Annotated in this window: 76 protein-coding genes, 2 tRNA genes and 1 pseudogene (1 of these 79 cut by a window edge); 39 read left to right on the top strand and 40 right to left on the bottom strand. The window is 64.6% G+C overall.

The features are described 5' to 3' along the window. The 8 genes and pseudogenes from NP552_RS22010 to gdhA all read left to right on the top strand — a co-directional run. Nucleotides 1–880: DUF2345 domain-containing protein (locus NP552_RS22010; RefSeq protein ID WP_274097153.1), on the top strand; the 880-nt coding region annotated here is incomplete at its 5' end. Further along, complete coding sequence (locus NP552_RS22005) at nt 877–5,583, top strand: RHS repeat-associated core domain-containing protein (RefSeq protein ID WP_274097152.1); 4,707 nt, start codon at nt 877–879, stop codon at nt 5,581–5,583. The genes NP552_RS22010 and NP552_RS22005, both read left to right, overlap by 4 nt. Before the next feature lie 16 nt (nt 5,584–5,599). Further along, the gene (locus tag NP552_RS22000; RefSeq protein ID WP_078481979.1) at nt 5,600–6,214 is read left to right on the top strand and encodes a hypothetical protein; all 615 of its coding nucleotides are present in this window, start codon (nt 5,600–5,602) and stop codon (nt 6,212–6,214) included. Nucleotides 6,215–6,315: 101 nt separating this feature from the next. Further along, nucleotides 6,316–6,797, top strand: a pseudogene (locus NP552_RS21995) (RHS repeat-associated core domain-containing protein); the annotation flags it as partial. Nucleotides 6,798–6,887: 90 nt separating this feature from the next. Continuing rightward, a complete protein-coding gene (locus tag NP552_RS21990; RefSeq protein WP_231390903.1) occupies nt 6,888–7,526 on the top strand; it encodes an SMI1/KNR4 family protein in 639 nt (212 codons plus the stop codon). Nucleotides 7,527–7,742: 216 nt separating this feature from the next. Beyond that, nucleotides 7,743–8,006, top strand: a complete 264-nt coding sequence (locus NP552_RS21985; protein ID WP_054916267.1) for a PAAR domain-containing protein — start codon at nt 7,743–7,745, stop codon at nt 8,004–8,006. Nucleotides 8,007–8,126: 120 nt separating this feature from the next. Next, on the top strand, nt 8,127–9,791 hold the full coding sequence (ettA, locus tag NP552_RS21980) for an energy-dependent translational throttle protein EttA (RefSeq protein WP_043860207.1): 1,665 nt from the start codon (nt 8,127–8,129) through the stop codon (nt 9,789–9,791). A gap of 265 nt (nt 9,792–10,056) precedes the next feature. Then, nucleotides 10,057–11,394 (top strand): NADP-specific glutamate dehydrogenase, encoded by a 1,338-nt coding sequence (gene gdhA, locus NP552_RS21975; RefSeq protein ID WP_043860208.1) that lies wholly within the window; start codon nt 10,057–10,059, stop codon nt 11,392–11,394. On the opposite strand, the gene NP552_RS21970 is transcribed toward gdhA, so the two are convergent. From NP552_RS21970 to NP552_RS21955, 4 genes are all read right to left on the bottom strand, one after another. Next, nucleotides 11,391–11,879, bottom strand: a complete 489-nt coding sequence (locus NP552_RS21970) for a GreA/GreB family elongation factor (RefSeq protein ID WP_054916265.1) — start codon at nt 11,877–11,879, stop codon at nt 11,391–11,393. The two genes, gdhA and NP552_RS21970, sit on opposite strands and share 4 nt — an antisense overlap. A 67-nt stretch (nt 11,880–11,946) precedes the next feature. Beyond that, on the bottom strand, nt 11,947–12,297 hold the full coding sequence (locus tag NP552_RS21965; RefSeq protein WP_043860210.1) for a hypothetical protein: 351 nt from the start codon (nt 12,295–12,297) through the stop codon (nt 11,947–11,949). 155 nt (nt 12,298–12,452) lie between these two features. Then, on the bottom strand, nt 12,453–14,306 hold the full coding sequence (locus NP552_RS21960) for an Lnb N-terminal periplasmic domain-containing protein (RefSeq protein WP_058540658.1): 1,854 nt from the start codon (nt 14,304–14,306) through the stop codon (nt 12,453–12,455). Between the two features lie 79 nt (nt 14,307–14,385). Beyond that, nucleotides 14,386–14,874 (bottom strand): DUF3015 domain-containing protein, encoded by a 489-nt coding sequence (locus tag NP552_RS21955; protein ID WP_043860212.1) that lies wholly within the window; start codon nt 14,872–14,874, stop codon nt 14,386–14,388. A 276-nt stretch (nt 14,875–15,150) separates the two neighbouring features. Here NP552_RS21955 and NP552_RS21950 point away from each other — a divergent pair, with 276 nt between their 5' ends. The 5 genes from NP552_RS21950 (at nt 15,151) to NP552_RS21930 (ending at nt 19,891) form a co-directional block, all read left to right on the top strand. Beyond that, nucleotides 15,151–17,589 carry a Lon protease family protein gene (locus NP552_RS21950; protein ID WP_043860213.1) on the top strand — a complete coding sequence of 813 codons (2,439 nt, stop codon included), beginning with the start codon at nt 15,151–15,153 and terminating at the stop codon, nt 17,587–17,589. A 216-nt stretch (nt 17,590–17,805) separates the two neighbouring features. Beyond that, the gene (locus tag NP552_RS21945) at nt 17,806–18,147 is read left to right on the top strand and encodes a PA4575 family protein (protein WP_043860214.1); all 342 of its coding nucleotides are present in this window, start codon (nt 17,806–17,808) and stop codon (nt 18,145–18,147) included. A 109-nt stretch (nt 18,148–18,256) separates the two neighbouring features. After that, nucleotides 18,257–18,745, top strand: coding sequence for a TIGR00645 family protein (locus NP552_RS21940; RefSeq protein ID WP_043860215.1), 489 nt, complete (start codon nt 18,257–18,259; stop codon nt 18,743–18,745). Between the two features lie 136 nt (nt 18,746–18,881). After that, complete coding sequence (locus NP552_RS21935) at nt 18,882–19,187, top strand: DUF6482 family protein (protein WP_058540612.1); 306 nt, start codon at nt 18,882–18,884, stop codon at nt 19,185–19,187. 86 nt (nt 19,188–19,273) lie between these two features. Beyond that, a complete protein-coding gene (locus tag NP552_RS21930) occupies nt 19,274–19,891 on the top strand; it encodes an FKBP-type peptidyl-prolyl cis-trans isomerase (RefSeq protein WP_043860217.1) in 618 nt (205 codons plus the stop codon). Between the two features lie 79 nt (nt 19,892–19,970). On the opposite strand, the gene NP552_RS21925 is transcribed toward NP552_RS21930, so the two are convergent. From NP552_RS21925 to NP552_RS21915, 3 genes are all read right to left on the bottom strand, one after another. Beyond that, nucleotides 19,971–20,219 carry a PA4570 family protein gene (locus NP552_RS21925; RefSeq protein WP_043860218.1) on the bottom strand — a complete coding sequence of 83 codons (249 nt, stop codon included), beginning with the start codon at nt 20,217–20,219 and terminating at the stop codon, nt 19,971–19,973. A 134-nt stretch (nt 20,220–20,353) separates the two neighbouring features. Next, a complete protein-coding gene (locus tag NP552_RS21920; RefSeq protein ID WP_043860219.1) occupies nt 20,354–20,695 on the bottom strand; it encodes a zinc ribbon domain-containing protein YjdM in 342 nt (113 codons plus the stop codon). 99 nt (nt 20,696–20,794) lie between these two features. Then, nucleotides 20,795–21,763 carry a polyprenyl synthetase family protein gene (locus tag NP552_RS21915; protein WP_054916263.1) on the bottom strand — a complete coding sequence of 323 codons (969 nt, stop codon included), beginning with the start codon at nt 21,761–21,763 and terminating at the stop codon, nt 20,795–20,797. Nucleotides 21,764–22,016: 253 nt separating this feature from the next. Between NP552_RS21915 and rplU the strand changes: the two genes are divergently transcribed. The 5 genes from rplU (at nt 22,017) to NP552_RS21890 (ending at nt 25,694) form a co-directional block, all read left to right on the top strand. Next, the gene (gene rplU, locus NP552_RS21910) at nt 22,017–22,328 is read left to right on the top strand and encodes a 50S ribosomal protein L21 (protein ID WP_038614793.1); all 312 of its coding nucleotides are present in this window, start codon (nt 22,017–22,019) and stop codon (nt 22,326–22,328) included. A 33-nt stretch (nt 22,329–22,361) separates the two neighbouring features. Continuing rightward, a complete protein-coding gene (gene rpmA / locus NP552_RS21905; protein ID WP_010225698.1) occupies nt 22,362–22,619 on the top strand; it encodes a 50S ribosomal protein L27 in 258 nt (85 codons plus the stop codon). 191 nt (nt 22,620–22,810) lie between these two features. Further along, a complete protein-coding gene (cgtA, locus tag NP552_RS21900) occupies nt 22,811–24,034 on the top strand; it encodes an Obg family GTPase CgtA (RefSeq protein ID WP_043860221.1) in 1,224 nt (407 codons plus the stop codon). A gap of 75 nt (nt 24,035–24,109) precedes the next feature. Further along, nucleotides 24,110–25,228: a glutamate 5-kinase gene (gene proB, locus NP552_RS21895; protein WP_058540613.1), complete on the top strand. Its 1,119-nt coding sequence runs from the start codon at nt 24,110–24,112 to the stop codon at nt 25,226–25,228. Nucleotides 25,229–25,232: 4 nt separating this feature from the next. Further along, on the top strand, nt 25,233–25,694 hold the full coding sequence (locus NP552_RS21890) for a CreA family protein (protein WP_043860223.1): 462 nt from the start codon (nt 25,233–25,235) through the stop codon (nt 25,692–25,694). 107 nt (nt 25,695–25,801) lie between these two features. Here the strand turns inward: NP552_RS21890 and mksF are convergent, their stop codons facing one another. Genes mksF through mksB form a run of 3 tightly spaced genes read right to left on the bottom strand, consistent with a single transcriptional unit; the run spans nt 25,802 to nt 30,601 of the window. Beyond that, nucleotides 25,802–28,636: an Mks condensin complex protein MksF gene (gene mksF, locus NP552_RS21885; RefSeq protein ID WP_058540614.1), complete on the bottom strand. Its 2,835-nt coding sequence runs from the start codon at nt 28,634–28,636 to the stop codon at nt 25,802–25,804. Then, on the bottom strand, nt 28,633–29,334 hold the full coding sequence (gene mksE / locus NP552_RS21880; RefSeq protein ID WP_043859813.1) for an Mks condensin complex protein MksE: 702 nt from the start codon (nt 29,332–29,334) through the stop codon (nt 28,633–28,635). Before mksE ends, mksF begins: the two co-directional genes overlap by 4 nt. Further along, the gene (gene mksB, locus NP552_RS21875) at nt 29,324–30,601 is read right to left on the bottom strand and encodes an Mks condensin complex protein MksB (protein ID WP_043859814.1); all 1,278 of its coding nucleotides are present in this window, start codon (nt 30,599–30,601) and stop codon (nt 29,324–29,326) included. Before mksB ends, mksE begins: the two co-directional genes overlap by 11 nt. Nucleotides 30,602–30,767: 166 nt before the next feature. Here mksB and NP552_RS21870 point away from each other — a divergent pair, with 166 nt between their 5' ends. After that, nucleotides 30,768–31,550 carry a hypothetical protein gene (locus NP552_RS21870; protein ID WP_058540615.1) on the top strand — a complete coding sequence of 261 codons (783 nt, stop codon included), beginning with the start codon at nt 30,768–30,770 and terminating at the stop codon, nt 31,548–31,550. Then, a complete protein-coding gene (gene rimI, locus NP552_RS21865) occupies nt 31,543–31,998 on the top strand; it encodes a ribosomal protein S18-alanine N-acetyltransferase (protein ID WP_043859816.1) in 456 nt (151 codons plus the stop codon). The genes NP552_RS21870 and rimI overlap by 8 nt, the downstream gene beginning before the upstream one ends. A gap of 4 nt (nt 31,999–32,002) precedes the next feature. Here rimI and NP552_RS21860 read toward each other — a convergent pair whose 3' ends face one another. Then, the gene (locus NP552_RS21860; protein WP_058540616.1) at nt 32,003–32,326 is read right to left on the bottom strand and encodes a hypothetical protein; all 324 of its coding nucleotides are present in this window, start codon (nt 32,324–32,326) and stop codon (nt 32,003–32,005) included. Between the two features lie 118 nt (nt 32,327–32,444). On the opposite strand from NP552_RS21860, the gene can reads away from it, so the two are divergent. Continuing rightward, a complete protein-coding gene (can, locus tag NP552_RS21855) occupies nt 32,445–33,083 on the top strand; it encodes a carbonate dehydratase (RefSeq protein ID WP_043859818.1) in 639 nt (212 codons plus the stop codon). Between the two features lie 88 nt (nt 33,084–33,171). Here can and NP552_RS21850 read toward each other — a convergent pair whose 3' ends face one another. Beyond that, complete coding sequence (locus NP552_RS21850; RefSeq protein WP_058540617.1) at nt 33,172–34,296, bottom strand: hypothetical protein; 1,125 nt, start codon at nt 34,294–34,296, stop codon at nt 33,172–33,174. Between the two features lie 87 nt (nt 34,297–34,383). Between NP552_RS21850 and NP552_RS21845 the strand changes: the two genes are divergently transcribed. After that, entirely contained in the window at nt 34,384–34,977 is a 594-nt protein-coding gene (locus NP552_RS21845) for a D-Ala-D-Ala carboxypeptidase family metallohydrolase (protein WP_104572259.1), read from the top strand. 96 nt (nt 34,978–35,073) lie between these two features. Next, entirely contained in the window at nt 35,074–36,717 is a 1,644-nt protein-coding gene (locus NP552_RS21840; protein WP_058540619.1) for an ABC1 kinase family protein, read from the top strand. On the opposite strand, the gene NP552_RS21835 is transcribed toward NP552_RS21840, so the two are convergent. After that, the gene (locus tag NP552_RS21835; protein ID WP_043859822.1) at nt 36,704–37,552 is read right to left on the bottom strand and encodes a LysR substrate-binding domain-containing protein; all 849 of its coding nucleotides are present in this window, start codon (nt 37,550–37,552) and stop codon (nt 36,704–36,706) included. The genes NP552_RS21840 and NP552_RS21835 overlap by 14 nt on opposite strands. 115 nt (nt 37,553–37,667) lie before the next feature. Here NP552_RS21835 and NP552_RS21830 point away from each other — a divergent pair, with 115 nt between their 5' ends. From NP552_RS21830 to NP552_RS21815, 4 genes are all read left to right on the top strand, one after another. After that, nucleotides 37,668–38,285, top strand: a complete 618-nt coding sequence (locus NP552_RS21830; protein ID WP_058540620.1) for a LysE family translocator — start codon at nt 37,668–37,670, stop codon at nt 38,283–38,285. Nucleotides 38,286–38,397: 112 nt separating this feature from the next. Continuing rightward, on the top strand, nt 38,398–38,913 hold the full coding sequence (locus NP552_RS21825; protein WP_043864306.1) for a sigma-70 family RNA polymerase sigma factor: 516 nt from the start codon (nt 38,398–38,400) through the stop codon (nt 38,911–38,913). Beyond that, nucleotides 38,910–39,851 carry a FecR family protein gene (locus tag NP552_RS21820; RefSeq protein WP_058540621.1) on the top strand — a complete coding sequence of 314 codons (942 nt, stop codon included), beginning with the start codon at nt 38,910–38,912 and terminating at the stop codon, nt 39,849–39,851. The genes NP552_RS21825 and NP552_RS21820 overlap by 4 nt, the downstream gene beginning before the upstream one ends. 76 nt (nt 39,852–39,927) lie before the next feature. Beyond that, on the top strand, nt 39,928–42,384 hold the full coding sequence (locus NP552_RS21815; protein WP_058540622.1) for a TonB-dependent siderophore receptor: 2,457 nt from the start codon (nt 39,928–39,930) through the stop codon (nt 42,382–42,384). 116 nt (nt 42,385–42,500) lie between these two features. On the opposite strand, the gene NP552_RS21810 is transcribed toward NP552_RS21815, so the two are convergent. From NP552_RS21810 to NP552_RS21795, 4 genes are all read right to left on the bottom strand, one after another. Then, nucleotides 42,501–42,577: transfer RNA gene (locus tag NP552_RS21810), tRNA-Met, on the bottom strand. Nucleotides 42,578–42,669: 92 nt separating this feature from the next. Then, entirely contained in the window at nt 42,670–45,081 is a 2,412-nt protein-coding gene (locus tag NP552_RS21805) for a TonB-dependent siderophore receptor (protein WP_058540623.1), read from the bottom strand. A gap of 96 nt (nt 45,082–45,177) precedes the next feature. Then, entirely contained in the window at nt 45,178–46,104 is a 927-nt protein-coding gene (locus tag NP552_RS21800; RefSeq protein WP_043864309.1) for a FecR family protein, read from the bottom strand. Continuing rightward, nucleotides 46,101–46,622, bottom strand: a complete 522-nt coding sequence (locus tag NP552_RS21795; protein ID WP_054916253.1) for an RNA polymerase sigma factor — start codon at nt 46,620–46,622, stop codon at nt 46,101–46,103. The genes NP552_RS21800 and NP552_RS21795 overlap by 4 nt, the downstream gene beginning before the upstream one ends. Before the next feature lie 234 nt (nt 46,623–46,856). Here NP552_RS21795 and NP552_RS21790 point away from each other — a divergent pair, with 234 nt between their 5' ends. The 3 genes from NP552_RS21790 (at nt 46,857) to NP552_RS21780 (ending at nt 49,535) form a co-directional block, all read left to right on the top strand. Then, on the top strand, nt 46,857–48,077 hold the full coding sequence (locus NP552_RS21790) for an MFS transporter (RefSeq protein ID WP_088515261.1): 1,221 nt from the start codon (nt 46,857–46,859) through the stop codon (nt 48,075–48,077). An 86-nt stretch (nt 48,078–48,163) separates the two neighbouring features. Beyond that, complete coding sequence (locus NP552_RS21785) at nt 48,164–48,301, top strand: hypothetical protein (RefSeq protein WP_168186857.1); 138 nt, start codon at nt 48,164–48,166, stop codon at nt 48,299–48,301. Between the two features lie 76 nt (nt 48,302–48,377). Continuing rightward, nucleotides 48,378–49,535 carry an MFS transporter gene (locus tag NP552_RS21780; protein WP_210015434.1) on the top strand — a complete coding sequence of 386 codons (1,158 nt, stop codon included), beginning with the start codon at nt 48,378–48,380 and terminating at the stop codon, nt 49,533–49,535. A gap of 9 nt (nt 49,536–49,544) precedes the next feature. On the opposite strand, the gene NP552_RS21775 is transcribed toward NP552_RS21780, so the two are convergent. The 4 genes from NP552_RS21775 to NP552_RS21760 all read right to left on the bottom strand — a co-directional run bounded on the left by NP552_RS21775 (nt 49,545) and on the right by NP552_RS21760 (nt 54,660). Next, nucleotides 49,545–52,001, bottom strand: coding sequence for a TonB-dependent siderophore receptor (locus NP552_RS21775; RefSeq protein ID WP_274097151.1), 2,457 nt, complete (start codon nt 51,999–52,001; stop codon nt 49,545–49,547). A gap of 91 nt (nt 52,002–52,092) precedes the next feature. After that, on the bottom strand, nt 52,093–53,049 hold the full coding sequence (locus NP552_RS21770) for a FecR domain-containing protein (RefSeq protein ID WP_104572253.1): 957 nt from the start codon (nt 53,047–53,049) through the stop codon (nt 52,093–52,095). After that, the gene (locus tag NP552_RS21765) at nt 53,036–53,551 is read right to left on the bottom strand and encodes a sigma-70 family RNA polymerase sigma factor (protein ID WP_043864315.1); all 516 of its coding nucleotides are present in this window, start codon (nt 53,549–53,551) and stop codon (nt 53,036–53,038) included. Before NP552_RS21765 ends, NP552_RS21770 begins: the two co-directional genes overlap by 14 nt. A 110-nt stretch (nt 53,552–53,661) precedes the next feature. Further along, complete coding sequence (locus NP552_RS21760) at nt 53,662–54,660, bottom strand: LacI family DNA-binding transcriptional regulator (RefSeq protein WP_229589130.1); 999 nt, start codon at nt 54,658–54,660, stop codon at nt 53,662–53,664. 247 nt (nt 54,661–54,907) lie between these two features. Between NP552_RS21760 and NP552_RS21755 the strand changes: the two genes are divergently transcribed. Next, nucleotides 54,908–56,239 (top strand): MFS transporter, encoded by a 1,332-nt coding sequence (locus NP552_RS21755; RefSeq protein WP_043864317.1) that lies wholly within the window; start codon nt 54,908–54,910, stop codon nt 56,237–56,239. Nucleotides 56,240–56,252: 13 nt separating this feature from the next. After that, nucleotides 56,253–57,608, top strand: a complete 1,356-nt coding sequence (locus NP552_RS21750; protein ID WP_274097150.1) for an amidase — start codon at nt 56,253–56,255, stop codon at nt 57,606–57,608. Nucleotides 57,609–57,615: 7 nt separating this feature from the next. Here NP552_RS21750 and NP552_RS21745 read toward each other — a convergent pair whose 3' ends face one another. The 5 genes from NP552_RS21745 to NP552_RS21725 form a co-directional block, all read right to left on the bottom strand. Then, a complete protein-coding gene (locus tag NP552_RS21745; RefSeq protein ID WP_043864319.1) occupies nt 57,616–60,006 on the bottom strand; it encodes a TonB-dependent siderophore receptor in 2,391 nt (796 codons plus the stop codon). An 85-nt stretch (nt 60,007–60,091) separates the two neighbouring features. Next, the gene (locus tag NP552_RS21740) at nt 60,092–61,060 is read right to left on the bottom strand and encodes a FecR domain-containing protein (RefSeq protein ID WP_229589133.1); all 969 of its coding nucleotides are present in this window, start codon (nt 61,058–61,060) and stop codon (nt 60,092–60,094) included. Further along, the gene (locus tag NP552_RS21735) at nt 61,057–61,587 is read right to left on the bottom strand and encodes a sigma-70 family RNA polymerase sigma factor (protein ID WP_043864320.1); all 531 of its coding nucleotides are present in this window, start codon (nt 61,585–61,587) and stop codon (nt 61,057–61,059) included. The genes NP552_RS21740 and NP552_RS21735 overlap by 4 nt, the downstream gene beginning before the upstream one ends. A 102-nt stretch (nt 61,588–61,689) precedes the next feature. Further along, the gene (locus NP552_RS21730; RefSeq protein WP_274097149.1) at nt 61,690–62,856 is read right to left on the bottom strand and encodes a trans-sulfuration enzyme family protein; all 1,167 of its coding nucleotides are present in this window, start codon (nt 62,854–62,856) and stop codon (nt 61,690–61,692) included. After that, the gene (locus tag NP552_RS21725; RefSeq protein ID WP_274097148.1) at nt 62,853–64,229 is read right to left on the bottom strand and encodes a cystathionine beta-synthase; all 1,377 of its coding nucleotides are present in this window, start codon (nt 64,227–64,229) and stop codon (nt 62,853–62,855) included. Before NP552_RS21725 ends, NP552_RS21730 begins: the two co-directional genes overlap by 4 nt. 208 nt (nt 64,230–64,437) lie before the next feature. Between NP552_RS21725 and metE the strand changes: the two genes are divergently transcribed. Further along, entirely contained in the window at nt 64,438–66,726 is a 2,289-nt protein-coding gene (gene metE, locus NP552_RS21720) for a 5-methyltetrahydropteroyltriglutamate--homocysteine S-methyltransferase (protein WP_274097147.1), read from the top strand. A gap of 99 nt (nt 66,727–66,825) precedes the next feature. On the opposite strand, the gene NP552_RS21715 is transcribed toward metE, so the two are convergent. From NP552_RS21715 to NP552_RS21675, 9 genes are all read right to left on the bottom strand, one after another. Continuing rightward, a complete protein-coding gene (locus NP552_RS21715; protein ID WP_274097146.1) occupies nt 66,826–69,030 on the bottom strand; it encodes an OsmC domain/YcaO domain-containing protein in 2,205 nt (734 codons plus the stop codon). A gap of 179 nt (nt 69,031–69,209) precedes the next feature. Beyond that, nucleotides 69,210–70,310: a redox-regulated ATPase YchF gene (ychF, locus tag NP552_RS21710; protein WP_274097145.1), complete on the bottom strand. Its 1,101-nt coding sequence runs from the start codon at nt 70,308–70,310 to the stop codon at nt 69,210–69,212. A 21-nt stretch (nt 70,311–70,331) separates the two neighbouring features. Continuing rightward, nucleotides 70,332–70,916, bottom strand: coding sequence for an aminoacyl-tRNA hydrolase (gene pth / locus NP552_RS21705; protein ID WP_043864326.1), 585 nt, complete (start codon nt 70,914–70,916; stop codon nt 70,332–70,334). Nucleotides 70,917–70,991: 75 nt separating this feature from the next. Then, nucleotides 70,992–71,588, bottom strand: a complete 597-nt coding sequence (locus NP552_RS21700; RefSeq protein ID WP_043864327.1) for a 50S ribosomal protein L25/general stress protein Ctc — start codon at nt 71,586–71,588, stop codon at nt 70,992–70,994. Nucleotides 71,589–71,726: 138 nt separating this feature from the next. After that, the gene (locus NP552_RS21695; RefSeq protein WP_010225730.1) at nt 71,727–72,668 is read right to left on the bottom strand and encodes a ribose-phosphate pyrophosphokinase; all 942 of its coding nucleotides are present in this window, start codon (nt 72,666–72,668) and stop codon (nt 71,727–71,729) included. Between the two features lie 47 nt (nt 72,669–72,715). Next, nucleotides 72,716–72,790, bottom strand: a tRNA-Gln gene (locus NP552_RS21690). A gap of 34 nt (nt 72,791–72,824) precedes the next feature. After that, entirely contained in the window at nt 72,825–73,673 is an 849-nt protein-coding gene (gene ispE / locus NP552_RS21685) for a 4-(cytidine 5'-diphospho)-2-C-methyl-D-erythritol kinase (RefSeq protein ID WP_043864328.1), read from the bottom strand. Next, nucleotides 73,673–74,290 (bottom strand): lipoprotein insertase outer membrane protein LolB, encoded by a 618-nt coding sequence (lolB, locus tag NP552_RS21680; protein WP_043864329.1) that lies wholly within the window; start codon nt 74,288–74,290, stop codon nt 73,673–73,675. The genes ispE and lolB overlap by 1 nt, the downstream gene beginning before the upstream one ends. Before the next feature lie 4 nt (nt 74,291–74,294). Then, nucleotides 74,295–76,025 (bottom strand): tetratricopeptide repeat protein, encoded by a 1,731-nt coding sequence (locus NP552_RS21675; protein WP_054916245.1) that lies wholly within the window; start codon nt 76,023–76,025, stop codon nt 74,295–74,297. A gap of 177 nt (nt 76,026–76,202) precedes the next feature. Here NP552_RS21675 and hemA point away from each other — a divergent pair, with 177 nt between their 5' ends. The 6 genes from hemA to NP552_RS21645 all read left to right on the top strand — a co-directional run bounded on the left by hemA (nt 76,203) and on the right by NP552_RS21645 (nt 81,556). Then, a complete protein-coding gene (gene hemA, locus NP552_RS21670; RefSeq protein ID WP_043864331.1) occupies nt 76,203–77,480 on the top strand; it encodes a glutamyl-tRNA reductase in 1,278 nt (425 codons plus the stop codon). Further along, complete coding sequence (gene prfA / locus NP552_RS21665; RefSeq protein WP_054916244.1) at nt 77,477–78,559, top strand: peptide chain release factor 1; 1,083 nt, start codon at nt 77,477–77,479, stop codon at nt 78,557–78,559. Before hemA ends, prfA begins: the two co-directional genes overlap by 4 nt. Continuing rightward, nucleotides 78,560–79,390, top strand: a complete 831-nt coding sequence (gene prmC, locus NP552_RS21660) for a peptide chain release factor N(5)-glutamine methyltransferase (RefSeq protein ID WP_058540645.1) — start codon at nt 78,560–78,562, stop codon at nt 79,388–79,390. Continuing rightward, nucleotides 79,384–80,139: a molybdopterin-synthase adenylyltransferase MoeB gene (locus NP552_RS21655; RefSeq protein ID WP_054916242.1), complete on the top strand. Its 756-nt coding sequence runs from the start codon at nt 79,384–79,386 to the stop codon at nt 80,137–80,139. Before prmC ends, NP552_RS21655 begins: the two co-directional genes overlap by 7 nt. After that, nucleotides 80,132–80,923 (top strand): glutamate racemase, encoded by a 792-nt coding sequence (gene murI / locus NP552_RS21650; RefSeq protein ID WP_274097144.1) that lies wholly within the window; start codon nt 80,132–80,134, stop codon nt 80,921–80,923. The genes NP552_RS21655 and murI overlap by 8 nt, the downstream gene beginning before the upstream one ends. 114 nt (nt 80,924–81,037) lie before the next feature. Beyond that, nucleotides 81,038–81,556, top strand: coding sequence for an acyloxyacyl hydrolase (locus NP552_RS21645; protein WP_043864335.1), 519 nt, complete (start codon nt 81,038–81,040; stop codon nt 81,554–81,556). Nucleotides 81,557–81,613: 57 nt separating this feature from the next. Here NP552_RS21645 and NP552_RS21640 read toward each other — a convergent pair whose 3' ends face one another. The 5 genes from NP552_RS21640 to NP552_RS21620 form a co-directional block, all read right to left on the bottom strand. Continuing rightward, nucleotides 81,614–82,315, bottom strand: coding sequence for an SDR family NAD(P)-dependent oxidoreductase (locus NP552_RS21640; protein ID WP_274097143.1), 702 nt, complete (start codon nt 82,313–82,315; stop codon nt 81,614–81,616). A 10-nt stretch (nt 82,316–82,325) separates the two neighbouring features. Further along, nucleotides 82,326–83,753: a deoxyribodipyrimidine photo-lyase gene (gene phrB / locus NP552_RS21635; protein WP_274097142.1), complete on the bottom strand. Its 1,428-nt coding sequence runs from the start codon at nt 83,751–83,753 to the stop codon at nt 82,326–82,328. A gap of 28 nt (nt 83,754–83,781) precedes the next feature. Then, on the bottom strand, nt 83,782–84,672 hold the full coding sequence (locus tag NP552_RS21630; RefSeq protein ID WP_274097141.1) for a MerR family transcriptional regulator: 891 nt from the start codon (nt 84,670–84,672) through the stop codon (nt 83,782–83,784). Then, nucleotides 84,662–85,618: a YbgA family protein gene (locus NP552_RS21625; RefSeq protein WP_054916238.1), complete on the bottom strand. Its 957-nt coding sequence runs from the start codon at nt 85,616–85,618 to the stop codon at nt 84,662–84,664. Before NP552_RS21625 ends, NP552_RS21630 begins: the two co-directional genes overlap by 11 nt. A gap of 112 nt (nt 85,619–85,730) precedes the next feature. After that, nucleotides 85,731–85,857, bottom strand: the final stretch of a protein-coding gene (locus NP552_RS21620; protein ID WP_043864339.1) for an NAD(P)/FAD-dependent oxidoreductase. Its footprint extends 860 nt past the window's final position; only the last 127 of its 987 coding nucleotides appear in the window; its start codon lies off the right edge, out of view; the stop codon is at nt 85,731–85,733.

Here is an 85,857-nt window from a genome sequence, read left to right as displayed (position 1 = left end):
CGCCAATGCCGACCGCATCACCCTCACCGCCAAGACCGAACTGGTACTCCAAGGCGGCGGCAGCGCCACCACTTTCAACGCCGGCGGCATCACTCACGTAACTACCGGGCCATACACCGCGCACGCGGCGAACTTCGCCCATGTGGGGCCCAAGAGCCTGGCCGGGACCTTCCCCGAGCCGCCGAAACCGGGCAAGGGCGATCTGGAGTTGCTGTACCAGTACGCCAACAGCAAAGGCGTGAAAACCGGCGACTACAACGTGACCGACGCACTGGGCAAATCGATCAAGGGTACGCTCGACGCCGACGGCTTCAACCTCGCCAGCGGTGCCGCCCTCGGCCCGCTGTGGGCCGACTTCGGCCTGGACCCGGCTGACACCTGGGCCGAGGCCAGCCACTTTGGCGCCAGCACGTGGCCGCTCAGCCCCTCACTCGACGATATCGCACCCGGCCAGCAATCAGTGGTCGGCGAGGTGCTGGGCGCGGCCAGGGATGGCCTGGAGAACGGCAAGGCACTGGTGCAGCAAGGCATGGACAAGGGCAAAGGACTGGTACAGGACGTTATGGCACAAGGAAAGACAATGGCCCAGGGCCTCATGGGCCCCGGTGGCTTTGCAGTGATGGACGATGGCAAGGCGCTTGCGGGCAGCGGGCTGCAACTGGCCAGAAGTGGCCAGGCGGCCTTGCAGCAGGCACAGCAGGTGGGCGCTGCACTCAAGGGCGAGCCTGCCGCGATGGCCGGCCTGGCCAGTAGCGTGGTGCCCGGCGCAGCGGCGTCGCTGGAAGCGGCAAGGGCGCTCAAGACCTTGCCCGGTCTGGCCCAGCCGACCTTGCCGAGCAGCCCGGCCAAGGCTCTGGCCAGCCGCGAGGTGCTGGCATGAGCGAGTCCGCCAAACCCCGCGAACCCCAGGTCGCGGTCGCCCCGCTCAACACCATCGACGCCAAGGACGTGGGCCGCGGCGCCGCCGAATTCGACGCCTGGCTGCAATCGATCAGCGGTGGCACCGTCACCCTGGAGCGCATCAAGTCCGTGGCCGGCGCCTTGCCGGTGGTGGGCAACATCATGGCCCTGGTGGATGCACTGGGGGACGTGGTCACCCTGGTCAAGAGCAAGCAGCGCGAGGTGCTGGACTGGGTCAGCCTGGGCATCAACCTGATCGGCGTACTGCCGGCACCGCCGACCATGGCGGCCGCGCGCATGAGCCTGCGCCCGACGTTGTTCCTGGTGCGCCAGGAACTGCGCAACAGCGCCAAGATGCTGCTCGGCGACTCGCTTATCCAGGTGCTGATCGGCCATTTGAACGCCACCATCGCCGGCACCATCGACGACTTCGTCACCCAGGCCAAGCCCAGGCTGGCCGAGATTCTTGACGCGGCGGGTGCGAAGGGCACCCAGATGCTCGGCGAAATCGCCGACGGCCTGGACGCCGTGGCCACCGGCCAGCTCGATGCCAGGAGCGACCGCACGGCGATGAGCCAGCAATTGTCTGCGGCTGGCGACCAGCTCACGCACAGCCCCAGGGCGGCGATCAGGAATATCTTCGGTGCGATGCACAGTGCCTGCAAGGCTGCGGGCAAGGGGGTGGTGAACAGCGCCGTGAGCAAGCTGGTGTCGGATGACATCAAGGCTCAGGTACTGGCCCAGACCGGGCAGTTGCGCAAGCTGGGGCCGGAGTTGGCGCGCCAGTTGAACAGGCTGGCGGACCCGTCGCTGGCGATGAGCATCGGTTCGATGCTCAATGTGCTGGACGGCGCCGTGAAGGGCTTTCGAAAGCGCAACAAGAACGGGCAGTCGGGCGTGAGCAAGCCGGGCACCGTGACCCAGGTGGAACGGGAGAAACCCAAGGGGGAGTTGGGGGCGACGGCCAGGCAGCATGAGGCGACGTCTACTCCCAGCCCCACGCGCCGCAGATGTCCTCCGGAACCGAAAAGCCACTCGAACCACGCGATCAGTTTTTCGTTGGGCTCCGAGTTCATCATTCATACCGACTTTGTTCTGCCGGGTGCCTTCCCCATCGAGTGGCAGCGTATCTACCACTCACGCCTGGCCGAGTACGATCAGGGCAGCCTGGGTGCGCGATGGATCACTGAGTTCACCACACGTATCGATGTGGTCGACATGGGCCTGCTGTTTCATGACCACGATGGCCGCAGCCACGCGTTCGACCTGCCCAAGGTCGAGAAGTCGAAGTACAACGCCATCGAGGACCTGCTGCTGGTTCGCAGTCGTGAAGACGAGCTGGTGATCTGCCGCGGTTTTGATCGCAAGGAGTATTACCTGCGCGTGGGCGAGCGCTATTACTTGCAGAAGATCCTGCTGCAGAACGACGCCGGTTGCATGCTGCATTACGAGCACCGCCACGATGGGCGCCCGGTGCTGTCCGACATCATCACCTTTCAGGGCGACATGAGTGACGTGCACCGTCACCTGGGCACCCTGATCGATGACCACGGCCACCTCACCGGCCTGTGGGAAATGCACGACGGGCAACCGCTGCGCCAGCTGTGCGCCTACCACTACGATGACCACGGCGACCTGATTGCCGCGCAGGACGAGTACGCCGCCACCTGGCACTACCAGTACCAGAACCACCTGGTAACCCGTTACACCGACCGTACCGGTCGGGGCATGAACCTGGAGTGGAATGGCAGTACGTTCGATGCCAAGGCCATCCACGAGTGGGCCGATGACGGTAGCTACGACACGCGTCTGGAATGGGACGAAAACATTCGGCTCACCTACGTCACCGACGCCCATGGCCAGGAGACCTGGTACTACTACGACATCCTCGGCCACTTGTACCGCATTCGTCACCCCGACGAACGTTCGCAATGGCTGTTCCGTGATGAACGCAAGAACCTTCTGCGTCACGTCCATCCGGATGGTAGCGAGGATCGCTACGACTACGACGAGCAGGGCAGCGTGGTGCGGCATATCCGTGCCGACCACAGCCAGGTTCACTTTGCCTACGATGACCGTCGTCGTCCGATCAGGATCCGCGACGCCGAGGCCGGTGTGTGGGAACGCCAGTACGACCTCAAGGGCAACCTCAGCGAAACCGTCGACCCGCTGGGCAACAAGACCGAGTTCGCCTACACACCCTCTGGTCTGGTCAAGGCGATCAAGGACGCCAACGGCAACGAAAAGGCGCTGGTGTACAACGACGCCGGGCAACTGGTCGAGTACACCGACTGCTCGGGCAAGACCAGCAAATGGGCCTATGACGATATCGGGCAGTTGGTGCAGTTCACCGATGCCGCCGGCAACAAGACCCAGTACACGTACAAGGCCGGCCAGCTCGCCCTGGTCATCCACCCGGACAGGACCGAAGAGCGCTTCGAGCGCGATGCCGAGAGTCGCCTGCTGGCCCACGTCGATGCCCTCGACCGCTGTACCACATGGACCTACACCGTCGCTGGCTTGCTGGCCGAGCGTGTGGATGCGGCCGAAAACACCCTGCGTTATCGCTGGGACAAACTGGGCCGCCTCACGGGCCTGGAAAACGAAAACGAAAGCCACGCCAGTTTCCGCTACGACCCGGTCGGGCGGTTGCTGGAAGAGAGCGGCTTCGACGGCCTCACCACGCGCTACCAGTACGACACGAACACGGGGCGCCTGACCTCCACCCACGTCGGGCAACGCCGCCTCGACGTCACCTTCGATCCCGTCGGCCGTCTCATTTCCCGCGTGGCCAGCCAGGGTGACCAGCGCGAGGAAGAATCCTTTGCCTACGACGGCAACGGCAGGCTGATCCAGGCCATCAACGCCGCGAGCAAACTGCAGTGGTTCCATGACGAGGCCGGCAACCTCGTTCGTGAACACCAGCACTACCTGGCCACCGGCACCCCGATGGTCGCGGTGTGGCAGCACGAGTACGACGCCCTCAACCTGCGTACCTCCACCACTCGTCCGGACGGGCACAAGGTCAGCTGGCTGACCTACGGTAGCGGTCATCTGTTGGGCATGACGGTCGATCAGCATGAACTGCTGGCCTACGAGCGCGATGACCTGCACCGCGAGGTTGTGCGGCATCAGGGCAACAGGTTGAGCCAGACTCAGGCGTGGGACCCGGCGGGGCGCCTGCAGGAACAGCTGCTGGGCAGCCAGGACGGCAAATCGACCCTGCTCAAGCGTGAGTATCAGTACGACGCGGTAGGCCAGCTGAGCGACATCCACGACACCCGTCGTGGTCATCTGGCCTACCAGTACGACCCGATTGGCCGCCTGTTACAGGCCACCAGCCGCCTGGGGGTGGAGACCTTCGCCTTCGACCCGGCCGGCAACCTGCTGGACGACAAGCACCACGAGCCGACGCGGCCGCTGGAGCGCACGCCCAGGCGTAACCGTTTGATGGACAACCTGCTGCGCGAGTATGCGGGCACGCATTACACCTATGACGAGCGGGGCAACCTGAGCCATCGGTTGCACAACGGTGTGCAGGCCCGGTTCACCTGGGACCTGTTCGACCGTTTGCAGGCTTACAGCGACGACAAGCTCAAGGTCGAGTACAGCTATGACGCCCTTGGGCGACGGTTGCACAAGCACTCGACGGCGCATTACTGGAACAAACCTGAAGCCGGTACTGGCTGGAACCAGCTGGAGCGAGCAAAGCGCCAGCGCGAACTGAACTGCGGCTTCACCCTGTTCGGCTGGGACGGCGACACCCTCGCCTGGGAAAGCTCGCCTGCGCAGGATGAAGGTGACACCGGGCGCACGGTGCACTACCTGTACGAACCGGGCAGCTTTGTGCCGGTGGCGCAGGCTCTGCGCAAGGCCCCGATACGGTTGTACAAGGAGCCGGACTGGAGCAACCGCCCCTACGACATCGATCAGGACCCGCTCTGGCAGCAAGCGGCCTCGCCACAACCCTTTGATGCGATTGCCTGGTACCAGTGTGACCACCTGGGTACGCCGATGGAACTGACCGACCACAACGGCGACGTGGCGTGGTCGGCGCAGTACAAGGCGTGGGGTGAGGTGAAACAAGAACGTTCGGCCTGGGCGAAACAGGTGGGGTTGAACAACCCGATCCGGTTCCAGGGTCAGTATCACGACCATGAGACTGGGCTGCATTACAACCGGTATCGGTACTATGATCCGGCGGTTGGGCGGTTTGTTGGGCAGGATCCGATTGGATATGCGGGCGGGTTGAACCTGTTTGCGTATACGCCGAATCCGGTTTACTGGATCGATCCATTAGGTCTTGCCGGAAATCCAGCAACGGCGACGCATGTTACGTATCAAGCAATTGATCAGCAGACAGGTAAGCCGTATATAGGTTATGCAAGTATGCCTGGGGATAGAGTCGGTGTGGATGTTGTAAAGTATCGATATGGCGGAAATTATGAGCGCTTTGGGGGAACAGCTCCTCGGGTCGCATATCGCGGATACGGTCAGGATGGAAAGGACACTGCCAGAGGACTAGAGCAACATTATTTTGTGGAAAACGATGGGCTAGACGGAACTGCAAACAAACAGAATCCGGTTGGGAAGAATAACAAAAGGCGTCAAGAATATACTGATGCCGCTAATCGACATTTGGATTCTCAAGGCTTCGGCGGGTCTGTAGTATGCGAGCTCTAACTAAGGGGTGGGTGATTTGAAAAAAAGAATAGTATGGAAGATAGGTGATTTTCTTGTGATGCAAGTAAGGGATGGCCTTTATACGGTAGGGCGTATGGCTGGGAAGACAACTTTGTGTATTTACAATGTCTTTCGTGAAAACGATCATTGGGACGATGTTGATTGGACTAGGGTAGAAGTTCTTTTTGAAGTTTTCGTGGGGGCTGTTGTGCAGAAGAATTTGGGTGTGCGTAAAATATCTATAGAAGGAATTAGATCTAGGGTTTTTGCGCGGCAACGTTACTGGATAGATCCGTATTCTTCGTTGGATGTTTCGCATTTCAAGGGTGGGCGAGGAACCTTTCCGTTTTATGGTGGAAGACTAATAGACGTAGGAGAGGGTGAGAATCCAGAAACATATGGGGCTTCGGTAATAAAACACGATCTGTCGGTTTGTGATGATCGAGAGATTATTGAAACGTATGAGCTTACAAATATGTGGGGTGATCTTGACCTCGCCGACAGATTAGCTCGCTATTACGATACAGGCGTAAATAGAGACGATCTTAAGTTTGAAGTTTTTCCGGGGCTCTGGAAGGATCGTGAAAAGCTTCGGCCTCTCACGCGCCGATTACCTGTTCCATTGCGGTGACGAATTCAGGCAAAAATCTGCCGACACCTCACGCGCTGAAATGAGTGAGTCGGCTATGCTCCGGGAGGCTTAAACGGTGGGCGCGGCGCTCACGTTATCTCGACCCCGTCAGGCGCTTCACCTCCCGCTTCCCCAGCCAGGGCGAGCAGCGCGAGGAAGAGACCTTCGCCTACGACGGCAGGCTGGTCCAGGTCATCAACGCCGCGAGCAAGCTGCAGTGGTTCCATGACAAGGCCGGCAACCTCGTTCGTGACACCTGCACTACCTGGCCACCGGTAGCCTGATGGTCGCGGTGTGGCAGCACGAGGTACGACGCCCTCAGCCTGCGCACCTCGACCGTGCGTCCGGATGGCCACAAGGTCAGCTGGCTGACCTACGGTAGCGGTCATCTGTTGGGCATGACGGTCGATCAGCATGAACTGCTGGCCCCAACCTGCTGGACGACAAGCACCACGAACCGACCCGTCCGCTGGAGCGTGCGCCCAGGCGTAACCGGTTGATGGACAACCTGCTGCGTGAGTATGCGGGCACGCATTACACCTATGACGAGCGGGGCAACCTGAGCCACCGGTTGCACAACGGTGTGCAGGTCCGAAAGCAGTTACTGGCATGTGAACGAAAATACAAGCGACCTCATGCTGCGTGATCGACCAGGCCATAGCGTGCCAAGGAGTTGGATCTCAAATTCTGTTACATGATGGAGCCGTTTCAGGGTGTTACCGATCTGGCGTATTCGCAGGACAGCGCAGTGTCCTCAGACGTGTTGAAAACCTGCTTGAATCACTACTTGCTGCACGATGATCTTCTGGACGTGAGTCAGGGCCACCAATACAGTGCTCAACGCGGGATTCTTGTAGCCTCCAGTGATGGATTTCGAAACCGAATGTCAAAAACGCGTGTCATCGGCACAACGCTTTCTGCAATCGCTTCTGCAGAGAAGGAACTGAACAGAACGTTCCCCACATCCTTTTCCCGCTGGCTGCTTGCCAACAATGGACGTTCACTGGGTGGCCTGGTGGTGTTCCCCGTGTTCGACAGCCGAGACCCGAGGAAGACCTGGGACTCGATCGTCCGAAATTACACGTCAGGGTGGCAGGCGTGGCTGGAAAATTTCTCGCAATCGCCTGAGCGTTTTGCACCGCTGTTGCCCTTCGCAGAGTTTGGAACAGGTGATTATTATTGCTTCGATTATGACGCGCGAGGCGCCTCAGGCGAACCTGCCGTGGTGTTGTGGGATCATGAAACGGGCAGTGCCCGCCGTGTTGCGGATGACTTTGAGCAGTGGCTGAGTAGCGTTGATCCTGCTCCTTAACGATCATCAGTAGCCCTGGATGGCTGAATGTTTGACAGCGGCTATGAGGTTCTGGGCAGCCCAGCGTGATACCCGCTCGATGACGCCCGCGTTCCCACGACATGCAACGGCATGTTGATGTTCAGCCCTCTTCCAATCAGGCACCATCGGACGTGAGTGCAAAGGCCTGCACCTCCACACGTAATACATCCCATCACACAAGGACGGACCCACCTCATGAAAGACATTGTTCGCCTGGGCGATGCCACCACCCACGGTGGCGTGGTACTCGAAGCCTTTTCCAACACCAACCTCAATGGCAAGCCGATTGCCGGGGTAGGGCACAGCGTCAGTTGCCCCCTGTGCAAAGGGGTATTTCCGATTGCCGAGGGCAGCAGCACCTACAGCGTCGGCGGTACGCCCGTGGCGCTGGATGGCATGAAGACCGCCTGCGGCGCCGCGCTGATCGCCAGTGGCCCCAAGGGCGCAGTCATCAGCTAGGCATTGCCCGCAACGTGCACTTTCCCCCCCGGCCGCACCGCCAGTCGCGACGATGGCCGGGGTACCCAATTGTGTCTACAATCAGCTCCTTTGATTGACCTACTTACTGGAGCTCACGTTTTGGCTCAATACGTCTACACCATGCATCGGCTGAGCAAAGTTGTGCCGCCGAAGCGGGAAATCCTCAAGAACATTTCGCTGTCCTTTTTCCCCGGCGCCAAGATCGGCGTGCTCGGCCTCAACGGTTCGGGTAAATCCACCCTGCTGAAAATCATGGCCGGCGTCGACACCGAGTTCGACGGCGAAGCGCGTCCGATGCCCGATCTGAATGTCGGCTACCTGCCGCAAGAGCCGCAACTGGACCCCACCAAGACCGTGCGTGAAGTGGTCGAAGAGGCCGTCAGCGTGATCAAGGACGCCCAGGCCCGCCTGGACGAGGTCTACGCCGCCTATGCCGACCCGGACGCCGACTTCGACAAGCTGGCCGCCGAACAGGCCAAGCTGGAAGCGATCCTGCAGGCCAGCGACGGTCACAACCTCGAGCGCCAGCTGGAAGTCGCCGCCGACGCGCTGCGCCTGCCGGCCTGGGACGCCAAGGTCGAACACCTGTCCGGTGGCGAGAAGCGCCGCGTGGCCCTGTGCCGCCTGCTGCTGTCGGCCCCCGACATGCTGCTGCTCGACGAACCGACCAACCACCTGGATGCCGACTCGGTCGCCTGGCTGGAGCACTTCCTGCACGACTTCCCGGGCACCGTGGTTGCTATTACCCACGACCGTTACTTCCTGGACAACGTCGCCGGCTGGATTCTGGAACTCGACCGCGGCGCCGGTATTCCTTACGAGGGCAACTATTCGGGTTGGCTGGAAGCCAAGTCGGACCGCCTGGCCCAGGAGTCCAAGCAGCAGTCGGCCCATGAAAAGGCCATGAAGGAAGAACTGGAATGGGTGCGCAAAGGCGCCAAGGCCCGCCAGTCCAAATCCAAGGCGCGTCTGCAACGCTTCGAAGAAATGCAGTCGCAGGAATTCCAGAAGCGCAGCGAAACCAACGAGATCTACATCCCGGCCGGCCCGCGTCTGGGTGACAAGGTCATCGAGTTCAAGAACGTCACCAAGGGCTACGGCGACCGCGTTCTGATCGACAACCTGTCGTTCAGCATGCCAAAAGGCGCCATCGTCGGTGTGATCGGCGGTAACGGTGCCGGTAAATCGACCCTGTTCCGCATGCTGATGGGCAAGGAGCAACCGGACTCGGGCAGCATCGAGATCGGTGAAACCGTGCAACTGGCCTGCGTCGACCAGAGCCGCGAAGACCTGGACGGCGGCAAGACCGTGTTCCAGCAGATCTCCGACGGTTCCGACCAGATCCGCATCGGCAACTACGAGATTCCGGCGCGTACCTACGTGGGGCGCTTCAACTTCAAGGGCGGCGACCAGCAGAAGTTCGTCAAGGACCTCTCCGGTGGTGAGCGTGGCCGTCTGCACCTGGCGTTGACGCTCAAAGAGGGCGGCAACGTGCTGCTGCTCGACGAACCGTCCAACGACCTCGACGTCGAAACCCTGCGTTCGCTGGAGGAAGCCCTGCTGGACTTCCCGGGCGCCGCTATCGTGATCTCTCACGATCGGTGGTTCCTTGACCGTGTGGCTACCCACATCCTGGCCTACGAAGACGATTCGCAGGCGGTGTTCTTCGAAGGCAACTACACCGAGTACGAAGCCGATCGCAAGAAGCGCCTGGGTGAAGCCGCTGCCCAGCCGCACCGGGTACGGCACAAGAAACTGGCATGACCTTCACGGTCTTGCACTGAAACGGGGCCTTCGGGCCCCGTTTTTTTTGCCTGGAATCCGGGTGAATCCTTCGCCGGCAAGGCCGGCTCCTACAGGGTTGTGCGGCCTGCTGTAGGAGCCGGCTTTGCTGGCGAAGGTGTATACATTTATAGAAATGCACCATTTATTTCCATAAAAACGACATTTTGCCCTGTTGCGGTGCGAGTGGTTCTTGGTAAAGTCCTGAAAAAACTAATAAGTCCAACTCTATCTGGTGAATGTCTAAATGATCGAATCCGTCGAAGACTTCCTCGCACGCCTGCAAAAACGCGACCCTGCCCAGCCCGAGTTCCATCAGGCCGTGGAAGAGGTACTGCGCAGCCTGTGGCCCTTCCTCGAAGCCAACCCGCACTACCTGCAGGCCGGTATTCTCGAACGCATGGTCGAGCCGGAGCGGGCCATTCTGTTCCGTGTATCGTGGGTCGACGACAAGGGCAGGGTGCGTGTCAACCGTGGCTACCGCATCCAGATGAGCAGCGCCATCGGCCCATACAAGGGCGGCCTGCGTTTCCACCCTTCGGTGAACCTCGGCGTGCTGAAGTTCCTGGCCTTCGAACAGGTACTCAAGAATTCCCTCACCTCGCTGCCCATGGGCGGCGGCAAGGGCGGCTCGGACTTCGACCCCAAGGGCAAGAGCGACGCCGAAGTCATGCGCTTCTGCCAGGCATTCATGAGCGAACTGTACCGCCACATCGGCGCCGACCTCGACGTGCCGGCCGGTGACATCGGCGTAGGTGGTCGCGAAATCGGCTTCCTGTTCGGCCAGTACAAGCGCCTGGCCAACCAGTTCACCTCGGTGCTGACCGGCAAGGGCATGAACTACGGCGGCAGCCTGATTCGCCCCGAAGCCACCGGCTACGGCTGCGTGTACTTCGCCGAAGAAATGCTCAAGCGCGACGGCCTGCGCATCGACGGTCGCCGTGTGGCCATCTCCGGCTCCGGCAACGTGGCGCAATATGCCGCGCGCAAGGTCATGGACCTGGGCGGCAAGGTCATCTCGCTGTCCGACTCCGAAGGCACCCTGTACTGCGAAGCCGGCCTGAACGATGCGCAGTGGGATGCGCTGATGGAGCTCAAGAACGTCAAGCGCGGCCGCCTGAGCGAGCTGGGCGGCGAGTTCGGCCTGGAGTTCCGCGCCGGCCAGCGCCCATGGAGCCTGGCCTGCGACATCGCCCTGCCGTGCGCCACCCAGAACGAGCTGGACGCCGAAGACGCCCGCACCCTGCTGCGCAACGGCTGCATCTGCGTGGCCGAAGGCGCCAACATGCCGACCACCCTGGACGCCGTGGACCTCTTCATCGAAGCCGGCATCCTGTTCGCCCCGGGCAAGGCCTCCAACGCCGGCGGCGTGGCCGTCAGCGGCCTGGAGATGTCGCAGAACGCCATGCGCCTGCTGTGGACGGCCGGCGAGGTGGACAGCAAGCTGCACAACATCATGCAGTCGATCCACCATGCCTGCGTGTACTACGGCGAAGAGAACGGCCGCATCAACTACGTCAAGGGCGCCAACATCGCCGGCTTCGTCAAGGTTGCCGACGCCATGCTGGCCCAGGGCGTGGTCTAGGCCTGCGGCTCGATGGCGACGACCTCGATCAGTTGATCCCCCGCCGGTCGTCGCCACAGCACCTCGTCACCGGGCGCTGCCCCCAGCAGTGCCCGGCCCAGGGGTGACCCCCAGTTGATCAGGCCACTGGCGGCATAGGCCTGGTCTTCGCCGACCAGTTGCACTTCATGCTGGCGGCCTTCTTCATCGACAAACACCACCCGGCTACCGATCTGCACCTTGCTCTGCGAGGTGGCGGGTGCGGCCACCTGGGCGCTCTGCACGCGGGCGCTGAAGTAGCGCAGGTCGCGCTCGACCTCGGCCAGGCGTTGTTTGTCGGGGTCGCCCAGCAGCGTGCTGCGCAGGGTCTCCAGTTCGCTGACCCGCTGCTTGAGCAGGGTCAGGCCCTGGGCGGTGACGTGGTTGGGTTGTTCGCTGATGCGCCGCTCTACCGGTTGATTGGCCTGATCGGCGGCCTGGTCTTCGTTGACGAATGCTCGGCTCATGGTTGGCCTCCTTTGTAGGAAGACCATGATGCGCGGTCACCGGTTGCATCGAATGTTCGAGGGCGACCTATTGGCGTCGATAGGCGCGGGCGGCGTCGCGGTCCTTTTCCTGCTGCCACTGCTGGTCGCGCTCGTCCCAGTGGCGGCTGCGGTAGGTGTCCTGGTCCTGGCTCTGCTGCATGGCCTGGCACTGGCGAAAGCCGTCGTCCCAGCCAGTCTCGTACTGGCGGTCGTGCAGATAGCGCGGCACGTCCTTGCGAAACTCGCCCATCATCACGCCTGCGGCCTGGTGGCCGCTGCTGCAACCGGCCTGGAAGCCGTCGGCGTAGGGGGCAGGGTAGCCTTGCTCGATCAGTTGATCGTGGGTGCTGGCGCAACCGCCCAGCATCATTGCCACCAGTACCCAGTGCCCGCGCATGTTCGAACTCTCCACCTGTTGGGGGGAAGTCTAGGTGCTGGTGTGTGCAAGAGAGGTCAAAAAGATGTCAAACAATTGGATCGCATCGCGGGTCAAGCCCGCTCCCACAAGGTTTCTCACTGCCCTTGTGGGAGCGGGCTTGACCCGCGATGACTTCAGTAGTTGTACCACTTCACCTCGAGCATCACCTCGTTCTGCGCCGTCGCCAGCTGGCTGAACTCGCGCCTGGCACTCAGGCGCAGGCCCAGGTTGCGCGACAGTTCCCACTGCTGGTTGAGGCTCAGGCTGCGGCGGACCTCGCCATTGGTGAAGTAGTCGCCCTTGGCCTCCAGGCTCAGGTTGCCCAGCCCGTTGCGCCACAGCACGCCGGTGTTGAACCCTGCCGCGGGTGCGATGAACCCGGCAAAGTCATTGTTGTGCTCCACCCGCACCGTGCCCAGGGCAAACCCGAGCATGTCCTCGCCCAACTGCCAGGTGCCCCCGGCGCCGCCATTCACATGGCTGACCAGCACCTCGTTCTCATGCTTGCCCAGCACCCGTTCCAACCCGCCGGCCACCTGCCACGACCACGGCTTGAGCAGGTCGTTGCGCGGCGTCAGCGAGCGGATCGTTGCCAGGTCCAGGCGCTGCACCTGCCAGTCGTTGTGTTCGTACTGGCGCACCTTCAGCTGCAGGATCTCGATCTGCGCGCCCAGCGGGAAGCCGTAGGCGTTGTCGTTGAGGTCGTGATAGGCCATGCGCAGCCCGTACTCGGCAAAGGCCCGGTCTTCTCGGGTACCCACGCCCAGCTGCCAGGTGCGCGACTCGTGGCCGTCCTCCGGCAGCCCGGGGCGTTCGATCTGCAACGGCGGTGGCGGGTTGCGGTTGATCGCGCGCAGCAACTCGAAGCTGCGCCTGGCCCGCTCCGGGTCGCGCTCCAGGCCATTGGCGCGGTAGCGCTCCAGGCGATAGGCGGCGTCCTGCACCAGCGCCTGGCGCTCGCGCGGCAGCTCGGTGAAGGCGGGGCTCTGCAGTTGCGCGGTGTCGGCGCTCACGGCCAGCACCTGCTGCTGTTCGGCATGGTCCAGCGGTTTGGCCCGCTCCAGCAGCTCGCGCTCGCGCGATGGACGGTAGTCGGTACGCGCCACCAGCCCGGACTGTTTCACCGCCTTGACCGTGTCGGTGGGGATCGCCGTGAGCGGGAACTGCGAGGTCAGGTCCAGGCTCGGCCGTGCCACCTGCAGCAGTTCGAGCAGGCGATACGAGCAGTTTTCGTCGAAGAAGAAATAGTCGAACTGGATCTGCTTGAGTTCCCAGATGTGCTCGACCATGCGCCCGGTTTCCTCGGGCGTGAGGTTCAGCCGGTATTCCCACAGGTCGCGGTTTTCCAGGCTGCGGTACTCGGACAGCTTCTCCTGGTAGGGCACCAGCGCGAACAGGCCGGGGTAGCCGCCCATCAGGCCCTTCCAGGCATACAGGATGCTGTTGTCGTTGCCCTCGATGTAGGCGCCGAAGTTGATCGCGTAGCTCAGCAGTGCGGTGTTGTCGCTCTGCACGTCGGCCTGGTCGATACGCAGCAGCGTGTGCCCGAACATCGACGAGGGGCTGTTCAGGTAGGCGGCCGGGAAGATCATCACCGCGCTGTGCGGCGACACGTCCGAGTACCACTGGGTGTAGGCCGTGCAGTCCGGCGCCGGCAGGTCGGTGAGCTGCAACTGCTCGCGCAGCCAGCGGGTGCGTGCCGGGAATACGCATTGCGCGTGCTGGTCGCCCAGGCTGGCCGGGGCGTACAGCGCCTCATAGGTGGCGCGTAGTTCCTGGTCAGGGTGGTGCGCACCGTCCTTGGCCAGGAAGAATTTGGGGTCGTCCACGTAGCTGCGCCATCCGCCGAGCTTGGCGGTTTCGTAATGGCCCAGGGAGATCCAGTAGCGGTCGTTGGCCAGTGCGTGCAGACGAGCATCGTCCAGCACGGTGGCAGCGTGCAGCGGGGCGCAGGCACAGAGCGCCAGGTAGGCAAGGCGTTTGAGCATGTCGGGCAACTACGTCTGAATGATGCCGATAGAGGCGGGCAAACAAACCCGCCCCGTGGTCGGGGCGGGTGTGCCGAGCTTAGGCCGGGGTTGCGTATTTGGCCAGACGGGCGTCGCTTTTCAGGACGGCGAGGGTGTTGGTGTGAACATCTTCAGCGGTAGCGTCGGCTGTGGTGAAGATTTCCTGGAAGTGCTGGTGGGTCACGGCCGCGAAGTGCGCACGGTCTTCCGGTGCGACGCCCAGTACCACCGCGTAGGTGGTCAGTGCTTCGCCCTGGCCTTGCGCCATGTCTTCGGACAGCTCGTTCATCATGCCATTCATGGCGAACCAGGATTTGCCGCCATAGGTCAGCGACGCATTGGTGGAGCAGCCGTTGGTGCCCGAGGTCATGCCGAAGGTGGCGTTGCCCGAGGTACCGTTGGTGGTGGATGCGAGGAAGTGAGCCGGCGTGCCGCGTTGGCCCTCGAACAGCATGTTGCCCCAGCCGCAGTCCGGGCCGCCTGGCGCCTGGGCCATGGCGTTGAGCGAAACCGCGGTGAACAGAGTACCCAGAAGAATCCGTTTCATAGCATTGTTCTCTTTCTGATGTTCAAACCAAAGGTCAGGGTTATCTGGCATGTCTGTAGGACTAGTTGCCAGGACGGGTCGGTTGTTTACCCAGCCGCGCAGTTTGGAGTTTAGGCACGATCTAAGGGTTCCGTGATTAATTGCAAAAGATTGCTTGAAATAATTGACGCGGAGCAGGTTTTCGACCCTGCGCGCTAAAGCGTTGAAGAGCCTTGCAAGCCGGGCGCAGGCGGCGCCAGAATGCCGTCATCCGCCCCGCCGAAGTAAGGAAGCCCGATGCCCGATCCTGTTGCTGCGAGCCTGCGTCTTGCGCCCGAAGCCCTGACCCGGCCGTTTTCCGCTGAACAGTTCGATTTTTCCACCACCAATGATCTGGAGCCCTTTCGCGGTGTGCTAGGCCAGGAACGTGCAGTCGAAGCCTTGCAGTTCGGCGTCGCCATGCCACGCCCCGGTTACAACGTGTTTGTCATGGGCGAGCCGGGCACCGGCCGCTTCTCGTTCGTCAAGCGCTACCTCAAGGCAGAAGGCAAGCGCCTGCAGACGCCGTCCGACTGGCTGTACGTCAACAACTTCGACGAGCCCCGCGAGCCCAAGGCGTTCGAGCTGCCGGCCGGCAGTGCCGGGGCCTTCATCGCCGATATCGGGGGCCTGATCGACAACCTGCTGGCGACCTTTCCGGCGGTGTTCGAGCACCCGTCCTATCAGCAGAAGAAAAGCGCCATCGACCGCGCCTTCAACCAGCGCTACGACCGTGCCCTGGATGTGATCGAGCGCGCCTCGCTGGAAAAGGACGTGGCCCTGTACCGCGACAGCAGCAACGTCGCCTTCACCCCAATGGCCGATGGCAAGGCGCTGGACGAGGCCGAGTTCGCCCAGTTGCCTGAGGCCGAGCGCGAGCGCTTCCACGAGGACATCGCCGCGCTGGAAGAGCGCCTCAACGAAGAGCTCGCCAGCCTGCCGCAGTGGAAGCGCGAGTCGAACAACCAGCTGCGCCAGCTCAACGAAGAAACCATCACCCTGGCCCTGCAGCCCTTGCTGGCCCCGCTGTCGGAGAAATACGCCGAGAACGCCGCGGTGTGCGCCTACCTGCAGGCCATGCAGGTCAACCTGCTGCGCACCGTGGTCGAGCAACTGGTCGACGACAGCAAGACCGACGCGGTGGCGCGCAAGATGCTCGAAGAGCAGTACGCCCCCAGCCTGGTGGTCGGCCATCACGCCAGCGGCGGCGCGCCCGTGGTATTCGAGCCGCACCCTACCTACGACAACCTGTTCGGCCGCATCGAATACGGCAACGACCAGGGCGCGCTGTACACCACCTATCGCCAGTTGCGCCCGGGGGCGCTGCACCGCGCCAATGGCGGGTTCCTGATTCTGGAAGCCGAGAAGATGCTCGGCGAGCCGTTCGTGTGGGATGCGCTCAAGCGCGCCCTGCAATCACGCAAGCTGAAGATGGAGTCGCCGCTGGGCGAGTTCGGTCGCCTGGCCACCGTCACCCTCACCCCGCAGATGATCCCGCTGCAGGTCAAGGTGATCATCATCGGCGCCCGCCAGCTGTACTACGCGCTGCAGGACCACGACCCGGACTTCCAGGAGATGTTCCGGGTGCTGGTGGACTTCGACGAAGACATTCCCATGGTCGAGGAGAGCCTGGAACAGTTCGCCCAGTTGCTCAAGACCCGCACCAGCGAGGAGGGCATGGCCCCGCTGACCGCCGATGCGGTGGCGCGCCTGGCCACCTACAGCGCCCGCCTGGCCGAGCACCAGGGGCGCCTGTCGGCGCGCATCGGCGACCTGTTCCAGCTGGTCAGCGAGGCGGATTTCATTCGCCACCTGGCCAACGACGAGATGACCGATGCCGGGCACATCGAGCGGGCGCTCAAGGCCAAGGCCACGCGTACCGGGCGGGTATCGGCGCGGATTCTCGACGACATGCTGGCCGGGATCATCCTGATCGACACCGAAGGCGCGGCGGTGGGCAAGTGCAACGGCCTGACCGTGCTGGAGGTGGGCGATTCGGCGTTCGGCGTGCCGGCGCGGATTTCCGCCACGGTTTACCCGGGCGGCAGCGGCATCGTGGATATCGAGCGTGAGGTCAACCTGGGCCAGCCGATCCACTCCAAGGGCGTGATGATCCTCACCGGGTACCTGGGCAGCCGCTATGCCCAGGAATTCCCCCTGGCCATTTCGGCCAGCATCGCGCTGGAGCAGTCCTACGGCTATGTGGATGGCGACAGCGCATCGCTGGGCGAGGCCTGCACGCTGATCTCGGCCCTGTCGAAAACCCCGCTCAAGCAGTGCTTTGCGATCACCGGCTCGATCAACCAGTTCGGTGAAGTGCAGGCGGTGGGCGGGGTCAACGAGAAGATCGAGGGCTTCTTCCGCCTGTGCGAGGCTCGTGGCCTGACCGGTGAGCAGGGCGCGATCATCCCGCGGGCCAACGTGGCCACGCTGATGCTCGACGAGCGCGTGCTGCAGGCGGTGCGCGCCGGGCAATTCCATGTGTACGCAGTCAGTCAGGCCGACGAGGCCCTGAGCCTGCTGGTGGGCGAGCCGGCCGGGCAGCCGAACGAGGAGGGCGAGTTCCCCGAGGGCAGCATCAATGCGCGGGTGGTCGAGCGGTTGCGGGTGATTGCCGAGATGATCAGCGAAGAGGACCTCAAGGAAGCCGAGAAGGAGCAGGCCGAAGAGGCGCTGGCGCAGGTGAAGCCTTCCTGACCGCGTTGGGTTCTTCGCCCGTAATGCCGGCTCCCACACGTGGGAGTCGGCATTACGGGCGAAGGGGGCAGTTCGGCGCATGGCACATGACCGCTCGGCGCCGACCGCTTGTCGCCGGCGGATTTCTTCTATCCTCAAGGCATGGACCGTCGTGCGCAAAAGGATCGAAACCAGCCTGGCCACAGGCTACGCAACGCCTCACCGAGGACCGTCGCCATGCCGCGTACCCTCAGCCTTACCCGTCAATGCCTGGGCCTGGTGACCCGCATTGAGTGCCGTATCCGCCCGCTGGCCGGTGACACCGGCATGTGGACACTGCTGTTCGCCGCCGGCATGGCCGGCGAGCAACCCTCCGCGATCAAGGCCCAGGGGCCGTTTCACGGGCCGTTCGTGGCCGAGTCGGTGCTCAGCGCGATTGTCGACAGCCTGACCCTGCACGGCTACCAGGTGGCCGACGACCCGCAGATCTGGTGCGTGCACCTGCAGGCGCAGCTGCGTCGCATCAACGGCGAACGGGTTCACCATGTGGGTGACCTGCAGTCCAACCCCGACACCTGAACCGACCGGATCATCCACTGGCCTGTGGCAGCGTGTCGCGGGCTTTTCCTGTCACAGGTGGCTGCTATACTCGCGCTCGTTTTTTTCCAGCCACCTGGTGATCTGCTCAATGGAACGCTTTATCGAAAATGCGATGTACGCCTCGCGCTGGCTGCTCGCACCCATCTATTTTGGCCTGTCCCTGGGGCTGCTGGCGTTGGCGCTGAAGTTCTTTCAGGAGATCTTCCATGTGCTGCCCAACGTCTTCTCGCTGGCCGAGTCCGACCTCATCCTGGTACTGCTGTCGCTGATCGACATGGCCCTGGTGGGCGGCCTGCTGGTGATGGTGATGATCTCCGGCTACGAGAACTTCGTGTCGCAGCTGGATATCGCCGAAGGCACCGAAAAGCTCAACTGGCTGGGCAAGATGGACTCTTCCTCGCTGAAGATGAAGGTGGCCGCCTCGATCGTGGCGATCTCCTCCATCCACCTGCTGCGGGTGTTCATGGACGCGCGCAACATCGAGACCCAGTACCTGATGTGGTACGTGATCATCCACATGACCTTCGTGGTCTCGGCGTTCGCCATGGGCTACCTGGACAAGATGACCAAGCACTGACCTGCGGGGTATCACGCCTTGTCAGCCGCCCGTCCGTTGCATAACGGACGGGCGGTTGCGTTTCTGGCTTGTGCTTTGGTCGATGCTGTACAAAAAATGAACGGCCTGTGGAGTGTTCCAGTAGCGAGGTATCGCAATGAACCTGCATGAACTGAACAGCGAGGCCAGGGCCGGCCGGGTGGACGAACTGAACCTGATCGCCATCGAAGGGGGGGACTTCGTGCTCGAGGCCCGGGTCAAGGGCAAGGCGCACCCGTTGCTGGATGCCAGGGGGGTACGTCTCAAGGTGCACTCGGTGGTCGATGGCCAGCGCCTGCTCAATGGCTTGCCCGCCGTGCCGTTGCACCTGGTGCACTGGTCGGTGCAGGACGAGATGTGCGGCCTGCACGGCACCCCCGAAGAAGACCTCAAGGTGCCGATGCCGCGACGTACTGCCTGGTAGCTGAACTGCTTTGCCGCAGTGTGCTAGGCTGCTTGCCCTTTTCACAGCGGGCGCGGCTTTTGTGCGCCCTGTAGCGGAGCAGAAACATGTCCGAACTCAACCTGTCCACCGACGAAACCCGCGTCAGCTACGGCATTGGCCGTCAGCTGGGTGGCCAGCTGCGTGACAACCCGCCACCGGGCGTCAACCTGGACGCGATCCTGGCCGGTCTGACCGACGCCTTCAATGGCCAGGCCAGCCGCGTCAGCGAAGAAGACCTGTCGGCCAGCTTCAAGGTCATCCGTGAAATCATGCAGGCCGAAGCGGCTGCCAAGGCCGAAGCGGCCGCTGGCGAAGGCAAGGCCTTCCTGGCCGAGAACGCCAAGCGTGACGGCATCACCACCCTGGCCTCGGGCCTGCAGTTCGAAGTACTGACTGCCGGTGAAGGCGCCAAGCCAAGCCGTGAAGACAGCGTGCGCACCCACTACCACGGCACCCTGATCGACGGCACCGTGTTCGACAGCTCCTACGAGCGTGGCCAGCCGGCAGAATTCCCGGTCGGCGGCGTGATCGCTGGCTGGACCGAGGCCCTGCAACTGATGAACGCGGGCAGCAAATGGCGCCTGTACGTACCGAGCGAGCTGGCTTACGGCGCCCAGGGCGTTGGCAGCATCCCGCCGCACAGCGTGCTGGTGTTCGACGTCGAGCTGCTGGACGTACTGTAATACCTCTTCGCCGGCAAGGCCGGCTCCTACAGGGTCAGCGCGTACCCGTGTAGGAGCCGGCCTTGCCGGCGAAGCGTTTTCAGTTCCACTGCGCGCCACCCCCAGGGCGCAACGCCCGGGCATAGCAGAACAGGAACAGATTCCTCACCAGCTCCTTGAGCACCACAGGCTCGCTCGAATTCAACCCGTGAAGATCCAGGTCGCCCTGGTCGCGCAGTTCGCCCAGCGCGTCTTCTTCGAGCACGGCGCATACCTCGCCGGTTTCGCGGTGCAGGATGCGCAGGTACGGATGGGGGCGGTCAAGCCAGGCGTCTATCAGATAAGTCATGGCTATTCTCCTTGAAAGCGTTCAATGAGAATAATTCTTATTATCAAAATAGCAAGTGACTATTGGATTTTTCTTGCGATTACCGCCGGGCGGTAGGGTCGAGGCTGCGAGTGCAGCCCCGGGCAGGCAGGGGGTCAGACCTTGCGCACGAATTCCGATTTCAGCTTCATCGGGCCGATGCCGTCGATCTTGCAGTCGATGTCGTGGTCGCCGTCGCACAGGCGGATGTTCTTGACCTTGGTGCCGACCTTGACCACCAGCGAGGTGCCCTTGACCTTGAGGTCCTTGATCACGGTGATGGTGTCGCCGTCCTGCAGGACGTTGCCCACCGAATCCTTCTTCACCGCTTCGTCGCTGGCCGCTTCGGCTTCACCGCTGGCCGACCACTCGTGGGCGCACTCGGGGCAGATCAGCTGGCTGGCGTCTTCGTAGGTGTATTCGGAGTTGCATTTGGGGCAGGGTGGCAAAGTGCTCACTACGGTTCCTCAGGACTACGTGCAGAAAACCCACATTGTATAGGGTTTTGCCGGCCAGAGGAAAAGCAGGCCCATCGAGCGATGGGCCGGGGCAGGGGATCAGTGCGTGCGGGCGACGGCGAATTCGCTGAGTTCGACCAGCGCATCGCGGTATTCGCTGGCCGGCAGCACGTCCAGGCAGGCAATGGCACGGGCCACGTAGTCACGCGCCATCTGTGCGGTGTACTCCAGCGCGCCGGCGGCCTCCACTGCGTTGCGGATGCTCTCCAGGTCTTCAAGGCCACCTTTCTGGATGGCCTGGCGCACCAGCGCCGCCTGCTCGGGGGTGCCTTCGCGCATGGTGTAGATCAGCGGCAGGGTCGGCTTGCCTTCGGCCAGGTCGTCACCGACGTTCTTGCCCAGGGTCTCGGCGTCGCCCTTGTAGTCGAGCAGGTCGTCGACCAGCTGGAAGGCCACGCCCAGGTGGTCGCCGAAGGTACGCAGGGCTTCGCGCTGTTCATCGCTGGCGCCGGCCAGTGCGGCGGCGCTGTGGGTGGAGGCTTCGAACAGCATGGCGGTCTTGCCGCGGATGACGTCCATGTAGACTTCCTCGGTGGTGCTGGCGTCGCGAATGCGCGACAGCTGCAGCACTTCACCCTCGGCAATCACGCGGGTGGCCTTGGAGAGGATCTGCATGACCGGCATCGAGCCCAGCTCGACCATCATCTCGAACGAGCGCGAGTACAGGAAGTCGCCCACCAGCACGCTTGGCGCGTTGCCCCACAGGGCATTGGCGGTGGAGCGGCCACGGCGCATGCCCGACATGTCGACCACGTCGTCATGCAGCAGGGTGGCGGTGTGCAGGAACTCGATGGTGGCTGCCAGCAGGCGCAGGTCGTCGCCTTCGCGGCCCAGTGCCTTGCCGCACAGCAACACCAGCAGCGGGCGCAGACGCTTGCCCCCGGCCGAGGTAATATAGTCGCCGATTTTCGATACCAGCGGCACACGCGAAGTCAGCTGCTTCTTGATGATCTCGTCAACGGCGCTGAAGTCGTCCGCTACCGCACGGTAGAAAGCTTGGGGTTGCATCGGCCACAGGTGCTCCATAAGGGTTGCGCGGCATGCTAGGTTGCGGGTCCCGGCGTGTCAAGGCGCACTGCCCGTGGGGTCAATGGCCACACTTGCAAGGCAAAGCTGGCTTGCGTACAATCGCGCACCCTGAACTTCCTGGGCAGCACCTGCCTTACGCAATTGCACTGGGCCGTTCCAGCCCTATGCAGCCATGCCAGCCAATACTCTTCCTATAAAGAGCTGGGTGAGCAGGATTATCGGAGAAATACCCATGTACGCAGTAATTGTTACCGGTGGCAAGCAGTACAAAGTCGCCGAAGGTGAATACCTGAAAATCGAAAAACTGGAAGTCGCCACTGGCGAATCCGTGACTTTCGACCGCGTTCTGTTGGTTGCCAATGGCGACGACGTGAACATCGGCGCTCCAGTCGTTGCTGGTGCCAAGGTTGTTGCTGAAGTGATCTCGCAAGGTCGTCACGACAAAGTGCGCATCATCAAGTTCCGCCGCCGTAAGCACCACATGAAGCGTATGGGCCACCGCCAGTGGTTCACCGAAATCAAGATCACCGGTATTTCGGCTTAATCGCCCAAATCCCCATTTCTGGAGAATTGAACCATGGCACACAAAAAAGCTGGTGGTAGTACCCGTAACGGTCGCGACTCAGAAGCCAAACGCCTTGGCGTGAAGATGTATGGCGGCCAGGCTATCATCCCGGGCAACATCATCGTGCGTCAGCGCGGCACCCAATTCCACGCTGGCTACGGCGTTGGCATGGGCAAGGATCACACCCTGTTCGCCAAGATCGCGGGTAAGATCAAGTTCGAAGTAAAAGGCGCCTTCGGTCGTCGTTACGTGAGCGTCGTTGCCGAGTAATCGCGCGATCGCTGGAAAAGCCCTGTCTCGCGACGGGGCTTTTTCGTTTGTGGGGTGAGTCTCTTGCAAAGCTGTTTGTATGGGCTGCCGGCGCTGGTGTTCTGGCCGTATCGGGGCCGCCGCGCTCACTTTTGCAAGAGCCTTATGTCTTTGTGTCACTCAGCTCGTCCAACTGACGAGAGGCGGTTTTTATGAAGTTTGTTGACGAAGTATCGATCAAGGTCAAGGCCGGTGACGGCGGTAACGGTTGCATGAGCTTCCGCCGCGAGAAGTTCATCGAGAACGGTGGCCCCAACGGTGGCGATGGTGGCGACGGCGGCTCGGTGTACATGGTTGCCGACGAAAACCTCAACACCCTGGTCGACTACCGCTACACCCGTCACTTCGAGGCCCAGCGCGGCTCCAATGGCGGCAGCACCGACTGCACCGGCAAGAAGGGCGACGACCTGATCCTGCGCGTGCCGGTCGGCACCACCGTGATCGACGCGGGCACCCAGGAAGTGATCGGCGACCTGGTCAAGGCCGGGCAGAAACTGATGGTGGTGCAGGGCGGCTGGCACGGCCTGGGCAATACCCGTTTCAAGTCCAGCACCAACCGTGCGCCACGCCAGACCACCCCGGGCAAGCCCGGCGAGCAGCGTGACCTGAAACTGGAAATGAAAGTGCTGGCCGACGTCGGCCTGCTGGGCTTGCCCAATGCCGGCAAATCCACCTTCATCCGTTCGGTGTCGGCCGCCAAGCCGAAAGTCGCCGACTACCCGTTCACCACCCTGGTGCCGAACCTGGGCGTGGTCAGCGTCGACCGCTGGAAGAGCTTCGTCATCGCCGACATCCCCGGCCTGATCGAAGGCGCTTCGGAAGGCGCCGGCCTGGGTATCCGCTTCCTCAAGCACCTGGCGCGTACCCGCCTGCTGCTGCACCTCGTCGACCTGGCCCCGCTGGATGAAAGCAGCAGCGCCGACGCCGCCGAAGTCATCGTCAACGAGCTGACCCGCTTCAGCCCGTCGCTGGCCGAGCGTGACCGCTGGCTGGTGCTGAACAAGACCGACATGCTGATGGACGACGAGCGCGACGAGCGCGTCAAGGAAGTGGTCGAGCGCCTGCAGTGGGAAGGCCCGGTGTACGTGATCTCGGCGATCTCCAAGCAGGGCACCGAGCAGCTCAGCCGCGACATCATGCGCTACCTCGAAGACCGTGCCGACCGCCTGGCGGCCGACCCTGCCTACCGCGACGAGCTGGCCGACCTCGACCAGCGCATCGAAGACGAGGCCCGTGCCCAGCTGCAGGCCCTGGACGACGCGCGCGCCCTGCGCCGTACCGGCGTCAAGAGCGTGCACGACATCGGCGACGATGATGACGATGACGACTGGGAAGACGACGAAGACGGCCCGGAAATCATTTACGTGCGCGACTGATTCGTTGCAGTACACTAAACGCCGCTTTTTCAAGCGGCGTTTTGGTATCTAAAGATCTCTATAGGTTGGAAGAAGATGCGGAGCAAGGTGACGGGTGCGCAGCGCTGGGTCGTGAAAATCGGCAGCGCGTTGCTGACGGCGGATGGCAAGGGCCTGGACCGCGCGGCGATGGGCGTGTGGGTCGAGCAGATGGTGGCCCTGCATGAGGCAGGGGTCGAGTTGGTGCTGGTCTCTTCGGGGGCCGTGGCTGCCGGCATGAGCCGCCTGGGCTGGAGCAAGCGACCGAGTGCGATGAACGAGCTGCAGGCTGCCGCCTCCATCGGCCAGATGGGCCTGGTGCAGGCCTGGGAGTCGAGCTTTGCCGAGCATGGCCGGCACACCGCGCAGATCCTGCTGACCCACGACGACCTCTCCGACCGCAAGCGTTACCTCAACGCCCGCAGCACCCTGCGTACCCTGGTGGAGCTGGGCGTGGTACCGGTGATCAACGAGAACGACACCGTGGTCACCGACGAGATCCGCTTCGGCGACAACGACACCCTGGCCGCACTGGTGGCCAACCTGGTGGAAGCCGACCTGCTGGTGATCCTCACCGACCGCGACGGCATGTTCGATGCCGACCCGCGCAACAACCCCGAAGCCCAGCTGATCTACGAGGCGCGCGCCGATGACCCGACGCTGGACGCCGTGGCCGGCGGCACCGGTGGCGCACTGGGGCGTGGCGGTATGCAGACCAAGCTGCGTGCGGCGCGCCTGGCCGCGCGGTCGGGGGCGCACACCATCATCGTCGGCGGTCGCATCGAGCGCGTGCTCGACCGCCTCAAGGCCGGCGAGCGCCTGGGCACCTTGCTCTCGCCCGAGCGCGGCATGCTCGCGGCACGCAAGCAATGGCTGGCCGGGCACCTGCAGACCCGCGGCACCCTGGTGCTGGACGCCGGTGCGGTGCAGGCCTTGCGCCAGGCCAACAAGAGCCTGCTGCCGGTGGGCGTCAAGACCGTGCAGGGCAGTTTCCGGCGTGGCGAGATGGTCGTGTGCGTAGGGCCGGACGGCCTTGAGGTGGCCCGCGGCCTGGCCAACTACAGCGCGCTGGAAGCGCAGAAGATCATCGGCCAGTCATCCGAGGCCATCGAGGCCGTGCTGGGCTACAGCGCCGAGCCGGAACTGGTGCACCGCGACAACCTGATTCTGGTATGAGGAAATGAGCGTGATCAAAGGGATTTTTGCAGCCGCCTTGCTGGCCTTGCCGATGCTGGCCGGTGCCGAGGAAATCGGCCAGGTGTCGACGGTGTTCAAGTTCGTCGGGCCCAACGACCGCATCGTGGTCGAGGCGTTCGACGACCCCAAGGTGGAGGGCGTGACCTGCTACCTGTCGCGCGCCAAGACCGGCGGCGTGAAGGGTGGGCTGGGGTTGGCCGAAGATCGTGCCGAGGCGTCGATCGCCTGCCGACAGGTGGGGCCGATTCGCTTCAAGGGCGAGCTCAAGGATGGCGATGAAGTGTTCAAGGAGCGCACCTCGCTGGTGTTCAAGACCATGCAGGTGGTGCGCTTTCTGGACAAGAAGCGCAACACGCTGGTGTACCTGGTGTACAGCGACCGCCTGATCGAAGGCAGCCCGCAGAACGCGGTGACGGCGATTCCGATTCTGCCTTGGGCAGAATAAGACCGCGTTGAATCCATCGCGGGTCAAGCCCGCTCCCACAGGTTCAATGGTGCCCTCTGTGGGAGCGGGCTTGACCCGCGATGGGGCCCAAAGGGCCCCCAAGGCCGTCAGATCGACGCCGGCTCAACCTCCACTTCCCGCACCTCGACCTTCACCTGATCGCGACGGCTGATGTACTTCCAGTCCGCCTCGTCGATGTAGATCCCGTTCGGCCCGCTACCGCCCTCCAGGTCGATTGCAACGTGCGCCGATACCTGCGGCTTCACGCTCGCCAGAATCGGCACGAAGCCCAACTGCAGGCTGGTCTCCAGCAATGCCGCCTGGTTGCGTTCGTCGATGTCGGCCGCCTCGTCCAGGTAGTACGGCAGGCGCACGCGCCCGGCCTGGTCGCGGTCCATCAGGTGCAGCAACAGGTACATGTTGGTCAGCGCCTTGATGGTCATGGTGGTGCCGTTGGAGGCCGCGCCATCGATGTCGGTATGGATGATCGGCTGGCCGCCCACCTTGGTGATCTCGAACGCCAGCTCGAACAGGTCCTTCAGGCCCAGCTGGTTGTGGTTGGCTGCCACCAGCCGCGCCAGGTACTCCTTGGCCTCTTCGTTCTTGTTGTCCTGCTCGGCGCTCTGGCTCAGGTCGAACACCGACAGGGTCTCGCCTTCCTCGTACTGGCCGGCACTGTGGATGATCTGGTCGATGTGCTTGAGCGCTTCCTTGTTCGGCGCCAGCACGATGCGAAAGCTCTGCAGGTTGGATACCTGGCGCTTGTTGATCTCGCGGTTGAACAGTGCCAGCTGGTGCTCGAGGCTGTCGTAGTCGCTGCGGATGTTGCGCAGGGTACGCGCGATGTCGGTCACTGCCGCGCGCCGCGCCTTGCCCAGGGTCAGGGCTTCGTCGGTACGGTGCGCGTAGGCGTTGATCAGCAGCTGCAGGCGGCGCTCCATGTCGTCTTCGCTGTCGAACTTGGCCACGCCCTTGAGGCGTACCTGGGCGTACAGCGCCTCGATCTGGCCATCCACTCGCAGCAGGCCCTGCCAGCTGTCCTGGTAGTCGTTGAGCAGCGGCAGCAGGTTGTCCATGGAGTCGTCGACCGGGTCCATGAACGGCGTGCCGAACGGCAGGTCGGCCGGCAGCAGCTGGCGACGGCGCAGAGCGTCGTCGAGGGTGCGCTGCTTGGCCTCCATGTCGGCAATCTGGCGACCGACCAGTTGCAGCTTGGCCGACAGTTGCTGCACGCGCTCGGTGAACGCGTCGCTGGAGCGCTTGAGCTCGTCCTGGGCCGCCTCCATCTGCGCCAGATGCTCCAGCTTGTCGCCTTCTTCGGCCGACAGGGTCTGGGTACGGCGGTAGTCTTCCAGGGCCTTTTGCGCATCCAGCACCTGCTGGTACAGCGCTTCGGTCTGGGTCTTGCTCGCGGCGCGGTCGGCGGCCACGGCTTGCTGGGTCTTGAGCTGCTTGAGCTCTTTTTCCAGGCGCTCCTTCTGGTCGCGCAGCGCGGCGCGGTCGGCCAGAGCCTGCAAGGCCGGCGGCTCGATATGGCTGAGGTCGATGGACAGCCCCGGCGCCTCGAAGCGCTCGCCCTTGAAGCCGTCGAGTACCGCTTCCAGGGACTTGACCCACACGTCGCTGTCATCCAGCTCGATGCCGCGCTCGCCCAGCGGCAGGCTGAACAGCGCACCGTTGAACAGGCGCATCAGGCGCTCGACGTCCTGCTGCGAGAACTCTTCGCGCAGGCGTGCATAGCTGTTGTTGTCGGCATGGTCGAGCTGCTGCTTGACCGACTTCAGGCGTTTCTCCAGGTCGCGCAGGCGCTCTTCCAGGTCCTCGGCGCTGAACTGGCGCGACTGCGCCAGGGCACCGGCCAGTTCGTCGTGGGCGTCCTTGGCGGCCAGCAGCTGCTGCTCCAGCACCTTGACGTCATCCACCAGCGCGAAGCGGTGCTTGAGCACCGACAGTTCGCCCAGCCAGCGCTGGATACCGGTCATTTCGCGTTCCAGGCGCATCAGCTCCTGGGTGCCGCCGCGCTGGTTGTTCTGCAGCGCGTCCTGCTCGTGGCTGTAGTGCTCGGCCTGCAGCACCAGCTCTTCCTTGCGTGCGCCGGCGTAGTCCTGCCAGGTGCCGAGCAACTGGTCGAGCAGCGGTGACAGGCGGTGTAGCTTGCCGCGCAGGATGTCGCGCTGGGCCACGCCATTGGCCAGGGCCTCGACCAGCGGGCCGGCGGCTACCAGCGAGTTGTAGTCCTGTTCCATGCGCCGCACGTCGCGGAAGGCTTCTTCGCAGGCGGCGATGTAGTCGACGCTGCCCGAGCGCAGGCTGTGCTCGAACGCATCGAGGAACAGCTGCTTGAGCTTGGCCGCGGTAATCTCGCGCATGTGCAGCAGGTTGATGAACAGGGCGCGGAAGGTCTTCAGGCTCTGCTCGCTGGTGGAGCGCAGCGGAATCAGGGTCAGGTCCAGCGGCACCGAGGTGTGCCCGCCCACCAGCAGCCGGCGCAGTTCGTCGGGCTTGAGCTCGTAGGCTTTCAGGCCGTTGCGCTCCAGGTTGGTGAACAGCTCCTTCTGGCGCAGGCAGGTGTCGTTCTTCTGGTAGTGGCCCAGGTCCAGCTCGCCGGCATAGGCGAAGAACTGGTGGCCGAAGCCGCCGCCAGGGCCGCGCCCGACCACGCCGATCACGTGCGGGCCGTGGGGCAGGTTGACCTCGCAGAGGATGTAGCTGGTGTCGCTGGCGAAGTAGAAGCGGCGTGACTGCTCCAGGCTGTACTTGCCGAAGCTCATGTCCGACATGCGCGCCAGGATCGGGAACTGCAGGGCGTTGATCGACGCACTCTTGCCCAGGTTGTTGGCGCCGTACACCGACAGCGGGTGCTCCAGCGGGAACAGGCCCAGGCTGTAGCCGGCGGTGTTGAGCAATGCAAAGCGGCGAATGCCGTAGCGGTCCTGGCTCATGCGTCAATCTCCTGTTGCTCTTGGGCAATGGCACGGGCCAAGGCGTCTTCTTCGCTTTCCTCGAACGGGCTCAGGTCGAGCGGGTCGTCGGTCCTGTTCAGCTCTTCAGGGGTTTCTTCCACCACCAGCACCGGGGTCGGCAGCGGCAGGGCACTGTGCAGGCTGGCGGCCAGGTCGCGGTCCTGCTGCACCGACAGGCACACGTCGAGGAAGCGGTGCATCGGCGGCAGGAAGCGGTAGATGCCGTTGTCTTCGCTGGCAAAGCCGAGCTGGGTCATGCGGCGCATGATTTTCTCTTCCAGCTCGTCGGGGGTCTGCACCTCGGCCTGCAGGAACAGGTCGCGGTACTTTTCCAGCAGCGAGGGCAGCTCGTCGCGCCCCAGGCTGCCGCCGTCGAGCACCGACATCGGGTCGCGGCCCTGGTCGGCCAGGTGCTCCACCAGGATGAAGGTGAACAGCGACAGGCGCTGGGCGGTCTTGTTGACCTGGGCAGCAGCCAGTTCCGGCACGAAGTAGTAGAAGCCACGGGTGTCGCACACCAGTTCGAAGCCCAGGGCCTTGAACAGGCCGCGGTACTGGTCCTGGAAGTTCGACAGCTGGGCATACAGCTCCGGGTCGCGCCGGCTGATGTGGAAGCCCTTGAACAGCTCGCGGAAGATCGGTGCGAGCTGGGACAGTTCGGAAAGATCAAGATGCATGGGTAGGGCTCGCAGTAGGCTCGGGCGACGGTTCGCGGCTTGAAGTCAGGGCGAACGAGCGCAGGCTGACCAGGTGTTCCTGAGTGGTGTACTCGCGGCGCTCCAGGCGCGCGCGGGTAAAGCGTTTTTCCCGCGACAGGCGCGAGAACCAGTACAGCAGTTCGTCGGTGGCGCCTTCGGGCTCCTGCTCCAGCAGCCACACCATCAGGTCGGGCAGCGGCAGGGCGTCTTCGCAGCGCTCGAGCATTTCCTTGACCGTGCGCGGTGCACGCGGCGCGGCGCCCTTGTGGCTCTTGTGCGCCTTGGGGAACTGCGCCGGCTTGGCTTCGAAGCGGGCCAGGGCATACACGTAGGCCTCGACCTGGCTGGCGCTGCCGAGGAAGGTGCTCTGCGGGCGGGTGAACAGCGGCATGGCCGCCTGCGGCACGGCGTCGATGCCCTTGCGCCGGATCACCGACAGCGCCAGTGCGGCGCCACGGGTCACGGCGTTGTGCCGGCGTGCCTCTTCACGCAGCGGCAGCAGCAGCTCGCGGGCGTGGCGCAGGGTCAGCTGGGCGCTGGTCTGCATCTCGAGGATGCGCGCGTGGGTGCGCAGCAGCATGTCGTCGTCGACCAGGTGGCCCAGTCGCGCCTGCTCGCCCAGCAGGCGCAACAGCACGGTCTCGACCTTGCGCACGCCCTGTTCGAAGGCGCCGTCGGCGTTCACCAGCTGGATCATCGGCTCGACGTATTCGTCCCAGGTGGCCAGCACTTCGGCGTAGCGCTGGCGCAGCGGGATCTGCCGGTCGCTGGTCTTGGCCCGCTCGGCCACCGCCACCAGCGCCTGCTCGTCGTTGTCGAGTTTTTTCAGCACGTCACGCACGCGCATGTCGAGCAGACGCAGCTGGCGCGCCAGGTCGTTGCCGTCGCGGATGTCGAAGGCGTCCTGGATATGCCCGGCCAGTCGTTCGAGGTGGCGCAGGTAGGCTTCGATCTCCAGGCACAGGCCCAGGCGGTGCTCGCGCCGCAGGTAGGCCAGGAAGTCGTGGATCTGGGCGTTGAGCTCGAAGCGGTTCGGGCTCTTGGCCACCGGGACCAGGATGTCCAGGCGAATCCACACGTCCAGCAGGTTGGTGATGTCCTGGGGCGTACTGTCGAGCTGTTGTGCGGCCAGTTGCCCGCGCAGCTCGGCCAGGCTCAGGGTGCCCCCGTCGAAGCGCTCGCACAACGGCTCGAGCAGGGCCCAGTGTTCGGCTAGGGCGCGCAGGACGCGCTTGGGTTCGATCATTGGCGGGTCGACTCGCTGCCAAGTAAAAGCGCCGATTGTACTGCATCAGGGGGGGATCGATTCACCCCCTGATCGTTTGCCGGTGTTGTCGGGCGGTTTTGTGCCTGCAACGGCGGCGTAACGGCGGTAGAATGCTCGCCCCGACTTATCCACAGATGGCCGCCCTTTGCTTACCGAGTCCCGCCGCCGCGCCTACCTGAACGCCATGCAAGTGGTGCACTGGCTGCCGCGCGCCGAACTGCCGTTCGCCGCGCCATCGCGCCCCGAGCTGCTGCGGGTACCCGAACCGCTAGTCGAGGCGCCGGTGGTGCTGCCGGCAGTGGTGGCCAAGGCGTCTGCACCGGCTGCCAAGCCGGCCGAGCGGCCAAAAATCGAGATTCCGCGACCGACGGTCAGCGCCAAGCCGGCCAGCAAGCCGGTGCTCGACGCCGAAGAAGCCGCCGCCGTGGTCAAGCCAGCGCTGGTACCGCCGCCCCGCTTTGCCTTGCAGTTGCTGCGTGCCGGCGATTGCCTGGTGCTGGTGGAGCTGGTCACCGGCCAGCCGTTCCAGAGCCGCGACCCGTCCTACCTGCTGCTCAAGGACATGCTGCGCGCCGCCGGCCTGCCCGACAGCCCGCAGATCATCGGCGAGCCGGTACGCTGGCCGTTGCTGGTGCGCGGCACCCTCGACCAGGGCCCGCTGGCAGCGCGTGATTTTGTCCAGGGTTTCATCCAGGCCCGCCTTGAAGAGGCGCCCTGCAGCTGCCTGTGGCTGGTCGGCCTGCCGGCGGTGCGCTTTGCCGGTGAAGCCGACGAGCAGGCGTACTACCGCGAATTGCCGGTGGAGGGCCTGGGCAACTGCTGGGCCTTGCCTGGCCTTGAACTGTTGATGGACGAGCCCGCCCGCAAGGCGCACGTCTGGCAAGCCATGCGCCGGCTGATGGCGCGCTGGAAACCACGCAATGAGTGACAACATCAGTTTTCGCCGCATGACCGAGGCGGATCTGGATGCCGTGCTGAAGATCGAATACGCCGCCTTCAGCCACCCGTGGACCCGGGGGATCTTTCTCGACGGGCTGAAGAACTACGAAATCTGGCTGATGTTCGAAGGCCAGCAGCAGGTGGGCCACGGCGTGATCAACGTGATCATCGACGAGGCGCACCTGCTCAACATCACCGTCAAGCCCGAAAGCCAGGGCCGTGGCCTGGGCCTGCGCCTGCTCGAAGAGCTGATGAAGCGCGCCTACGCCAGCAACGGCCGCGAGTGCTTCCTCGAAGTGCGCGCCAGCAACCAGTCGGCGTATCGCCTGTACGAGCGCTTCGGCTTCAACGAGATCGGCCGGCGACGCGACTACTACCCGGTGGCGGGTGGGCGCGAAGACGCGCTGGTGATGGCCTGCACGCTGTTCGAAGAATAACCCTTCAGCGCTCGCGCTTGCCGTCCAGCGGGTCGCGACGCGCCAGTTCGGCCTCGTCCAGGCCGTTGCCGCCGCCAATGTCATCTTCGTCGACTACGCTCAGGTCCCAGTCGGCCGGGTGGTCGCCGCCGACTTCATCGGCTGAGCGGGCGCCGTCTTCGGGGATCAGGGTTTCGGGCGTCAGGTCATCGTCGCTGGGGTCGTAGTGCGTGTCGGTCACCGGTGGGTCTTGATCGAAGTCCAGCGGCTGCACCGAGCCCATCTGGTCCTCGATGGTATCGATCTGTACGGGTTCCGGGGCATGCGGCGGGCGATGTGATTCGGTCATGTCTATTCTCCTGCGGGTGGCCTGTAAGGGGTGGACCGGCCACTGGCGGGAAGATTCAAAGGCGTGACCCGAACGGGGTGGCGCCAGTCACACATGCGCATTCCCATGAGGCTTGACCATGCACGATCTACAAGAACTGATTGATAACAACGCGCGCTGGGCCGATGCGATCAAGCAGGAAGATCCGGACTTCTTCGCCAAGCTGGCGCGTCAGCAGACTCCGGAATTCCTCTGGATCGGCTGTTCGGATGCGCGGGTGCCGGCCAACGAGATCGTCGGCATGCTGCCGGGCGACCTGTTCGTGCACCGCAACGTGGCGAACGTGGTGCTGCACACCGACCTCAACTGCCTGTCGGTGATCCAGTACGCGGTGGACGTACTCAAGGTCAAGCACATCCTGGTGACCGGGCACTACGGTTGCGGCGGCGTGCGGGCCTCGATGCAGGACCGTCAGCTGGGCCTGATCGACGGCTGGCTTCGGGCGATTCGCGACGTGTACTACGAGCATCGTGTGGAGTTGTCCAAGCTGGCGACCGAGGAAGAGCAGGTCGACCGCCTGTGCGAGCTGAACGTGATCCAGCAGGTGGCGAACGTGGGGCACACCAGCATCGTGCAGAACGCCTGGCATCGCGGGCAGAGCCTGTCGATCCATGGGTGCATCTACGGGATCAAGGACGGCCTGTGGAAAAGCCTGAACACCACCATCAGCGGGTTCGAGCAGCTGCCGCCGCAGTACCGGTTGCGTCCGCAGGACTGACCGCCCATTGGCTGTTGCAGGAGCCAGCCTGGCTGGCGAAGGCCGCGCTACCTGTCCGTGGTGCGGCCTTCGCCGGCAACGCCGGCTCCTACAGGCTGCGTAACGCCCGCGTCATCACCCCCGTATTGCACTTGGCATGGGCCTGCTCCGGCGTCATCTGGCGTACCGTGCGGAAAAACAGCCCGCAGGCCTGCTTCTTCTCCTTCACCTGCCATTTTTGCGTGCATGCCCCCAGCGTGGCACTTGCATCCGCCTTCGGGTTGCGCCCCATTCCCGCCTGCCAGCACGCCGCGCTCAAGTCCTGCCCCATCATCCGCAAACCCGCCGCATCGGCCTTGTCCGGGTCGTTGTCGTTGTTCTTCGGGTCGGCGGCGTACCAGATCGCGCTCGGGTGATTTGCGCCCAGCACCGGCACGTTGCGCCCAGGCACCGGGCTGATGCTCACCAGCCCCAGTACCTTCACCTCTGGCCCGTACTGCTGCTGCACCCAGCTGCGCACCGGCGCACCGAACGCCACCATCGGCAGGCTGGCGCCGTCAGCGGCCGCAGTCATGTCCCTGACCATGCGCACCTGGTAGTCGGTGAAATACCCGTACACCCCTTCAAGGTCCTTGCCGGCACTGGCTGGCGCGGCAATCGGTGCGATGTCCACGATGGTCTGGTAGGCCGGGGTGTGTTGCGCCGGCACGCCGTTGAAGGTCAGCAGCTGGGCCCAGCGGTCGGTGGTGTTGGAGCGCAGGTAGTCCTGGGCCTGGGTCAGCGAATAGTCCGGCGGAAAGTGCAGCAGCTCGATGCTGCGCCGGTTCTCCAGGGCCATGCCCAACGGCAGGAACAACGCCCAGTTGTAAGCCCACTTGCCCTCGCGATTGAGCCGGTCGGCACCTGCATAGGCCAGTTCGCCGCTGTCGAGCAGGGCCTTGAGCGGGGCAGCGTAGGTGGTCGGTACGCCGCTGATGTCGGCATGCAGCTGGTCGTGCTCGCGACGCACCGTCACCGTGGCGGTCGGGTAGCCATCGCGCTGCACGCTCTGGGTCAGGTAGTGCTCCACGGTGCGCTCCAGCGACCAGTCGCGAAAGCAGATCACCCCGCAGTTGTTGGGGTAGGCGAATAGGCGGGTCACGCGCTGCGCATCGCCCAGCGGTACGCGGGCGTCGGCCAGCACGGCGCTGCTGGCGGCAAGGGCGATCAGGCCCAGGGCAAAAGGTGTACGCATGTTCAACTCCTTGTCGATGAACTCCCGATGTGCGGAAGGCTTGCCATACTGGGGTAGTTCTCAGGACGAGGGGAAGGGGGCAGGACCATGAAGGGGTATCCGGGCATTGCACTGTTCGCCGGGCTGTTGAGCGTGTTGCCGGCCCACGCCGACGAGCGCGACCTGTGGTCGTTCGCGCAGTGGACGGGCAGCCACGATACGCGCGCGTTTCGCGAAATGCTGGTGCAGGCGCGGCTGTATGGGGTAGTGCCGTTGTACCAGCTGCTGCGCTCGGCCAGCGACTGGCGCCTGTGCAACGCCGAGCCGTTCGCCGTGGCGCCGCCCGACCAGTGGCCGGCGGTACGCTCGACCCTGCAGTTGCTCAAGACCCTGGGCGAGCAGCAGCGCCTGAAAACCTACGAAGTGGTCTCGGCCTATCGCAACCCCACCCTCAACCGCTGCGCCGGTGGTGCCCGCGACAGTGCGCATACCCGCGCCTTCGCGGTCGACCTGCTGCTGCCGGCGTGGGCCGATCCGCGACCATTGTGCGAGTTCTGGCAGACCCAGGGCCAGGCCTGGAACATGGGGCTTGGCCGCTACCCGTCGGGGCGCATCCATATCGACACCGCCGGCTACCGCACCTGGGGCGGCGACCTGAGTGCCGACTCGTCGTTTTGCCCGCGCCTGGCGCCCAGCTCCTGAACAGCTCGGCGATGGCGGGGCGAGGAACTCCTGGGCCCCGCAAGGTACGGAAGTAGTTCACCCCCTGCACATCAACCCGCCCCGAGGAACCGCCCAATGCTCGAATCGACCTGGACTGCGCTCAAGCATCATCAGCGTGTGCGCGAGATTGTCGTGGTGCTGGCCAACTTCGGCGCCCAGGACGTTCTGTTCCGCCTGGGGCTGGGCAGGCTGCTGGGGGAGGCCGAAACGGTGGCCGGCCTGCCCGCCGACGAAGGCACCCCGCAACGCGTGCGGCGGGCGCTGGAGGCGCTGGGCCCGACCTTCGTCAAGCTCGGGCAGATCCTCTCCAGCCGCAGCGACATTTTGCCGGCGGCATGGATCGACGAGTTGCAGGCCCTGCACAGCAGCGCCGCTACCTTGCCTTGGGCGCAGCTGCAGGCCCAGGTGCTCGAAGACCTGGGCGCCGAACTGGACCAGGTGTTCGCCGAGTTCGACACCACCCCGCTGGCGGCGGCGTCCATGGCCCAGGTGTATCGGGCACGCCTGCTCGGGGGCGAGGAGGTGGTGGTCAAGGTTCAGCGTCCGGGGCTGCGGCGCAAGATGACCGCCGACCTGCAGTTGCTCGAAAGCGTTGCGCAACTGGTCGAGCAAAACACCGCCCTGGCCGACTACCAGCCGCGCAAGATGGTGCGGCAACTGGCCCGGGCCATGCTCGAAGAGCTGGACTTCACCCAGGAAGGCAGCCACTGCGACGCGGTGGCGGCCAATTTCGCCAGCCAGCCGCACATCGTCATTCCGCGCATCTACTGGGCCCACAGCAGCGAGCGGCTGCTGGTGCAGCAGTACCTGCCCAGCCATACCCCGCTGGAGCGCGAGGCGCTGATCGAGCAGGGCCTGGACCCGAGCCTGCTGGCCAGCCGCGGCGCAGCCGCGTTCATCAAGATGCTGCTGGAGGACGGGCTGTTCCATGGCGACCCGCACCCGGGCAACCTCAAGGCCATGGACGACAACCGCGTGGGCTTCATCGACTTCGGCATGGTCGGGCGCCTTGGCGAGCGCCGTCGGCTGGAGGTGATGACGTTCATGCGCGCCCTGACCGAGGGCAACAGCGATGCACTGGTGACGGTGCTGGTGGACTGGAACGACGACGGCGTGCGCAACATGCCCGCCATCGAGCAGGCGGCCGGCGAATACATGGCGCGTCACGGCGGCAAGGTGCTGAAGATGGGCGCGCTGATCGAGGATTTTCTGGGGCTGATGCGCGAATACCGCCTGCTGCTGCCGCCCGACCTGCTGGTGCTGTTCAAGGCCCTGGTGACCGCCGACGGCGTACTGACCCGGCTGGACCCGCAACTGGACCTGGTGGCCACCGCCAGACCGGCGATCAGGGCTCAGCTCAAGGCGCAGCTGAGCTGGAAGATCGCCAGGCGCCTGGGGCTCGATGGCCTGGAACTGGGACGCGGCCTGCTCGGCGAATTGCCGCAGCTGACACGGCTGCTGGTGAACCGCTTCAAGCATGGTGTGCTGGAGATGCGCGTCGATGTGCCGGGGCTGGAGCGCCTGGAGCGTTCGTTGCGCCTGGCCTCGACGCGGCTGTCGCTGGCGTTGCTGATCAGTGCGCTGGTGATTGCCTTCGGCCCGCAGATCGCCGCTGCCGGTCCGGTGTGGCTGGGCTTGCCCGCCGTCAGCTGGCTGGCGGCGATCGCCACCCTGGGCGGCTTGCTGGCGTTTTTGCGCAGCCTGTTCAAGAGCCCGTGAGCCAGTCGGCAAAGCGCCGCTGCGCCGTGCCGGCAGCGAAGGGCTCGGGGCTCAGCAGGTAGTAGGCCGAACCGTCCTCGGTGAACCCGTAGGGCGCCACCAGCTGCCCGCTGTCGAGTTCGTCCTGCACCATCATGCGCGAGGCCAGCGCCACGCCCAGCCCGGCCAGGGCTGCCTGGATGCACAGGTAGAAGTGTTCGTAGCCGGCGCGGCTGCTGCCCCTGGCCGACTGGCCGCTCAGGCGCAGCCAGTGCTTCCAGGCGTCGGGACGGGTGGCGCTGTGCAGCAGGCGGGTACCGGCAAAGCCCTTGTCGGGCAGTGCCAGGTCGGCGCGACACACCGGCCCTACTGCCTCGTTGCAGAGCTTGAGGCTGTGCAGGCTGGCATCCCAGTGGAAGTCGTCGCGGCGCAGCGCCAGGTCGATGCCGCTGCGGGCAAAGTCCACCGGCCCGCCGGCGGCCACCAGGTGCAACTGGATGTCCGGGTGCGCGGCATGGAACGCCGGCAGCCGCGGGATCAGCCACTTCATCGCGATGGTCGGCTCGCATGACAGCACCAGCACGTTGTCGCGGGCCTGCTGCAGGCGTTGCACGCTGGCGTGCAGCTGCTCGAACACCGACAGGGTGGTGTCGTGCAGGGCGCGCCCGGCCGGCGTGAGGAAAATGGCGCGGTTGCGCCGCTCGAACAACTGCACCCCCAGGGATTCTTCCAGCAGACGCACCTGACGGCTCACCGCACCGTGGGTGACGTTGAGCTGTTGGGCGGCGCGCACGAAGCTTTCGGTCTGGGCGGCGACGTCGAAATAGCGAAAGGCGGCGAGGGCGGGCAGTTTCATATGTGTGAGGAAAACTAGCGGATTTGCGCCACTATAAATCGCTTTTTTGCCGTGCTGAAGCTTTCGATAATGGCGCTGCGCAGAATCATCTGCGTCATTTCATGGAGTATCGACGGTGGGTGAATTGCTGGCGGTGGCCTTGATTACCGTGTTGGCGGTGATCAGCCCGGGGGCGGACTTTGCCATGGTGACACGCAGCAGCTATGCGTTTGGCAGGCGCAGCGGATTGCTCGCCGCCCTGGGGATTGCCTGCGGCGTGCAGGTGCATGTGGTGTACACGGTGCTGGGGGTGGCAGTGCTGATCAGCCAGTCGCCGGGGCTGTTCATGGCCATGAAGGTGGTGGGGGCAGGGTACCTGATCTACCTGGGGTATCGGTCGCTGCGCACTCGTGCGCCGGTGGCCCTGGAGGGCGCGGTGGGGGTGACGGGGCGCGGTGCATGGGGGGCGTTCGCATCGGGCTTTCTGACCAATGCGCTGAACCCCAAGACCATGCTGTTCGTGGTCAGCGCCTACAGCCAGGTGGTGCAGCCGGGGGCCTCGCTGGGGCTCAACTTTGCCTATGGGGCGTTCATGTCGCTGGCGCATTGGGTGTGGTTCAGCCTGGTGGCGCTGTTCTTTTCGCGGGAGGCGTTGCGCCAGGCGATGCTGCGCCGCCAGCGCATGGTGGACCGGGTGATCGGGGTGGCGTTGATCGGCCTGGGGGTGGCGGTGGTGTTCGTGAATGTGCGCTGAGCGCCTGGCCGCTGCGCTGGCTAGCCAGCGAAAGGCGCACCACCGATCCCGCCATTGCATCTCCCACCAGCGGCGCCATAAGATATAACCATTCTCATTTAGTGCCGCCGACATGAAAGCCACCCCACCCGCCGACAGTCTCGCTTCGTTGTACAAGGGCTACCACGGCTGGCTGCTGGTGTGGCTGCGCCAACGCCTGGACTGCCCGCACAACGCTGCCGACACGGCCCAGGACACTTTCATGCGCCTGCTCAGCGCCGGCAGCTATGTGGCCCCGCGCGAGCCGCGGGCGTTCCTGGCTACCGTGGCGCGGCGTCTGCTGATCGACCGCGGGCGCCGGCAGAAGCTCGAACAGGCCTACCGCGAAGCGCTCGCCCGGCACGTCGAGTACCTCGACCAGGCACCTTCTCCCGAGCAGATGCTGGCCGCCCTCCAGGCCCTGGAGCACATCGCCCGCGCCCTCGACCTGATGAGCGTGCGTGCCCGCGAAGTGTTCATCCTGCGTCACCTCGAAGGGCTCAGCCATGCCGAGATCGCCGCACGCCTGAACGTCTCGACCAAGACGGTGCAGAACCACCTGGTGCAGGCCCTGCTGCACTGCCACGCTGCCACAGATCCTGCCCTGTGAACCTGCCTGCGGCCACGCTGCGCAAGGCTGCCGAATGGCTGGTGCGCCTGGACGACAGCGCCAGTGCCGGCGACCAGCAGGACTTCGAGGCATGGCTGGCCAGCGACCCGCAGCACCTGGAGGCCGTGCGCCAGTTGCAGGGCAGCCTCGCGCCACTGCGTGAACTGCCCCGTGCGCCGGCCCGCGCGGCGCTCAAGCGCATTGCGCCGCAACCCCGTGGCAAGCGCGCGCTCAAGGCGCTGGCAATCAGCCTGGGCCTGCTGCTGCCGGCCGGCCTGGTGCTGCAGCACTATCCGCCGGCTTATCTGATGGCCGATATCCGTACCGGCAGCGGCCAGTGGGCTACACAGCAATTGCCGGACGGCAGCCGCATCAGCCTGGATGGCCGGTCGGCGGTCGACCTGCAGTTCGACGCCCAATCGCGCACCCTGCGCCTGCTCAGCGGCGAGATCCTGCTGGATGTGGCCAAGGACGCCAGTCGCCCGTTCCGCGTGGTCACCGAACACGGCAGCATCCGTGCCCTGGGCACCCGCTTCATGGTCGAGCGCAGCGAGCACAGCACACGCCTGGCCATGCTCGAGTCGAGCACCGAGGTCAAGAGCGCCGGCAGCAGCCGCACGGTCAGCGCCGGCCAGCAGGTGCGCTTCGACGCCACTGGCATCCAGCCACTCCAGGCGGTCGACGCCGCCGGGCTGGAGCAGGCCTGGGCCAGCCACCAGATGATGGTCAAGGAGCAGCCGCTGGGCGAGGTGCTGGAACGCCTGGCACGCAATCACGGCGGCTACCTGCTGTTCGATACCAAGGCGCTGGCGCACCTGAACGTGACCGCCGTGTTGCCCGCCGACGACAGCGAGCGGGCGTTGCGCCTGCTGGCGCGCAGCTTCCCGATCCGGGTGCAGCACTACACCCCGTGGGTCACGCGAGTCACTCTTGAATAGAAATCCTTATCAAACGCTTCCAGTTCCCGTTACCTGTGCGTCCTTGTATTAGCCAATACATCGGAGAGTCGGGAACATGCCTTCACACAAGCCCCTCAAGCCCAGCCGCGCCCTGGCGCTGGCGGTTCATCTAGCCCTCGGCACGCTGCCGCTGCTGGCCCTGCAGCCGGCGCATGCGCAGCAGCAGGTGCAGCGCTATGCCATCCCGGCCGGGGCGCTGGGCGACGTGCTGAGCCGTTATGCCCGCGAGTCGGGGGTGGCCATTTCGTTCAATGCCGGCCAGGTCGCCAACCTGTCCAGCGCCGGGCTGCAGGGCAACTATGCCCTGCAGGACGGCTTCGCCGCGCTGCTGTACGGCCACGGTCTGCAGGCCCAGGCCAGCAGCGACGGCTACGTGCTGGTTGCGCTGCCGGCGGCCAACGGCGCGGTGGAGCTGGGCGCCACCAGTATCAACGGGCAGGTGCTGGGGAGCACCACCGAGGGTACCGGCTCCTACACCACCGGGCCGATGCAGACGGCCACCAAGCTGCCCCTGAGCATCCGTGAAACCCCGCAGTCGGTGAGTGTGATCACCCGCCAGCGCATGGACGACCAGGACATGCAGAGCCTGGAAGATGTGCTCAAGAACACCCCCGGCATGTCCATGACCAAGGACGGCCCGCAGCGCCCGACCTTCTATGCTCGCGGCTTCACCGTCGAGAACCTGATGAACGACGGGCTCTCCAACGACCTGTCGCATTACCTCTCGCGGGACATGAACTCCACGCCCGACATGGCGATCTACGACCACGTCGAGGTGGTGCGCGGCGCCACCGGCCTGATGCAGGGCTCGGGCACGCCGTCGGCGGCGATCAACATGGTGCGCAAGCGCCCCACGGCCGACCCGCGCCTGAGCATCACCGGCAGTGCCGGCAGCTGGGACAACTACCGTACCGAGGTCGACGGCTCCGGCGCGCTCAACGACAGCGGCACCCTGCGCGGCCGGATGGTCACCGCCTACCAGACCCGCAACAGCTTCCAGGACGTGGCCGATACCGAGCGCTCGGTGTTCTATGCCATCGGCGAGGCCGACCTGAGCGACAACAGCACCTTCACCCTGGGGCTGTCGAACCAGAGCGTCAACAACACCTCCACCTGGGGCGGCCTGCCCACTGGCATCGACGGCAGCGACCTGCACCTTTCGCGCTCCACCTACCTGGGCAACGACTGGGAATACTGGGACCAGGACAACACCACCCTGTTCAGCCGCCTGGACTATCGCCTGGACAACGACTGGAAGCTGCTGCTGGCGGCCAGCCGCACCTGGTCGAAGCTCAAGATGCTCGGCAGCATGACCGAGCGCATGGGCGATGAGGGCGAGGTGTTCGGCCAGTACCTGGGGCAGTACCACTACGACGACGAGCAGAGCAGCTATGACGCCTATGCCACCGGGCCGTACCAGTTGCTGGGGCGTACACACGAACTGGTAGTCGGGGCCAGCCGCCGCGAGCTGACCTTCGAGGGCAAGGGCAACTACAGCGACGACCTGATCGGCATGAACATCCATGCCTGGGACCCCGGCAGCCTGCCCAAGCGTCGCCTGGACCTGAACTACTGGCACCAGGACCGCGAAACCTCGCAGACCGGCACCTACGTCACGTCGCGCTTCAACCTGGCCGACGACCTGAAGCTGATCGTGGGCGGGCGCCTGGACTGGTACGACAGCGAATCCCAGACCCGCAACGGCACGCGCCTGGGCAAGCCTGTCAACGTGAGCGTCACGCGCAACCTGACCCGCTACGCCGGGGTGATCTACGACCTGGATGCGCAGCATTCGGTGTACGTGAGCTACACCGACATCTTCAAGCCGCAGTCCGAGCAGGACGCCAGCGGCAGCGAACTCAAGCCGATCGAGGGCAAGAACTACGAGGTGGGGATCAAGGGCGAGTACTTCGACGGCGCATTGAATGCCAGTGCCGCGGTGTTTCGCATCGACCAGGAGAATCGCGCCAAGACCCTGGAGCGCTACCAGTGCTCCGACCTGGTGCCCAGCTGCTCCGAGGCGGCGGGCAAGCTGCGCAGCGAGGGTATCGAGCTGGAAGTGAACGGCACCGTGCTGCCGGGCTGGGAGCTGGGCGCGGGCTACACCTTCGCCCAGGTCAAGTACGTGAAGGACGGCGACCCGGCCAACGAGGGACGGCTGTTCGACACCGACATCCCGCGGCACGTATTCAAGGCGTTCACCACCTACCAGCTGCCGGGCGAGCTCGAGCGCTGGAAGGTCGGCGGCGGGGTGTACCGGCAGAATGCGATCTACAACAAGGGTGACAACTGGTACGCCACCGACAGCACCTACCGCATCGAGCAGGATGCCTACACCTTGGTCGACCTGATGCTCAGCTACAAGGCCTCCGAGCACCTGGACGTGCGCCTGAACGTGAACAACGTGTTCGACACCAGGTACTACCAGAGCATTGCCACCAACACGGTGTATGGCGGCAACTTCTACGGTGACCCACGCAATGCGATGCTGACGTTGCGCTGGTCGCTCTGAAAGGATCAGGCCGGCTCCTGCGGGCGTGCAGGAGCCGGCCTTGCCGGCGAAGCGGCCGGCACTTTTCTTCAGGCATGAAAAAAGGGCCTACCTTTCGGTAAGCCCTTTTTAGTACTTGGTGGCTACACAGGGACTTGAACCCCGGACCCCAGCATTATGAATGCTATGCTCTAACCAACTGAGCTATGTAGCCAAGTGGCGCGCATTATTCGCTCGAAACGATGTTGTGTCAACACCCAATTTCAAAAAATTTAACGCCCGATCAACCGCTTAGCCAAAAACCCTTCAGAACCTGTAGGTGAAGTTGGTCATCACGTTGCGTGGTGCGCCGTAGGTGCCGTACAGGCCGGCCATGCTGTAGTACTCGCGGTCGAACAGGTTGTTCAGGTTCACCGAGGCTTCCAGGTGCTCGTTGATGTCGTAGCGCGCCATCAGGTTGGCGATGGCATAGCTGCCCTGGGTGAAGGTGTGCAGGTCGTTGCCCACCTTGCTCTGCCAGTTCACGCCACCGCCCACGGTCACCTTGTCCAGCACCCCCGGCAGGCGATAGCTGGTGAAGGTCTTGAGGCTGTGACGCGGCAGCACGGTGTTGATGCGCTCGTCCTGGTTGTCGGTGGTCAGGGTATAGGCATACCCCGCCGACGCCTGCCAACCCTCGGCCAGTTCGCCGTTGATCTCCATCTCGATGCCTTTGGAGGTGGTGTCCTGCTTGGCCTCGTACACGTTGTCGTGCTGCCAGATCGCCAGGTTGTCCTGTTCGAGCTTGAACACCGCCACGCTGGAGTTCAGCTTGCCGTCGAAGTGGCTGCCCTTGATGCCCATCTCGTAGCCGATGCCCTGCATCGGGTCGATGGGCTTGAATTGCGCGTCCTGCACCCACGACCCCTGCGGGTTGAAGATCTTGGTGTAGCTGGCATACAGCGACCAGGTGTCGTTCAGGTCGTACACCACCCCGGCATAGGGGATGAACACGCCGGTTTCCTTGCGGTCGGTGTTGCTGCTGGCCGCGCCATAGGGGCGGTCCTCGGTCTTGCGCTCCCAGTCGATCAGGCGGCTGCCCAGGATCAGGTTCAGGTCGTCGCTCAGGTGCAGGCGGGTGGTGAGGTAGGCGGCGTACTGGTTTTCTTCCTGTGACGACTTGCCGCTTTCGGTAAACGGCGGCTTGGGCTGCTTGCCGTCCCAGTCGAAGATGTTGTCGATCGACGCACCCGGGGTGGCGTTGTAGTCGTAGCGCCAGCCGCCCCACTCGGGCACGCTCTGGCTGAACTGCGACAGGGTCACGCCGCCGATCAGTTCGTGCTCGCGCTCGAACAGGCTGAACGGGCCGGTCACGTACAGGTCCAGGTTGTCCTGGCGCGGGGTGCCCGAGAAGCGCACCGGCAGCTGGCTCATGCCGCTGCCGTCCGGGTTCAGATCGCCCATGACGAAGCCGAACAGCTCATCGAACTTGTTTTCCGAGTGGCTGTACTCGAGCTTGCCGCTCCAGCCGTTGCCCAGTTGCTGCTCCACCGAGGCGAAGTAGCTGGTCTGTTCGTGGTCGTTGTACGACCAGGTGGGTGCGCTGTTGATCGAGCGGCTGAGGTTGCTGCGCTCACCGTTGCTGAACCGGGTGGGCAGGCCGCTGCGCAGCGGCGAGTCGACGTCGGTGCGCAGGTAGCTCAAGCCCAGGGTCAGCAGGGTGTCTTCGCTCAGGTCGAATTCGGTGATGCCGTACAGCAGCTGGGTGTCCTGCTTGTAGCGGTCGACCCAGGCCTTTTCGGTCTTGTAGTCGGCCACCAGGCGGCCGCGCACGTTGCCGCTTTCGGTCAGCGGGCCGGACACGTCGAAGCCGCTGCCGTAGCGGTCCCAGGTGCCGGCCGAGCCGGTGATGCTGGCCTGGCCCTCGTAGGTGGGGCGCTTGCGGATCAGGTTGATGGTCGCCGACGGGCTGCCCATGCCGCTGATCAGGCCGCTGGCGCCGCGCACGATCTCCACCCGGTCGTACATCGCCATGCTTTGGGTGTAGTTGTCCATGCGCGTGGTGGTAGGCACGCCGTCCACTTCGTAGTTCTGGATCACGAAGCCGCGCGAATAGTAGCTGTCGCTCTCGGCGCCCAGGCCGTCACGGGTGACGATGATGCCCGGGGTGGCTTCCAGGGTGTCGGTCAGGGTGCTCAGGCGCTGGTCGTCCAGGCGCTGGCGGGTCATCACGGTCAGCGCCTGCGGGGTTTCCCTGGGCGTGAGGTTCAGGCGCGTCGAACTGCTGGAGGAGTAGGTGGTGTACAGCCCGGTGCCTTCGGTGGTCGAGCCTGGCGCCTTGCCCGAAATGCTCACGGCATCCAGTTGCAGGCCGCTGCCCAGATCCACCGGCAGCTCGATCAGGAAGCTGTTGGGGTTGGGCTGGCTCAGCCGTGCGCTGCTGCCGGTGAGGGTGCGCAGCGCCTGTTCGGCGGTGTACTGGCCCTGCACCTCGGGGGACACGATGCCCGCTACCTGGTTGGCGTCATAGATCACCTGGTAGCCGCTTTGCGCGCTGAACAGCTCGATGGCATCGACCAGCGACTGCGTCGAGATATGGAAATCGATGCGTTGCGTCTGGGCCTGAGTGGCCTCGGCGGCCTGCACGGCGGCGCCTGGCAGCAGCGCCAGCAGGCTGGCGGCCAGGATCGCGCTGGCCAAGGGTCGACGGGTGAATGCGACGTCACGTGGGTACTGCATGGTTCCTCCCCCAAGAAGGTGCAAATGGTAATGCTTCTTATGTTGGGGGTGTGACGCAGCAGAAACGGGAATTACCGCGCCGTCGGCAAAATATTTTCAGCGCACGATCAGCCAGTGCCCCAACACGGCATCGGCACGCAGTTTCTGGCTGCTGAGCAGGGCATCGAGGGCGCTGTCGGCCTGGTCCAGGTTGAAGCTGCCGCTGACCCGTCGCTGGCCGGCGGCCTCGTTGAGCAGCACCAGGCGGGTGCCCTTGTAGGTGGCCAGCTGTTCGAGCACCTGCTGCAACGGCACATCGCGCACCCGCAGCTGACCGTCGCGCCAGGCCAGCAGGCGTTCGGCATCCACCGTCTGCGGCGCATCGAGCCGTTCGCCGTGCAGGGTCAGGCGCTGGCCGGGGCTCAGGCGCTGGCGCTGGCTGGCGGTGCTGACCTCGACGCTGCCGCTGAGCAGCACCACGTCATCGTGCTCGCCACGGCTGACCGAAAAGCGCGTGCCCAGCACCTGCACCCGGGCCTGGTCGACCTCCACCACGAAGGGCCTGCCGTCGTGCACCACGTCGGCGAACACCCGGCCCTGGCGCAGGCGCACGGTGCGGGTGTCGCCGTCGAGGTCGATGTCCACCGCGCTGGCGCTGTCCAGGCGCAGGCGCGAACCGTCGGCCAGTTGCACCTCGCGGCGCTCGCCGGCGGCGGTGGCGTAGTCGCTGCCCAGGGTGTGCAGCGAGGGCACCAGCAACCAGCTCAGGCCGGCGCCCAGCAGCAGGCTGGCGGCGGCCGCATACAGCGGCCAACGGCTTTTCTTGGCGCGGTGCCGGTCGGCCTTGCGCACCCGGTGGGCGGGCAGCTCCAGGGTCTGCCAGAGCTGTTCGACGGCGGCCAGCGCGGCGGCGTTCTGTGCGTCGTGCACCCAGGCGTCGAAAGCGTCGCGTTCAGTGGGCGTGAGGTCATCGGCACGGCGCCGGGTAAACCAGTGCAAGGCCTGCTGTTCGCGTTCAGCGCTGGGGGAGTGATCGGGCGTCATTCGGCTTCGTTCGGCTGGCGCGCGTGCAGGGCGGCGGCCGCGCAGTGGCTCAGGGCTTTGTTCAGGTGGCGCTCCACGGCGCGGGGCTCCAGGCCCAGGCGTGCGGCGATGTCCTTGTAGCTCATTTGCTCGACCCGGGCCAGCAGAAACACCTCGCGGGTGGGCGAGGGCAGGCCGTCGATCAGGCGCTCCAGATGGTCGAGGGTATTGCCGGCCACGGCGCTGCGCTCGGGGCTGGTGTCGGTGAGCAACTGGTCGAGGGCCTGCTCGTCGCTGACCCCGCGCACCTGGTTGCGGCGCGCGTGGTCGATGCTCAGGTTGCTGGCGATGCGGTAGAGGAAGGCGCGCAGGTTGCCGACCTCGCTGCGCTCGCTGTGCATCAGGCGCACGAAGGCGTCCTGCAAGAGGTCGCGCGCGGTCTCACGGCAGCGCACCCGACGGGTGAGAAAGGCCAGCAGCTCGTTGCGGTGACGCTGGTAGAGCAGCGTCAGGCTTCGGTCTTCCTGATTGTCGGGCATGGAGTGGTCGGGGCTCGCTATGGGTGTGGGAGCGGGCTTGACCCGCGATGCAGTCACCGCGCATGTGCCTGGCTCCGCGGCGATGCAATCGCGGGTCAAGCCCGCTCCCACAAGTGCTCGCGATGCTAGCGTTACTGAGAATTATTAACAAGTAGTCCACTCACTGAAAAGAATAGTGCGCTTGCTAACGAATTCTGGATAATTGGATCCCGACCACCCGATGGACGTTTTCCCATGGCCTTGAGCACCGCCCCGTCAAGTACGCCCGCCAGCACCGCCGCGCCCAGCCAGAGCAGCCCGCTGGTGATGCGCATCATCGCTGCCTGTGCGCTGGCGCACCTGATCAACGACCTCATCCAGGCGGTGCTGCCGTCGATCTACCCGCTGCTCAAGGCCAACTACGGGCTGAGCTTCACCCAGGTGGGGCTGATTACCCTGACCTTCCAGATCACCGCCTCGCTGCTGCAACCAGCCGTCGGTTTCTATACCGACCGCAAGCCGATGCCCAACCTGCTGCCCCTGGGCACCCTGTGCACCCTGGTGGGCATCGTGATGCTGGCGTATGTCGGCAGCTTCCCGATGATTCTACTGGCTGCGGCACTGGTGGGCATCGGCTCCTCGACCTTCCACCCGGAAACCTCGCGCATCGCGCGCCTGGCCTCGGGCGGGCGCTTCGGCCTGGCGCAGTCGACCTTCCAGGTCGGCGGCAATGCCGGCTCGGCTTTCGGGCCGCTGCTGGCCGCCGCCATCATCATCCCGTTCGGCCAGGGCAACGTGGTGTGGTTCGGCCTGTTCGCGCTGTTTGCAGTGATCGTCACCTACGGCCTGAGCCGCTGGTACCGCGGCCACCTGGCGCTGTTCAAGGCCAAGGCCGGCCAGGCCGCCACCCACGGCCTGAGCCGCAACCGGGTGATCGGCGCGCTGGTGGTGCTGGGCCTGCTGGTGTTCTCCAAGTACTTCTACATGGCCAGCCTGACCAGCTACTTCACCTTCTACCTGATCGAGAAGTTCGACCTGTCGGTGGCCAGTTCGCAGCTGTACCTGTTCCTGTTCCTGGGGGCGGTGGCTGCCGGGACCTTCTTCGGCGGGCCGATCGGCGACCGCATCGGGCGCAAGGCGGTGATCTGGTTCTCGATTCTGGGCGTGGCGCCGTTCACCCTGGCGCTGCCGTATGCCGACCTGTTCTGGACCAGCGTGCTCAGCGTGATCATCGGCTTCATCCTGGCTTCGGCGTTCTCGGCCATCGTGGTGTACGCACAGGAGCTGGTGCCGGGCAACGTGGGCATGATCGCGGGGATCTTCTTCGGCCTGATGTTCGGCTTTGGCGGTATCGGCGCGGCGCTGCTGGGCTACCTGGCAGACATTCACGGCATCGAGTACGTGTACACGTTGTGCTCGTACCTGCCGCTGTTCGGGCTGCTGGCGATTCTGCTGCCGTCCACGCGCAAGCGCTGACAGCGCGCCGGCCAGGCGTCGATGCGATTGACGCCTGGCCGGGGTTTCACCTAGAGTGCCGGCCTTCCTTTTCCTGTAGTCGACCCATGAAACGTTTCTCCCGTCCTTGCGCAGCAAAGCCGCCGGTAGTCCAGGCCCTGCTGTGCGACTGGCCGTGCGATACGGTGCTCAAGCGTCGGCGCAGCGTCCTGTTCGCCTTCACCTTTTCTCCTCCGCGCGCCTGAACTGACCGTCGCTTTCAGAACACAGTCATGTTGATGCCTGCGCGCATGTGCGCGTCGGCGGGTTTCGGAGTTGTAGATGAACACGCGTTTGCTGGCGGGCCTTCTGTTCGCCGTTTCGATCGTAGGGTTGAGCCTGGGCGCCACCCTGCCACTGGTTTCCCTGCGCCTGCTCGATGCCGGGGCCAGCACCCTGCACATCGGCATCCTGTCGGCCGCGCCCGCTGCCGGCATGATGCTCTCGGCGTTCCTGGTGGACGCCTGCTGCCGTCACCTCACCCGGCGTACCATCTACCTGCTCAGCTTCGGCCTGTGCGCCCTGAGCGTGGGGCTGATCGAGTGGGCGTTCGACTCCACCTGGCTGCTCGGCCTGCTGCGCCTGGGCATGGGCGTGGGCATGGGGATCGCGATCATCCTGGGCGAATCCTGGGTCAACGAACTGAGCGAAGAGCACAACCGCGGCAAGGTCATGGCGCTGTACGCCACCGCCTTCACCGGTTGCCAGATGCTCGGCCCGACCATGCTTGCGCTGTTCGGCACCCATAGCCCTTGGGTGATCATCGTGGTCAGCGGCTGCTATGCCCTGGCCCTGGCGAGCATCGTGTGGACAGTGCCCAACGACTATGTGGAGCACGGTGACGACGGCGAGAAGAGCTTTTCGCTGGGCGGCTTCTTTCGTGTGGCGCCGGCCCTGTGCATGGGCGTGCTGTTCTTCTCGTTCTTCGATGCGGTGATTCTCTCGCTGCTGCCGGTGTACGCCACCAACCACGCCTACGCGGTGGGCGTGGCGGCGCTGATGGTCACGGTGATCCTGACCGGCGACATGCTGTTCCAGTTGCCGCTGGGCTGGCTGGCCGACCGCTGCGAGCGCACCACGGTGCACCTGGTGTGCGGCGTGGTGGCGATGCTGATCGGCCTGGCGCTGCCGTGGCTGATCCAGGTGCAGTGGCTGCTGTGGCCGGCGCTGGTGCTGCTGGGGGCGGTGGCGGGCGGGGTGTATACCCTGGCGCTGGTGCTGATCGGCCAGCAGTTCAAGGGCCAGGACCTGGTCACGGCCAATGCCAGCGTCGGCCTGTTGTGGGGTGTGGGCAGCCTGGTGGGGCCGCTGGTCAGTGGCGCGGCCATGGACGTCGCCCCCCATGGCCTGCCGATGGCACTGGCGGCGATGGCCGCGCTGTTCGTGTGCTTTGCCCGTAGCTCGCGGCGCAAGGCCTATGCGGCCCGCACCGCGCAGTAGCGGCCGGCCTCAGAAGCTTGCGCGCAGGGTCAGCGAGACGTTGCGCGGGTCGCCGTAGTAGTACCCCGTGGCCGTGGCGCCCACCTTCTTGTAGTAGTGCTTGTCGAACAGGTTGTTGGCGTTGAGCTGCAGCGAATAGTGCTGGTTGAAGCGGTAGCCCAGCAGCGCGCTGTACACCGCATAGCCGCTTTGCGAGGCCACGGCATTGCCGTTGCGCGAGTAGATGTCGCTTTGCGCACTGACCCCGCCACCCACGGTCCAGGCGTCGTATGCCCCCGGCAGGCGGTAGCTGGTGAACAGCTTCAACTGGCGCTTGGGGTCGGTGGGGCGCAGCACGTTGCCGGTGTTGCTGAGGGTGTCCTTGAGGTACTCGGTGGTGGTGTAGGTGTAGCCGCCCGACACCTGCCAGCCGGGCAGCACTTCGCCGGTCACTTCCAGTTCGAACCCTTCGCTGCGGTTCTTGCCGGCGGCCACCTTGCAGTGGCCGCTGGTGTAGTTGGGCAGGCACGGGTCGGGGCTGCCCAGGTCATCCAGGGCGTTGCCCACCTGGTAGATGCGGAACACCGCCAGCGAGGTGTTGAGCCTGCCATCGTAGAACTCGCCCTTTATGCCCAGCTCGTAGGCTTCGCCAGTGACCGGGTCGAGCACCGCGTTGGACGCATCGGTGGCGCTTTGCGGGTTGAAGATCTCGGTGTAGCTGCCGTACAGGCTCAGGTTGCTGTTCAGGTCGTAGATCAGCGCCGCATACGGCACGATCTCGCGGTCGACGCTGTACTTGCCTGAGGTCTTGAGGTTGTTTTCCTGCTTGTAGTCGTACCAGTTGATGCGCGCGCCGATCACCGCGGTCAGCGGGTCGGCCAGCGAGATGCGCCAGGTGGCGTGCGCCGCCTGCTGGGTGGTGCGGGTCATCACCGGCTTTGCGCTGATGTTGATCGACGGCTCGGGCAGGCTGGTCTTGGGGTCCCATTCGCGAATGTCGAACACCCCGGAGGCCGTGAAGTTGGTGGCCGAGGCAGTGGAGTCGTTGCGGATGCGCTCCACGCCCACCATCAGTTCGTGCTCGCGGCCCAGCAGCTGGAAGGGGCCGTTGAGGGTGGCGCTGAGGTTGGTCTGCTCGCTTTCGCCGCCGTCGCCCTCGGTCACCTGGTAGTTCATCAGGTAGGGGTTGGTGGTGCTGGCGCGGGTGAAGTAGGTCTGCTTGAAGCCGTGGTCGTCGAGGCGAAACTGCGTGCGGGTGCCCGATACCTTGAGCGTCCAGTCGTTGTCGAACACATGCTCGAGCTCGGCGAAGGTCTGCAGGTTGCTGCGGTTCCAGCGGTTCCAGTCGGCGCCCAGGTAAGTGCTGCGCGAGAGCTTCAGCGGCGAGCCATCGAAGTTGGCCGGCAGGCCGCCCCACGAGCCGGTGGCCTCCAGCTCGGTGTATTCGATGCCACCGGTGAGTGTGGTGCGTTCGCCCAGGTCGGCGGCCAGCACGCCGTAGAACACGTTCTTGCGCTCCATGCGGCTGTCCTGGAACGAGTCCTTGTCATCGTGCACGGCGATCATGCGGCCGCGGATCGCGCCGTTGTCGGTCAGCGCGCCTGACAGGTCGGCCACGTAGCGCTGCGCATCCCAGGAGCCGGCGGTGACGCTGGCCGAGGCCTGGAAGTCCCGGGTAGGGCGCTTGCGCACCAGGTTGACGGTGCCCGAGGGGTTGCCCGCGCCGCGCAGCATGCCGGTGGCGCCGCGCAGGATCTCGGCGCGGTCGATGATCGCCGAGTCACTCTGGATGAACGAGCCGCCGCCACTGCCTTGCACCACGGTGGCGCCGTCATACTGGATGGCGTCGATCTGGTAGCCGCGCGAGTAGTAGGTGACGCGCTCGCTGTCGACGTAGTCGACCACCACACCCGGGGTCTGCTCCATCAGGGTGGTGAGGTTGGTGATGTTCTGGTCGTCCAGGCGCTGGCGGGTCAGCACCGACACCGATTGCGGCGTGTGGCGCAGGGTCTGGGGCATCTTGCCGATGGTCACCGCACCGGTGGTGTACGAGCCGCTGTGCTCGGTGGTTTCGCCCAGGCGGTCGCTGGAGATGCTGGTGGCGCCCAGCTCCAGGGCGTCGCCGATGTCCACCGCCGGCAGCAGCAGGAAGCTGTTGGCCGACTTCTGCTGCACCTGCACGCCGCTGCCCTGCAACAGCAGCGCCAGGGCCTGGGCGTTGTCGTGGCTGCCGGACACGCCGGCGGTGGTCTTGCCCTGCAGGCTGGCGGCGTCATACGACAGGTTCAGCCCACCCTGGCGGGCCATCTGCTCAAGTGCTGCGTCCAGGGGCCCTGCGGGAATGTTCCAGCGTTGCACCTGCTGGGTGGCCGCAGGTGCGGCAGCGCCCAGCAACGGCGCAGCGGCGGCGCTCAGGGCCAGGCCGAGCAAGGCGCCACGCACGGCGCGCTGAAGGGGATCGGGGCGGGCAACACTTGGGTGGATCATTCGGGGCTCCTGAGAAGAGACAGACGTTTCGCCTTTATCCCTACAGGCCGAAGCTGAATGAGAAACCACCTCATTTATTTTTCAAACAGATTCAAGCCGGGCTGACACTGACCCAGTAGCGGGTGCGGTAGTCGATGCGAATCGGCAGTGCTTCGGCCACCAGCGCCAGGATCTGGTCGGTGTCGGCCAGCTGATAGGTGCCGAACACCTTCAACCCGGCCACCGCCTCGGCGCAGCGCAGCACGCCGGGGCGGTAGCGCGACAGCTCGGCGATGAACTCGCCCAGGGGCATCCGCTGCACGCTGAGCACGCCTTCGCGCCAGCCCCACGGGTCGGCGTGAGTCACGGCCGGGCCGACCTGGCCGCTGGCGCTGAACAGCAGTTGCTCGCCGGGGCGGGCGATGCGCGGCGCGGTGCCGTTGCCGGGGTACAGCGTCACACTGCCCTGGCGCACCGCCAGCAGGGTGCCGTCGGTACGTTCGCGTACCAGCAATTGCGAGCCTTGCGTTTGCAGTACACCGTCACGGGTGGTCACGCGCAGTGGGCGTGGGTCGTTGCCGGTATCGATGGACACCTCGCCCTGGATCAGGCTCAGCGCGCGCAGGTCGGCCGCGAAGCGCAGGTCGATGGCGCTGGCGGTGTTGAGCTGGATCACGCTGCCGTCGTTGTTGTGGAAGGTGCGCCGCTCACCGGTGGCGGTGTGCTTGTCGGCCAGCAGGGTGGGCAGCCCGAGCGGCTCGCGACCGACCCAGCCCAGGGCGCCGGCGGCGCCGAGCAGGCCCAGCAGCTTGAGGCTGTCGCGCCGGCTGATGCTGCGTCGCTGCGTGCCCTCCAGGGTGCGCCGACTGAGCTCGCGGGGCAGGCTGCTGAACTCCTCGCTCATGGCCTGGACCTGGGCCCAGGCCAGGGCGTTGTGCGGGTGCTGGTCGAGCCAGCGACCAAAGGCCTGTTCGGCCTGTACGGTGGGCGTGTTGTAGCGCAGTTGCACCAGCCATTCGATGGCCTGGTCGACGTGGGCCTGGCCCGGTGCTGGCTCAGCCCCGGGCATGGCGCAACCGATAGCAGACGCCCATGGCCTTGGCCAGGTCGCGCTCCACCGTGGCGCGGGACACACCCAGCTGTTCGGCGATTTTCGGGCAGCTCATGTCGTCCAGTTGCGCGTGCAGAAACACCTGGCGCACCCGTGGCTTGAGCTGCATCAGCAGGCGGTCGAGGCGTTGCAGGGTATCGAGGATCATCCAGCGCTGTTCTTCGCTGGGCGCGTGCGCGGCGGGCAGGTGGGCCAGGCTTTCGAGGTAGGCCTGTTCCAGGGCGCGGCGACGAAACTGGTCGATCATCAGGCCGCGGGCGATGCTGCTCAGGTAGGCACGCGGCTGCTTGAGCGGGTGCGCGTGGCGAGCCTTGAGCAGGCGCACGAAGGTGTCCTGGGCCAGGTCGGCGGCGTGGGCGTGACAGCCAACGCGGCGCTGCAGCCAGGTGTTGAGCCAGGAGTGGTGGGTACGGTAGAGCAGGTCGACCTCGGACGGAGGGAGCGTGTCGCTGGTGGGCATCGTCGGTCGGGGCCTGCGCGCAAGAAGTGATTGTGAATCGTTCGCATTCTATGCGGGGAGCAGGGCGCGATGCAATTGGTGGGCGTGCGGGCCTCTTTGCCAGCCGTTCTTCAGCCAGCCACCCGCAATCCCGAGCTCGCCCGCACCTGCAACTGCGGCGCCAGAATGATCGACTCCACCGCTTCACCCTTGATGCGCTTGAGCAGCAACTCCACTGCATGCCGACCCATCTCGGCCAGCGGCAGGCGCACGCTGGTCAGCGGCACGATCAGTTCGTTGGCCAATGGTGTGTCGTTGAAACCCACCACGGCGATGTCCTTGCCCGGCTCCAGGCCCTTGTCCCGCGCGGCGCCCATCAGGCCGATGGCCAGAAAGTCGTTCACCGCGAAAAACGCCTGGGGGCGCGGGTTCAACCCCAGCAGGTACTCGCCCTGCTTGTGCCCGGTGAGGCTGTCGAACGGGCCATTGAGCGTCCACTCCGGGCGCAGGGTAATGCCCTGTTCGCGGTAGTACCGGGTAAAGCCGCGGGTGCGGTCGGCACCGGTGGAGGCGTGCCGCTCGCCCGCCAGGATCGCCACGTCGCGACAGCCCAGGCGGTACAGGTGCTCGGCCGCCAGCCAGCCGCCCAACTCGTCATCGCTGCCCGCCGTGAGGTGCCCGGCAATCTGCCGGCTGACCAGCACGTAGGGGATGTGCTTGCGCCCCAGCAGCTCCAGCAGTGGCTGCTGCTCGCCCACATGCGAGTCGCCCACGATCAACCCCGCCACCGAGCGGCGCAGGGCATGCTCGGCCCGCGCCAGCTGGCGGGGTTGCTGATCGTCGGTATTGGACACGAAGGTCAGGTAGCCAGCCTGTTCGGCGGCGGCGTCGATGCTGTCGTAGATGGTCGCCATCACCAGGTCGGTAAGGCGCGGCATGAGCACGCAGATCTCCTGGCTTTTGCGCAACTTCAGGTTGGATGCCTGCGTGTTCGGCCGATAATCCAGCTCTTTCGCCAACGCGCGAATGCGCGCCACCACCTCGGCCGATGCCGCGCGCTCGACCCCGGCAGGGTCGCCATTGAGCACCCGCGACACGGTGGAAACGTGCACCCCGAGGGCGGTTGCCATGGACTTCAAGGTGGCAGGGCGTGATGGAGTGGGCATGTTCGAGGGGCTTCCAACCGTGGCTGATTTCGGGGCGCGATTCTAACCCAATCGACGGCTTGTCTCGGCAAACAACCTTTACCCAAACGATTGACTAAATGTTTTTGTGTGAATACATTCGCTCAACCCAAACGTTTGGGCAACACAATAAAAATACGCCGGACGCGGCCGCATTTTTGACTTCTGCCATCACTTGAAGAGTCAGATCCCTATGAACAACCCACCCGTTCCGCGCTTTCGCTACCAGATTTTCTTCCTGATCATGCTGATGGCGCTGCTCAACTACATCGATCGTGGTGCCATTTCGTATGCCTCGGCCAGCATTCTCCCCGAGTACGGTTTCGACAAGGCCGACTGGGGCAACGTGCTGGGCTATTTCGGCTACGGCTACATCGTCGGTGCGTTGATCGGCGGCATCCTGGCCGACCGTTTCGGCGCCAAGCGCGTATGGCTGATCGCCGGCGGCACCTGGTCGATCTTCGAGATCGCCACCGCCTTTGCCGGCGACATGGGCCTGGCCTTCATGGGCGGTTCGGCCATGGCCGGCTTTGCCACCATCCGCGTGCTGTTCGGCTTTGCCGAAGGCCCGGCGTACTCGGTGATCAACAAGAGCGTGGCCAACTGGGCCACGCCCAAGGAGCGCGGCTTCGTGGTCTCGGTGGGCCTGCTCAGCACACCGCTGGGCGCCTTGCTCACCGCCCCGGTGGCGGTCGGCCTGCAGACCCTGACCGGCGACTGGCGCAGCATGTTCGTGGTACTGGGCGTGGTCAGCCTGGCGCTGCTGATTTTCTTCATGACCCGCTTCACCAACACCCCGGATGAAAACCCGCGGGTGTCCGAGGCCGAGCGCGAGTTCCTGCGCCAGGAGCGCGCCGCTGCCGCCAACGCCAGCACCCCGACCACCAGCGTCGCGCCGATCTGGCACTTCTTCAAGAACAAAGACCTGCTGCTCAATGCGGTGGGCTACTTCTCGTTCGTGTACGTCACCTTCCTGCTGCTGACCTGGACCCCCAAGTACCTGCAGGACGAGTTCCACTACAACCTGTCGTCGCTGTGGTACATGGGCATGATCCCGTGGACCGGCGCCTGCTTCACCGTGCTGCTGGGCGGCAAGATCTCCGACCTGCTGCTGCGTCGCACCGGCAACCTGAAGGTGGCGCGCAGCTGGCTGGCCGCAACCTGCCTGCTGCTGACCACGCTGTGCTTCATGCTGGTGTCGCAGGCCCAGACCGTATGGGGCGTGATCGCCCTGATGACCCTGGCCAACGCCCTCAACGCGCTGCCCAACTCGGTCTACTGGGCGGTGGTGATCGACACCGCGCCATCCAACCGCGTCGGTGCCTACAGCGGCATGACCCACTTCATCGCCAACACCGCCTCGTTCATCGCGCCGATGCTCACCGGCTACCTGACCGTGCGCTATGGCTACTCGTCGATGTTCGTGGCCGCCGCCGTGGCCACGGCCCTGGGCATGAGCGCGATGCTGATGGTGCGCCCCGGCAGCCGGCAGGTTGTCCCTTCCCCTACACCTGCAACGGTTTGATGGAGTTGCCTGTATGAACCTGGCCAAGCCAACCCACACTGGATACTTTTTTGGCCTGTCGGTCGGCGACCTGGCGCGGCGCCTGCGCGCCGGCAGCCTGACGAGTGTCGAGCTGACCCAGGCCGCGCTCGACAGCATCGAGCGCCTGAACCCGGCACTGAATGCCTTTGTCGCCGTGGATGCCGAGGTGTCGCTGGCGCAGGCGCGCAAGGCCGACGAACTGTTTGCCCAGGGCCTGGACCTGGGCCCGCTGCACGGCATACCGGTAGCGATCAAAGACAACATCGACACCTTCGACCACGTGACCACCTATGGTTCGGCGCACTTCGAAGGCTTTCGCCCCACGCAGGACGCCCTGTGCGTGCAGCGCCTGCGCGAGGGCGGCGCGGTAATCGTGGGCAAGACCCTGACCCACGAGTTCGCCTATGGCCCCACCGGCGACCGCTCGCTGCAGGGCGCGGCGCGCAACCCGTGGGATGCGCGCTGCATCACCGGCGGTTCGAGCGCCGGCAGTGCAGCGGCGGTGGCCAGCGGCATGGTGCCGCTGGCGCTGGGCACCGACACCGGCGGCTCGATCCGCATCCCGGCGGCGTTGTGCGGCGCGGTCGGCTTCAAGCCGTCGTTCGCTGCCGTGCCGCTGGACGGGGTGTTCCCGCTGTCGTCGAGCCTCGACCACGTGGGCCCGATTGCCAACCATGTGGACGATGCCCGGGTAGTGTTCGAAGTGATCGCCGCGCGTACCTGCGCGCCGGCCACGCTGCGTCGCCCGCTGCGTGTAGGCTGGATCGAGCCGGGCACTTTCGGGCCATTGGACGCCGACGTTCAGGGGCAGGTGTACCAGGCTGCGCAGCAGCTGTTTGGCGATGCACTGGAGCAGACCGGCGAGCTGGAGCCGTTGGTGGCGCAGCTCAAGGACACCTTGCTCACCCTGCAGCGCGCCGAGGCCTACGACGTGCATGCCGAGCGCATGCAGACGGCGCCGCAGCTGTTCGAGCAGGAGGTGCGCGAACGCCTTGAGCTGTCACGCGAGGTCAGGGGCTGGCAGTACATTCGCGCCCAGGCCGGCCAGGCTCGGCTCAAGGCGGCGATGGCGCGGCTGTTCGAGCGTTATGACTTCCTGGTCTCGGCCAGCGTGCCGATCACCGCGACGCCGGTGGATGCACGCGAGGTACAGGTGGGTGAGCAACGTATCGACGTGCGTGCTGCAGTGCTCAGTTACACCAGTACCTGGAACCTCACCGGCCTGCCGGCCATCAGCCTGCCGGCAGGGCAGGTGCGGGGCATGCCGGTGGGGCTGCAGGTGATCGGTGCGGCGGGTGCCGACGATCAGCTGCTGCAGTTGCTGGCGCAGCGCTACGTTCGCACTTGATGCAGCCTCAGAACGTCCACTTGGCATTCACCATGGCATTGCGCGGTTCGCCGTAGGAGCCTGAGTTGAAGGTGCCCAGGCCGTCGTAGTAATGGGTGTCGAACAGGTTGTTGAGGTTCAGGCCGACCGTGAGGTGTTCATCCACCGCATAGTTGGCCAGCAACCCGACCACCCCGTAGTCACCCTGGTGTGCCTTGGTGCCGTAGGTGCCGTTGACCGCGTAGATGTCGCTCTGCCAGACCAGGTTGCCGCCCACGGTCAGGCGGTTCAGCTGCCCCGGCAGGCGGTAGGTGGTGCCGAGCTTGAACAGGTTCATCGGCTGGTTGGTTTCGACCCGATTGCCGTCCTTGTCGTGGGATTCACGGTAGGTATAGCCGCCGATGATGTTCCAGCCCGGCAGCACTTCGCCGGACACTTCGGTTTCGATGCCGCGCGTGGTGGTACCGGCAATGGCCCGGTAGATTTCGCGCCCTTGGGGGGACTCGCCAACGTACTGCGGGGTGTTCTTCTGCTGCACTTCGAACAGCGCCAGGCTCGCATTCAGCGCACCGTCGTAGAACTCGCCCTTGATGCCCAGTTCGTAGTTGTCGCCTTGCAGTGGCTCCAGCGAGGTGTTGCTGGCAGTCTTGTAGTAGGTCTGCGGCTGGAAGATGTTGGTGTAGCTGGCGTACACCGAGAAGGTGTCGTTCAGGTCCAGCACCACACCGGCATACGGGGTGACCACGCCGGATTTTCTGGTACGGTCGCGGCTGGTGCTGGCGCCGGTCAGTTCGTCGCTGCTGTCGTCTTTCTGATCCCACCAACTGACCCGGGTGCCGAGGATGATCGACAGCGGGTCATAGGGTTTGAGGCGCAGGGCCGTGTAGGTGCCCGACTGGCTCAGGCGGGTCAGGCTTTCTTCGGTCTTGGACAGGTGCGGCTTGCCGCCCGGGTTGCCATCCCACTGGTTGATATCGTCGACCGCCGGGTTGGCACGTTGATAGGTCGGGTAGTTGAGGTGGGTGTAGGCGATGTTGGCACCCACCACCAGTTCATGCTCGCGCCCACCCAGCTCGAACGGGCCGCTGGCGTACAGGTCGGCGTTGTCCTGGGTCTGGTAGCTGTCCAGGCGGTTGATGTACATCGACACGCCGGCGCCGGTCTGCGGGTCGGGCGCCCCGGCACTGGCCGAACCGGTCACGCCGCGGCGGTAGGCGTACTGGTGGCTGTAGGACGCCTTGAGGCTCCAGTCGTTGGCGAGTTTCTGCTCCAGCACGCTGGTGAAGTTGTACTGGGTGTTGTCCAGGTAGCTCCAGCGGGCTCCGGGGTTGAACGAGCGGGAAAAGTTCGTCGCGCTGCCATTGTTGTTGAACAGCGGAATGTGCCCGAAGCTGACCCCGTCGGAGTTGTTGTTCTGGTAGTCCAGGCTCACGCGCAGCAGGGTGCTTTCGCTCAGGTCGAAATCCAGTGCGCCGTAGATCACGCGCTTGTCGGTCTTGTACCAGTCGACGAACGAGTTGGCGGTTTCATAGGCGCTGACCAGGCGGCCGCGCACCGCACCCGAGTCGGTCAGCGGGCCGGCGACGTCGAATTCGCCCCGGTAGCGGTCCCAGGCCCCGGCTTCTCCCGAGACGTAGCCCTGGAAGTCCGCCGTGGGCCGCTTGCGCACCAGGTTCAGGGTGGCCGAGGGCGAGCCCGCACCGCTGAGCAGGCCGGTGGCACCGCGCACCACTTCGACACGGTCGTAGATCGCCATGTCCGACAGGGTGCTGGTGAATTGCTGCGACTCGTTGGCCACCTGGGTCGGGATGCCGTCGTACTGTATGTTCTGGATCTGGAAACCGCGCGAGTAGAAGGTATAGCGGTCGCTGTCGCGGTGGTTGCTCGACAGGCCGGGGGTGAACTTGACCACATCGTCGAGCGAGGCAAGCTTGTGGTCGTCCAGTACCTGGCGCGGGATCACGGTGACCGACTGCGGGGTTTGGCGCAATGACAGGCCGAGCTTGGTGGCGGTGCGGGTCTGGCCGGTGGTGTAGGCGCCGGTGTTCTCGGTGGTCTCGCCCAGGCCTGCGCCGTTGATGCTGGTGGCGCCCAGTTCCACGGCGTTGCCGGTGGGGGCGGTGATCAGCTGGTAGCGGTTTTCGCCAGTGCGCACCACGCTCAGGCCCGTGCCGGCAAGCATGCCGTGCAGGGCCTGCTCAGGGGTACTTGCACCGGTCACGGGCCGGCTCTGTTTGCCGGCGGTCAGGGCGGCGTCGCTGGCCAGGTAGATACCGGCCTGGCTTGCCAGCTGGTTCAACTGGCTGGCCAGGGGGCCGGCGGGGATGTCCAGTGGCGCGGCGGTGGCGGCGCCGCTGGCGAGTGCAATGAGCAGGGCCAGGGGGCGTTTCAACAGGGCAGGGGCAGAGGCGAGTGGCATGCAGAATCCTTCGGGCGCGCAGGGGTGAAAGGGTGTTCTCCTCTAATTCGAATGAGCCGCAAAAACCGGAAGCACCTGACGCTTTTTATTTTTCGGCAGGCTCCAGGGTCACCCACCAGTCGAAGCGTCGCGACACTCGCACCGGCAAGGCGCTTTCGAGCATGGCAAGCACCTGGTCGGTATCGTTGAGCGGGTAGGTGCCCATGACCCTTAACGATGCGATCAGCGGGTTCACCGCCAGGTGCCCGCGCCGATGGTCGGCCAGCTCTGCAATGAAATCCCCCAGTGGCATGTCCTGCGCCACCAGCAGGCCTTGGCTCCAGGCCTGTCGTTGGGCGCAGGCCGGCGTGGTGGCGGCCATGGTGCTGGCATCGAAGCCCAGGCCCTGCCCCGCATTGGCCACCCGCTGTATTGCGCTGGCGGCACAGGTGGCGCGTACCGCGCCGTCGTACACGTTGAGCAGGGTGCGGGCGCCCTGCTGGCGCACACTGAAGCGCGTACCCAGGGGCACCAGGCTGCCGGCCCGGGTCTGCACCTGGAAGGGCCGCGCCTCAGCGGCGGTCTCGATCAGCACTTCACCGCTGTACAGGGTCAGCAGCCGGCGCTGCCCGTCCAGTTGTACATCCAGGGCGGTGGCGCTGTTGAGCCACAGGAGGGTGCCGTCGGCCAGCACCTGGCGACGTACCTCGCCCACTGCGGTGGTGGTGCCGGCAGTGAGCGCTTGCAGGTCGTCCACCCAGTGGCGTTGCCAGCCCAGCCAGCCCAGCGTCGCCCCACCGCTGAGCACGCACAGGCTGCTTAGCACCTGGCGGCGGGAGCGTTGCATGCGCCGCAGGCTGGCGAGCGTCTGATGCGCCGCCCCGGCTTGCGGTTGCAGGCTGTCGAAGCGCTGGCTGATGCGCTCCACGTAGGTCCAGGCGATACGGTGCTGTTCCTGTTGTTCCAGCCACTGTTGCCACTGGCCCCGCAAGGCCGCATCGGCTGGCGCGGCGCGCAGGCGTGCGAACCAGTCGGCGGCCTGCTCCAGGGTGGCAGAGTCCAGGGCCGCGCTCACAGCAAGGCCCCGTCCAGTTCCACTTCCAGCAGCAGGCATTGGAGCATGGCCTGGGCCATGTACTTGGTGACCGTGCGTTCGCTTACACCCAGCTGCGTGGCGATCTGGCGATAGTTCAGGCCCTGCAGTTGCGCCAGGCAAAAGGCTTCGGCCACAGGTGCCGGCAAGCGTTCGAGCATGGCCTGCAATTGGCCCAGGGTTTCCAGGATCAACGCCTGGTGCTCTTCGGAGGGGGCGATGCGTTGCGGCTGGTTGGCCAGCGTCTGCTGCCATGCACGCTCGACCTGCTTGCGGCGCTGGAAATCCACATACAGGTGTTTGGACACCGTACTCAGGTAGGCCCGCGCATGCCCGTCGCTACTGAACTCGCGCGGTTGCGCGAGCAGGCGCAGGAATACGTCGTGGGCCAGCTCTGCGGCATCGTGCACGTTGCCCAGACGCCGCGCCAGCCACTGCTGGATCCAGCCGTGATTGTCGCTGTAGAGGCTGGCCACGTTGGTACGGTAGCCGCAAGGAGGGGAGGTCATCGTGTGGCGCCCGTACCGAATGAGAATAGTTATCAAGTATATTCAGCCGGCGGGCATTGGGCAATCAGCACAAGCAAGGGGCTGGCTTGCGCTGATGGGGGGTCAGATACGTGCGAGTGCCTGGGCCAGGTCTGCGCGCAGGTCATCGAGGTCTTCCACGCCTACCGACAGGCGCACCAGGGCGTCGCCAATGCCCAGTTGCGCGCGCGTCTGCTCGGGGATGGTGGCATGGGTCATGATCGCCGGGTGCTCGATCAGGCTTTCCACACCGCCCAGGCTTTCGGCCAGGGCAAAGATCTGTACCTGCTCCAGGAAGCGTCGGGCACCGGCCAGGTCGGTAGCCAGGTCGAGCGAGATCATCCCGCCAAAACCGTGCATCTGCTGGCGCGCCAGGGCGTGCTGCGGGTGCGAGGGCAAGCCGGGGTAGTACACACGCGCCACCTGCGGTTGCTGTTCGAGCCACTGCGCCAGTGCCAGGGCATTGCTGCAGTGGCGCTCCATGCGCAGGGCCAGGGTCTTGACCCCGCGCAAGGTGAGGAAGGCATCGAACGGGCCGGCGATGGCGCCCACCGCGTTCTGTATGAAGCCCAGGCGCTCGGCCAGCTCGGCGTTGTCACCCACCACGGCAATGCCGCCGATCACGTCCGAATGCCCGTTGAGGTACTTGGTGCTCGAGTGCACCACGATGTCGAAACCCAGTTCCAGCGGGCGCTGGATCCATGGGCTGGCAAAGGTGTTGTCGGCCACGCAGATGATGCCGCGTGCACGGCAGAGGCGTGCGATGGCCGCCAGGTCGCTCAGGCGCAGCAGCGGGTTGCTCGGGGTTTCGATGCACACCATGCGCGTGTCGTCCTGCAACGCTGCCTCGAACGCGGCAAGGTCGGACAGGTCGACGAAGCTGAAGCGGTGCCCGGCGCTGCGCCGACGTACCCGTTCGAACAGGCGGAAGGTGCCGCCGTACAGGTCATTGCCCGAAACGATGTGGGAGCCGGCATCCAGCAGTTCGAGCACCGCCGAGATCGCCGCCAGCCCGGAGGCGAAGGCGAACGCCTGGGTGCCGCCCTCCAGATCGGCCACGCAGCGCTCCAGTGCCCAGCGCGTGGGGTTGTGCGAGCGCCCGTAGTCCAGGCCCTTGTGCACGCCGGGGCTCTGCTGGATGTAGGTGGAGTTGGCATAGATCGGCGGCATCAGCGCGCCGGTGGACGGGTCGGGCGATTGCCCTGCATGGATCACGCGGGTGGCGAAGGCGGTCTTGTCGTGCTGGGTCATGGGAGTGCTCTGCGCAAGTGGTTAAGCATATCGACACGGGTGATCAGGCCGTGAAAGCCCGAGGCGTCGGCAATGATCGCCACCAGGCCACGGTCCAGTTCGGCCTGCAGCGCCGCCAGGCTGGCAGACGGCGGCAGGGTTTCCAGCTGGTCGGTCATGGCGCTGGCCACGCTCAGGGAGAAGTGCGACGGGTCTTCATGCATGCCCAGCAGGATGTCGGATTCATCGATCACGCCCACCAGGCGCTGGCCGTCGACCAGCACCGGCAATTGCGACACGTCGGCCAGGCGCATGCGCTGGAAGGCAGTGAGCAGGGTGTCGTCGGGGCGCACGCTGATCACCCGGCCATCCTCGAAGCGCCGCGCGATGAGGTCGCGCAGGTCGCCGTAGCGGGTGCGCTGCAGCAGGCCCTGGTCGGTCATCCACTGGTCGTTGTAGACCTTGGACAGGTAGCGCGTGCCGGTGTCGCACACAAAGCTGACCACCCGCTTGGGTTCGGTCTGCTCGCGGCAGTAGCGCAGCGCGGCGGCCAGCAGGGTGCCGGTGGAGGAGCCGCCCGGAATGCCTTCGGCGCGCAGCAGCTGACGCGCATGCTCGAAGCTTTCTTCGTCGCTGATCGAGTAGGCCTGGCGCACGCTGGAGAGGTCGGCGATCGAGGGCACGAAGTCCTCGCCGATGCCTTTTACCGCCCACGCCCCAGGCGTGATCAGGGTGCCGCTGCGGCTGTACTCGGCCATCACCGAGCCCACCGGGTCGGCCAGCACCATGGCCAGGCCCGGCTGCACGCGCTTGAAGAAACGGGTCAGCCCGGTAAGGGTGCCGGCCGAGCCCACGCCGACCACGATGGCGTCCACATCGTGCTGGGTCTGCGCCCAGATTTCCGGGGCGGTGCTGGTCTCGTGGGCCAGCGGGTTGGCGGGGTTGTTGAACTGGTCGGCGAAGAACGCATCGGGGATGTCCGCCGCCAGCCGTGCGGCCACGTCCTGGTAATAGTCGGGGTGGCCCTTGCCGACGTCGGAGCGGGTGATGTGCACCTCGGCGCCCATGGCCTTGAGGTGCAGCACCTTCTCGGTGGACATCTTGTCGGGCACCACCAGCACCACCCGGTAGCCCTTGGCCCGCCCGACCAGCGCCAGGCCCAGGCCGGTGTTGCCGGCGGTGGCCTCGACGATGGTGCCGCCGGGGCGCAGGCGCCCGTCGCGCTCGGCGGCATCGATCATGGCCAGGCCGATGCGGTCCTTGATCGAGCCGCCGGGGTTCTGTGATTCGAGTTTGAGGAACAGTGTGCAGGGGCCGGTATCGAAGCGGCTCACCTGCACCATCGGGGTGTTGCCGATCAGGGCAAGTACGGCGGGGTTCGAGGCGTTGGGCATGACGTCATCTCGCTTCGGGGTCGTTTGACCTTAGGCGCAGATCAGGGGCCTCGCAACCCTGGCCGGCCAGCCGGTTGCGCCTCCAGGCGCAGCGCTGTCGATGTCTTTACATGAGCAGAACTTGATTTGATGTGAAATCAAATGAGTTTGTCTCATTCTGCGGCCCTGACGACAATGGCTGCCATCACCCCCTAAGGAGAGCATTGTCATGGCATTGGCCCACTCACTCGGATTCCCCCGTATCGGTCGCGACCGCGAACTGAAAAAGGCGCAGGAAGCGTTCTGGAAAGGCGAGCTCGACGAGGCGGGCCTGCGTGCTGTGGGCAGCGAACTGCGCAAGGCCCACTGGGCCCTGCAGCGCCAGGCCGGCATCCAGTTGCTGCCGGTGGGCGATTTTGCCTGGTACGACCAGGTACTGACCCATTCGCTGATGTTCGGCGTGGTGCCCGAGCGCTTTCGCCCGCAGCACGGCAAGGCCACCCTGCAGACCCTGTTCGGCATGGCGCGTGGCGTCAGCGACAGCTGTTGTGGCGGTGCGCATGCCCAGGAGATGACCAAGTGGTTCGACACCAACTACCACTACCTGGTGCCTGAATTCAGCGCCGACCAGCAGTTCGGCCTGGGCTGGGAACAATTGTTCGAGGAAGTGGCCGAGGCCAGGGCCCTGGGCCACGACGTCAAGCCGGTGGTGATTGGCCCGCTGACCTACCTGTGGCTGGGCAAGACCAAGGGCGGCGACTTCGACAAGCTCGAGCTGCTCGAGCGCCTGTTGCCGCTGTACGGCGAGATTTTCCAGCGCCTGGCTGCACAGGGTGTGGAGTGGGTGCAGATCGACGAGCCGATCCTGGCGCTGGACCTGCCGCAGGCGTGGAAGAACGCCTTCGAGCGTGCCTACAACCTGATCCAGCGCGACCCGCTGAAAAAGCTGGTTGCCACCTACTTCGGTGGCCTGGAGGAGAACCTGGGGCTGGCGGCCAACCTGCCGGTCGACGGATTGCACATCGACCTGGTGCGCGCCCCCGAGCAGTACCCGACCATTCTCGACCGCCTGCCGGCCTACAAGGTGCTGTCGCTGGGTGTGGTCAACGGCCGCAACGTGTGGCGCTGCGACCTGGACAAGGCCCTGGCCGTGCTGCAGCACGCCCATGAACGCCTGGGCGAGCGCCTGTGGGTGGCGCCGTCGTGCTCGCTGCTGCACAGCCCGGTAGACCTGGGCCGTGAAGACACGCTCGATGCCGAGCTCAAGAGCTGGCTGGCCTTTGCCGTGCAGAAGTGCGAGGAAGTCGCGATCCTGGCCCATGCCCTCGACCAGCCCGAGGCGGCCCCGGTGGTGCAGGCCCTGGCCCGCAGCCGTGCAGTGCAGGCCAGCCGCGCTGCCTCCACGCGCATCCACAAGCCGGCGGTGCAGGCCCGTGTGGCAGCCATCAGCGAGAAGGACAGCCAGCGCCACTCGCCCTTTGCCACGCGAATCGCCCGCCAGCGTGCCCGCCTGAACCTGCCGCTGTTGCCGACCACCACTATCGGTTCGTTCCCGCAGACCGGTTCCATTCGCCTGGCACGCCAGTCGTTCAGGCAGGGCAAGCTGAGCGAGGGCCAATACGTGGAGGCGATGCACAGCGAGATTCGCCACGCCGTGCAGGTGCAGGAGCGCCTGGGCCTGGACGTGCTGGTGCACGGTGAAGCCGAGCGCAACGACATGGTCGAGTACTTTGCCGAGCAGCTCGATGGGTACGTGTTCACCCGCTTCGGCTGGGTGCAGAGCTACGGTTCGCGCTGTGTGAAACCGGCGGTGATCTTCGGCGACCTGAGTCGACCGCATGCCATGACGGTGGAGTGGATCCGCTACGCACAGGGCCTGACCGACAAGGTGATGAAGGGCATGCTGACAGGGCCGGTGACCCTGCTGATGTGGTCGTTCCCGCGTGAAGATGTGTCGCGCGAGGTGCAGGCGCGGCAACTGGCGCTGGCCATCCGCGATGAAGTGGTGGACCTGGAGGCGGCCGGCATCAAGATCGTGCAGATCGACGAGGCGGCGTTTCGCGAGGGCCTGCCGCTGCGCCGGGCGCAGTGGCAGCAGTACCTGGACTGGGCTACCGAAGTGTTTCGCCTGTGCGCCTCGGGCGTGCGCGACGAAACCCAGATCCACACCCACATGTGCTACAGCGAGTTCAACGATGTGATCGAATCGATTGCCGCCATGGATGCCGACGTGATCACGCTCGAAACCTCGCGTTCGGACATGGAACTGCTGGAGGCATTCGAAGCCTTCCACTACCCGAACGAGATCGGCCCGGGGGTTTACGACATCCACTCGCCCCGGGTGCCGGAGGCTTCGGAAATGGCCGAGCTGCTGCGCAAGGCTGCCCGGCGCATTCCGGTCGAGCGCCTGTGGGTCAACCCGGACTGCGGCCTGAAGACCCGCGGCTGGCCGGAAACCGAGGCGGCGCTGGCGAACATGGTGAGTGCTGCCCGCTTGTTGCGCAACGAACTGGGGTGATCGCTTGAGGCTTGTTGGCCGCCACCGCGACCTGTTGGCGAACGAACAAGCCTGGCAACGCCGATCCTGCAGGCCATGGCCTGCAGGATCGGCGTTGTATCAGCGTGTGCCCGCTACCGCACGGGCACGTGCCGCGTGCAGCTTCTTGTAGCTGTCGATCAGGCGCAGGTGACGGTCCAGACCTTCGAGCTTCATGCTGGTGGGGGTCAGGCCGTAGAAACGCACGCTGCCATCCACCGAGCCCAGTACGGCATCCATGCGCTCGTCCCCGAACATGCGCCGGAAGTTGACGGCGTAGTCTTCAAGCGCCATCTCGTCGTCCAGCACCACTTCCAGCACCACGTTCAACGCCTGGTAGAACAACCCGCGCTCGACGGTGTTGTCGTTGTACTGCAGGAAGGTCTCCACCAGATCCTTGGCCTCCTCGAAACGCTCCAGCGCCAGGTGAATCAGCAGCTTGAGCTCCAGGATGGTCAACTGACCCCACACCGTGTTGTCGTCGAACTCGATGCCGATCAGCGTGGTGATGTCGGTGTAGTCGTCCAGTTCGCTGTCTTCTAGGCGCTCGACCAGCGCTTGCAGGGCGTCATCGTCCAGGCGGTGCAGGTTGAGGATGTCGGCACGGAACAGCAGCGCCTTGTTGGTGTTGTCCCACACCAGGTCGTCGACCGGGTAGATCTCCGAGTAGCCTGGTACCAGGATGCGGCAGGCGGTGGCACCCAGGTGCTCGTACACCGCCATGTACACTTCCTTGCCCATGCCTTCGAGGATGCCGAACAGGGTGGCAGCTTCTTCGGCGTTGGAGTTTTCACCCTGGCCGGAGAAGTCCCACTCGACGAACTCGAAGTCGGCCCTGGCACTGAAGAAGCGCCACGACACCACGCCGCTGGAGTCGATGAAGTGCTCGACGAAGTTGTTCGGCTCGGTCACCGCCTGGCTTTCGAAGGTCGGCTGCGGCAGGTCATTCAGACCCTCGAAGCTGCGCCCTTGCAGCAGCTCGGTGAGGCTGCGTTCCAGCGCCACTTCAAGGCTTGGGTGCGCGCCGAACGAGGCGAACACGCCGCCGGTGCGCGGGTTCATCAGGGTCACGCACATTACCGGGAACTCACCGCCCAGCGACGCATCCTTGACCAGCACCGGGAAGCCCTGGGCCTCCAGGCCCTGGATGCCGGCGAGGATGCCGGGGTACTTGGCGATGACGTCCTGCGGCACGTCGGGCAGGGCCAGCTCGCCTTCGAGGATCTCGCGCTTGACCGCGCGCTCGAAGATCTCCGACAGGCATTGCACCTGCGCCTCGGCCAGCGTGTTGCCGGCGCTCATGCCGTTGCTCAGGTACAGGTTTTCGATCAGGTTGGACGGGAAGTACACCACCTCGCCATCGGACTGGCGCACGAAGGGCAGGGCGCAGATGCCACGCTCGGTGTTGCCCGAGTTGGTGTCGTACAGGTGCGAGCCACGCAGTTCGCCGTCGGGGTTGTAGATTTCGCGGCAGTGGGCGTCGAGGATCTCGGCCGGCAGCGCGTCCTTGCGGCCCGGCTTGAACCAGCGCTCGTCGGGGTAGTGCACGAAGTCGGCGTTGGCGATGTCCTCGCCCCAGAACTGGTCGTTGTAGAAGAAGTTGCAGTTAAGGCGTTCGATGAACTCGCCCAGTGCCGAGGCCAGTGCGCCTTCCTTGGTTGCGCCCTTGCCGTTGGTGAAGCACATGGGCGAATGCGCATCGCGGATGTGCAGCGACCAGACGTTGGGCACGATGTTGCGCCACGAGGCGATCTCGATCTTCATCCCCAGCCTGGCGAGGATGCCCGACATGTTGGCGATGGTCTGTTCCAGCGGCAGGTCCTTGCCGGCGATCACGGTACGCGTCTGCGCCTGGGCGTCCAGCATCAGCAAGGCCTGGGCGTCGGCATCGAGGTTGTCGACTTCCTCGATCACGAACTCGGGACCGGTCTGCACCACCTTCTTCACGGTGCAGCGGTCGATGGAGCGCAGGATGCCCTGGCGGTCCTTGGCCGAGATGTCGGCCGGCAGCTCGACCTGGATCTTGAAGATCTGGTTGTAGCGGTTTTCCGGGTCGACGATGTTGTTCTGCGACAGGCGAATGTTGTCGGTGGGGATGTTGCGCGTTTCGCAGTACAGCTTGACGAAGTAGGCCGCGCACAGGGCCGAGGAGGCCAGGAAATAGTCGAACGGGCCGGGTGCCGAACCATCGCCCTTGTAGCGGATGGGTTGGTCGGCCACCACCGTGAAGTCATCGAACTTGGCTTCAAGTCGAAGGTTGTCGAGAAAATTGACCTTGATTTCCATGCGGGAATACCGTGCTGAAAGTGCGAAACGAATTGGCCGCCATTATCCGGCTTTTTGCCCGGAAGTCTTGGCATGTCACCCGAAGGCGTGACCGACACCGGTAAAAACAAAACCCCCTGAGGCGTAAACGCTCAAGGGGTTTGGTGTGCGTCGGGCGTCGTGGCGACCCGGCTCGGGGCTTAGACGTTGAAGCGGAAGTGCATCACGTCGCCATCCTTGACGATGTAGTCCTTGCCTTCCAGACGCCATTTGCCGGCTTCCTTCGCGCCGCTTTCACCGTTGTACTGGATGAAGTCGTCGTAGGCGACCACTTCGGCACGGATGAAGCCCTTTTCGAAGTCGGTGTGGATCACGCCGGCCGCCTGAGGCGCGGTGGCACCCACGCGAACGGTCCAGGCCCGCACTTCCTGCACGCCGGCCGTGAAGTAGGTCTGCAGGTTGAGCAGCGAGTAACCGGCACGGATCACGCGGTTCAGGCCTGGCTCTTCGAGGCCCAGGGCTTCGAGGAACATGTCCTTCTCTTCACCGTCTTCCAGCTCGGCGATCTCGGCTTCGATCTTGTTGCAGACCGGTACCACGATCGCGCCCTCTTCCTCGGCAATGGCCTTGACCACGTCCAGGTGCGGGTTGTCTTCGAAGCCGTCTTCGGCAACGTTGGCAATGTACATCACCGGCTTGCTGGTCAGCAGGTGGAAACCGCGTACCAGCGCCTTCTCGTCGTCGGCCATGGTCTTCATCAGGCTGCGCGCCGGCTTGCCTTCAGTGAAGTGCGCAATCAACTTCTCGAGGATGGCCTTTTGTGTCAGGGCATCCTTGTCGCCGCCCTTGGCGTTGCGCGCGACCTTCTGCAGTTGCTTCTCGCAGCTGTCCAGGTCGGCGAAGATCAGTTCCAGGTCGATGATCTCGATGTCGCGCTTGGGGTCGACGCTGTTGGAGACGTGAATCACGTTCTCGTCTTCGAAGCAGCGGACCACGTGGGCGATGGCATCGGTTTCACGGATGTTGGCCAGGAACTTGTTGCCAAGGCCTTCACCCTTGGACGCACCTGCCACCAGGCCGGCGATGTCGACGAACTCCATGGTGGTCGGCAGCACGCGGTTGGGCTTGACGATCGCAGCCAGGGCATCCAGACGTGGGTCGGGCATCGGCACGATGCCGCTGTTCGGCTCGATGGTGCAGAAGGGGAAGTTTTCTGCCGCGATGCCGGATTTGGTCAAGGCGTTGAACAGGGTGGACTTGCCGACGTTGGGCAGGCCGACGATGCCGCAATTGAAACCCATGGTGAATCCCTCTTCGTGGAGTCAGGCCTTTTGGCTGTGCAGCTCTCTCATCGCACGCGTCCAATCGCCGGCGAGGATGTCCGGCAGCACGCCGAGGGCAAAATCGATACTGGCATCGAGTTTTTCCTGCTCGGCGCGGGGCGCCTTGCCAAGGACAAAACCGGACACCTTGGTGCTGTCACCCGGGTGGCCGATGCCAAGCCGCAGACGGTGAAAGTCTTTGTTGTTGCCCAGCTGCGCGATGATGTCGCGCAGGCCGTTGTGCCCGCCATGGCCGCCGCCTTTCTTGAGCTTGGCGACGCCGGGGGGCAGGTCGAGTTCGTCGTGGGCCACCAGGATGGCATCTGGCGGGATGCGGAAGAAGTTCGCCAGTGCAGCAACGGCCTGGCCGCTGCGGTTCATGTAGGTGGTGGGGATCAGCAGACGAACGTCCTGGCCCTGATGGCTGAATTTAGCCGTCAGGCCGAAATACTTGCGGTCAGCGGTCAGGTTGACGCGCTGGGCGCTGGCAATGCGTTCCACGAAAAGAGCCCCTGCGTTATGCCGGGTCTGTTCGTATTCGGGGCCGGGGTTTCCCAGGCCGACGATCAGTTGGATGGCGGTCACGTCAGGGGCTCTTCCTTGGAGTTGTGGGTTGCAGCGCGGGGCTGCAACCCGGTCAACGCCGGCGTGTCGAGTGGATTACTCGGCAGCGCCTTCTGCTTCAGGCGCAACACGCGGAGCGTGAACGTTTGCAACAGCCTTGTCATCACCGTGGGCCAGAGCGACGAACTCTACGCCTTTCGGAGCTTTGAGGTCCGACAGGTGGATGATGGTGCCGATTTCGGCCTTGGCCAGGTCGACTTCGATGAACTCAGGCAGGTCTTTGGCTTCGCAGGAAACTTCGATCTCCGACACTACGTGGGAGATTTCGCCGCCTTTCTTGACCGGTGCTTCTTCGTTGACGAAGTGCACAGGAACGATAGCGGTCAGTTTCTGGCCAGCAACAACGCGCACGAAGTCGGCGTGCATGATGAACTGCTTGGCTGGGTGACGCTGCAGGGCCTTGACGATGACGTTCTGCTTGGTGCCGTCAACGTTCAGTTCGATCACGTGGCTGAAGGCAGCTTCGTTTTCGAACAGCTTGGCAATTTCCTTGGCCACGATGGTCAGGGATTGCGCTTCTTTATCGCCACCGTAGACAACGGCAGGGATTTGGGCGGCGAGACGACGCAGGCGGCGGCTCGCACCTTTCCCCAGGTCGGTACGCGCTTGGGCGTTCAGAGTGAAATCAGTCATGTTGTTTCTCCAAAATAGCCAGACCCCGGCGGCGTTTGCGACCAGCGCCAAACCGGGGAGGGCAAAAAAGCCCCGCCCCAACAACCAGTGCTGGGGCGGGGCGCTTTACGTCAACGTGATCTCGCGAGGGCCAGGCCCTCAGCGGAACATCGCGCTGATCGATTCTTCGTTGCTGATGCGGCGAACCGCTTCGGCCACGACCGGTGCGATATCCAGTTGACGGATACGGTCACAGGCTTGTGCTGCAGCGGACAGCGGGATGGTGTTGGTCACCACCAGTGCGTCCAGCACGGAGTTTTCGATATTCTCGATCGCACGACCCGACAGGACAGGGTGCGTGCAGTAGGCGTAAACCTTTGCCGCGCCGTGTTCTTTCAGGGCCTTGGCCGCGTGGCACAGGGTGCCGGCGGTGTCGACCATGTCGTCGACGAGAATACACGTACGTCCTTCGACGTCGCCGATGATGTGCATCACTTCGGAGTGATTGGCCTTCTCGCGGCGTTTGTCGATGATACCCAGATCGACGCCCAGGGACTTGGCAACAGCACGTGCACGCACGACGCCGCCGATGTCCGGGGACACGATCATGAGGTTCTCGAAACGCTGGTCTTCGATGTCATCCACCAGAACGGGGGAGCCGTAGATGTTATCTACCGGAATATCGAAGAAACCCTGGATCTGGTCAGCGTGCAGGTCGACGGTGAGAACACGGTCGATCCCGACGACGGTGAGCATGTCGGCAACCACTTTGGCGCTGATAGCTACACGCGCCGAACGCGGACGGCGATCCTGGCGGGCATATCCGAAGTAAGGAATCACGGCAGTGATTCGAGACGCTGAGGAGCGGCGGAAGGCATCGGCCATCACTACCAGTTCCATCAGGTTATCGTTGGTTGGCGCGCAAGTCGGCTGAATAATGAAAACGTCTTTACCACGAACATTTTCATTGATCTCAGTGCTGATTTCGCCGTCGGAGAACTTACCGACAGAGACGTCACCGAGAGGGATATGCAGCTGACGTACGACACGCCGAGCCAGATCGGGGTTAGCGTTCCCCGTAAAGACCATCATCTTGGACACGCGCAGTACCTGAAGGCTGAGGGTATACCTGGATGAGTATAGGAAAATGGCAGGGGCGGCTGGATTCGAACCAACGCATGGCAGGATCAAAACCTGCTGCCTTACCGCTTGGCGACGCCCCTGTATCTGTTGCTGCGAGTACCTGATACTCGATTCCTAGAGCAGACCTTGCAGCGTGCGATGCAACATTGAGATGTTGCTTCCTTTAGCCACAAACCCTGTTTGGGTCTCTGTAAGAAGGGCCAAAACTTTATCAGCTTCAGCTTTGCTTGGGAAGGCCCCAAACACACAACTTCCAGTTCCGGTTAGCCTAGCATCCGTGAATTTACCTAGTAAATTCAGTGAGTTACGTACTTCCGGGTAACTCTGCTCTACTACCGGTTGGCAGTCATTACGACTGTTTCCCTTGGGAACGGGGCGCATCTTAATGGGCGGTGAATTACGTGTCAACAACGGATGCGAAAAAATTTCTGCTGTACTTACAAATACTTGCGGTACCAGCACGACGTACCAGGGTTCCTCGGGGTCGACGGGGGTGAGCTTCTCGCCCACGCCTTCGGCAAACGCCGCGTGCCCGCGCACGAAAACCGGCACGTCGGCGCCCAGTGTCAGGCCCAGCTCGGCCAGCTGGTCTTCGCTGCAGCCAAGCTGCCAGAGGTGGTTGAGACCGAGCAGGGTGGTGGCGGCATCCGAACTGCCACCGCCGATGCCGCCGCCCATGGGCAGTACCTTTTTCAGGTAGATGTCCACACCCAGGGGGCAGCCGGTCAGTTGCTGCAGCTTGCGCGCGGCGCGCACGATCAGGTTGCTCTCGTGGGGCACATCCTTGAGGTCGCTGTGCAGGATGACCTGGCCGTCGTCGCGCAGGTCGAAACTCAGTTCGTCGGCATGGTCCAGAAACTGGAACAGCGTCTGCAGCTCGTGGTAGCCGTCGTCGCGGCGGCCGAGAATGTGCAGCATCAGGTTGAGCTTGGCCGGGGCCGGCAGGGTCAATCGGCTCATCATCAATGCCCCAGCTGGCGCGGTTGCCATTCCTTGACCACCACGGTCACGTCGAGGTCCTGACCGTGCAACTTGAGGCGCTCGGGCAGCCAGTAGCCGTTCTGTTCGGTGTAGCTCAGGTATTCGACGCTCCAGCCGTCCTGCTTGAGGCTGGCCAGGCGGCTGTCGCCGTCCAGGGTCAGCTGGCTCTTGCTGTCGGGGGCGGGCAGGCCGCGTACCCACCACACCAGGTGCGATACCGGCAGTTCCCAGCCCAGTTGCTCGGCCAGCAGGCTTTCCGGGCTTTGTGCCTCGAAACGGCCCTGGTTGGCCACTTCCAGCACCACCTGGCCCGGACGGCCGGTAAGCCGTGCGGCGCCGCGACCCAGCGGGCCGGACAGGCGAATGTCGTAGTAGTCCTGGCGTTGCAGCCAGAAGAGGGTGCCACTGCCGGAGTCTTTCGGTGCGCGGATGCCCACCTTGCCGTTGATCTGCCAGCCGTCGAGGGTGCTCAACTGCTGTTTGTGTTCACGCCACAGTTGCGCGTTGCCCTGGCCCTGCACGGCCTCGCGGGAGCCGAAGCTGGAACAGCCGGCAAGCACGGCGATCAGGCTGAAGGTGATGAAATGGCGCAGTAACATAAGCTTATAGAGTCTCGGATCCGGTCAGGCGCAAGACGGTCTTGCGCAGAATAGGGCTGTCGGGCTGGCCTTCGAAGGCCTTGGCCCAAACCTGGCGGGCTTCACGACGCTTGCCGTTGGCCCACAGCACTTCGCCCAGGTGCGCCGCGACCTCGTGGTCGGGGAAGCGCTCCAGGGCCTGGCGCAGCAGGCGCTCGGCCTCGTCCAGGTTGCCCATGCGGTAGTTGACCCAGCCCAGGCTGTCGAGCACGGCCGGGTCTTCGGGGTTGATCTGCAGGGCTTTCTCGATCAGGCCCTTGGCTTCGGCATAGCGGGTGGTACGGTCGGCCAGGGTGTAGCCCAGCGCATTGAGCGCCATGGCGTTTTCCGGTTCGCGTTGCAGGATGCTGCGCAGGTCCCTTTCCATCTGGGCCAGGTCGTCGCGCTTCTCGGCGAGCATGGCACGGCTGTACAGCAGGCTCAGGTCGTCCGGGTACTGCCGGATCGCTGCCTGCAACACCTGCATGGCCTGGGCGTCCTTGTCATTGTTGCCAAGGGTTTCGGCCTCGATCAGGTACAGCTGGATCGCGTAGTCCGGCTGCGCCTCGCGGGCTTCGGCAAGGCGCCGGCTGGCCTCGTCGGTGCGCCCGTTGGCAATCAGGATGTCGGCCTGGCGCAGTTGCGCGGGCAGGTAGTCGTTGCCAGGGCCGACCAGGGCGTACTCGGTCAGGGCTGCTTCGGAATCGTTGCGCTCTTCGAAGATGCGCCCCAGGTTCAGGTGCGCCGCATCCACGTGGCTGTCGCGCTCGATCAGTTCCTGCAGGTAGCTGGTGGCTTCGTCGAGCGCCTTGGCCTCGATGCTCACCAGCGCCAGCGAATAGCGCAGTTCGTCGTCTTCGGGGTATTGCTGCAGCAGGTTGGCGAACTCGACCTTGGCGTCGTCGATGCGGTCCTGCTCCACCAGGGTGCGCGCGTAGGTCAGGCGCAGGCGCTTGTCGTCGGGGTTGCGGGCGATGGCCTTGCGCAGCAGCGGCAGGGCTTCGGGGCCACGGTCGAGCGATTGCAGCAGGCGCGCACGCAACAGGATCGGGGCAATTTCACCGTCCGCCGGCGGGTGGGCTTCGAGCAGCGCCAGGGCGGCCTCGGACTTGCCGTCCTGCTGTAGCAGCAGGGCCTTGCCGAACACCAGCTGGCTGTTGTCGGGGTATTTGACCAGCAGGCGGTCGAAACTTTTCTGCAGGCCGTCGCGGGTGTCCTGGTCGGTTTCGGCCGCCGACAGCGCGAGAAAGTCGAAATGCGTGTCGCCCTGACCCTGCAGCACCTTCTCCATGAACACCATCGAATCGTCATAGCGTCCGCTGCGCGCCAGCTGGATGGCGGCGGCGCGTTGTGCGTCGAGGTTCTCGGGGTCGTTCCTGGCCCATATCAGTGCGGTATCGAGGGCGGCCTGATCGGCGCCCAGGTACTCGGCAATGCGAAATGCCCGCTCGGAAATGCCCGCGTCCTGGGTCTTGATCGCCTGGGTGACGTAGTTGTCCAGAGCGATATCGAAGCGGTTGCGCTGCCCGGCGAGCTCGGCGGTCAACAGGCTGTATACCGTGTCCTGGGTGAACGAGCCGTACACCGTGGGCTTCTTGGCCTCAGCGACCGTGGCCGCATCGTCGGCAGGCGCCGTGGCGTCCCGGGCGCCCGGGGTCAGCGTCTGGCAACCCTGGAGCAAGGCAAAGGCGAGGAATAACGCGGAAGATCTATTCATAGGGAGGATTTGGGCGGCTTACCTGCGGTCGGATCATCATGACACAAGGATCATGGCAAACCCATCGTCGATGGGGCTTTTGGATACAGACTATAAGAGACAATAACGAGCGGTGGTTGTTCTCTATCCGGCGAAGTAGGACAATTATCGGCTTCTCGTCACAATCAGCGACCTTGAATGGCCTTTCTTGCCCTCGGTATCAACCATAAGACTGCCTCGGTAGACGTACGCGAGCGCGTGGCGTTTACGCCCGAGCAGCTGGTCGAAGCCTTGCAGCAGCTGTGTCGACTGACCGCCAGCCGCGAAGCTGCGATCCTTTCGACCTGCAATCGCAGCGAACTGTACATCGAACAGGATCACCTGGCGGCGGACAGCGTACTGCGCTGGCTGGCCGATTATCACAAGCTGAGCCTGGATGAACTGCGCGCCTGCGCCTATATCCATGAAGATGATGGCGCCGTGCGGCACATGATGCGGGTGGCCTCCGGGCTCGACTCGCTGGTGCTGGGCGAGCCGCAGATCCTCGGCCAGATGAAATCGGCCTATGCCGTGGCGCGCGAGGCCGGCACCATCGGCCCGCTGCTGGGGCGCCTGTTCCAGGCGACCTTCAGCGCCGCCAAGCAGGTGCGTACCGATACCGCCATCGGTGAAAACCCGGTGTCGGTGGCATTTGCCGCCGTGAGCCTGGCCAAGCAGATCTTCAGCGACCTGGGCCGCAGCCAGGCCCTGCTGATCGGTGCCGGCGAAACCATCACGCTGGTGGCGCGACACCTGCACGAGCAGGGCGTGCGCCGCATCGTGGTGGCCAACCGCACGCTGGAGCGCGCCAGCACCCTGGCCGAGCAGTTCGGTGCCCATGCGGTGCTGCTGTCGGACATCCCGCAGGAGCTGGTCAACAGCGATATCGTGATCAGTTCCACCGCCAGCCAGTTGCCGATCCTGGGCAAGGGCGCGGTCGAGAGTGCGCTCAAGCAGCGTCGGCACAAGCCGATCTTCATGGTCGACATCGCCGTGCCCCGCGACATCGAGGCGCAGGTGGGCGAGCTGGACGACGTGTACCTGTACACCGTCGACGACCTGCACGATGTGGTGGCCGAAAACCTCAAGAGCCGCCAGGGCGCCGCCCAGGCCGCCGAAGAGCTGGTCACCGTGGGCGCCGAGGACTTCATGCTGCGCCTGCGCGAGCTGGCTGCGGTGGATGTGCTCAAGGCCTACCGCCAGCAGAGCGAGCGCCTGCGCGACGAAGAGCTGCAAAAGGCCCAGCGCCTGCTGGCCAACGGCAGCAACGCCGAAGAGGTGCTGGCGCAGCTGGCCCGCGGCCTGACCAACAAGTTGCTGCACGCGCCGAGCGTGCAACTGAAAAAGCTGTCTGCCGAAGGCCGCCTCGATGCGCTGGCCATGGCCCAGGAACTCTTTGCCCTCAACGAGGGCTCCACGGATAAAACCCCGCAATGAAAGCGTCGCTGCTGAATAAACTGGACACGCTCCAGGACCGTTTCGAGGAATTGACCGCCCTGCTGGGTGACGCCGAAGTGATTTCGGACCAGACGCGCTTTCGTGCCTACTCGCGCGAATATGCCGAGGTCGAGCCCGTGGCACAGACCTACGCGCAGTGGCGCAAGGTGCAGGCTGACCTGGAGGGCGCCCAGGCCTTGCTCAAGGACAGCGACCCGGACCTGCGCGAAATGGCGGTCGAGGAAGTGCGCGAGGCCAAGGAGCAACTGGCCGCTATCGAAGGGCAACTGCAACGCATGCTGCTGCCCAAGGACCCCAACGACGGGCGCAACGTGTTCCTCGAGATCCGTGCCGGCACGGGTGGCGACGAGGCGGCGATCTTCTCCGGCGACCTGTTCCGCATGTACTCGCGTTATGCCGAGCGTCGCGGCTGGCGCCTGGAAATCCTCTCCGAGAACGAGGGCGAGCACGGCGGCTACAAGGAAATCATCGCCCGCGTCGAGGGCGACAGCGTGTACGGCAAGCTCAAGTTCGAGTCTGGCGCACACCGCGTGCAGCGGGTGCCGGAAACCGAGTCCCAGGGCCGCATCCACACCTCCGCGTGCACCGTGGCGGTGCTGCCCGAGCCCGACGAGCAGGTGGCCATCGAGATCAACCCGGCCGACCTGCGGGTGGACACCTACCGCTCCTCCGGCGCGGGCGGCCAGCACGTGAACAAGACCGACTCGGCCATCCGCATCACCCACTTGCCCACCGGCATCGTGGTCGAATGCCAGGAAGAGCGCTCGCAGCACAAGAACCGCGCCCGTGCGATGTCCTGGCTGTCGGCCAGGCTCAACGACATGCAGACCAGTGCCGCGCAGAACGCGATCGCCAGCGAGCGCAAGCTGCTGGTGGGCTCGGGTGACCGCTCCGAGCGTATCCGTACCTACAACTATCCACAGGGCCGGGTGACCGATCACCGCATCAACCTGACCCTGTACTCGCTGGATGAAGTACTGGCGGGCGGCGTCGATGCGATCATCGAGCCGCTGCTGTCCGAATACCAGGCCGATCAACTGGCCGCACTGGGTGAGTAAATGACCATCATTGCCAGCCTGCTGCGCGGGGCGCAGCTACCCGACTCGCCCACCGCGCGCCTGGATATCGAGCTGCTGCTGGCTGCGGCCATCGGCAAATCGCGCAGCTACCTGCACACCTGGCCCGAGCGCATCGTCAGCAGCGAAGCGGCCGCAACCTTCGCCACCTACCTGCAGCGACGCAGCGAAGGCGAGCCGGTGGCCTATATCCTCGGCCAGCAGGGTTTCTGGAAGCTGGACCTGGAGGTGGCCCCGCACACGCTGATCCCGCGGCCGGACACCGAGCTGCTGGTGGAGGTCGCCCTTGAGCTGCTGCCGGCAACGCCATTGCAGGTGCTCGATCTGGGCACCGGCAGCGGCGCCATCGCCCTGGCCCTGGCCAGCGAGCGCGGCGGCTGGCAGGTGACGGCCGTCGACCGGGTGCCCGAAGCCGTGGCCCTGGCCGAGCGCAACCGCCAGCGTTTGCAGCTGGACAACGCCAAGGTGCTTGCCAGCCACTGGTTCGACGCCCTGCAAGGGCAGCGCTTTGCGCTGATCGTCAGCAATCCGCCCTACATCGCCGAGCAGGACCCGCACCTGGCGGCCGGCGACGTGCGCTTCGAGCCCAGCAGTGCGCTGGTGGCCGGCAGCGACGGGCTCGACGACCTGCGCCAGATCATCACACAGGCCCCGCAGCACCTGCTGCCCGGCGGCTGGCTGCTGCTGGAACATGGCTATGACCAGGCTGCAGCGGTGCGCGAACTGCTGGCGCGACACGGGTTCGAGCAGATCCAGAGCCGCACCGACCTTGGCGGCCATGAGCGCATCAGCCTCGGGCGCCTGGCATGCTGAACGACGAGGAGCTGTTGCGCTACAGCCGGCAGATCCTGTTGGCCCAGGTGGATATCGACGGGCAGTTGCGCCTCAAGGGCAGCCGGGTACTGATCGTCGGCCTGGGCGGCCTGGGTTCGCCGGTGGCGCTGTACCTGGCGGCGGCCGGGGTCGGCGAGCTGCACCTGGCCGACTTCGACACGGTCGACCTGACCAACCTGCAACGCCAGGTGATGCACGACACGGCCGCCGTGGGCCTGAGCAAGGTCGATTCGGCCATGGCCCGGCTGCAGGCGATCAACCCGCAGGTCGCCCTGGTTGCCCATCGCCAGGCCCTGGATGACGACTCCTTGGCCCAGGCGGTGGGGGCGGTCGACCTGGTACTGGACTGCTGTGACAACTTTGCCACCCGCGAGGCGGTGAACGCTGCCTGCGTCGCGGCCGGCAAGCCGCTGGTCAGCGGTGCGGCCATTCGCCTGGAAGGCCAGCTGTCGGTGTTCGATCCGCGCAACCCGCTCAGCCCCTGCTACCACTGCCTGTACGGGCATGGCAGCGAAGCCGAGCTGACCTGCAGCGAAGCCGGTGTGCTCGGCCCGCTGGTAGGCCTGGTGGGCAGCCTGCAGGCGCTGGAGGCCTTGAAGCTGCTGGCCGGGTTTGGCGAGCCGCTGGTGGGTCGCCTGCTGCTCGTCGATGCCCTGGGAACGCGGTTTCGCGAGCTGCGGGTCAAGCGCGACCCGGCCTGCAGCGTGTGTGGCGCCGGCCATGCATGAAGCGCCGGTCGGGGTGTTCGATTCCGGCGTGGGCGGCCTGTCGGTGCTGGCGGAAATCAGCCGCCTGCTGCCCGACGAGTCGCTGCTGTATGTGGCGGACTGCGGGCATATTCCCTATGGCGAGAAGTCGCCCGAGTTCATCCGCCAGCGCTGCCGCCTGGTAGCGGAGTTCTTTCAGCAACAGGGCGCCAAGGCCATGGTGCTGGCCTGCAACACCGCCACCGTGGCGGCGGTGGCCGATCTGCGCGAGCGCTACCCGCACTGGCCGCTGGTGGGCATGGAGCCGGCGGTAAAGCCGGCGGCAGCGGCCACCCGCAGCGGTGTGGTAGGGGTGCTGGCAACCACCGGCACCCTGCAGAGCGCCAAGTTCGCCGCGTTGCTGGACCGCTTTGCCAGCGACGTTCGTGTAGTTACCCAGCCGTGTCCGGGGCTGGTGGAACTGATCGAGGCGGGCGACCTGGACAGCCCCGCGCTGCGCCAGTTGCTGCAGGGCTATGTCGAGCCGCTGCTGGCCGCCGGCTGCGACACCCTGATCCTGGGCTGCACCCATTACCCCTTCCTGAAACCGCTGCTGGCGCACATGGTGCCGCCTGCCGTGGCCATCATCGATACCGGCGCTGCCGTGGCCCGGCAACTCCAGCGTTTGCTGGGTGAACGGGACCAGCTGGCCCACGGCCCGGCGCAGCCTGCGCAGTTCTGGACCAGCGGCAGTCCGGCACATTTGGTAAAGATTCTGCCGATGTTGTGGAATAAATCTGACAGTGTGCGAAGCTTCGACTTGTAAAAAAACTGTGAAAAATGCATTTTTTTCCTGAACTATCGTACTACTGCCGATTTCTATTCAATCGTCTGATGAGACACAAAACCACAACAGCATTTAGGAAAAGGGACGTTTCTCATGAAGAAACTGCTTTGCTTGGCTGCGATTGCAGCCGTTACCCTGGGGCACTCTTTCACCGCAAACGCCGCTGACGCCTCGTTTTCCGTAGGGCAGACCGGTGACTCGACCATGGTCTATCGCCTTGGGCTGCAGTCCAACTGGGACGCCAGCTGGTGGCAGACCAGCGTCGGCCGCGTGACCGGCTACTGGGACGGTGCCTACACCTACTGGGACGGCGACAAGACTTCCAGCAACCACAGCCTCTCGTTCGCGCCCGTGTTCGTCTACGAGTTCGCCGGTGAGTCGGTCAAACCCTACATCGAGGCGGGTATCGGTGTAGCGGCCTTCTCCAGCACCAAGCTTGAAACCAACAAGCTCGGCTCGTCGTTCCAGTTCGAAGACCGCATCGGGTTCGGCTTGCGCTTCGCGGGCGGACACGAGGTAGGCGTGCGCGCCATCCACTATTCGAACGCGGGCCTGCAAAGCCCCAACGATGGCGTGGAAAGCTATTCGCTGCACTACCGCATGCCGCTCTGACGGTCGGCCGGTACCCTGCACCACGAAAAAGGCCCTGACTTGCGTCAGGGCCTTTTTTCATTTTGGCAGCGGCCACAGCTCATTGACCGCCAGCGCCTGCAGGGTCAACTGCTGCGGACGTTCGCCCAGGCGTTGCAGGATGGCGCTGGCAGCCGAACTGGCGTCCCACTCATCCGAGATGGCAGTGGCTGTGTTCATGGCCTGTGCAGGTGTCTGAGGGGCCACGATGGTCAGGTCGATGCCGTGTGCGACCAGCAGGGGGCGGGCGTCTTCGAACAGTGACGCGATGCTGTTGGCAGGGCGCCGCGGCTGGCCGGGCTCGCCCAGCTGCAGGGCAGAGTACGCACTGAGAATCCCCACCACCTGCGGGGCGCGCCCCTTGTCCAGAAGGGGGAGCGCGCCATCGAGGCAGTGCGAGGCGGCGGCCAGGTTGCTTCGCACCACGTCCTGCAGCAGTGTCTGGGTAATCGGCAACGGCAGGTAGTCGCAGGTGCCGGCGTTGACGATCAGGCCGTCGATGGCCTGCCATTGTTCGGTCAGGGTGGCGCAGGCGCGCCTGGCCTGCGGCAACTGGTGCAGGTCGCCGGCAAGTACAAGGACCCTACCGGGATAGTCGGTCTCAAGGGGGTGTGCATCGTCGCGATTGCGAACACTGAGCGCCACCTTGCAGCCCTGTTCAAGCAGCGCCTCTGCCAAGGCATGCCCAAGTCCGTTGCTGGCACCGGTAATCCAGATGCGCCGAGGTCGATCACTGCTCAAGATCCTTTCCTCAATCGTTGCGTTTAGGTAAGTGTTTGAACGCATCCAGTGCGCGTTGGCGACTAGAACTTAAGTCTACAATTGCATGAGGATAGACATCTATTGCAAACAAATCGTTCTGGACATTGGGTAAATGGACGGCCTTGTGGTCCAGTTTGCCGCGTTCAGGCAGCCAGTGCTTCAGAAATCGCCCTGCAGGGTCGAAGCGTTGCGACTGGCTCACCGGATTGAAGATCCGAAAGTAGGGCACGGCGTCGGTACCGGTCGAGGCGCTCCACTGCCAGCCGCCGTTGTTGGCGGCCAGGTCGCCGTCGATCAGGTGGCGCATGAAGAAGCGTTCGCCTTCACGCCAGTCGATCAGCAGGTTCTTGGTCAGAAACATGGCCGTGACCATGCGCAGGCGATTGTGCATCCAGCCTGTGGCGAGCAACTGGCGCATGGCCGCATCCACGATAGGGATGCCGGTGCAGCCCTGTTGCCAGGCCAGCAGGTCCTGTGGCGCGTTGCGCCAGGGCAGGGCTTCGGTATGTGACCTGAAGGCACGGTGGCGGGAAACCTGCGGGTAGCCCACCAGAATGTGCTTGTAGAACTCGCGCCACAGCAGTTCGTTGATCCAGGTGATGGCGCCGGCATTCCCGCTGTCGAATTCGCCGAAGTTGCAGGCCAGGGCGGCATGCAGGCACTGGCGGGGGGAGATCACCCCGGCGGCGAGGTAGGCCGACAGCTGGCTGGTGCCAGGTACGGCAGGAAGGTCGCGCTGTACCGGATAATCCTCAATGGCCTCGTCGACAAAGCGCGCCAGGCGGCGCGCGGCTTCATCCTCGCCTGCCGGCCACAGCGTGCGCAACGCGTCGGGCGGTGTCTCGAAGCCGGCCACCTGGGTGGGGACGGTGTCGCTGGCAATGGCCAGCCGGGCCTGGGCTGCCGGCGCCGATACCCGTGAGGGAAGCCCCAGGTGAAGGCGTTCGTAGCACACCTTGCGAAACTGGCTGAACACCTGGAAGTAACCGCCGCTGCGGGTCAGGATGCTGCCGGGCTTGAACAGCAACTGGTCCAGGTAGCTGTGCACCTGGATGTCGGCCTGGCGCAATGCCTGCTGCACGGCCTGATCGCGACGTTGTTCGTGTACCCCGTATTCCTCGTTCAGGTGCACGGTACTGACCGCATGTTGCCTGCACAGCGCGAGCAGCACCCGAGGTGCATCGGCCCACTGGTCGGCATGCACAATCAGCAGGGGAATGTTCAGGGCGTCCAGTGACTGGCGCAGGCTGTGCAGGTTGCGCAGCCAGAAGTCCACCTTGCACGGGGCGTCGTCGTGGGCGAGCCACTGCCCGGGGCTTACCAGCCACACCGCCAGGGTGGGGCCGCGCGAGCAGGCAGCGGCCAGCGCAGTGTTGTCGTGAACGCGCAAGTCGTTGCGCAGCCAGATCAGTTGCATACGAAATCCTGTGAATGTGGGGGAGACGTCAGGTGGCCAGCAGGCCCAGCAACAGGGCGGGCAGCGCCACCACAGAGGACGGCAGTTGCACGTTGCCTGCCTGCAGGCCCGCCGCCTCGGCATGCTCCTTGTAGAGCGCGGCCATGCTGCCCAGCAGCAGGGTCGGCAGATCGATCGCATTGAGGCTGCGCTGCAGTTCACGCGGATCGAGCGCCGCGTTCAGGCACATCACCAACGCACAGGGTTTGAGCTGCTGCACGGCAAACGCCAGCTCTCGAGGTGGCAGCGGCCAGTCGAATACCTCGACCGCGCAGCCGGCATCACTGAGCAGCCAGGCGCACAGCCACAGCTGCGGGTCGAATGGCAGGGCCGAGGCGTTGACCAGCAGGGCGGGCGCGGCGTTCAGCTGACGATTGTTGTGATACACCCGCACGCCAAGTTTGCTGCGCAGCCAGGTATGGAAGAACACCTGCTCCATGCGGGCGGCAAAGTGCCCGTGCCAGCGGGTGTCGAGTTCTTGCAGCAACGGCAGCAACAGTTGCTCGCACAGGGTGGCGGCGGGGTAGAGGGCCATGGCCTGGTTGAACAGCTGGTCGAGTCGGCGTTCGGCCAGTTGCGCGATGCAGTCGACCAGTTGCAGGCGCAGGGTGTGCCAGTCGTCGTTGCCGGGTGCGGGTTGCACTGCTGGGGAGGTGTCGAGCAGCGGTTTGACCTGGCCCACCGCGATACCGCGGTTGAGCCATTGCAGAATCTGCTGGATGCGCTGCACGTGTGCGGCGCTGTAGAGCCGGTGACCCTTGCCGGTGCGCTGCGGCACGATCAGCCCGTAGCGACGCTCCCACGCGCGCAGGGTCACGGGGTTGACCCCGGTCAGGCGGGTGACTTCACGAATGGGCAGCAGGTCGTCTTCAGATGGCATTGCGCAGGCTCAGGTTTTCCGGGTGCGGTTGCAGATAGACCTGCTGCATGAGGTAGGGATCGGGGTGGCGGCGCAGGTGGTGCTTGAGCAGGGTCAGCGGCACCACCAGCGGGACGATGCCGGCCTGGTACTGCTCGATCAGGGCGCGGATTTCCTGTTTGTCGCGGGGGTCGAGAAACCGGCGCAGGTAGCCGCTCAGGTGCATCAGCACGTTGCCGTGGGTGCCGCGACTGGCGCAGCGGCTCAGGGCGCTCATCAGCTGGCTGAAATACCGTGGGCCGATCTGGGTGGGGTCGTCCTGGCGCTGCATGCTGCCCAGCAACTTGCCCAGCACCTTGTACTGCTGGGGGTTGTGCGCCATCAACTGGTACTTGTAGCGCGAGTGGAAGGCGATGAGGGCATGACGACTGAGCCCGCCTGCCAGCAATTGCTGCCAGTCGGCGTAGGCATACACGCGGGTGATGAAGTTTTCCCGCAGTACCGGATCGCACAGCCGGCCATCCTCTTCGACCGGCAGGTCGGGGCGCTGGGCGCAGAACCGTGCGGCGTACAGGCCGCGACCGCCTTCGGTGGCCGGGTAGCCGTTGGCCTGGTACACCTTGACCCGTTCCAGGCCGCAGGATGGCGATTTCTGCATGAAGATGTAGCCGCAGATGTCGGTCAGTTGCCCGGCCATTTCTGCGCCGTAGGCATCCAGTGCCTGGCTGACGTCCAGGCTGGCATCGCGGCTACCCACGGCCCTGGGGTTGGCCGGGTCACCGGTCAGGCGGATGGCCTGGCGAGGTGTGCCCAGGCCGATGGCGACCTCGGGGCAGATGCCGATGAAGTCGAAGTGCTCGGCCAGCACTTCATTGCACAGGCGCGAGGCCTTGTGCCCGCCGTTGTAGCGGACCTCTTCGCCGGTCAGGCATGCACTGATGGCAATCTTTGGTCTGGTGGCCGCCATGGTCGCTCTCGACTGAAATTTGTACAGAAACAAAATTATGTACAGCTTCGCTCATCATAGATAACGCGTTGTACAAGTCAAATGTTCTGTACAGCTTCAGCCGGTGCAGGGGTCATTCCAGGTGTTCGAGCAGGCGCCGCGCCGCTTCCTGGCCGCTGAGCCATGCGCCCTCGACGCGCCCCGACATGCACCAGTCGCCGCAGGCGTACAGGCCCAGGTCGGCATCGGCCAGGGCGCCC

The sequence above is a fragment of the Pseudomonas sp. 8209 genome, assembly GCF_028682105.1.
GTDB lineage: Bacteria > Pseudomonadota > Gammaproteobacteria > Pseudomonadales > Pseudomonadaceae > Aquipseudomonas > Aquipseudomonas palmensis.
The sequence above is the reverse complement of the archived record's forward strand: the minus strand, read 5'-3'. Positions and strand labels throughout refer to the sequence as shown.

Bases quoted from the DNA above. Each gene is read 5' to 3' on its own strand.
- phrB (WP_274097142.1), bottom strand. From the start codon at position 83,753: ATGCAACTGATCTGGCTGCGCAACGACTTGCGCGTTCACGACAACACT.
- mksB (WP_043859814.1), bottom strand. From the start codon at position 30,601: ATGATCGAACCCAAGCGCGTCCTGCGCGCCCTAGCCGAACACTGGGCC.
- NP552_RS21930 (WP_043860217.1), top strand. From the start codon at position 19,274: ATGTCCGAACTCAACCTGTCCACCGACGAAACCCGCGTCAGCTACGGC.
- can (WP_043859818.1), top strand. From the start codon at position 32,445: ATGCACGATCTACAAGAACTGATTGATAACAACGCGCGCTGGGCCGAT.
- NP552_RS21940 (WP_043860215.1), top strand. From the start codon at position 18,257: ATGGAACGCTTTATCGAAAATGCGATGTACGCCTCGCGCTGGCTGCTC.
- NP552_RS21765 (WP_043864315.1), bottom strand. From the start codon at position 53,551: ATGCCCACCAGCGACACGCTCCCTCCGTCCGAGGTCGACCTGCTCTAC.
- ychF (WP_274097145.1), bottom strand. From the start codon at position 70,310: ATGGGTTTCAATTGCGGCATCGTCGGCCTGCCCAACGTCGGCAAGTCC.
- NP552_RS21965 (WP_043860210.1), bottom strand. From the start codon at position 12,297: ATGCGCGGGCACTGGGTACTGGTGGCAATGATGCTGGGCGGTTGCGCC.
- NP552_RS21950 (WP_043860213.1), top strand. From the start codon at position 15,151: ATGCCCGATCCTGTTGCTGCGAGCCTGCGTCTTGCGCCCGAAGCCCTG.
- NP552_RS21645 (WP_043864335.1), top strand. From the start codon at position 81,038: ATGAAGAAACTGCTTTGCTTGGCTGCGATTGCAGCCGTTACCCTGGGG.
- NP552_RS21945 (WP_043860214.1), top strand. From the start codon at position 17,806: ATGCCGCGTACCCTCAGCCTTACCCGTCAATGCCTGGGCCTGGTGACC.
- NP552_RS21715 (WP_274097146.1), bottom strand. From the start codon at position 69,030: ATGGAAATCAAGGTCAATTTTCTCGACAACCTTCGACTTGAAGCCAAG.
- NP552_RS21780 (WP_210015434.1), top strand. From the start codon at position 48,378: ATGAACACGCGTTTGCTGGCGGGCCTTCTGTTCGCCGTTTCGATCGTA.
- rpmA (WP_010225698.1), top strand. From the start codon at position 22,362: ATGGCACACAAAAAAGCTGGTGGTAGTACCCGTAACGGTCGCGACTCA.
- mksE (WP_043859813.1), bottom strand. From the start codon at position 29,334: ATGCATCTTGATCTTTCCGAACTGTCCCAGCTCGCACCGATCTTCCGC.
- gdhA (WP_043860208.1), top strand. From the start codon at position 10,057: ATGATCGAATCCGTCGAAGACTTCCTCGCACGCCTGCAAAAACGCGAC.
- NP552_RS21775 (WP_274097151.1), bottom strand. From the start codon at position 52,001: ATGATCCACCCAAGTGTTGCCCGCCCCGATCCCCTTCAGCGCGCCGTG.
- NP552_RS21960 (WP_058540658.1), bottom strand. From the start codon at position 14,306: ATGCTCAAACGCCTTGCCTACCTGGCGCTCTGTGCCTGCGCCCCGCTG.
- NP552_RS21725 (WP_274097148.1), bottom strand. From the start codon at position 64,229: ATGCCCAACGCCTCGAACCCCGCCGTACTTGCCCTGATCGGCAACACC.
- NP552_RS21845 (WP_104572259.1), top strand. From the start codon at position 34,384: ATGAAGGGGTATCCGGGCATTGCACTGTTCGCCGGGCTGTTGAGCGTG.
- metE (WP_274097147.1), top strand. From the start codon at position 64,438: ATGGCATTGGCCCACTCACTCGGATTCCCCCGTATCGGTCGCGACCGC.
- lolB (WP_043864329.1), bottom strand. From the start codon at position 74,290: ATGTTACTGCGCCATTTCATCACCTTCAGCCTGATCGCCGTGCTTGCC.
- NP552_RS21850 (WP_058540617.1), bottom strand. From the start codon at position 34,296: ATGCGTACACCTTTTGCCCTGGGCCTGATCGCCCTTGCCGCCAGCAGC.
- NP552_RS21985 (WP_054916267.1), top strand. From the start codon at position 7,743: ATGAAAGACATTGTTCGCCTGGGCGATGCCACCACCCACGGTGGCGTG.
- NP552_RS21805 (WP_058540623.1), bottom strand. From the start codon at position 45,081: ATGCAGTACCCACGTGACGTCGCATTCACCCGTCGACCCTTGGCCAGC.
- prmC (WP_058540645.1), top strand. From the start codon at position 78,560: ATGACCATCATTGCCAGCCTGCTGCGCGGGGCGCAGCTACCCGACTCG.
- cgtA (WP_043860221.1), top strand. From the start codon at position 22,811: ATGAAGTTTGTTGACGAAGTATCGATCAAGGTCAAGGCCGGTGACGGC.
- NP552_RS21630 (WP_274097141.1), bottom strand. From the start codon at position 84,672: ATGCCATCTGAAGACGACCTGCTGCCCATTCGTGAAGTCACCCGCCTG.
- NP552_RS21760 (WP_229589130.1), bottom strand. From the start codon at position 54,660: ATGGCAACCGCCCTCGGGGTGCACGTTTCCACCGTGTCGCGGGTGCTC.
- NP552_RS22005 (WP_274097152.1), top strand. From the start codon at position 877: ATGAGCGAGTCCGCCAAACCCCGCGAACCCCAGGTCGCGGTCGCCCCG.
- proB (WP_058540613.1), top strand. From the start codon at position 24,110: ATGCGGAGCAAGGTGACGGGTGCGCAGCGCTGGGTCGTGAAAATCGGC.
- hemA (WP_043864331.1), top strand. From the start codon at position 76,203: ATGGCCTTTCTTGCCCTCGGTATCAACCATAAGACTGCCTCGGTAGAC.
- rimI (WP_043859816.1), top strand. From the start codon at position 31,543: ATGAGTGACAACATCAGTTTTCGCCGCATGACCGAGGCGGATCTGGAT.
- NP552_RS21970 (WP_054916265.1), bottom strand. From the start codon at position 11,879: ATGAGCCGAGCATTCGTCAACGAAGACCAGGCCGCCGATCAGGCCAAT.
- prfA (WP_054916244.1), top strand. From the start codon at position 77,477: ATGAAAGCGTCGCTGCTGAATAAACTGGACACGCTCCAGGACCGTTTC.
- NP552_RS21800 (WP_043864309.1), bottom strand. From the start codon at position 46,104: ATGACGCCCGATCACTCCCCCAGCGCTGAACGCGAACAGCAGGCCTTG.
- NP552_RS21890 (WP_043860223.1), top strand. From the start codon at position 25,233: ATGAGCGTGATCAAAGGGATTTTTGCAGCCGCCTTGCTGGCCTTGCCG.
- NP552_RS21935 (WP_058540612.1), top strand. From the start codon at position 18,882: ATGAACCTGCATGAACTGAACAGCGAGGCCAGGGCCGGCCGGGTGGAC.
- NP552_RS21785 (WP_168186857.1), top strand. From the start codon at position 48,164: ATGAAACGTTTCTCCCGTCCTTGCGCAGCAAAGCCGCCGGTAGTCCAG.
- NP552_RS21915 (WP_054916263.1), bottom strand. From the start codon at position 21,763: ATGCAACCCCAAGCTTTCTACCGTGCGGTAGCGGACGACTTCAGCGCC.
- NP552_RS21815 (WP_058540622.1), top strand. From the start codon at position 39,928: ATGCCTTCACACAAGCCCCTCAAGCCCAGCCGCGCCCTGGCGCTGGCG.
- NP552_RS21750 (WP_274097150.1), top strand. From the start codon at position 56,253: ATGAACCTGGCCAAGCCAACCCACACTGGATACTTTTTTGGCCTGTCG.
- NP552_RS21700 (WP_043864327.1), bottom strand. From the start codon at position 71,588: ATGACTGATTTCACTCTGAACGCCCAAGCGCGTACCGACCTGGGGAAA.
- NP552_RS21795 (WP_054916253.1), bottom strand. From the start codon at position 46,622: ATGCCCGACAATCAGGAAGACCGAAGCCTGACGCTGCTCTACCAGCGT.
- NP552_RS21625 (WP_054916238.1), bottom strand. From the start codon at position 85,618: ATGGCGGCCACCAGACCAAAGATTGCCATCAGTGCATGCCTGACCGGC.
- ispE (WP_043864328.1), bottom strand. From the start codon at position 73,673: ATGATGAGCCGATTGACCCTGCCGGCCCCGGCCAAGCTCAACCTGATG.
- NP552_RS21825 (WP_043864306.1), top strand. From the start codon at position 38,398: ATGAAAGCCACCCCACCCGCCGACAGTCTCGCTTCGTTGTACAAGGGC.
- NP552_RS21755 (WP_043864317.1), top strand. From the start codon at position 54,908: ATGAACAACCCACCCGTTCCGCGCTTTCGCTACCAGATTTTCTTCCTG.
- rplU (WP_038614793.1), top strand. From the start codon at position 22,017: ATGTACGCAGTAATTGTTACCGGTGGCAAGCAGTACAAAGTCGCCGAA.
- NP552_RS21735 (WP_043864320.1), bottom strand. From the start codon at position 61,587: ATGACCTCCCCTCCTTGCGGCTACCGTACCAACGTGGCCAGCCTCTAC.
- NP552_RS21835 (WP_043859822.1), bottom strand. From the start codon at position 37,552: ATGAAACTGCCCGCCCTCGCCGCCTTTCGCTATTTCGACGTCGCCGCC.
- murI (WP_274097144.1), top strand. From the start codon at position 80,132: ATGCATGAAGCGCCGGTCGGGGTGTTCGATTCCGGCGTGGGCGGCCTG.
- NP552_RS21675 (WP_054916245.1), bottom strand. From the start codon at position 76,025: ATGAATAGATCTTCCGCGTTATTCCTCGCCTTTGCCTTGCTCCAGGGT.
- NP552_RS21955 (WP_043860212.1), bottom strand. From the start codon at position 14,874: ATGAAACGGATTCTTCTGGGTACTCTGTTCACCGCGGTTTCGCTCAAC.
- NP552_RS21770 (WP_104572253.1), bottom strand. From the start codon at position 53,049: ATGCCCGGGGCTGAGCCAGCACCGGGCCAGGCCCACGTCGACCAGGCC.
- NP552_RS21730 (WP_274097149.1), bottom strand. From the start codon at position 62,856: ATGACCCAGCACGACAAGACCGCCTTCGCCACCCGCGTGATCCATGCA.
- NP552_RS21655 (WP_054916242.1), top strand. From the start codon at position 79,384: ATGCTGAACGACGAGGAGCTGTTGCGCTACAGCCGGCAGATCCTGTTG.
- NP552_RS21840 (WP_058540619.1), top strand. From the start codon at position 35,074: ATGCTCGAATCGACCTGGACTGCGCTCAAGCATCATCAGCGTGTGCGC.
- NP552_RS21925 (WP_043860218.1), bottom strand. From the start codon at position 20,219: ATGACTTATCTGATAGACGCCTGGCTTGACCGCCCCCATCCGTACCTG.
- NP552_RS21860 (WP_058540616.1), bottom strand. From the start codon at position 32,326: ATGACCGAATCACATCGCCCGCCGCATGCCCCGGAACCCGTACAGATC.
- NP552_RS21745 (WP_043864319.1), bottom strand. From the start codon at position 60,006: ATGCCACTCGCCTCTGCCCCTGCCCTGTTGAAACGCCCCCTGGCCCTG.
- NP552_RS21790 (WP_088515261.1), top strand. From the start codon at position 46,857: ATGGCCTTGAGCACCGCCCCGTCAAGTACGCCCGCCAGCACCGCCGCG.
- mksF (WP_058540614.1), bottom strand. From the start codon at position 28,636: ATGAGCCAGGACCGCTACGGCATTCGCCGCTTTGCATTGCTCAACACC.